General features: G+C 55.5%; 97 protein-coding genes, 3 tRNA genes, 1 pseudogene, 1 riboswitch and 1 other annotated feature (2 of these 103 only partly in view). Of the genes and pseudogenes, 36 read left to right on the top strand and 65 right to left on the bottom strand.

From position 1 onward, the window contains the following. Window positions 1-80, bottom strand: the start of a protein-coding gene (locus ACMWKK_RS01370) for a RidA family protein (protein ID WP_112781346.1). It extends 310 nt beyond the left edge of the window; only the first 80 of its 390 coding nucleotides appear in the window; its start codon is at window positions 78-80; its stop codon lies beyond the left edge, outside the window. Window positions 81-221: 141 nt separating this feature from the next. Between ACMWKK_RS01370 and ACMWKK_RS01375 the strand changes: the two genes are divergently transcribed. Beyond that, window positions 222-1,145, top strand: coding sequence for a LysR family transcriptional regulator (locus tag ACMWKK_RS01375; RefSeq protein ID WP_112781345.1), 924 nt, complete (start codon window positions 222-224; stop codon window positions 1,143-1,145). A gap of 65 nt (window positions 1,146-1,210) precedes the next feature. Here the strand turns inward: ACMWKK_RS01375 and cbl are convergent, their stop codons facing one another. Beyond that, the gene (cbl, locus tag ACMWKK_RS01380; protein ID WP_010432106.1) at window positions 1,211-2,161 is read right to left on the bottom strand and encodes an HTH-type transcriptional regulator Cbl; all 951 of its coding nucleotides are present in this window, start codon (window positions 2,159-2,161) and stop codon (window positions 1,211-1,213) included. A 96-nt stretch (window positions 2,162-2,257) separates the two neighbouring features. Next, on the bottom strand, window positions 2,258-3,175 hold the full coding sequence (gene nac, locus ACMWKK_RS01385; RefSeq protein ID WP_045328137.1) for a nitrogen assimilation transcriptional regulator NAC: 918 nt from the start codon (window positions 3,173-3,175) through the stop codon (window positions 2,258-2,260). A 320-nt stretch (window positions 3,176-3,495) separates the two neighbouring features. Between nac and ACMWKK_RS01390 the strand changes: the two genes are divergently transcribed. Continuing rightward, a tRNA-Asn gene (locus ACMWKK_RS01390) sits at window positions 3,496-3,571 on the top strand. 136 nt (window positions 3,572-3,707) lie between these two features. Here ACMWKK_RS01390 and ldtA read toward each other — a convergent pair. Beyond that, window positions 3,708-4,607, bottom strand: a complete 900-nt coding sequence (gene ldtA / locus ACMWKK_RS01395) for a L,D-transpeptidase (RefSeq protein ID WP_112781344.1) — start codon at window positions 4,605-4,607, stop codon at window positions 3,708-3,710. Window positions 4,608-4,798: 191 nt separating this feature from the next. Between ldtA and shiA the strand changes: the two genes are divergently transcribed. From shiA to ACMWKK_RS01410, 3 genes are all read left to right on the top strand, one after another. Beyond that, entirely contained in the window at window positions 4,799-6,112 is a 1,314-nt protein-coding gene (gene shiA, locus ACMWKK_RS01400; RefSeq protein ID WP_112781343.1) for a shikimate transporter, read from the top strand. A gap of 73 nt (window positions 6,113-6,185) precedes the next feature. Then, the gene (locus ACMWKK_RS01405; RefSeq protein ID WP_045328134.1) at window positions 6,186-7,640 is read left to right on the top strand and encodes an AMP nucleosidase; all 1,455 of its coding nucleotides are present in this window, start codon (window positions 6,186-6,188) and stop codon (window positions 7,638-7,640) included. A gap of 18 nt (window positions 7,641-7,658) precedes the next feature. Continuing rightward, entirely contained in the window at window positions 7,659-9,425 is a 1,767-nt protein-coding gene (locus ACMWKK_RS01410; RefSeq protein WP_112781342.1) for an aminopeptidase P family protein, read from the top strand. 146 nt (window positions 9,426-9,571) lie between these two features. Here the strand turns inward: ACMWKK_RS01410 and ACMWKK_RS01415 are convergent. Together ACMWKK_RS01415 and emmdR are read right to left on the bottom strand one after the other, a co-directional pair. Beyond that, window positions 9,572-9,647: transfer RNA gene (locus tag ACMWKK_RS01415), tRNA-Asn, on the bottom strand. Between the two features lie 103 nt (window positions 9,648-9,750). Then, window positions 9,751-11,205: a multidrug efflux MATE transporter EmmdR gene (gene emmdR / locus ACMWKK_RS01420; protein WP_112782065.1), complete on the bottom strand. Its 1,455-nt coding sequence runs from the start codon at window positions 11,203-11,205 to the stop codon at window positions 9,751-9,753. 161 nt (window positions 11,206-11,366) lie between these two features. Between emmdR and ACMWKK_RS01425 the strand changes: the two genes are divergently transcribed. Further along, window positions 11,367-11,442, top strand: a tRNA-Asn gene (locus ACMWKK_RS01425). 169 nt (window positions 11,443-11,611) lie between these two features. Here the strand turns inward: ACMWKK_RS01425 and ACMWKK_RS01430 are convergent. The 4 genes from ACMWKK_RS01430 to dacD form a co-directional block, all read right to left on the bottom strand. After that, window positions 11,612-11,947 carry a DUF496 family protein gene (locus ACMWKK_RS01430; protein WP_008499467.1) on the bottom strand — a complete coding sequence of 112 codons (336 nt, stop codon included), beginning with the start codon at window positions 11,945-11,947 and terminating at the stop codon, window positions 11,612-11,614. Window positions 11,948-12,105: 158 nt separating this feature from the next. Next, window positions 12,106-13,164: an FUSC family protein gene (locus ACMWKK_RS01435; protein WP_112782018.1), complete on the bottom strand. Its 1,059-nt coding sequence runs from the start codon at window positions 13,162-13,164 to the stop codon at window positions 12,106-12,108. A 92-nt stretch (window positions 13,165-13,256) separates the two neighbouring features. Further along, window positions 13,257-13,730: a DNA gyrase inhibitor SbmC gene (sbmC, locus tag ACMWKK_RS01440; protein WP_112782019.1), complete on the bottom strand. Its 474-nt coding sequence runs from the start codon at window positions 13,728-13,730 to the stop codon at window positions 13,257-13,259. 119 nt (window positions 13,731-13,849) lie between these two features. Beyond that, on the bottom strand, window positions 13,850-15,016 hold the full coding sequence (gene dacD, locus ACMWKK_RS01445; protein WP_112782020.1) for a serine-type D-Ala-D-Ala carboxypeptidase DacD: 1,167 nt from the start codon (window positions 15,014-15,016) through the stop codon (window positions 13,850-13,852). A 198-nt stretch (window positions 15,017-15,214) separates the two neighbouring features. On the opposite strand from dacD, the gene sbcB reads away from it, so the two are divergent. Continuing rightward, complete coding sequence (sbcB, locus tag ACMWKK_RS01450) at window positions 15,215-16,651, top strand: exodeoxyribonuclease I (RefSeq protein ID WP_404851929.1); 1,437 nt, start codon at window positions 15,215-15,217, stop codon at window positions 16,649-16,651. Window positions 16,652-16,750: 99 nt separating this feature from the next. Here the strand turns inward: sbcB and plaP are convergent, their stop codons facing one another. The 4 genes from plaP to ACMWKK_RS01470 all read right to left on the bottom strand — a co-directional run bounded on the left by plaP (window position 16,751) and on the right by ACMWKK_RS01470 (window position 20,176). After that, on the bottom strand, window positions 16,751-18,109 hold the full coding sequence (plaP, locus tag ACMWKK_RS01455; RefSeq protein ID WP_045328127.1) for a putrescine/proton symporter PlaP: 1,359 nt from the start codon (window positions 18,107-18,109) through the stop codon (window positions 16,751-16,753). Then, window positions 18,099-18,161, bottom strand: coding sequence for a membrane protein YoeI (yoeI, locus tag ACMWKK_RS01460; protein ID WP_099458931.1), 63 nt, complete (start codon window positions 18,159-18,161; stop codon window positions 18,099-18,101). Before yoeI ends, plaP begins: the two co-directional genes overlap by 11 nt. A gap of 219 nt (window positions 18,162-18,380) precedes the next feature. Next, entirely contained in the window at window positions 18,381-19,310 is a 930-nt protein-coding gene (locus ACMWKK_RS01465) for a LysR substrate-binding domain-containing protein (protein ID WP_112782022.1), read from the bottom strand. Between the two features lie 41 nt (window positions 19,311-19,351). Then, entirely contained in the window at window positions 19,352-20,176 is an 825-nt protein-coding gene (locus ACMWKK_RS01470; protein WP_112782023.1) for an SDR family oxidoreductase, read from the bottom strand. A 175-nt stretch (window positions 20,177-20,351) separates the two neighbouring features. Here ACMWKK_RS01470 and hisL point away from each other — a divergent pair, with 175 nt between their 5' ends. The 9 genes from hisL (at window position 20,352) to hisIE (ending at window position 27,568) form a co-directional block, all read left to right on the top strand. After that, window positions 20,352-20,402: a his operon leader peptide gene (gene hisL, locus ACMWKK_RS01475; protein WP_001364200.1), complete on the top strand. Its 51-nt coding sequence runs from the start codon at window positions 20,352-20,354 to the stop codon at window positions 20,400-20,402. Continuing rightward, window positions 20,378-20,501, top strand: a sequence feature (His leader region). (Overlaps the previous gene by 25 nt.) Before the next feature lie 45 nt (window positions 20,502-20,546). Further along, window positions 20,547-21,446: an ATP phosphoribosyltransferase gene (gene hisG / locus ACMWKK_RS01480; protein ID WP_000886595.1), complete on the top strand. Its 900-nt coding sequence runs from the start codon at window positions 20,547-20,549 to the stop codon at window positions 21,444-21,446. Between the two features lie 5 nt (window positions 21,447-21,451). After that, window positions 21,452-22,756 (top strand): histidinol dehydrogenase, encoded by a 1,305-nt coding sequence (gene hisD / locus ACMWKK_RS01485; RefSeq protein ID WP_112782034.1) that lies wholly within the window; start codon window positions 21,452-21,454, stop codon window positions 22,754-22,756. Further along, window positions 22,753-23,814 (top strand): histidinol-phosphate transaminase, encoded by a 1,062-nt coding sequence (hisC, locus tag ACMWKK_RS01490; protein ID WP_112782024.1) that lies wholly within the window; start codon window positions 22,753-22,755, stop codon window positions 23,812-23,814. The genes hisD and hisC overlap by 4 nt, the downstream gene beginning before the upstream one ends. Further along, complete coding sequence (hisB, locus tag ACMWKK_RS01495) at window positions 23,811-24,878, top strand: bifunctional histidinol-phosphatase/imidazoleglycerol-phosphate dehydratase HisB (RefSeq protein ID WP_112782025.1); 1,068 nt, start codon at window positions 23,811-23,813, stop codon at window positions 24,876-24,878. Before hisC ends, hisB begins: the two co-directional genes overlap by 4 nt. Continuing rightward, entirely contained in the window at window positions 24,878-25,468 is a 591-nt protein-coding gene (gene hisH, locus ACMWKK_RS01500) for an imidazole glycerol phosphate synthase subunit HisH (RefSeq protein ID WP_112782026.1), read from the top strand. The genes hisB and hisH overlap by 1 nt, the downstream gene beginning before the upstream one ends. Further along, on the top strand, window positions 25,468-26,205 hold the full coding sequence (gene hisA / locus ACMWKK_RS01505) for a 1-(5-phosphoribosyl)-5-[(5-phosphoribosylamino)methylideneamino]imidazole-4-carboxamide isomerase (protein WP_112782027.1): 738 nt from the start codon (window positions 25,468-25,470) through the stop codon (window positions 26,203-26,205). Before hisH ends, hisA begins: the two co-directional genes overlap by 1 nt. Then, window positions 26,187-26,963: an imidazole glycerol phosphate synthase subunit HisF gene (gene hisF, locus ACMWKK_RS01510; protein WP_045328120.1), complete on the top strand. Its 777-nt coding sequence runs from the start codon at window positions 26,187-26,189 to the stop codon at window positions 26,961-26,963. The genes hisA and hisF overlap by 19 nt, the downstream gene beginning before the upstream one ends. Further along, on the top strand, window positions 26,957-27,568 hold the full coding sequence (gene hisIE / locus ACMWKK_RS01515; RefSeq protein WP_032641587.1) for a bifunctional phosphoribosyl-AMP cyclohydrolase/phosphoribosyl-ATP diphosphatase HisIE: 612 nt from the start codon (window positions 26,957-26,959) through the stop codon (window positions 27,566-27,568). The genes hisF and hisIE overlap by 7 nt, the downstream gene beginning before the upstream one ends. A gap of 44 nt (window positions 27,569-27,612) precedes the next feature. On the opposite strand, the gene wzzB is transcribed toward hisIE, so the two are convergent. Continuing rightward, window positions 27,613-28,593: an LPS O-antigen chain length determinant protein WzzB gene (wzzB, locus tag ACMWKK_RS01520; protein ID WP_112782028.1), complete on the bottom strand. Its 981-nt coding sequence runs from the start codon at window positions 28,591-28,593 to the stop codon at window positions 27,613-27,615. 193 nt (window positions 28,594-28,786) lie between these two features. Between wzzB and ACMWKK_RS01525 the strand changes: the two genes are divergently transcribed. Then, on the top strand, window positions 28,787-29,791 hold the full coding sequence (locus tag ACMWKK_RS01525; protein WP_112782029.1) for an NAD-dependent epimerase: 1,005 nt from the start codon (window positions 28,787-28,789) through the stop codon (window positions 29,789-29,791). Between the two features lie 53 nt (window positions 29,792-29,844). Here ACMWKK_RS01525 and ugd read toward each other — a convergent pair whose 3' ends face one another. The 35 genes from ugd to ACMWKK_RS01700 form a co-directional block, all read right to left on the bottom strand. Next, window positions 29,845-31,011 (bottom strand): UDP-glucose 6-dehydrogenase, encoded by a 1,167-nt coding sequence (gene ugd / locus ACMWKK_RS01530; protein ID WP_112782030.1) that lies wholly within the window; start codon window positions 31,009-31,011, stop codon window positions 29,845-29,847. Window positions 31,012-31,233: 222 nt separating this feature from the next. Beyond that, the gene (gndA, locus tag ACMWKK_RS01535) at window positions 31,234-32,640 is read right to left on the bottom strand and encodes an NADP-dependent phosphogluconate dehydrogenase (protein ID WP_112782031.1); all 1,407 of its coding nucleotides are present in this window, start codon (window positions 32,638-32,640) and stop codon (window positions 31,234-31,236) included. Window positions 32,641-33,313: 673 nt separating this feature from the next. Next, window positions 33,314-34,183: a glycosyltransferase family 2 protein gene (locus ACMWKK_RS01540; RefSeq protein ID WP_112782032.1), complete on the bottom strand. Its 870-nt coding sequence runs from the start codon at window positions 34,181-34,183 to the stop codon at window positions 33,314-33,316. Window positions 34,184-34,223: 40 nt separating this feature from the next. Further along, window positions 34,224-35,120 (bottom strand): glycosyltransferase family 2 protein, encoded by an 897-nt coding sequence (locus tag ACMWKK_RS01545; protein ID WP_112782033.1) that lies wholly within the window; start codon window positions 35,118-35,120, stop codon window positions 34,224-34,226. Continuing rightward, window positions 35,086-36,234 carry an O-antigen polymerase gene (locus ACMWKK_RS01550; protein ID WP_284948363.1) on the bottom strand — a complete coding sequence of 383 codons (1,149 nt, stop codon included), beginning with the start codon at window positions 36,232-36,234 and terminating at the stop codon, window positions 35,086-35,088. Before ACMWKK_RS01550 ends, ACMWKK_RS01545 begins: the two co-directional genes overlap by 35 nt. A gap of 1 nt (window position 36,235) precedes the next feature. Next, window positions 36,236-37,492, bottom strand: a complete 1,257-nt coding sequence (locus ACMWKK_RS01555) for a flippase (RefSeq protein WP_112779722.1) — start codon at window positions 37,490-37,492, stop codon at window positions 36,236-36,238. Further along, entirely contained in the window at window positions 37,489-38,043 is a 555-nt protein-coding gene (gene rfbC / locus ACMWKK_RS01560; RefSeq protein WP_161656400.1) for a dTDP-4-dehydrorhamnose 3,5-epimerase, read from the bottom strand. The genes ACMWKK_RS01555 and rfbC overlap by 4 nt, the downstream gene beginning before the upstream one ends. 3 nt (window positions 38,044-38,046) lie before the next feature. Further along, window positions 38,047-38,925: a glucose-1-phosphate thymidylyltransferase RfbA gene (gene rfbA, locus ACMWKK_RS01565; protein ID WP_112779723.1), complete on the bottom strand. Its 879-nt coding sequence runs from the start codon at window positions 38,923-38,925 to the stop codon at window positions 38,047-38,049. A 52-nt stretch (window positions 38,926-38,977) separates the two neighbouring features. Next, window positions 38,978-39,877 (bottom strand): dTDP-4-dehydrorhamnose reductase, encoded by a 900-nt coding sequence (gene rfbD / locus ACMWKK_RS01570; RefSeq protein WP_112779724.1) that lies wholly within the window; start codon window positions 39,875-39,877, stop codon window positions 38,978-38,980. After that, a complete protein-coding gene (rfbB, locus tag ACMWKK_RS01575; RefSeq protein ID WP_112779934.1) occupies window positions 39,877-40,962 on the bottom strand; it encodes a dTDP-glucose 4,6-dehydratase in 1,086 nt (361 codons plus the stop codon). The genes rfbD and rfbB overlap by 1 nt, the downstream gene beginning before the upstream one ends. A 102-nt stretch (window positions 40,963-41,064) precedes the next feature. After that, window positions 41,065-42,951: a polysaccharide biosynthesis protein gene (locus ACMWKK_RS01580; RefSeq protein ID WP_112779725.1), complete on the bottom strand. Its 1,887-nt coding sequence runs from the start codon at window positions 42,949-42,951 to the stop codon at window positions 41,065-41,067. A gap of 38 nt (window positions 42,952-42,989) precedes the next feature. Then, window positions 42,990-43,550 (bottom strand): sugar O-acyltransferase, encoded by a 561-nt coding sequence (locus ACMWKK_RS01585; RefSeq protein WP_112779726.1) that lies wholly within the window; start codon window positions 43,548-43,550, stop codon window positions 42,990-42,992. Further along, entirely contained in the window at window positions 43,543-44,586 is a 1,044-nt protein-coding gene (locus ACMWKK_RS01590; protein WP_112779727.1) for an MraY family glycosyltransferase, read from the bottom strand. Before ACMWKK_RS01590 ends, ACMWKK_RS01585 begins: the two co-directional genes overlap by 8 nt. Then, window positions 44,586-45,536 carry an NAD-dependent epimerase/dehydratase family protein gene (locus tag ACMWKK_RS01595; protein ID WP_112779728.1) on the bottom strand — a complete coding sequence of 317 codons (951 nt, stop codon included), beginning with the start codon at window positions 45,534-45,536 and terminating at the stop codon, window positions 44,586-44,588. Before ACMWKK_RS01595 ends, ACMWKK_RS01590 begins: the two co-directional genes overlap by 1 nt. 377 nt (window positions 45,537-45,913) lie before the next feature. Continuing rightward, window positions 45,914-46,810, bottom strand: a complete 897-nt coding sequence (gene galF, locus ACMWKK_RS01600; protein ID WP_032641615.1) for a GalU regulator GalF — start codon at window positions 46,808-46,810, stop codon at window positions 45,914-45,916. Window positions 46,811-46,986: 176 nt separating this feature from the next. Continuing rightward, window positions 46,987-48,378: a colanic acid biosynthesis protein WcaM gene (gene wcaM, locus ACMWKK_RS01605; RefSeq protein WP_045328106.1), complete on the bottom strand. Its 1,392-nt coding sequence runs from the start codon at window positions 48,376-48,378 to the stop codon at window positions 46,987-46,989. Between the two features lie 12 nt (window positions 48,379-48,390). Beyond that, window positions 48,391-49,611, bottom strand: coding sequence for a colanic acid biosynthesis glycosyltransferase WcaL (gene wcaL, locus ACMWKK_RS01610; protein ID WP_045328105.1), 1,221 nt, complete (start codon window positions 49,609-49,611; stop codon window positions 48,391-48,393). Continuing rightward, window positions 49,608-50,888 (bottom strand): colanic acid biosynthesis pyruvyl transferase WcaK, encoded by a 1,281-nt coding sequence (wcaK, locus tag ACMWKK_RS01615; RefSeq protein WP_045328104.1) that lies wholly within the window; start codon window positions 50,886-50,888, stop codon window positions 49,608-49,610. The genes wcaL and wcaK overlap by 4 nt, the downstream gene beginning before the upstream one ends. A gap of 17 nt (window positions 50,889-50,905) precedes the next feature. Beyond that, complete coding sequence (wzxC, locus tag ACMWKK_RS01620) at window positions 50,906-52,384, bottom strand: colanic acid undecaprenyl disphosphate flippase WzxC (protein ID WP_406542737.1); 1,479 nt, start codon at window positions 52,382-52,384, stop codon at window positions 50,906-50,908. Between the two features lies 1 nt (window position 52,385). Next, window positions 52,386-53,780, bottom strand: a complete 1,395-nt coding sequence (gene wcaJ, locus ACMWKK_RS01625; protein ID WP_045328102.1) for an undecaprenyl-phosphate glucose phosphotransferase — start codon at window positions 53,778-53,780, stop codon at window positions 52,386-52,388. A 114-nt stretch (window positions 53,781-53,894) separates the two neighbouring features. Beyond that, complete coding sequence (gene cpsG / locus ACMWKK_RS01630; RefSeq protein ID WP_112779729.1) at window positions 53,895-55,265, bottom strand: colanic acid biosynthesis phosphomannomutase CpsG; 1,371 nt, start codon at window positions 55,263-55,265, stop codon at window positions 53,895-53,897. A gap of 112 nt (window positions 55,266-55,377) precedes the next feature. Further along, on the bottom strand, window positions 55,378-56,814 hold the full coding sequence (gene cpsB / locus ACMWKK_RS01635) for a mannose-1-phosphate guanyltransferase (RefSeq protein ID WP_045328100.1): 1,437 nt from the start codon (window positions 56,812-56,814) through the stop codon (window positions 55,378-55,380). 3 nt (window positions 56,815-56,817) lie between these two features. Continuing rightward, a complete protein-coding gene (wcaI, locus tag ACMWKK_RS01640; protein ID WP_045328099.1) occupies window positions 56,818-58,041 on the bottom strand; it encodes a colanic acid biosynthesis fucosyltransferase WcaI in 1,224 nt (407 codons plus the stop codon). Then, the gene (locus ACMWKK_RS01645; protein WP_045328098.1) at window positions 58,038-58,517 is read right to left on the bottom strand and encodes a GDP-mannose mannosyl hydrolase; all 480 of its coding nucleotides are present in this window, start codon (window positions 58,515-58,517) and stop codon (window positions 58,038-58,040) included. The genes wcaI and ACMWKK_RS01645 overlap by 4 nt, the downstream gene beginning before the upstream one ends. A 2-nt stretch (window positions 58,518-58,519) precedes the next feature. Next, window positions 58,520-59,485: a GDP-L-fucose synthase gene (gene fcl / locus ACMWKK_RS01650; protein WP_013097874.1), complete on the bottom strand. Its 966-nt coding sequence runs from the start codon at window positions 59,483-59,485 to the stop codon at window positions 58,520-58,522. A gap of 2 nt (window positions 59,486-59,487) precedes the next feature. Further along, a complete protein-coding gene (gene gmd / locus ACMWKK_RS01655) occupies window positions 59,488-60,609 on the bottom strand; it encodes a GDP-mannose 4,6-dehydratase (protein WP_014884502.1) in 1,122 nt (373 codons plus the stop codon). A 21-nt stretch (window positions 60,610-60,630) separates the two neighbouring features. Further along, window positions 60,631-61,185: a colanic acid biosynthesis acetyltransferase WcaF gene (gene wcaF / locus ACMWKK_RS01660; protein WP_045328097.1), complete on the bottom strand. Its 555-nt coding sequence runs from the start codon at window positions 61,183-61,185 to the stop codon at window positions 60,631-60,633. Between the two features lie 15 nt (window positions 61,186-61,200). Further along, entirely contained in the window at window positions 61,201-61,947 is a 747-nt protein-coding gene (wcaE, locus tag ACMWKK_RS01665) for a colanic acid biosynthesis glycosyltransferase WcaE (protein WP_045328096.1), read from the bottom strand. Window positions 61,948-61,959: 12 nt separating this feature from the next. Continuing rightward, a complete protein-coding gene (gene wcaD / locus ACMWKK_RS01670) occupies window positions 61,960-63,180 on the bottom strand; it encodes a colanic acid polymerase WcaD (RefSeq protein ID WP_045328095.1) in 1,221 nt (406 codons plus the stop codon). Then, complete coding sequence (wcaC, locus tag ACMWKK_RS01675; protein WP_112779730.1) at window positions 63,155-64,372, bottom strand: colanic acid biosynthesis glycosyltransferase WcaC; 1,218 nt, start codon at window positions 64,370-64,372, stop codon at window positions 63,155-63,157. Before wcaC ends, wcaD begins: the two co-directional genes overlap by 26 nt. Beyond that, on the bottom strand, window positions 64,369-64,860 hold the full coding sequence (gene wcaB / locus ACMWKK_RS01680) for a colanic acid biosynthesis acetyltransferase WcaB (protein WP_045328093.1): 492 nt from the start codon (window positions 64,858-64,860) through the stop codon (window positions 64,369-64,371). Before wcaB ends, wcaC begins: the two co-directional genes overlap by 4 nt. After that, the gene (gene wcaA / locus ACMWKK_RS01685; protein WP_045328092.1) at window positions 64,860-65,702 is read right to left on the bottom strand and encodes a colanic acid biosynthesis glycosyltransferase WcaA; all 843 of its coding nucleotides are present in this window, start codon (window positions 65,700-65,702) and stop codon (window positions 64,860-64,862) included. Before wcaA ends, wcaB begins: the two co-directional genes overlap by 1 nt. Window positions 65,703-65,818: 116 nt before the next feature. Beyond that, window positions 65,819-67,981, bottom strand: a complete 2,163-nt coding sequence (wzc, locus tag ACMWKK_RS01690; RefSeq protein ID WP_112779731.1) for a tyrosine-protein kinase Wzc — start codon at window positions 67,979-67,981, stop codon at window positions 65,819-65,821. A gap of 2 nt (window positions 67,982-67,983) precedes the next feature. Continuing rightward, the gene (wzb, locus tag ACMWKK_RS01695) at window positions 67,984-68,427 is read right to left on the bottom strand and encodes a low molecular weight protein-tyrosine-phosphatase Wzb (protein ID WP_045328090.1); all 444 of its coding nucleotides are present in this window, start codon (window positions 68,425-68,427) and stop codon (window positions 67,984-67,986) included. A 6-nt stretch (window positions 68,428-68,433) separates the two neighbouring features. Beyond that, the gene (locus tag ACMWKK_RS01700; protein WP_032641654.1) at window positions 68,434-69,573 is read right to left on the bottom strand and encodes a polysaccharide export protein; all 1,140 of its coding nucleotides are present in this window, start codon (window positions 69,571-69,573) and stop codon (window positions 68,434-68,436) included. Between the two features lie 692 nt (window positions 69,574-70,265). On the opposite strand from ACMWKK_RS01700, the gene ACMWKK_RS01705 reads away from it, so the two are divergent. Next, entirely contained in the window at window positions 70,266-71,849 is a 1,584-nt protein-coding gene (locus ACMWKK_RS01705; protein WP_045328089.1) for a TerC family protein, read from the top strand. Between the two features lie 141 nt (window positions 71,850-71,990). Here ACMWKK_RS01705 and asmA read toward each other — a convergent pair whose 3' ends face one another. From asmA to udk, 3 genes are all read right to left on the bottom strand, one after another. Beyond that, a complete protein-coding gene (asmA, locus tag ACMWKK_RS01710) occupies window positions 71,991-73,841 on the bottom strand; it encodes an outer membrane assembly protein AsmA (RefSeq protein ID WP_112779732.1) in 1,851 nt (616 codons plus the stop codon). A gap of 22 nt (window positions 73,842-73,863) precedes the next feature. Further along, window positions 73,864-74,445, bottom strand: coding sequence for a dCTP deaminase (dcd, locus tag ACMWKK_RS01715; protein ID WP_032641661.1), 582 nt, complete (start codon window positions 74,443-74,445; stop codon window positions 73,864-73,866). A gap of 91 nt (window positions 74,446-74,536) precedes the next feature. After that, a complete protein-coding gene (gene udk, locus ACMWKK_RS01720) occupies window positions 74,537-75,178 on the bottom strand; it encodes a uridine kinase (protein WP_045328239.1) in 642 nt (213 codons plus the stop codon). 343 nt (window positions 75,179-75,521) lie between these two features. Here udk and ACMWKK_RS01725 point away from each other — a divergent pair, with 343 nt between their 5' ends. Then, window positions 75,522-78,851 carry a diguanylate cyclase gene (locus tag ACMWKK_RS01725; protein ID WP_045328087.1) on the top strand — a complete coding sequence of 1,110 codons (3,330 nt, stop codon included), beginning with the start codon at window positions 75,522-75,524 and terminating at the stop codon, window positions 78,849-78,851. Here the strand turns inward: ACMWKK_RS01725 and alkA are convergent. Then, window positions 78,816-79,688 (bottom strand): DNA-3-methyladenine glycosylase 2, encoded by an 873-nt coding sequence (alkA, locus tag ACMWKK_RS01730; RefSeq protein ID WP_112779733.1) that lies wholly within the window; start codon window positions 79,686-79,688, stop codon window positions 78,816-78,818. The two genes, ACMWKK_RS01725 and alkA, sit on opposite strands and share 36 nt — an antisense overlap. A gap of 130 nt (window positions 79,689-79,818) precedes the next feature. Here alkA and yegD point away from each other — a divergent pair, with 130 nt between their 5' ends. From yegD to yegS, 9 genes and pseudogenes are all read left to right on the top strand, one after another. After that, window positions 79,819-81,171 carry a molecular chaperone gene (gene yegD, locus ACMWKK_RS01735; RefSeq protein WP_112779734.1) on the top strand — a complete coding sequence of 451 codons (1,353 nt, stop codon included), beginning with the start codon at window positions 79,819-79,821 and terminating at the stop codon, window positions 81,169-81,171. 209 nt (window positions 81,172-81,380) lie between these two features. After that, window positions 81,381-82,583 carry an MdtA/MuxA family multidrug efflux RND transporter periplasmic adaptor subunit gene (locus ACMWKK_RS01740; protein WP_045328084.1) on the top strand — a complete coding sequence of 401 codons (1,203 nt, stop codon included), beginning with the start codon at window positions 81,381-81,383 and terminating at the stop codon, window positions 82,581-82,583. Then, window positions 82,583-85,718 (top strand): annotated as a pseudogene (locus ACMWKK_RS01745) (MdtB/MuxB family multidrug efflux RND transporter permease subunit). Before ACMWKK_RS01740 ends, ACMWKK_RS01745 begins: the two are co-directional and overlap by 1 nt. After that, on the top strand, window positions 85,719-88,796 hold the full coding sequence (mdtC, locus tag ACMWKK_RS01750; protein ID WP_112779736.1) for a multidrug efflux RND transporter permease subunit MdtC: 3,078 nt from the start codon (window positions 85,719-85,721) through the stop codon (window positions 88,794-88,796). Next, complete coding sequence (locus ACMWKK_RS01755; RefSeq protein WP_112779737.1) at window positions 88,797-90,212, top strand: MFS transporter; 1,416 nt, start codon at window positions 88,797-88,799, stop codon at window positions 90,210-90,212. It abuts the gene before it with no gap. Further along, window positions 90,209-91,612 carry a two-component system sensor histidine kinase BaeS gene (gene baeS / locus ACMWKK_RS01760; protein ID WP_045328080.1) on the top strand — a complete coding sequence of 468 codons (1,404 nt, stop codon included), beginning with the start codon at window positions 90,209-90,211 and terminating at the stop codon, window positions 91,610-91,612. The genes ACMWKK_RS01755 and baeS overlap by 4 nt, the downstream gene beginning before the upstream one ends. Continuing rightward, complete coding sequence (gene baeR / locus ACMWKK_RS01765) at window positions 91,609-92,331, top strand: two-component system response regulator BaeR (RefSeq protein ID WP_045328079.1); 723 nt, start codon at window positions 91,609-91,611, stop codon at window positions 92,329-92,331. The genes baeS and baeR overlap by 4 nt, the downstream gene beginning before the upstream one ends. Window positions 92,332-92,499: 168 nt before the next feature. Further along, on the top strand, window positions 92,500-93,861 hold the full coding sequence (yegQ, locus tag ACMWKK_RS01770) for a tRNA 5-hydroxyuridine modification protein YegQ (RefSeq protein WP_032652696.1): 1,362 nt from the start codon (window positions 92,500-92,502) through the stop codon (window positions 93,859-93,861). A gap of 248 nt (window positions 93,862-94,109) precedes the next feature. After that, window positions 94,110-95,009 (top strand): lipid kinase YegS, encoded by a 900-nt coding sequence (gene yegS / locus ACMWKK_RS01775; RefSeq protein ID WP_045328078.1) that lies wholly within the window; start codon window positions 94,110-94,112, stop codon window positions 95,007-95,009. 53 nt (window positions 95,010-95,062) lie between these two features. On the opposite strand, the gene fbaB is transcribed toward yegS, so the two are convergent. Next, entirely contained in the window at window positions 95,063-96,115 is a 1,053-nt protein-coding gene (fbaB, locus tag ACMWKK_RS01780) for a class I fructose-bisphosphate aldolase (RefSeq protein WP_045328077.1), read from the bottom strand. 250 nt (window positions 96,116-96,365) lie between these two features. Here fbaB and ACMWKK_RS01785 point away from each other — a divergent pair, with 250 nt between their 5' ends. Genes ACMWKK_RS01785 through ACMWKK_RS01795 form a run of 3 tightly spaced genes read left to right on the top strand, consistent with a single transcriptional unit; the run spans window position 96,366 to window position 99,594 of the window. After that, window positions 96,366-97,643, top strand: coding sequence for a nucleoside permease (locus tag ACMWKK_RS01785; protein WP_112779739.1), 1,278 nt, complete (start codon window positions 96,366-96,368; stop codon window positions 97,641-97,643). Then, entirely contained in the window at window positions 97,640-98,644 is a 1,005-nt protein-coding gene (locus ACMWKK_RS01790; protein ID WP_112779740.1) for an ADP-ribosylglycohydrolase family protein, read from the top strand. The genes ACMWKK_RS01785 and ACMWKK_RS01790 overlap by 4 nt, the downstream gene beginning before the upstream one ends. Next, window positions 98,641-99,594, top strand: coding sequence for a PfkB family carbohydrate kinase (locus tag ACMWKK_RS01795; protein ID WP_112779741.1), 954 nt, complete (start codon window positions 98,641-98,643; stop codon window positions 99,592-99,594). The genes ACMWKK_RS01790 and ACMWKK_RS01795 overlap by 4 nt, the downstream gene beginning before the upstream one ends. On the opposite strand, the gene ACMWKK_RS01800 is transcribed toward ACMWKK_RS01795, so the two are convergent. The 3 genes from ACMWKK_RS01800 to thiM are packed head-to-tail and all read right to left on the bottom strand — an operon-like array spanning window position 99,568 to window position 101,924. Next, window positions 99,568-100,314 (bottom strand): GntR family transcriptional regulator, encoded by a 747-nt coding sequence (locus ACMWKK_RS01800; RefSeq protein ID WP_025760289.1) that lies wholly within the window; start codon window positions 100,312-100,314, stop codon window positions 99,568-99,570. The two genes, ACMWKK_RS01795 and ACMWKK_RS01800, sit on opposite strands and share 27 nt — an antisense overlap. Window positions 100,315-100,356: 42 nt before the next feature. Beyond that, window positions 100,357-101,157, bottom strand: a complete 801-nt coding sequence (gene thiD / locus ACMWKK_RS01805; RefSeq protein WP_045328073.1) for a bifunctional hydroxymethylpyrimidine kinase/phosphomethylpyrimidine kinase — start codon at window positions 101,155-101,157, stop codon at window positions 100,357-100,359. Further along, on the bottom strand, window positions 101,154-101,924 hold the full coding sequence (gene thiM / locus ACMWKK_RS01810; protein WP_045328072.1) for a hydroxyethylthiazole kinase: 771 nt from the start codon (window positions 101,922-101,924) through the stop codon (window positions 101,154-101,156). Before thiM ends, thiD begins: the two co-directional genes overlap by 4 nt. A gap of 35 nt (window positions 101,925-101,959) precedes the next feature. After that, a riboswitch (TPP riboswitch) is annotated at window positions 101,960-102,056 on the bottom strand. A gap of 486 nt (window positions 102,057-102,542) precedes the next feature. On the opposite strand from thiM, the gene ACMWKK_RS01815 reads away from it, so the two are divergent. Beyond that, window positions 102,543-103,919, top strand: a complete 1,377-nt coding sequence (locus ACMWKK_RS01815) for a diaminobutyrate--2-oxoglutarate transaminase (RefSeq protein WP_045328071.1) — start codon at window positions 102,543-102,545, stop codon at window positions 103,917-103,919. 18 nt (window positions 103,920-103,937) lie between these two features. Continuing rightward, window positions 103,938-105,404 carry a pyridoxal phosphate-dependent decarboxylase family protein gene (locus ACMWKK_RS01820; protein ID WP_112779742.1) on the top strand — a complete coding sequence of 489 codons (1,467 nt, stop codon included), beginning with the start codon at window positions 103,938-103,940 and terminating at the stop codon, window positions 105,402-105,404. 36 nt (window positions 105,405-105,440) lie between these two features. Here the strand turns inward: ACMWKK_RS01820 and ACMWKK_RS01825 are convergent, their stop codons facing one another. The 4 genes from ACMWKK_RS01825 to ACMWKK_RS01840 all read right to left on the bottom strand — a co-directional run bounded on the left by ACMWKK_RS01825 (window position 105,441) and on the right by ACMWKK_RS01840 (window position 109,801). Next, on the bottom strand, window positions 105,441-105,956 hold the full coding sequence (locus ACMWKK_RS01825) for a protein disulfide oxidoreductase (RefSeq protein WP_112779743.1): 516 nt from the start codon (window positions 105,954-105,956) through the stop codon (window positions 105,441-105,443). A 76-nt stretch (window positions 105,957-106,032) separates the two neighbouring features. Next, window positions 106,033-108,213, bottom strand: a complete 2,181-nt coding sequence (locus tag ACMWKK_RS01830) for a polysaccharide biosynthesis tyrosine autokinase (RefSeq protein ID WP_112779744.1) — start codon at window positions 108,211-108,213, stop codon at window positions 106,033-106,035. Then, complete coding sequence (locus tag ACMWKK_RS01835; RefSeq protein WP_112779745.1) at window positions 108,213-108,662, bottom strand: protein tyrosine phosphatase; 450 nt, start codon at window positions 108,660-108,662, stop codon at window positions 108,213-108,215. Before ACMWKK_RS01835 ends, ACMWKK_RS01830 begins: the two co-directional genes overlap by 1 nt. After that, on the bottom strand, window positions 108,662-109,801 hold the full coding sequence (locus tag ACMWKK_RS01840; RefSeq protein ID WP_112779746.1) for a polysaccharide export protein: 1,140 nt from the start codon (window positions 109,799-109,801) through the stop codon (window positions 108,662-108,664). Before ACMWKK_RS01840 ends, ACMWKK_RS01835 begins: the two co-directional genes overlap by 1 nt. Window positions 109,802-110,287: 486 nt before the next feature. Between ACMWKK_RS01840 and ACMWKK_RS01845 the strand changes: the two genes are divergently transcribed. Next, the gene (locus tag ACMWKK_RS01845; RefSeq protein WP_023336316.1) at window positions 110,288-110,620 is read left to right on the top strand and encodes an RcnB family protein; all 333 of its coding nucleotides are present in this window, start codon (window positions 110,288-110,290) and stop codon (window positions 110,618-110,620) included. Beyond that, window positions 110,595-111,050, top strand: a complete 456-nt coding sequence (locus ACMWKK_RS01850) for a GNAT family N-acetyltransferase (RefSeq protein WP_112779747.1) — start codon at window positions 110,595-110,597, stop codon at window positions 111,048-111,050. The genes ACMWKK_RS01845 and ACMWKK_RS01850 overlap by 26 nt, the downstream gene beginning before the upstream one ends. Window positions 111,051-111,143: 93 nt before the next feature. On the opposite strand, the gene apbC is transcribed toward ACMWKK_RS01850, so the two are convergent. Then, entirely contained in the window at window positions 111,144-112,253 is a 1,110-nt protein-coding gene (gene apbC, locus ACMWKK_RS01855; RefSeq protein WP_112779748.1) for an iron-sulfur cluster carrier protein ApbC, read from the bottom strand. A 137-nt stretch (window positions 112,254-112,390) separates the two neighbouring features. Here apbC and metG point away from each other — a divergent pair, with 137 nt between their 5' ends. Then, window positions 112,391-114,424, top strand: a complete 2,034-nt coding sequence (metG, locus tag ACMWKK_RS01860) for a methionine--tRNA ligase (protein WP_112779749.1) — start codon at window positions 112,391-112,393, stop codon at window positions 114,422-114,424. A gap of 110 nt (window positions 114,425-114,534) precedes the next feature. Here the strand turns inward: metG and ACMWKK_RS01865 are convergent, their stop codons facing one another. Both ACMWKK_RS01865 and btsR read right to left on the bottom strand, forming a co-directional pair. Then, window positions 114,535-115,005: a DUF1456 family protein gene (locus ACMWKK_RS01865; protein ID WP_008500891.1), complete on the bottom strand. Its 471-nt coding sequence runs from the start codon at window positions 115,003-115,005 to the stop codon at window positions 114,535-114,537. A 46-nt stretch (window positions 115,006-115,051) separates the two neighbouring features. Continuing rightward, window positions 115,052-115,343, bottom strand: partial view of a two-component system response regulator BtsR gene (btsR, locus tag ACMWKK_RS01870; RefSeq protein ID WP_112779750.1) — the final stretch only. The gene runs 428 nt beyond the window's last position; only the last 292 of its 720 coding nucleotides appear in the window; the start codon falls outside the window, past its right edge; the stop codon is at window positions 115,052-115,054.

Here is a 115,343-nt window from a genome sequence, read left to right on the forward strand (position 1 = left end):
GATTTAATGGCGGGTGAATACCGATTGCGTTCATAGAGCGCCTGGCGCCCGAGGGGAAAAACCGCTTCGCGTGCTGTCATGTTTGTACCTTTGTAATGGGGTGAAATCTGCCCGGTGAACATGAAGACACTTTAAAGGTGCGGGATCGGGCAGATAAACAAGCGACTTTGTCCATCATTGTTTGTAATATCCAAACAATCGGCATTAAGAGAGGATAAGGAATGGATCGTTTCGATGCGATGCGCGCCTTTGCTCGCGTGGTGGAGGCAGGCAGCTTCACCAGGGCTGCCCAAACGCTTCATATGAGCAAAACAACGGTGACGCAGCTTATTCAGCAACTGGAAGCGCGCCTGCGCGTCAAATTGCTCCACCGCACGACCCGTAGGCTTGGCGTCACGCCTGATGGCGCGGTTTACTATGAGCGCGTAATCCGCCTGCTGGCGGACATGGAGGATGCTGAGAACAGCCTGTCCAGTGCGGCAATAACGCCCAGGGGAAGAATACGGGTAGATGTGCCCACTCCTCTCGCCCGACTTGTGCTGGTGCCCGCGCTGCCGGCTTTTCACGCGCGCTACCCTGATATCCAGTTCGACATGGGCGTGAGTGACCGGGTGGTGGATCTGATCGGCGATAACGTGGATTGCGTCCTGCGGGGAGGGGAAATCAACGACCAGTCCCTGATTGCCCGCCACGTCGGCGATTTGCAAATCGGCGTTTACGTCGCGCCGAGCTATGTGGAACGCCTCGGCGCCCCTGCACATCTGAGAGAGCTGGAAAACACGGACCATCGCATAGTGGGATTCTTGTCCTCGCGCACCGGCAAGATTGATCCTCTGGTACTGCACGGTGAGAGTGAACAAATTGAAATCACGGGCAGCTATGTGCTCGCCGTGGATGATGGCAACGCTTATCTCGAAGCTGGATTAGCCGGGTTAGGCGTGATTGCGCTACCCGTCTATATGGCGGCAGCGCATCAGGCTTGTGGCGCATTAATTCCGCTCTTTGAGGATTGGCGAATTAAGCCAATGCCCCTTTACCTGGCATTTCCGCCGAACCGCCATGTCAACGCCAGACTGCGCGTTTTTATTGATTGGATCGTTGAACTGATGCAGCAGCACGTCCCTACTTCCACCAGACAAGTTTAAAAAAAGATATCCATTAATTTGAGTGACGAGCCCGGCAGGCACTTCTCCACCGGGCAAACCCGCACCTAAATCTGATAATCAATCGCCACTTCTTCCGGCTCCATGACCTGGCGTTTAATCTCATCCACCGACAGCCCGGCGTTGCACAGCTCGATAAAGCGCCACACATAGTTGCGCTGCAGCTGTCCGCGCTTCAGGCCAAGCCAGACGGTGTTGGCGTCAAACAGATGACGCGTGTCAAGACGCACCAGGTTCCCGTCCTCACGCTCGCCGCTGGACTGTTCCGCCACCAGGCCAATGCCCAGGCCCAGCTCGACGTAGGTCTTGATCACGTCAGAATCCTGCGCGCTCAGCACCACGTCGGGCGTCAGCCCTTTGCGGTTGAAGGCTTCATCAATGCGCGAGCGTCCGGTGATCCCCTGGCGGTAGGTAATCAGCGGCCATTTCGCAATATCTTCCAGCGTCAGGGGAGAGACCTGATTCAGCGGATGATCGACGGGAAGTAACAGGCTGTGGTACCAGCGGAACCAGGGGAACGCCACCAGCAGCGGGTCGTTGCTCAGGCGCTCGCTGGCGATACCGATATCCGCCCCACCGTTTTGCAGCAGCACTTCAATTTCCTGCGGCGTGCCCTGGATGAGCTCCAGACGGACGTCAGGAAAGAGTTCGCGGAACGCTTTTATCACCGGCGGCAGGCTGTAGCGCGCCTGGGTGTGGGTGGTGGCGATGGTGAGCACGCCCGAGGCGTCATTGGTGAAGAGATCCGCCAGGCGACGCACGTTGCTGGCCTCGTTGAGGATCCGCTCCGCGATGGTGAGCAATGCCTTACCCGGCTCCGTCATGCCGAGCAGCCGCTTGCCGCGGCGGATAAAGATCTCTATACCCAGCTCCTCTTCCAGCTCGCGTATGTGGCGGCTAACGCCGGACTGAGAGGTATAAAGCATATTGGCGACTTCGGTCAGGTTGTAGTCCCGCCTGGCCGCCTCACGGATAATTTTAAGTTGCTGGAAATTCACGATTCACTCCGGCGCATCTGACATAGCTCTATTGTTAGAGTCAGCCGAGCTGCAGAACAAATAATAAAAACCAGCATCTTATGCTTTTATGGAATATCAGCTCACGAGCTGGAGTTCACGGTTCTCAAGCGATGGCTTGCTGACCAGCGACATCAAAATCTCTTTTACCGCCTGCGCCTGCGGCGACAGCGAACCGCGTGCAGACATGTTCAGCGACAGCGGCAGGCTCATCGACGGCGTGGTGATGCGGGCCATCCAGCCGTTTGCCGCACCGCACAGCGAGCGCGCGGCGGATTCCGGCAGAACGGTAACGCCCATGCCGCTGGCAATGGCCGCGGTGAGCGTGGAGATGGAGTCAATTTCGCCAATGATTTTGGCCGTCAGGCGGCGCAGGGAGAACGCTTCGTCCACGCGCACGCGCACGGCGCTGTAGTCGCGCGGCAGATAAAGGTTCATCTCTGCCACGGCGGTAAGGTCGACGCTCTGGCCCGGACAGTCGCGGGTGCCCACGAGGTAGAGATCTTCTTTCAGCAGCGGCTGGCTGGTGATCCCGGCAACAGGCGAGCGATCGTACAGAACCGCCATGTCCAGCTGGCCGCTCAGCAGTTTGTCATTCAGGACGGAGCCACTGTTTTCATGCAGGTACACCAGCACTTCCGGCAGCTCGGCGCGGACGGCCTGCAGCAGCGGCATGGTGATAGACGATGCGGCCGTACCCGGTGCCAGACCGATGGAAACATGTCCGCTCAGGGTCTGTCCCACGTTATTCACCGCCAGCTGCGCCTGTTCACACTGGCGAAGAATGGTGCGGGCGTGGGTATACAGGATCTTGCCTGCTTCCGTTGGCGTGACGCCGCGTTTGGTGCGTATCAGCAACTGCTGATCCATCTCGCCTTCCAGAGTAGCCACCTGCTGGCTCAGCGCAGGCTGCGCGATATGCAGCACTTCGGCTGCTTGAGTCAGGCTGCCGATATCGACGATTTTTACGAAGTATTTCAGTCGTCTTAAGTTCATTTTGCCCCCTGTTCGAAATGCGGTGCCGTATCCGGCTGTCGTTGTTGAACGGGTTTTGCAATATGAATGCCACTTTTACCAGGCGGTCTGGACTGGCCGCTAAGCGCCTGAAAATAAGGAAAGCTAATCATGGATGGGGGTTTTATTACCGAAACAGCAGTTTCCGATCTGCCCCATTAGGGGTACAGTCGCACCAAAGCGGTGCATTTCGCTGCCAAAAACATCACTTTGCCGATTTTGTCAGCAAACGATCAAAAGGCGTTGCTCCACCCTTTGACAAGGCGAACGCAGGTCGATAATATGCGCCCCGTTCACACGATTCCTCTGTAGTTCAGTCGGTAGAACGGCGGACTGTTAATCCGTATGTCACTGGTTCGAGTCCAGTCAGAGGAGCCAAATTTGAAAAGCCTGCTTTTAAAGCAGGCTTTTTGCTTTTATGCGTCTGGAAAGATTGCCCGGTGGCGCTGCGCTTACCGGGCCTACTTGTCCTGTAGGTCGGGTAAGGCGCAGCCGCCACCCGACTAACATGCCCTCAGTTGCCTACCTTTACCGGCATCCCCGAGCGCCGCTCCAGTTCGGCACCCGCGCCCTCGTTTATCAGCTGCGTCCGCTGCGCGGCTGACATCGGCAGAGGCACTTTGCGGGTTGATTCAAACTCCGCGCGATTGCGTGATAATGGCTCATGCACTTCCACCCAGCGGCTGCCGTCCGGCTCGGTGGTCACTTTGACGGGCCGATCGATAAGCTGCACGCGGGTTCCGACGGGGACATTATCGAACAGGTATTTGATGTCGTTATTACGCAGACGAATACAGCCCTGGCTCACGCGCAGCCCGATGCCGAAATTCGAGTTGGTGCCGTGAATGGCATACAGCCTGCCGATATAAATCGCGTACAGCCCCATCGGGTTATCCGGCCCCGCCGGCACGAAGGCCGGAAGCGTTTTCCCTTCAGCCGCATAGGCGCGCCGCGTATTCGGCGTCGGAGACCAGGTTGGCCCCTCCTGCTTACGCTCAACCGCCGTCACCCAGTCTCGCGGGGTTTCGCGCCCGGCCTGGCCGATGCCGATGGGCAGCACTTCCACGGTATTGCTGCCCGGCGGGTAATAGTAAAGACGCATTTCCGCCACGTTCACCACAATCCCCTCACGGACGGTGTCGGGCAAAATGAGCTGCTGGGGGATGACCAGCCGGGTGCCGGGTTTAGGCAGAAAAGGATCCACGCCGGGGTTGGCTTCCTGCATATTGCTTAGCCCCTGCCCGTATTTCGCGGCAAACGCCTCAAGCGGTAACGTATTATGGTCCGGCACGGTGATAGCCTGCGGGCTCCCCACCAGACGACTGCCCTCCGGCGGTAAAGGATAGCTCACCGCCTGCACGCTCTGGCTGATAAGTAACGCAGCAAGACAGCCCAACGCCTCTTTACGACGCATCTTCCCTTCCCCAGTCGCTTCGCTCTTTGTTAAGCATAGCGTAGCCGTTTTGCATTACCCATCAGGAAATAAAATCAGTTTGCACAGGCTCACAGGCGCGGTAGTCTCATAGGTTCCGTTTATATGACGGCCGCTATGTGAGTGACCTTTTCTTATACCAATAATTAAAAATCAGTGCAGACAGGACAACTATGGACTCCACTCTCGCCTCCACACATCCCAACGAGGAGACATCTTCGCTCAATCGTGCCCGCCGCGCAGCCCTCGGCAGCTTCGCGGGTGCCGTCGTCGACTGGTATGATTTTCTGCTTTACGGCATCACTGCCGCTCTGGTCTTTAACCGCGAGTTCTTTCCGCAGGTCAGCCCCGCGATGGGCACGCTCGCCGCCTTTGCCACCTTTGGCGTCGGGTTTCTGTTTCGCCCGCTGGGCGGGGTGATCTTCGGCCACTTCGGCGACCGTCTCGGCCGCAAGCGCATGCTGATGCTCACCGTCTGGATGATGGGGATCGCCACCGCGCTGATAGGCGTTCTCCCGTCGTTTTCCGCCATTGGCTGGTGGGCACCGGTACTGCTGGTCACCCTGCGCGCCGTCCAGGGCTTCGCGGTAGGCGGTGAATGGGGCGGCGCGGCGCTGCTGTCCGTTGAGAGCGCGCCGAAGAACAGGAAAGCGTTTTACAGCAGCGGCGTTCAGGTTGGATACGGCGTAGGCCTGCTGCTTTCCACCGGGCTGGTATCGTTCATCAGCCAGCTCACCACCGACGAGCAGTTCCTGAGCTGGGGCTGGCGCATTCCGTTCATCTTCAGCATCGTGCTGGTGATTGCCGCCCTGTGGATCCGTAACGGGATGGAGGAGTCCGCTGAGTTCGAAAAGCAGCAGGAAAAACCGGCCGCCAAAAAACGGCTGCCGGTGATGGAAGCCCTGATTCAGCACCCTGGCGCTTTTCTGAAAATTATCGCCCTGCGCCTGTGCGAACTGCTGACGATGTATATCGTCACCGCGTTTGCCCTGAACTACTCGACGCAAAATCTCGGCCTGCCGCGCGAACTGTTCCTGAATATCGGCCTGCTGGTCGGCGGGATCAGCTGCCTGACCATCCCCTGCTTCGCCTGGCTGGCGGACCGGTTTGGCCGCCGTCGCGTTTACATCACCGGGGCGCTGATCGGCACCCTCAGCGCCTGGCCGTTCTTTATGGCGCTGGAGGCGCAGTCCGTCTTCTGGATCGTCCTCTTCGCCATCATGCTCGCGAATATCGCTCACGATATGGTGGTCTGCGTGCAGCAGCCGATGTTTACCGAGCTGTTCGGCGCAAGCTATCGCTACAGCGGCGCGGGCGTGGGCTACCAGGTCGCCAGCGTGGTCGGCGGTGGGTTTACGCCGTTTATTGCCGCCGCGCTGGTGACCTTCTCCGGCGGTAACTGGCACAGCGTGGCGATTTATCTGCTGGCCGGTTGTCTGCTGTCGGCGGCGACGGCGCTGCTGATGAAAGAGACGCACCACGGCTGATCTCCCTTTTGTTTCACAGGCGTGTGACATACTATCGGGTAGAGTCGCACACCTGTGGAACAAGGAGACAGAGATGAATAATAAGGGCTCCAGCCTGACCCCGGCTCAGGCGCTGGAACAACTCGACGCGCTGTATGAACAGTCCGTCAACGCGCTGCGCAACGCCATCAGCGAATATATTGAAACAGGGAAACTTCCCGACGAAAAGGCCAGATCCGAGGGCCTTTTTGTTTATCCATCGCTCTCTGTGACCTGGGACGGTAGCGCCAGCACGACGCCGAAAACCCGCGCCTACGCCCGTTTTACCCACTCCGGCTGCTACAGCACCACCGTCACCCGCCCCGCGCTGTTCCGCCCCTATCTTGAAGAACAGCTCACGCTGTTGTACCAGGATTACGGTGCGCACATTGCCGTTGAGCCTTCGCAGCATGAGATCCCGTATCCCTACGTGATTGACGGCTCGGCGCTGACGCTGGACCGCTCCATGAGCGCGGGGCTGACGCGTCATTTCCCGACCACCGAGCTTTCACAAATTGGCGACGAGACGGCTGACGGGATTTATCATCCGGCAGAATTTTCTCCCCTGTCGCACTTTGACGCCCGCCGGGTGGATTTCTCCCTGGCGCGCCTGCGCCACTACACCGGCACGCCCGTCGAACATTTCCAGCCGTTCGTGCTTTTTACTAACTACACCCGCTACGTTGACGAGTTTGTCCGCTGGGGCTGCAGCCAGATCCTCGACCCGGAAAGCCCCTACATCGCGCTCTCCTGCGCGGGCGGGATCTGGATCACCGCAGAGACCGAGGCGCCAGAGCAGGCTATTTCCGACCTCGCGTGGAAAAAACATCAGATGCCCGCCTGGCACCTGATCACCGCCGACGGCCAGGGCATTACGCTTATCAACATCGGCGTAGGCCCGTCAAACGCCAAAACCATCTGCGACCATCTGGCAGTGCTGCGCCCGGACGTGTGGCTGATGATTGGCCACTGCGGCGGCCTGCGCGAAAGCCAGCTGATTGGCGACTACGTGCTGGCCCACGCCTATCTGCGCGATGACCACGTGCTGGATGCGGTGCTGCCGCCGGACATCCCCATCCCGAGCATCGCCGAAGTCCAGCGCGCGCTGTATGACGCCACCAAGGAGGTCAGCGGCATGCCGGGTGAAGAGGTGAAACAGCGCCTGCGCACCGGTACGGTCGTCACGACGGACGATCGCAACTGGGAGCTGCGCTACTCCGCATCCGCGCTGCGGTTCAACCTGAGCCGCGCGGTAGCGATCGATATGGAGAGCGCCACCATCGCCGCGCAGGGGTATCGCTTCCGCGTTCCTTACGGCACGCTGCTGTGCGTCTCCGATAAGCCCCTGCACGGTGAAATAAAGCTGCCCGGTCAGGCCAACCGTTTCTACGAAGGGGCTATCTCAGAGCACCTGCAAATTGGCATTCGCGCCATTGACCTGCTGCGGGCGGAAGGTGACAAGCTCCATTCCCGCAAGCTGCGTACCTTCAACGAGCCGCCGTTCCGCTAATAACAATAAGGAAAAATAATGTCCAGCACATCTCCGCTCTCTGCCCTGCGCCACTGGCTTGAGGCCAGCCATCTTGACGGGATGATCGTCCCGCGTGCGGATGCCTGGCAGAGTGAATACTGCGCGCCCTACGACGAAAAGCTGGCCTGGCTGACGGGATTTGACGGTTCGGCCGGCGTGGCGCTGGTGCTGAAAAACAAAGCGCTGCTGTTCGTTGACGGGCGCTATCAGGTTCAGGCTCGCGTCCAGGTTAATACAGATGAGATTGAGATCCACCACCTGCACAACGAGCCGCTGGCGCAATGGCTGGCAGAAAACGTTGCGGCAGGCACACGCATCGGTTTTGACGCGCTGCTGATGACCAATACGGAGTTTGAACAACTGTCTGCCACGCCGTGCGAACTGGTGCCCCTGAAGGCCAGTCCGTTTGACGCCTTATGGGCCGACCGCCCTGCCGCACCGGCGGGGCTTATCCGTGAAATGCCGGTTGAACACAGCGGCGAACGCAGCGCGGACAAACGTCAGCGCGTCGCCGCCGTGCTGGCCGCAAAGGGTGCCGATTATCTCGCCATTACCCTGCCGGATAACATTGCCTGGCTGTTAAACGTGCGCGGCGCGGATATTCCTTATAGCCCGGTACCGCTCTCCTTTGCCCTGCTGGGGCGTAACGGCCACGTCGAATGGTTTGTTAACGACAATAAGCTCAGCGCTCTGCCTGACAGCGTCCGCAACGCATTCTCCCTTGCGCCGCAGGATACCTTTATTGAACGCTGTCAGCAGATTGCTGAAGGCAAACGGGTAATGCTTGATGCCGATTCCGCGCCGGTTGCCCTGCGCTTCGCCATAGAACCTCGGGGAGAAATTGTCTGGCAAACCGATCCCATCACCCTGATGAAAGCCACCAAAAACCCGGTCGAGCTGGCAGGATATCGCGAATGTCATCACCAGGATGGCGCCGCGTGGGTTAACTTCCTGGCCTGGCTGAGCCGTGAAGTGCCGCGACGTGAGGCGGAAGGTAATCCGCTAACCGAGCTGGAAGTCCAGGCGCAGCAGCTTGCGTTCCGTCAGCAGCAGCCCGGCTTTATCGAGCAGAGCTTTGCGACTATCTCCGCCTCTTCGAGCAATGCGGCGATGTGCCACTATCATTCGAGCGAGGCCAGCAATAAGCCCCTCAGATGCGATAGTTTTTATCTGAATGATTCCGGTGGTCAGTATCACAACGGCACCACCGACGCCACGCGCACGCTGGCGTGGGGTAACGTCGATCCGCAGCAGCGCCTGCACTACACTGCCGTGCTGAGAGGCTTCCTGTCGCTGATTACCCTGCAGTTCCCTTCCGGGACTCAGGGGCATCAGCTGGATGCGTTTGCGCGTCGCCCGCTGTGGGAGATGGGGCTGGATTACGATCACGGCACGGGACACGGCGTGGGGCACCAGCTGCTGATCCACGAGAACCCGCATCGCATCGCCAAAAAGGTCAACCCGTGGCCGCTGGTGGCGGGCAACATCATGACTATCGAGCCGGGATACTATCTGGGCGACAGCCACGGTATTCGTATCGAAAACCAGGTGGAGATTGTGGAGAGCCGTCCGGGGTTCTGTAGATTTGCCTCGCTGACGCTGATCCCGATCGATTTAAGCCAGGTTGAGCTGCATCTGCTGAGCGAGCAGGAAAAACAGTGGCTGGATGCATACCACCAGCAGGTACGCAAGGCGCTGGCACCGCTGGTGAACAGCGAGGCGCGTGCGTGGCTGGAAGAGGCGACGGCGCCGATTCGTTTGTAAGTGAAGTGCGGTTTGTTGTTTGCCCGGTGGCGCTGCGCTTACCGGGCCTACAATCCCGTAGGTCGGGTAAGGCGCAGCAGCCACCCGACAATTTCACCAGACGCAGAGAAGCAAAAAGCCTGCTTTTAAAGCAGGCTTTTTAAATGTGGCTCCTCTGACTGGACTCGAACCAGTGACATACGGATTAACAGTCCGCCGTTCTACCGACTGAACTACAGAGGAATCGTGTGAACGGGGCGCATATTATCGATGCTCCCCCAGGATGTCAAAGGCAGAATGCAGTTTTCCGATCGTTTGCCGAATTATTCTTCATTTCGCGCAATTGTCAGGCATTTTTCCGCGGGTATTTCCACAGCCAGCGCCCGCTGACCATTCGCCAGTAGAACAGCGCGCCCCGCACGGCCCAGTCGAGGAACATCCCCAGCCAGACGCCGACCACACCCCATCCGAGCATCACCCCGAGCGTATAGCCCGCGACAACGCGACATCCCCACATGCCGAACATCGATACCCACATCGCAAAGCGGGCGTCGCGCGCCCCTTTCAGCCCGGCGGGCAATACCCAGGAGGCCGCCCAGATGGGCATAAAGGCGGCATTGAGCCAGATGAGGATCTTAACCACCTCTTTAACGTCGTCTTCATGGGTATAGAACGAGGCCATCAGCCCGGCAAACGGCGCGGTTCCCCAGGCGATCAGCGTCAGCCCAATGGTCGACAGCCAGAACACGTGCCGAAGCTGCCGCTCCGCCTGACCTATCTGCCCTTTCCCGAGCCGTTTACCCGTGATGATGGTCGACGCCGACCCCAGCGCGTTACCCGGCAGGTTAATCAGCGAGGCAATCGAAAAGGCGATAAAGTTACCGGCGATAACGTCGGTCCCCATCCCGGCGACAAACATCTGCGTGAGCAGCTTCCCGCCGTTGAACAGCACGGATTCAATGCTCGCAGGAATGCCAATCCCCATCACTTCCCAGATAATGGCGAAGTTAAAGGGGCGGAAATAGCTCTTCAGCGTCAGGCGCAGCGAAGGCGTGATCCCCGCCATTAGCACCCCAATGATGGCCGCCGCACCGATATAGCGTGAAATGGTTAGCCCCAGTCCGGCACCGACGAAGCCCAGTCCGTCCCACGAGAACACGCCGTAGATCAGTACGCTGCTGATGATAATATTCAGGATATTCATCCCGCCGTTGATCAGCAGCGGGATTTTCGTGTTACCCGCCCCGCGCAGCGCACCGCTGCCAATCAGCGCTATCGCCGCCGCCGGGTAGCTGATGACGGTCATCTCAAGGTAGGTCAGCGCCAGGTCTTTTACCTGATTCGAGGCATCCCCGGCGACAACGTCGATAATCTCTTTACCGAAATAGTGGATCACCGCCGCCAGAACGGTCGAAAAGACAGTCATGATCATTAGCGACTGGCGTGCCGCCTCGCGCGCACGTTTGGGATCCAGCTTGCCGAGGCTAAAGGCCACCACCACCGTCGTCCCGAGATCGATGGCGGCAAAGAACGAGATCACCACCATGTTAAAGCTGTCCGCCAGCCCGACCCCGGCCATCGCCTCTTTTCCCAGCCAGCTCACCAGGAAGGTACTCAGCACCCCCATCAGCAGTACGCAGGTATTTTCCAGGAAGATAGGCACGGCAAGAGGGGTGATTTCACGCCAGAACAGGACACGATAGCTTTTACGTTTTGCATACCATGGCGTGCGCGCTATCGCCTGGCGTAAGGAGGCAGTGACGTTCAAAATGGACCTTAGCGAGAAAAGTTGAAACTCCATTTCAAATGATGGGGGAGAAATGCTCATCCTGCAAAGTATTTTCCAGAAAAAGATGTGTGGATTTACAACAAACTGACGACAGAATCAGCAATCGGTCGATTTTCCCTAAGATCAGGTTTGACAAAACTTTTTTCGCCGCTAAGATAAGCCTCCACAACGATTCCTCTGTAGTTCAGTCGGTAGAACGGCGGACTGTTAATCCGTATGTCACTGGTTCGAGTCCAGTCAGAGGAGCCACATTTAAAAAGCCTGCTTTTAGAGCAGGCTTTTTGCTTTTCTGCGTCTGGAAAGATTGTCGGGTGGCTGCTGCGCCTTACCCGACCGACTAAAACCAGCGAAGCGCGGGCTGCAGGAAATAAAAAAAGGCTCCCTGTCACCAGAGAGCCTTTTTCACTGTTCGCTGCGATTACTCGCTTTTTGCTTCGCCGTTCTTGATTTCGCCCATCACTTTCAGCTTCTTGGAGATGTCGCGACGCTCTTTGGACAGCTCGGCATTTTTGATGATGTAGTCATCAACGCGGTCTTCATAGTCGCTCTTCATGCTGGCGATGATGCCCTGAATAGCTTCAACGCTCATGCCTGGCTTGATGTAGTCGCTCAGGTTGTCGAGCAGCAGAACGCGTTTCTGGTTGTCACGGATCTTCTTCTCAACGTCCTGGATTTCACGCTGCAGCTTGTTTTTGCGGCGGAACAGGCGGACGAATTCCAGAACATCCTGGAACGAAGGCTTGGTAGTTTCCATTTTTACACCCCTGATAATGTGAGATTCGGATTCGTTAAAGCAACCGTTGTAACAATAACCTTACTGACAGCGGTCGCGAATGACAATGACTATATCGTTTAAAGCTATCATAACCCCAATTGCTGCTGAATCGAAGCAGCAGGCGTCACATACGCCTTTTATTTGCGCAGCGCCCGGCAAATAAGGTGCGATAACAGCTCAAGCTGTCGCGCCAGCTCCATGCTCAGCCAGACATAGCCATGAATGGGCGTCTCCGCCACGTTGTCGCTCTGGCGTTCATTGATTAACAGCTTGAGCTCCGCAACGATCTCATTCAATCGCTCGCTGTTGGCCAGTATCGGCTGCGGGTTCCCTTCATAGAGCGCGTGGGCGATGGTCAACAGCGTTTGCTGGGTCATCTGCTGGGTCTCTTTAAGGGTCTGCGCGTTAAGCATTAGCAGATGGCTGGGGCGAGAGGCCCAGTGGGCGTTAATCTGCAGCTCAAGCATGCAGACCAGATTGCGGCTTACGGTCTGGATGGCTTCGAAAATCGCTTTCTGAATATGGGTTTCTTTGCTGGCGGGCGTGATCAGTCCACGCATTTTGACCACGTCGTTGAGGATGGTTTGCAGGTGCTTTTCCAGCCGCGGGCGCTCTACCAGGTTCGGAGAAAAACCGGCCTGATAGACGCGGTTAAAGGCGGTAACGTAATTAGCCATCTGAATACGCCAGTGCAGAAAAGCACGCTGCGGCCAGATACCGGTGAAGAGCATCGCCAACAGTGACCCCAGAATGACGTCCCCGCTTCGCCACAGCGCCGTGGTCATATCCCCGGCGGGCGCACCGACCACCACCGCGAGCGTAATCCCAATCAGCAGCGCCTGATACGGCTTTTTGCCCAACGCCAGCCAGCCGCACAGGAACATGGCGGCACCGCACCATGCCAGCATGACCGGGAACGAGATGAGCTCCAGCTTCAGGGCAATAAGCCCCAGAGCCGAACCTAACACGGTCCCGCCAATGCGCTCCAGGGCGCGCGGGACAACGTTTCCCCAAAACGAGATAGGCCCCATCACCACCACCAGGGTGATCAGCGGCCACGTCCCTTCGGGAACATCCAGCAAACGCACCAGGACAAACGTCAACACGAAAGCCAGCGCGATGCGACACCCGTGCACCACGCGGTAATGTTTGTACAACCGAATTTCAAAAGGGGTTAATGATTTGTCGGGACGCACACCCGCTCTCCAGCTACACGGCAAAGCACAATTGTACTGTGTTTTCAGCCGGGCGGATCGCTTCCGGCTGAAAAACCCTTCACTTAGCAGGCCTAAACCGTTTTATGCTCTACCGCGATATACATTTCGATATCCCAGTAACCGTCCGCATTGCCGTTATTGAGATAGCGCTCGAAGCAGGGTTTAAGCGCCATCTGATACTTATTGTCCTGCAGAAGGGAGTTGAAGAACTGGTACCACGGCGTGGCAAAGTCGTAGTTTTCCACGCGCGCCGTGGCCACGGCATAATCCCCGGCCGCGATTTCCGTCATCATGACGCCTTCGCTGTTTTCCGGAATAACGAAATCATCCGCTACCGTCACGGCCGTGTCGCAGCGCAGTTTTTCTGCCGGGACTTCATCCGGGTTATCGTAGTAGACCGCCACCCACTCCAGCGGCTCAATGTGACGCCCGTCCACCCACATGACCAGCTGTTCAAAGCCCTGTTTTACCGTTTGTTCCCACGGCCCCACCAAATGAAAACCGGCAATCTTACGTTTCTTTTGCTGCTTGATGCTGTAGTCCATACTGCCTCCATTAATTACTGTATATATATACACTATAAGGCAAATTCTGCGCGTTCAGCAAACGTGGCGTGTTTATTATGTGAGCAGACTCGCAACCCTGCCAGTCTGCTCAGCAGCCGTCAGAGTACGTGGTGAAGATAATCGCTCATGCGGGAGAACACACCTCCTTTCTCAACGGCTTCCAGCGTCACCAGCGGCCAGTGCGCCACCACTTTGTCGCGGTCATAAAGCTGGATCTCCCCAACCCGCTGATGTGCGGCAATCGGCGCTTCCAGCTCTTTTTTATCCAGCACGTATTTGGCTTTGATGTTGGGCACTTCCGCTTTTGGCAAGGCCAGCCAGAAGTCCTGGTCGGTGCCCAGCTTCACCTGCTCCCTATCGCCGTACCAGATGCGCTCCGTCCCCACTTTTTTACCGCTATGCAGGATCTGCACCGTATCGAAATTCTGCTGCCCCCAGTGCAGCAGTTTCCGGGCCTGGTCTTCGCGCCCTTTCGGACTGTCGGCCCCCATCACCACCGCGATTAAGCGGCGCTGGCCGTCCACGGCGGAGGCAATCAGGTTAAACCCTGCCCCCGAGGTGTGCCCCGTTTTAAGCCCGTCCACGTTCATGGTTTTATCCCACAGCAGGCCGTTACGGTTCTGCTGTGTGATCCCGTTCCAGGTCAGGCTCTTTTCGCTGTACATATGATAAAACTCGGGCTCGCCGTGAATGATGGCCCGGGAAAGGACGGCCAGATCATAGGCTGAGCTGTGCTGGCCCGGCGCGTCCAGCCCGTGGACGGTTTCAAAGTGCGTATCGCGCAGGTTCAGCTTCTGAACGTAGTCGTTCATCATCTTCACAAACTGCGGCTGCCCGCCCGCCACGTGATCGGCCAGCGCCACGCAGGCGTCGTTGCCGGAATCGACGATCAGGCCGCGGCTCAGATCGCGCACGGAGACGCGATCGCCCTCTTTCAGGAACATCAGCGACGATCCGTCAAACACCGGGTTCCCTTTTGCCCAGGCATCGCGCCCGACGGTAACGATGTCGTCCGGCGTAATGCGGTGGCTGTCAATGGCCCGATCGACCACATACCCCGTCATCAGCTTGGTCAGGCTCGCCGGATTACGCTGTTGATGTTCGTTGCCCGCCGTTAAGATCTGACCAGTCGTGTAATCCATCAGCACCCAGGAACCCGCCTGAATGGCCGGAGGCTGCGGCGAAAAATCCAGCGGTTCGGCCGCAAAAGCAGATGAGATACTCGAAGCGAGTAAAGAAACAGCAATAAACAGACGGCGTTTCAACGGTATATCCTCAGGTCATTAAAAATCGATGACCTTTTTACGGGAGTTCTGATGTCGTTACCTGGCTTAATTGCAAAAAAATGTGACAGGGCGCAGATTTTTGTCTGAAGCTGGCGCGCAATTTTGCGCCACGGCGGCGCTTTTTATTCGGTCTGGACGGCACGATCGTTTACCATAGTGACGTCATTTTTTAACAGGATGGTATTACTGGTGTCTGACTCTGCCGCTCGCCCGACTTTTTTATTCCACGACTACGAAACCTTTGGCACGCACCCGGCGCTGGACCGGCCGGCGCAGTTTGCCGCCATCCGCACCGACGACGAATTCAACATCATTGGCGAGCCCGAGGTCTTTTACTGCAAACCGGCTGATGACTACCTGCCGCAGCCCGGGGCGGTCATGGTCACCGGGATCACCCCTCAGGAAGCGCGGGATAAAGGCGTTAACGAGGCAGAGTTCGCCCGCCGCATCCACGATCTTTTTACCGTCCCCAATACCTGTGTGGTCGGTTACAACAACATTCGCTTCGATGACGAAGTAACGCGCAACATCTTCTATCGCAACTTCTACGATCCCTATGCCTGGAGCTGGCAGAACCGCAATTCGCGCTGGGATTTGCTCGACATCATGCGGGCCTGTTATGCCCTGCGCCCTGAAGGCATTAACTGGCCTGAAAATGAGGAAGGGCTGACGAGCTTCCGGCTGGAACACCTGACGCGCGCCAACGGCATTGAGCACAGCAATGCCCACGACGCGATGGCGGACGTCTATGCCACCATTGCCATGGCGAAGCTGGTAAAAAACGCGCAGCCACGCCTGTTCGAGTATCTGCTGAGCCACCGCAGTAAACAGAAGTTGACCACGCTGATTGATGTGCCCCAGATGAAGCCGCTGGTGCATATTTCCGGCATGTTTGGCGCCTGGCGCGGGAATACCAGCTGGGTCGCCCCGCTGGCCTGGCATCCGGACAACCGTAACGCGGTCATCATGGTCGATCTAGCCGGCGATATTTCACCGCTGCTGGAGCTCGACAGTGACACCCTGCGCGAACGGCTTTACACCCCGAAAAATGAGCTCGGCGATCTGCCTGCGGTGCCGGTCAAGCTGGTGCATGTCAATAAATGTCCGGTACTGGCGCAGGCTAACACGCTGCGACCGGAAGATGCGGACAGGCTGGGCATTAACCGTCAGCACTGCCTGGATAATCTGAAAGTGCTGCGCGAAAACCCGCAGGTGCGCGAGAAAGTGGTCGCCATTTTTGCCGAGGCGGAGTCTTTCGTTCCCTCAGAAAACGTGGATGCCCAGCTCTATAACGGTTTCTTCAGCGATGCCGATCGCGCGGCAATGAATATTGTTCTGCAAACCGAGCCGCGTAATTTGCCAGCGCTGGATATCACCTTCGCCGATAACCGCATCGAAAAGCTGATGTTTAACTATCGCGCGCGTAACTTCCCCGGCACGCTGGATGAAGCGGAGCAGGAACGCTGGCTGCAGCATCGTCGAAATGTGTTTACGCCGGAGTATCTGCACGCCTATGCGCAGGAACTGGAAACGCTTTATGGCCAGTATGAAGGGAATGCTGAGAAACAGGCGCTGCTGAAATCCCTGTTCCAGTACGCGCAAGAGATAGTTTGATCGATGGGTATAAAAAAGCCGGAGGCGATGTCTCCGGCTTTTTTTTGCCCGCTTGGGTTTTGTAGGTCGGGTAAGGCGTAGCCGTTACCCGACACAGTCTTACGCGACGTCTTCGTACTGAGGAACCGGGTTACGGAAGCTCTTCGTGACGCAGGCCAGGTAAACCAGGCCGATGCCCGCCCAAATCAGGCCAAGCACCATCGAGCTCTCTTCCAGGTTAACCCACAGCGCACCCACGGTCAGGGCACCGCACATCGGCAGGAACAGATACTGGAAGTGATCTTTCAGCGTCTTGTTACGCTTTTCGCGGATCCAGAACTGGGAGATCACCGACAGGTTAACAAAGGTAAACGCCACCAGCGCACCGAAGTTAATCAGCGCCGTTGCCATCACCAGGTCAAAGTTGATCGCCAGTAGCGCAATCGCGCCGACCAGGATGATGTTCATCGCCGGGGTACGCCAGGTTGGATGCACGTAGCCGAAGAAGCTTTTCGGGAATACGCCGTCACGACCCATCACGTACATCAGACGCGCAACGCCTGCATGCGCAGCCATACCGGACGCCAGTACCGTGATGGTGGAGAAGATCAGCGCGCCAACCTGGAACGCTTTACCCGCCACATAGAGCATAATTTCCGGCTGAGACGCATCCGGATCCTTGAAGCGAGAGATATCCGGGAAGTACAGCTGCAGGAAATAGGTCGAGAAGATAAAGATCAGACCGCCAATCAGCGCCGTCAGGAAAATAGCACGCGGGATCACGCGCTCTGCATCCTTGGTTTCCTCAGACAGGTTGCTGATCCCGTCAAAGCCGGTAAAGGAGAAGCAGAGAATGGTTGCCCCGGTAATCATCGGGATCACATGCGCGTCGCCTGACCAGAATGGCTTGCTGCTCGCCAGCGTACCAGCGCCTTCACCGTGGAACACGCCATAGATCACCATGCCAAGAATAACGGCAATCAGGATAACCTGAAGCACAACGATAACGGAGTTAAAGTTGGCCACAGACTTGATGCTGCGCAGGTTAAAGGCCGTCATAAAGGCCACCAGCGCCACGACGAACATCCAGGAAGGAATCGAGGGCACCAGCGCTTCAAAATAGATTTTTGCCAGCAGAATGTTGATCATCGGTGCGAACAGATAGTCGAGCAGCGAAGACCAGCCCACCATAAAACCGACTGTCGGGCTGATGGATTTCTGGGCATACGTGTAGGCAGAACCGGCAGACGGATAGCGACGCACCAGTTTACCGTAGCTCAGCGCGGTAAAGAGGATCGCAATCAGCGCGAAGCCGTAAGCCGTCGGCACATGACCGTCGGTGAGGCCTGATACGATACCGAATGTATCAAACAGCGTCATCGGTTGCATATAGGCGAGGCCCATCATAACAACCGGAATCAACGTAAGCGTTTTACGTAATTCCACGCGAGAGGTGTTTGGAGTTGCGTTATGCGACATAGTTATTCTCCTTTACGGTGATAACCGCCACGTAAGCGAAAAATTGCCCCATTTCTTTCTTCCTCAGCGACAACAACTGTCGGATTTTAGTAAATATCTATCCGGTACGAAGCCCGGCCTCTTGGTTTTTAGTTTCGTTTCGTACATGCAAAAAAAAATAACCGACGCCTTTTATATCGTCGATTATTCATTTGGTTGCAGCGGCGGCATTTTGCCCCACATCGGATACAAAAGGCAATACTTTGCAAAGCACGGGACAATTTTCTTTTTGCTAACTGGCTGATTTCTGGACGCCAGGCTGAGAGTAAACGGCGGCGATAGCACTATTTGCTAAAATTTCGTCCCGCCACCAGGCGCTGGCCAGCCCGGCGGTTTGCTCATTCCAGCCCACCCACACCGATTCATGGCTGCTTTGAGCAAGTACCTGTTTTTCAACAAGCGCACCGCTGTCAATAAACCGCTGCGCCAGATAGCGGGGTAAATAGCCGCAGCCCAGGCCGCTTATTTGCAGCTCCAGCTTGGTTTTAAAGTCGAAAACGGTAATAGCCTCCTGCTCGTCAAGCAGCTGCGAGGAGACCGAACATTCCGGACGCGCGCTGTCTCCGACCACGATGGCGCGGTAGCCTTTAATCACGCGACGGTTAATCGGCTCGGGTTCCTGTGCCAGCGGATGATGGGGCGCCACGGCAAACACCTGCTCCAGCACGCCCAGACGGGCAAAGCCAAACTCACTCAACTGGGGAGGCTCATGAAGCGCCCCCACAAAAATATCCGCCCTGCCCTGCGTTAAGGCATCCCAGGAGCCACCCAGCACGCCGTTAATAAAGATAAGCCGGGTAACGCTGTGGTGCTGATAGAAGGTTTCAATCAGCGGCGTCAGAAGAGAAAACGGGAAGGTGTCATCCACGCCAATCACCAGCTCGTTTTCCCAACCCTGATGGAGTTTAACGGCCTGTTTCTCAAGTTCACGAACGGTATGGAGAACTTCGCGGCCTTTTTCCAGCAGCATCTGTCCGGTACGGGTAAAACGGGCGCGATGCCCGGAGCGATCGAGGATCTGGATATTGAGATCGCTCTCCAGCTTTTGAACGGTATAGCTCAACGCAGACGGGGTTTTGTAGAGCTTTGCCGACGCCGCGGCAAAGCTTCCCTCTTTTTCCAGGGCATCCAGAATAATAAGAACATCCAGCAGCGGTTTCATGCTCGCCCCCTTCTGGTGTGCGATCGTCTCCGCTGCGGGACTTATTCCATGGGCATCACCAGCGGATCGGGATACTGATACTCAAACCCCAGCTCATGACAAATACGATTGCCATCAACAATTTTGCCTTTACTGCCCTCTTTTGCCTCACCAAAGACCGGCGGTGCCAGGCCCAGCCGACGCGCCATCAGCGGGTAAAACGTGCTGCGCGCCGGATGAGACGGTGCACATATATTATAGATGTGTCCACCTTTTGGAGCCTGTAAGAGTAGCTCAATTGCACCAACCACATCATCAAGATGCACAAGATTGACGACATGCTGGCCGTCCGGTGCCGACTTGCCGGCAAAAAAGCGTCCCGGATGTCGGCCCGGGCCCACCAGCCCCGCCAGACGGACGATATCGACCTGCGTGCCGGGGAGATTATGCAGCCAGTCCTCCAGCTCTTTCAGAACCTGACCGCTGGCCGTAACGGGACGGCGCGCGGAACTCTCTTTCACCACGCCTTCAACCTCGCCATAGACCGAGGTCGAGCTGGTAAAAATGATGCGCGGAACGTGGTGCGCCAGCGCGCTGTCGACAATCTCCTGCATCGCCTGCAGATAAAACGACTCGCCCGGCCCGCTGCGACGCGCGGGTAAGGTGATCACCAGCGCATCGACGTTCATCAGCGTATCCAGATCGTCAGCATCACACACCAGCTCCGGTTCAAGACGCAGCTCAACGCCATCAATACCGCACATGCGCGCTGCCTCAACCCCATCCCTCGTGGTTTTGCTGCCGGTCACCTGCCAGCCTTTCGCAGCTAACGACATCGCCAGCGGCATTCCCAGCCATCCTAACCCGACAATCGCGACCTTTTTCATGCGAATTCTCCTGACTCTCACTCGTCTTTCATAAGGCTACGCCAGCCCGGCAGAACACACAATTCATAGCATCAATATGAAATGAATTAATGATCAAAAAAAGCCCTTGCAATATGTCGCACAACTGGTTTAGGTTAAAAGACATCAAATGAATAAGCATTCATCGAGAATTTATATGACACGCGTTCAATTTAAACACCACCATCATCACCATCATCCTGACTAGTCTTTCAGGCGATGTGTGCTGGAAGACGTTTGGATCTTCCAGTGGTGCATGAACGCATGAAAAAGCCCCCGGAAGATCTTCTTCCGGGGGCTTTTTTTTGGACCGAATTCAGACAGATTAAAACAGGTTAATGAGGAATAAAGAATGTTAGATAACTCACGCTTACGCATAGCTATTCAAAAATCAGGCCGTTTGAGTGATGATTCACGCGAACTGCTGGCCCGCTGCGGGATTAAAATTAACCTGCACACCCAGCGCCTGATTGCTCTGGCTGAAAATATGCCCATCGACATTCTGCGCGTGCGTGATGACGATATTCCTGGCCTTGTCATGGATGGCGTCGTTGACCTCGGCATCATTGGGGAAAACGTGCTGGAAGAAGAGCTGCTCACCCGCCGCGCGCAGGGCGAAGACCCGCGTTACTTCACCCTGCGTCGTCTGGACTTCGGCGGCTGCCGCCTGTCGCTGGCAACGCCGGTCGATGAAGCGTGGGACGGCCCGGCCGCGCTAAACGGCAAACGTATCGCCACCTCTTACCCTCACCTGTTGAAGCGTTATCTTGACCAGAAAGGCGTGCAGTTCAAGTCCTGCCTGCTGAACGGCTCTGTTGAAGTGGCGCCGCGTGCGGGTCTGGCTGACGCCATCTGTGACCTCGTCTCTACCGGCGCGACGCTGGAAGCCAACGGCCTGCGCGAAGTTGAAGTTATCTACCGCTCTAAGGCGTGCCTGATTCAGCGTGACGGCGAGATGGCCGACGCCAAGCAGCAGCTGATCGACAAGCTCCTGACCCGTATTCAGGGCGTAATTCAGGCGCGTGAATCCAAATACATCATGATGCACGCCCCAACCGAGCGTCTGGATGAGGTGATTGCCCTGCTGCCGGGCGCCGAGCGCCCAACCATCCTGCCGCTGGCGGGCGATCAGCAGCGTGTGGCGATGCATATGGTCAGCAGCGAAACCCTGTTCTGGGAGACCATGGAAAAACTGAAGGCGCTGGGCGCAAGCTCCATCCTGGTGCTGCCAATTGAGAAGATGATGGAGTAATGGCCATGAGCTTTAACACAATCATCGACTGGAATACCTGCAGCGACGCAGAGCAGCGCGAGCTGCTGATGCGCCCGGCGATCTCCGCCTCCGAGAGCATCTCGCGCACCGTGGCGGAGATCCTGGATAACGTCAAAGCCCGTGGCGATGACGCGCTGCGTGAGTACAGTGCAAAATTCGATAAGACGGACGTCGGCGCATTGCGGGTAACCGAGCAGGAAATCATTGATGCCAGCAACCGTCTGGGCGATGACATCAAGCAGGCGATGGCCGTGGCGGTGAAAAATATTGATACTTTCCACACCGCGCAAACGCTACAGACCGTGGATGTCGAAACCCTGCCCGGCGTGCGTTGCCAGCAGGTGACGCGCCCGGTTGCGTCCGTTGGCCTCTATATTCCCGGCGGCTCTGCCCCGCTCTTCTCCACCGTATTAATGCTGGCGACACCCGCGCGCATTGCCGGGTGCCAGAAAGTGGTACTCTGTTCCCCGCCGCCGATTGCCGACGAGATCCTCTATGCGGCAAAGCTGTGCGGCGTGCAGGCGGTCTATAAAGTGGGCGGCGCGCAGGCGATTTCAGCCCTGGCGTTCGGCACCGAATCCATTCCAAAGGTCGATAAAATCTTTGGCCCGGGCAATGCCTACGTGACCGAAGCCAAGCGCCAGGTCAGCCAGCGTCTGGACGGCGCGGCCATCGATATGCCTGCCGGTCCGTCTGAGGTGCTGGTGATTGCCGACAGCGGCGCAACGCCGGACTTCGTGGCCTCCGACCTGCTTTCTCAGGCGGAACACGGCCCGGACTCGCAGGTCATCCTGCTGACGCCGGATGCCGATATGGCGAAACGCGTGGGCGACGCCGTGGCGCGTCAGCTTGCCGACCTGCCCCGCGCCGACACGGCACGCCAGGCGTTAGCGGCCAGCCGCCTGATTGTGGCGCGCGATCTGGACCAGTGCATTGCCATCTCCAACCAGTACGGCCCGGAGCACCTGATTATTCAGACCCGCAACGCGCGCGATCTGGTCGACAGCATCACCAGCGCGGGATCGGTGTTTCTCGGCGACTGGTCTCCGGAGTCCGCGGGCGATTACGCCTCCGGCACCAACCACGTGCTGCCGACGTATGGCTACACCTCTACCTGTTCCAGCCTGGGCCTGGCGGATTTCCAGAAACGCATGACCGTGCAGGAACTCTCCCGCGAAGGGTTTGCCTCCCTGGCGTCCACCATTGAAACCCTGGCCGCCGCCGAGCGACTGACCGCCCACAAAAATGCCGTTACGCTGCGCGTTGCAGCCCTGAAGGAGCAAGCATGAACATTGAAGAGCTGGCCCGCGAAAATGTCCGCCGCCTGACGCCTTACCAGTCCGCGCGTCGTCTGGGCGGCAAAGGCGATGTCTGGCTGAACGCCAACGAATATCCTACGGCGGTGCAGTTTGAGCTGTCGCAGCAAACGCTGAACCGCTATCCGGAGTGTCAGCCGAAGGCGGTAATCGAAAACTACGCCCAGTACGCGGGCGTGAAGCCAGAGCAGGTGCTGGTCAGCCGCGGCGCGGATGAAGGCATTGAGCTGCTTATTCGCGCCTTCTGCGAGCCGGGCAGGGACGCGGTCATGTACTGCCAGCCTACCTACGGCATGTACAGCGTCAGTGCAGAAACCTTCGGCGTGGCGTGCCGCAACGTGCAGGCGCTGGAAAACTGGCAGCTGGATTTGCAGGGCATTGCCGACAGTCTCGATGGCGTAAAAGTCGTGTTTGTCTGTAGCCCGAACAACCCGACCGGACAGATTATTAACCCGCAGGATATCCGCACCCTGCTTGAGATGACCCGCGGCAAAGCGCTGATCGTCGCTGATGAAGCCTACATCGAGTTTTGCCCGCAGGCGACGCTGGCAGGCTGGCTGGAAGAATATCCGCACCTGGTCTTGCTGCGTACGCTGTCGAAGGCCTTTGCCCTCGCGGGTCTGCGCTGCGGATTCACCCTGGCGAATAAAGCGGTCATCGACCTGCTGCTTAAAGTGATCGCCCCGTACCCGCTCTCGACGCCGGTTGCCGATATTGCGGCTCAGGCGCTGACGCCGCAGGGCATCAACGCGATGCGCGAGCGCGTGGCGCAAATCCTGGCGGAACGTCAGTATCTGGTGACCGCCCTGAAGGATATTCCCTGCGTAGAGCAGGTGTTCGACTCGGAAACGAACTACATTCTGGTGCGCTTCACCGCCTCCAGCGCCGTATTTAAATCTTTATGGGATCAGGGCATTATCTTACGAGACCAGAATAAACAACCTTCTCTGAGCGGCTGCCTGCGCATCACTATCGGCACCCGTGCAGAGAGCCAGCGCGTGATTGACGCCCTGAAAGCGGAGAAAGTATGACCCAGAAGATCCTTTTCATCGATCGTGACGGCACCCTGATTTCGGAGCCACCCGCCGATTTTCAGGTTGACCGATTCGACAAGCTGGCGTTTGAGCCGGACGTGATCCCGGTGCTGCTCAAGCTGCAAAAAGCTGGATACCGGCTGGTGATGATCACCAACCAGGACGGTCTGGGCACCGACAGATTCCCGCAGGCGGACTTTGACGGCCCGCATAATCTGATGATGCAGGTGCTGACCTCTCAGGGCGTGGTATTTGATGACGTGCTGATTTGTCCGCACATGCCGGCCGATGAGTGTGACTGCCGTAAGCCAAAGGTGAAGCTGGTCGAGCGCTACCTGGCGGATGATGCGCTGGATAAAACTAACAGCTACGTCATCGGCGACCGCATCACCGATATTACGCTGGCGGAAAACATGGGCATTGCGGGGCTGCGCTACGACCGCAACAGCCTTAACTGGGCGAAGATTGGCGAGCAGCTGACAAAGCGTGACCGCTATTCCCACGTTGAGCGCAACACCAAAGAGACGCAGATTGACGTGAAGGTCTGGCTGGACCGCGAAGGCGGGAGCAAGATCCACACCGGCGTCGGTTTCTTCGACCACATGCTGGACCAGATTGCCACCCACGGCGGTTTCCGCATGGAGATTGCGGTAAAAGGCGACCTGTATATTGACGATCACCACACCGTGGAAGATACCGGCCTGGCGCTGGGTGAAGCTCTCAAGCTGGCGCTGGGTGACAAACGCGGCATTAATCGTTTTGGCTTTGTCCTGCCGATGGACGAGTGTCTGGCGCGCTGCGCGATGGACATCTCCGGCCGTCCGCACCTGGAGTATAAAGCTGATTTCACCTATCAGCGCGTGGGCGATCTGAGCACCGAAATGGTGGAGCACTTCTTCCGCTCCCTGTCCTACACCATGGGCCTGACGCTGCACCTGAAGACCAAAGGCAAGAACGACCATCACCGCGTGGAAAGCCTGTTCAAAGCCTTTGGCCGAACGCTGCGCCAGGCGATTCGCGTGGACGGTGACGCTCTGCCTTCATCGAAAGGAGTGCTGTAATGAACGTGGTGATTCTGGATACCGGATGCGCCAACCTGAACTCCGTGAAATCGGCGATTGCGCGCCACGGCTATGAGCCGGTGGTGAGCCGTGACCCGGACGTGGTGCTGCGCGCCGACAAGCTATTCCTGCCGGGCGTGGGCACCGCGCAGGCAGCGATGGATCAGATTCGCGAACGCGAGCTGGTCGATCTGATCAAAGCCTGTACCCAGCCGGTGCTGGGGATTTGCTTAGGGATGCAGATCCTCGGCCGCCGCAGCGAAGAGAGCAACGGCGTTGACCTGCTGGGCATTATTGACGAAGACGTGCCGAAAATGACCGACCACGGTCTGCCTCTTCCGCATATGGGCTGGAACCGGGTTTACGCCAAAGCGGGCGACAGGCTGTTTCGCGGCATCGAAGACGGCGCGTATTTTTACTTCGTGCACAGCTACGCCATGCCGGTGAACGTAAATACGATCGCCCAGTGCAATTACGGCGAGGCGTTTACGGCCGCCGTACAGAAAGACAATTTCTTCGGCGTGCAGTTTCACCCGGAGCGCTCTGGCGTCGCGGGCGCGCAGCTGCTGAAAAACTTCCTGGAGATGTGATGATTATTCCCGCGTTAGATTTAATTGACGGCACGGTTGTCCGTCTTCATCAGGGTGATTATGCCCAGCAGCGCGACTACGGAAACGATCCGCTGCCGCGTCTGCAGGATTATGCGGCCCAGGGGGCTCAGGTGCTGCATCTGGTGGATTTGACCGGTGCGAAAGATCCGGCAAAACGCCAGATCGCGCTGCTTAAACACCTTGTTGCCGGTGTTGATGTGCCCGTCCAGGTCGGCGGCGGCGTGCGTACGGAAGATGACGTCGCGGCGCTGCTCGACGCTGGCGTCGCCCGCGTGGTGGTGGGTTCAACCGCTGTGAAAAATCCTGAGATCGTGAAAAGCTGGTTCCGCCGCTTTGGCGCCGATGCCCTGGTGCTGGCGCTGGACGTGCGCATTGACGAACAGGGCAATAAGCAGGTGGCTGTCAGCGGCTGGCAGGAGAACTCCGGCGTGACGCTGGAAGAGCTGGTCAACATGTATCTTCCCGTTGGTCTCAAACACGTGCTCTGCACGGACATCTCCCGCGACGGCACGCTGGCGGGCTCTAACGTCTCGCTGTATGAAGAGGTTTGCGCGCGTTATCCGCAGGTGGCGTTCCAGTCGTCGGGCGGAATTGGTGATTTAAACGATATTGCCGCGCTGCGCGGAACCGGCGTGAAGGGCGTGATTGTGGGCCGGGCCCTGCTGGAAGGTAAATTTACGGTGACGGAGGCGATTCAATGCTGGCAAAACGGATAATCCCTTGCCTGGACGTACGCGATGGTCAGGTCGTGAAAGGCGTGCAGTTCCGCAACCACGAGATCGTTGGCGACATCGTCCCGCTGGCAAAACGCTATGCCGATGAAGGCGCAGACGAGCTGGTGTTCTACGATATTACCGCGTCCAGCGATGGCCGCGTGGTCGACAAAAGCTGGGTCGCGCGCGTGGCGGAAGTGATCGACATTCCGTTCTGCGTGGCGGGCGGGATTAAGTCCGCCGATGACGCCGCCAAAATTCTCTCGTTTGGCGCCGACAAGATTTCCATCAACTCCCCTGCCCTGGCCGACCCGGAGCTGATCACTCACCTCGCCGATCGTTTTGGCGTGCAGTGTATTGTGGTGGGAATCGACACCTGGTATGACGCCGCCACGGGCAAGTACCACGTCAACCAGTATACCGGCGATGAGAGCCGCACGCGCGTGACGCAGTGGGAAACGCTCGACTGGGTGCAGGAAGTGCAGAGGCGTGGCGCGGGCGAAATTGTCCTCAACATGATGAACCAGGACGGCGTGCGTAACGGGTACGACCTTGAGCAGCTGAAAAAAGTCCGCGCGGTCTGCCACGTTCCGCTGATTGCCTCCGGCGGTGCGGGCACCATGGAACACTTCCTGGAAGCCTTCCGCGACGCGAACGTGGACGGCGCGCTGGCCGCGTCCGTGTTCCACAAGCAGATTATCAATATTGGTGAGTTAAAAACGTACCTGGCAGACCAGGGCGTGGAGATCAGGGTATGTTAACAGAGCAACAACAGGCGCAGCTGGACTGGGAAAAAACCGACGGATTACTGCCGGTAGTTGTCCAGCATGCCGTATCAGGCGAAGTGCTGATGCTGGGATATATGAACCAGGACGCGCTGGCGAAAACCCTCGACAGCGGCAAGGTGACTTTCTTCTCCCGCACCAAACAGCGACTGTGGACCAAAGGTGAAACCTCTGGTCATTTCCTGAATGTGGTCAGCATGGCGCCGGACTGCGATAACGACACCCTGCTGGTGCTGGCCAACCCAATCGGCCCAACCTGCCATAAGGGCACCAGCAGCTGCTTCGGCGAAGCGAGTCACCAGTGGCTGTTCCTGTATCAACTGGAACAGCTGCTGGCAGAGCGTAAAACGGCCGATCCTGAAAGTTCCTATACCGCGAAGCTGTACGCCAGCGGGACTAAGCGAATTGCGCAAAAGGTGGGGGAAGAAGGCGTGGAAACGGCCCTGGCCGCGACGGTGCATGACCGCGAGGAGCTAACGAATGAAGCGTCGGATTTAATGTACCACCTGCTGGTGCTGCTGCAGGATCAGGATCTGGATTTGACGGCGGTGATAGAGAATCTTCGTAAGCGTCACAAATAAAAAAACCGGGGAATTTCCCCGGTTTTTTTTATATCTGATGTGAATCAGGCTTTTGGCTTGTAGTTGCGCAATGCGTTGCGGCCCAGTAAAACTGCAGAACCGACCACAGCACCAAGCAAAATGGATAGGATCAAAATAACCGCTTTTTTCGGACTATCACGACGAACTGGCAGATCCGGTTTCATGACGTAACGGTAGACGTGGATTGTCTCAGGGTTGACGTTCAGGTTTTGAATATCCAGCAAGTTTTGCCTGGTCTGATAGTATGCTGCAGAAAAGACCAGTGGACGAGATGCCTCATTTTCAATCATTGATTTCAGCCCCTCGCTTCCCAGCAGGAACATAGTTTCCTGCGTGACATCCTGAGTTTGTTGGATCTGCGGGGAGGTAATTTTAGCAGCCTCAGCGTTTTTTAGCGCCTCAGCAATCTGTTTGATACGCAGATCTTTCTGCTCCTGAGCAACCTTCTCCTGGTTTTGCAGGGAATCGTTCAGGGTCTTGATCTGTTCCTTAATGTTGTCCTTGAGGTCAACAGTAAGTTCTTTCGCCGTTTGCTCATCAATCTGCTGGATATATTGCGCCAGCTGCTTTTGAGCAGCTTCGGATGAAGTGCTGGTATAGGAAACACTTAAAGGTAACGCTTCTCCCTTAACAGCAGGTTCGATTGTCAGTTTTTCAGGTTCTTCCTGATTTTCAAGTGCCTGAGCTAACGCAGAGAAGGAAGAATTGAAACGACCAATAGCGCGTATTTGAGTGTCCTGCATGGAGGGCGCAGCGCTACCGTACAGGATGTTCAATGCATTGGAATAGGTTGCAATTTGAGCCGCATCAGGTTGTGCGATAATCGCACTTGACGTCCATTTTTCTTTCGCGACAGACAGATATCCTACAGCCAGGGCAATAAAAACAACAACAAAGATTGCTATCGTCCACTTCCCGCGCCACAGTTGCAGCATTAAATCAAGTAAATCAATTTGCTCAGGCTCATTGCTTCGACTGACCTGGCTATTGTTGTTTTGCGTCATACAATCCCTAACTGATAAAAAAGGGCGAACTTAATTTTGTTTGTATAGTTTATCCAATGCCGTGGATTTTTCTATAAGAATCCGATGAGTAATATCGGAAAGATGGGTTATGTAACTTTAACCCTTCGCGCTATCATAGCCGCCATGTGATGCGCTATGGCATCAGTAAGATGACAGGTTTATGAGGGAAGCTATGAAATTTTTGGTCACGGGTGCAGCAGGTTTTATTGGTGCGAATGTCAGTAAACGCCTCCTTGAGGCGGGTCATCAGGTTGTTGGTGTTGATAATCTGAATGACTACTACGATGTCAATCTGAAACTGGCGCGGCTGGAAAGGCTAAATTCCGAGAGCTTCACCTTCCACACGCTGGAGTTAGCCGACCGCGAAGGTATGGCAGCGCTTTTCGCACGCGAGAAGTTTGATCGCGTGATTCATCTGGCCGCACAGGCGGGCGTACGCTACTCCCTGGAAAACCCTCACGTTTACGCGGAAGCCAACCTGATTGGCCACCTCAACGTGCTGGAAGGCTGCCGACATAACCACGTTCAGCATCTTCTTTATGCCTCCTCCAGCTCTGTATATGGTCTCAACCGCAAGATGCCATTCTCAACTGACGATTCCGTTGACCATCCGGTGTCTCTTTATGCCGCGACCAAAAAAGCCAATGAGCTGATGTCGCATACCTATTCGCATCTCTACAATCTCCCGACCACCGGCCTGCGCTTCTTCACCGTTTACGGCCCGTGGGGACGCCCGGATATGGCGCTATTCAAGTTTACGAAGGCGATGATTGAAGGCAAAAGTATTGACGTCTATAACTACGGTAAGATGAAGCGCGACTTCACTTATATCGATGACATTTCTGAAGCGATTATTCGCCTGCAGGATGTGATCCCGCAGGCAGACAGCGAATGGACGGTGGAGACAGGCTCACCGGCGACCAGCTCGGCGCCATACCGGGTTTACAACATCGGTAACAGTTCACCCGTAGAACTCATGGACTATATTCTCGCCCTGGAGGACGCTCTGGGTAAAAAAGCGGAAAAAAATATGATGCCGCTCCAGCCCGGGGATGTACTGGAAACCAGCGCCGATACTCAGCCACTTTATGACGCAATTGGATTTAAGCCGCAGACCTCGGTTAAAGATGGCGTGAAAAACTTCGTTGACTGGTACCGCGACTACTATAAGGTCTGAACATAAAAAAACCCGGCATATCAGCCGGGTTTTTTACAGGATAAAACAGAGAATCAATCACTACCAAACAGATCGCGGGTATAAACCTTATCCGCCACGTCAGCCAGCTCTTCCGCCATGCGGTTTGAGATGATGACATCGGCTTCTTTCTTGAAAGCATCCAGATCGCGGATCACCCGGGAATTGAAGAACTGGTCGTCCGGCATGGCTGGCTCATAGATGACCACCTCCACCCCTTTCGCCTTGATACGCTTCATGATCCCCTGAATGGAAGAAGCGCGGAAGTTATCGGAACCGCTCTTCATGATCAGACGATAAACGCCGACCACTTTCGGCTGGCGCGCAAGGATGGAATCGGAGATGAAGTCTTTGCGCGTGCGGTTAGCATCAACAATCGCCGAAATCAGGTTATTTGGCACCGCCTGATAGTTTGCCAGCAGCTGCTTCGTATCTTTCGGCAGACAATAGCCACCGTAGCCAAATGACGGGTTGTTGTAGTGGTTGCCAATGCGTGGGTCGAGGCAAACCCCTTCAATAATCTGACGGGTGTTCAGACCAAGACTTTCTGCATAGCTGTCGAGCTCATTAAAATAAGCAACCCGCATTGCCAGGTACGTGTTTGCGAAGAGCTTAATCGCCTCCGCTTCGGTGGAGTCCGTGAACAGTACCTGAATATCTTTCTTCACTGCGCCTTCCTGAAGCAGCGCGGCAAAACGTTCTGCGCGCTCAGAGCGTTCGCCAATCACGATTCGGGAAGGATGCAGGTTATCGTAAAGGGCTCTCCCCTCACGCAGGAATTCCGGCGAGAAGAAGATATTATCGATACCAAACTTCTCTTTGATGGATTTGGTAAAACCGACAGGAATAGTCGATTTAATGACCATCACCGCATCTGGGTTGATCGCGATAACGTCCTTGATCACCGCTTCTACGGTTGAGGTGTTGAAGTAGTTGGTTTTAGGATCGTAGTCAGTAGGCGTCGCAATGATGACGTAATCCGCATTGCGGTATGCATCTTCTTTATCTGTCGTGGCGCGAAAATTCAGCGGTTTGTTGCTGAGATAGTCCTGGATTTCTTTATCCACAATCGGCGATTTTTTCTGATTGAGCATATCCACTTTGGACTGCACGATATCCAGCGCAACCACTTCATGATTTTGAGCAATCAGAATGCCGTTAGAAAGACCGACATACCCTGTTCCGGAGATTGTTATTTTCATTCGCTAATGACTTCTGTGAGTTAACTGTACTGATGGCCGCCAGACCATCGCGATAAACATAACTGTTGGGCTTTGTACCTCCTGGCAAAGTTAACTGTCAAGGCAAACCAGGAGTAATCGCTTCGAGCGGCATGAGATTCGGACTACTTCGAATAACAGGCGACATTTTTGCATAAAAAAACCCGGAGACAGGCTCCGGGTTGCGAATAGCGAGGTGTTAACTTATTCCATCCATTCGGTATGGAACACGCCTTCTTTATCGGTGCGTTTGTAAGTATGCGCACCGAAGTAGTCACGCTGTGCCTGAATCAGGTTGGCAGGCAGAACGGCGGAACGGTAGCTGTCGTAGTACGCTACTGCAGCAGAGAAGGTCGGAACCGGGATACCGTTTTGAACAGCATAGGCAACCACATCACGCAGCGCCTGCTGGTATTCGTCCGCAATCTTTTTGAAGTACGGTGCCAGCAACAGGTTAGCGATACCGGCGTTTTCAGCGTAGGCATCGGTGATTTTCTGCAGGAACTGCGCACGAATAATGCAACCCGCGCGGAAGATCTTCGCGATTTCACCGTAGTTCAGATCCCAGTTGTTCTCGTCTGATGCGGCACGCAGCTGAGAGAAGCCCTGCGCGTAAGAGACGATTTTACCCAGGTACAGGGCACGACGCACTTTCTCAACGAATTCAGCTTTATCACCGGCTGGTTTGGCCTGTGGGCCAGACAGCACTTTAGATGCCGCAACGCGCTGCTCTTTCAGAGAAGAGATGTAGCGAGCGAAGACGGACTCGGTGATCAGAGACAGCGGCTCGCCCAGATCCAGCGAGCTCTGGCTGGTCCATTTACCGGTACCTTTGTTGGCTGCTTCATCCAGAATCACATCAACCAGGTATTTACCCTCTTCATCTTTTTTCGTGAAGATATCTTTGGTGATGTCGATCAGATAGCTGTTCAGCTCGCCTTTGTTCCACTCGGTGAAGGTTTCAGCCAGCTCTTCGTTAGAGAGGTTCAGGCCGCCTTTCAGCAGGGAATACGCTTCAGCAATCAGCTGCATGTCGCCGTATTCGATACCGTTGTGCACCATTTTCACATAGTGACCTGCACCATCCGCACCGATATAGGTTACGCAAGGCTCGCCATCTTCAGCGACGGCTGCGATTTTGGTCAGAATAGGTGCAACCAGTTCGTATGCATCTTTCTGGCCACCAGGCATGATGGATGGGCCTTTCAGCGCGCCCTCTTCACCACCGGATACACCGGTACCGATGAAGTTGAAGCCTTCAGCTGACAGCTCACGGTTACGACGAATGGTGTCCTGGTAGAAGGTGTTACCACCATCAATGATGATGTCACCTTTTTCGAGGTATGGCTTCAGGGAGTCGATGGCTGCATCGGTACCTGCGCCCGCTTTCACCATTAACAGGATACGACGAGGTGTTTCCAGAGACTCAACGAATTCTTTAACCGTATAGAAAGGAACCAGTTTCTTGCCTGGATTTTCGGCAATGACTTCTTCGGTCTTATCACGGGAGCGGTTGAAAACGGAGACGGTATAACCACGGCTTTCGATGTTGAGCGCCAGGTTGCGCCCCATCACTGCCATACCGACAACGCCGATCTGTTGCTTGGACATTACATACTCCTGTCAGGTGTGGTCACTGTCGGGTAACCCCGACAGATATAATTTGCAAGAATCTTAACTCATAAATCGGGGTCAGAGATAGGCATTTGTGGCCTTGATCACCTAAGACGACACAAAACTGGATGTATTTTAAACCGCAATAAAAGTACAGGTATGTTTCATTTATAATTGAACTTAATCATGATTGATAACAAATCAAATCATTTATTACGTTTTTTATTTATTGCTTTTTGATAAAGTCCAACAGTTTTATTATACATTGCATTGAATGAGAAGTTTTTCATGAAAAATATGCTACAATTCCTGTTTCAGAGGAATGAAGCGCATTATATGCTGAAGAGATTATTATATAATTTTGCGCGTAAGTTTAAAGTTTATAACTTCTTAAATAATGTAATGTTTTCCTTGAAAGCTCTGGTATAAAATAAACTTTCACATCCAATGCGAGAAATTCATCAACCAGAGCGCTTTGTGCTTCAACGATTAAATCAACTTAACAACCATCATTTACTAAGCGTATGTCATATCACGCAAACGAGTCTGAGCCTCACCGATTTTCATTCGCTCATGCAATCATGTAAAGAATTTTCGTTGCTTTAGAAACAGTTCAAGAAGTATATCGTCACTCACTTCCACTAACTTGCAACGAGACATAGAACTGATATTAGTTTCTATTGAATGGTCCGAATCTACCTGAAAGACCGTCAGAGACACCGTAGAATATCATCATCAACGTTTTCTTTTTTTCTTTGTTAAGAATTAAAGATATTCCTGCGCGAACAAAATTCAGGAAAATCTCCCGAATTTTATATCCTACAGGAATATATGGTTTCCTAATCATAAAGAAACTATTTCTTACCAGAAAGTAACGTCGCATAGGGCTATGGACAGAAATTTTTCGCCCTAACAAATTCAGCCTTGAATCACCGATCGTGTGGGCCATGGATGCTTTGTTAGTCATTGCTACACGATACCCTAATTTTTTGGCACGCAGAGCCCACTCCACATCAATATAATCAACAAATAACGCCTCTTCCATCTTGCCAACCTTTTTATAAACTTCTGAGGAAAAGAAGGAACCAGACGCAATAACATAAGTTACATCCGTTATTTCCTGTATCTGTGTTCGTTTAATAAATGGGCCGATATAATTAGTGCCCCAATAGAGTTCGTTTGTGTGTGGATCATAAAACGATGGACCCAGAATGCCAACGTTATACTGGGTATATATCTGACTCATGGCGCTAATAAAATCAGCTCCTAGCACACTATCCTGGTCAAGCAGTAATAAATAATCAGCACCACGTGATATTGCATTTTCGATACCAATATTTTGTGCATAGGAAAGTCCACGATTTGTATTCAATTTAATTAAATCGTATTGGAACTGTTGGCACAAACTTTCAATCTCCACTACATTTTTTGAACCATTGTCTACGATTACACAATTATCCAGTTGATGTTGAAGAGATTGTAACTGTGCCTTAAAACAATCAATGTCTGGATTATAAGTTACAGTGACCGAACTAATCAATTAAAACTCCTTAAAACAAATCTGTTACAGTCGCAAGAATTTAACCCGCATACTTTCCATATTTCCCCAGAATCCCATCCTTCCATCCACGAAGAATATATTTAATATACAGTCTTTTTTTATCCCCGCAGGCAACAAACATTATCGTACGAATCGTTGAAAAAATGGCCTCTCTAAATTTATATCCAATAGGAACATATGATAATCTCATCATATAAATTGAGTTTCTTGCAAGATAGTAGCGTCTTAATGGGCTATGTATACTCACTTCTCTTCCCAGAAAAAGCTTCCGCTCATCTCCAATTGTATGACTCATTTTGGCATCGGGTATCGCATATAAAGAATACCCATTACTAGCTGTTCTCAAACACCATTCTATATCAATATAATCAATAAATAACTCATCTCGCATCAAACCCACTTTCTTTAATACTTCAACAGGAACTAACATTCCTGAATTTATAAGAAAAGAAACTTTGAGCGGATCAGAGGATTTTGGATAAATGCTTCTAATACGACATCCATCAATTAATGAAAAGGGAGTATTTGTTCCTGTTCTGGGATCATAAAAAACAGGTCCAACAGCACCAACCTTATGTCCTTTGGCGTTAAGTTCCATCAACCCTTGTGATAGAGAACTAATAAATTCATCAGTTGGTTCTGAATCCTGATCAAAGAAAAGTACTGCATCTGAATCAGAATCTATGACTTTTTTAAGTAGGATGTTTTGTGCACTAGCCAAGCCTATATTTTCTTGAAGAAAAATAAAATCATGCTCTGACGAATAGTTGTTTTTTAAAACCTGAGCATTTTCACTTGCATTGTCAATCAAATATATTTTTATACTCAGTTCAGAAGCTTTCAGACGCTCAATGAGCTTAGCAAGGATCTGAACATCAGGATTAAAAGTTACTATTAATGCCGCTATTTCTAACATTTTTCTTCCCATACATCATAAGATAGCCAACAAAAATCAGCAAGATCCAATTCGATAACCATGTCAGGTATTGATCATCAAAAAGCTGCATTAAAATTGCGTAAAGCACTATCGGATAAACAACATAATAAGCCTTTAGGTTCTTGTATTTCCAGGTATAAACTCGCCCTGAAAGGAAACCAAAAAATGCAGGGAAAATAACTGAAAAATATCCAAAATCAAGAAAATAAGGTCTTAAATAAGTATATATATTTGTGGGGAATGGGACATTCACCCAATCTTGTAAAATACTAGCTATTTTAAAAGGGTGAATAAACGTTAACCATAGATATATATTTCTAAATGAATAGTAACCGAACTCTTGAGAGGCAGAATCATTTAATTGTGAAAATGCCAAAATTCCACCAGAAACATAATTATAAAGATAATAGAATATTAATTCTATAGAAGCTTCTGGATAACGCATTCTCATCCCCCCAAGAAAACACAATATAAATCCACCTCCAAAAATTATAACTTTAGAAAGCTTAAGTCTTTTAGGGGTCAAAATAAGGATTGTCGATAGATATAGCAACACCAAAACTTTTGCACCGAGCAGCAATAACATTGGTACAGAAAGAACAAAGGTCAACCAAAATAGCTTTCGATGAGCTATAAGTAAAAAACATGACGAAAAAAGCGAGAGCAATGCCAATCGACCTAAAAGGCCAAAATTTGCACCATCATCTGCTACGAGATAATCTCGAAAAGCAGAAATATTCCATAGTGTGCTAACGCTGAACTTTAGCAGGATAACAGAATAAAATGAAATTATGAATATAAATGGAATAAGATTTGGCCAAACACGTTGCCGTCCATATTCAATTCTTCCCATAATTTTAGGGGAAGTTGTTTCCCCACCAATAATAGCAGCAATAAAGAAAGCCAAATTAGCATAAAGTATAAAGTAAAACTTTGGTAAAAATTCATCCTCTGAAAAGGATAATGCCAGGACGGAAGAAAGTAACCATAGTAATGCATGAACTACAGCTGGATGAATCCACTCGAGCTTGAGATAAAAACAAAGCAATAAACCGCATGTATAAACTATTATCAACGCGATTATAACATCCATTTTAGCCACCTGTTTTCATACGAATTCCAAATTTTTCAACATAAAATAAAATTAAAAAATCGGCAAATGATCTTAATAAAAATGCAACGGCGGCACCAAAGATGGAATAGGTTGTAGTCAGATAATATAGAATCGCGAGGTACGGGAAAAATTCGATAATATGCACAATTCCCGTCCATTTTGCATGTCCTGCGGACTGTATTTTTGCAAAGCAGATCTGCGCGACTGAATTAAAGACAAAGCCTAATAATAAAATCTTAAATATTTGTGCCGCATCCCCCATATATTCTTTACCTAACCACAAGCCTAAAATATCGCTTGAAAAGATAAAAAAAGGAGCAGCAAGTAGTATGGAAAACAAAAATACCGACCACAAAGTACGATGATAGACTGAATGAGAATCTTTCGATTTTGAATAGCTTAATTTTGGAAATAACGCTCTGGCAACAGCACCTGGGAATAAAGATAATCTTGCGACCATATCAGAGGGCCCAGAATAGTGAGCCACAACGCTTGCACCAGAAAAATGAGAAACTGCAAATCGATCGACAAACCCCATCAGTGGTCCGATTATATTACTTAGAGTAACCCATCCACCGAAGCTCATTAGTTCTAAAAAAACATCCTTTCTAAAAATCCGTCGAAATTCTTTAAGGTGGCTTTCACAAACTTTCCAACTTATTAGTGCAACTATCCATCTTCCAGCAACTAACCCACATACAGCCGAGGTCAAGGTCGGAGAATATAGTACTGCAAAAAGAGGGAGTAGAATGATAAATGGACTTGTTGTGACCTGTTGAATATTGAGACTTGAGAATTTCTCAACGCCCTCAAGATAAGCTCTCCAGACTTGTGTAAGCAACAAAGCCGGCACGCATAATACTAGCAAACGAAGTGCTAGCGTCAATTCATTGAGGAGCTCAGGAGAAACATTCAAAAATATTGCTAACGAAGGAGCAAAAAAATATCCAAGCAGAACGATAATAATGCTAAGCCCTGTCACAGCATAAAGTGATGTTCCAAGAATAGCATTAACTTGATTATCATCGTTTCGATGTGTAGAAACAAATCGTATAACAGCCCTCGATAGCCCACCATCGAAAACACTCGCATAGCCCATTAGGGCATATGCGATTGTAAAAAGACCAAAGCGTTCCACTCCGAGTGATCTTGCTAAAATCCCCATAACGGGGATAGCCATTAATAATGGAAGCGCAAGTCCAAATATATTCCAGCTGCTGTTCTTAATTAAACTCATATAATTTTACTTTTAATCAAAAAACTCATCAGTGGAGCATCTTTATCCTTACTAGATAAAATAACATTGTCTTCTTTAGGCCAATCTATACCAATTTCTTCATCATTCCAGAGAATGGAACCTTCAGCTTCTGGATGATAGTAATCTGTTGTTTTGTATAAGAATTCAGTATTATCTTGTAATGTAAGAAAACCATGGGCGAATCCCGCAGGAATCCACAATTGGCGTTTATTTTCGGCAGAAAGAATAACACCAACCCATTTACCAAATGTCGGAGATTGCTTACGGATATCAACAGCTACGTCAAATACTGCACCTGCGACACAGCGAACCAGCTTCCCTTGAGCATAGGGTTCTTTCTGATAATGCAATCCACGAAGCACGCCTTTAGATGATTTTGAGTGGTTATCTTGAACAAAATCTATCTGTTGTCCGACTGCATCTTCAAATTTCTTTTGATTGAAACTTTCCATGAAAAAACCACGTTCATCCCCAAAAACTTTTGGTTCAAAGATTAATACTTCTGGAATCTCTGTTTTAATAATATTCATCAGTTAATAACCTTTGATCATTTTCAGCAAATATTGTCCATATTGGTTTTTTGATAAAGGCGCCGCAAGTTTTTTAACCTGATCAGCATCAATAAACCCTTTACGATAGGCAATTTCTTCAGGGCAAGCAACTTTAAGTCCCTGACGCTCTTCGATGGTTGCAATGAAGTTACTCGCTTCAATCAAACTCTGGTGAGTTCCTGTATCGAGCCAGGCAAAACCACGACCCATCATAGCAACAGAAAGTTTTCCCTGCTCCATATAAATACGGTTGATATCCGTGATTTCCAGCTCACCACGTGCTGACGGTTTCAAATTTTTCGCCATTTCAACGACACTGTTATCGTAGAAATAAAGCCCCGTCACCGCATAATTGCTCTTCGGTTCCAACGGTTTTTCTTCCAGGCTGATGGCTGTACCATTTTTGTCGAATTCGACAACGCCGTAACGCTCAGGGTCGTTAACGTGATAGGCAAAGACAGTTGATCCATTTTCTTTATTGACGGCAGTATCCATCAATTTCGGAAGATCGTGACCATAGAAAATGTTATCTCCCAGTACCAGGGCACAATCATCTTTACCAATGAACTCTTCACCAATGATAAAGGCCTGTGCTAATCCATCCGGGCTCGGCTGAACTTTGTATTGTAGATTAAGCCCCCACTGGCTTCCATCACCCAGAAGTTGTTCGAAACGTGGTGTATCCTGAGGAGTGCTAATAATTAAAATATCTCGAATGCCAGCCAGCATCAGCGTTGTAAGCGGATAGTAAATCATCGGCTTATCATAAATAGGCAATAATTGTTTACTAACAGCCATTGTCACTGGATATAGACGAGTACCAGAGCCACCTGCCAGAATAATACCTTTACGCGTTTTCATTTCATCATCTCTATATTCATGAGATGCCCATTCCCAGGCATCTTGATCATTATTAAATCGCAGTCGCTGTAAACCACTCAGTCAGCATACGCTTAACCCCCGCCTCCCACTGCGGCAATACAAGGTTGAAATTCTGCTGGAACTTTAAAGTATTCAGACGGGAGTTTGCCGGACGTTTTGCTGGGGTCGGGTACGCGCTGGTCGGAACCCCATGAAGCTGGTTTAATGCCAATTCGATTCCTGCTTTACGCGCCTCTTCGAATACCAGCGAGGCATAGTCGTACCAGGTTGTCGTACCACTGGCAACCAGATGATAAGTTCCCGCAACTTCTGGCTTATTTAGAGCAACCCTAATAGCATGAGCCGTGCAGTCAGCTAATAATTCAGCTCCTGTAGGTGCGCCAAATTGGTCGTTAATAACAGACAGCTCAGAACGCTCTTTTGCCAGTCTCAACATAGTTCGCGCGAAATTATTCCCTTTGCCGGCATAAACCCAGCTCGTCCGGAAAATCAAATGGCGTGAGCAATTTTCACTTAACGCTTTTTCACCCGCTAGTTTGGTCTCACCATAAACATTAAGCGGAGCAGTGGCGTCAGTTTCCAGCCAGGGGGTATTTCCATCACCCGGGAATACGTAATCTGTGGAATAATGAACAACCCAGGCTCCCAATTTTTGGGCCTCTTTAGCAATCGCTTCGACACTGGTGGCATTCAGAAGCTGAGCGAATTCGGGTTCTGACTCAGCCTTATCAACAGCGGTGTGCGCAGCGGCGTTAACGATCACATCTGGCTTAATACGACGCACAGTTTCTGCAACACCTTCTGGATTGCTGAAATCGCCGCAATACTCTTGAGACTGGACGTCAACAGCAATCAAATTACCCAGCGGCGCTAGGGCACGTTGTAGCTCCCAACCTACCTGTCCGGTTTTACCGAATAGAAGAATATTCATCAGGCACGATCTCCATAGTTTTCTTCAATCCAGGATTTGTAACTGCCGCTTTTCACGTTCTCTACCCATTGTGTGTTCGCCAGGTACCATTCTACGGTTTTGCGAATGCCACTTTCGAACGTTTCCTGAGGCTTCCAGCCAAGTTCCTTACTAATTTTTTCGGCATCAATCGCGTAGCGACGATCGTGGCCCGGACGGTCAGCAACATACGTTATCTGGTCACGATAGGAGCTCTCCTTCGGTACAATCTCATCAAGAAGCGAGCAAATGGTATTTACCACATCAAGGTTTTGTTTTTCATTGTGGCCACCGATGTTATAGGTCTCCCCGATCTTACCCTTCGTCACCACGGTATATAACGCACGGGCGTGATCTTCAACGTACAGCCAGTCACGAATTTGATCGCCTTTACCGTAAACAGGCAAGGCTTTACCATCCAGCGCATTGAGAATGACCAGCGGGATAAGTTTTTCAGGGAAGTGGTAAGGACCGTAGTTGTTAGAACAGTTGGTCACTATAGTCGGGAAGCCATAGGTGCGCAGCCAGGCACGGACCAAATGATCGCTTGACGCTTTAGATGCAGAATATGGACTACTTGGGGCATAAGCGGTAGTTTCAGTAAACAGAGGCAGCCTGGAACCCTCTGCAACTTCATCCGGGTGCGGAAGATCGCCATACACTTCATCTGTAGAAATATGATGGAAACGGAATGACGCTTTTTTATCAGCACTTAACTCTGCCCAGTACTTACGGCTCGCTTCCAGAAGCACATAAGTGCCCAGAATGTTAGTCTCGATAAAAGCTGCCGGGCCGGTAATTGAGCGATCAACGTGGCTCTCGGCGGCCAAATGCATCACGGCATCCGGCTGGTGTTCTGCAAAAATACGCGCCATGGCGTCGCTGTCGCAGATATCGGCATGTTCAAAATGATAGCGATCGCTGTGTGAGACATCGGCCAGCGATTCAAGATTGCCTGCGTAAGTAAGTTTATCGACGTTAATAACAGAATCTTGAGTATCATTGATAATGTGTCGTACCACTGCAGACCCAATAAAGCCTGCTCCACCAGTGACCAGTATTTTCACGTTTATTTCGCTCTTAATGTTTTTAGAAACAATCAATTACATTCCGTCGCCCTGGTAGCTATCGACAAGCATCCAGGGCGGAGAAAAGAACAATCTACTATTTTAACTTACCTTTTCATTCCAGAGTAAGTCACAGATACCATCGGTTGGATTGAACGCTGCAGGGGCCTGTAACAGGATTTCACGCACGCGTTCGTAGTCGAAATCGCAGCAGGCTTTGTCGAGGTCGTGGAGAATAATGCTCATCTCACTCCACGGCAACATCACTTCGTTAGCAGTCCTGATACGCGGGTGCTGTGTCGTAGAAACATTGTCGCCGATAAGTAACTCTTCATATAGTTTCTCACCGGGGCGCAGACCCGTCGTTTTTATAGCGATATCACCATAAGGATTTTTATCGTCTCGAACGGTGAGGCCTTGCAGTGTAATCATGCGGTGCGCAAGATCGATGATCTTGACGGGTTCCCCCATATCCAATACAAAAACATCGCCTCCCGTACCCATGGCTCCCGCCTGTATTACCAACTGTGCCGCTTCAGGGATCGTCATAAAGTAGCGCGTAATATTCTCATGGGTCAGCGTCACGGGACCACCCGCTGCGATCTGTTTTTCAAACAACGGTACTACAGAACCTGACGAACCTAAAACGTTACCAAAGCGAACCATGCTGAAACAGGTTTTACTGGTTTCTTTAGCCAGCGCCTGCAGCACGAGTTCTGCCATACGTTTAGTTGCCCCCATTGTATTCGTAGGACGAACTGCTTTATCGGTCGAAATTAAAACAAAGCTTTCTACACCGCAATTCGCTGCCGCCTGAGCGCAGCTCAGCGTACCAAAAATATTATTTCTGACGCCATCGAGAACATTAAACTCAACAAGTGGAACATGTTTGTACGCTGCCGCGTGATAAATTGTATCGACGTTGAATGCTTTGATTAATCTTTCGAGATGCTCTCTATCCTGCACGTTGCCAAGTATTGGATAAATTTTAACCTTAAAATCCTGACTTAAATTCAGATTACGCAGTTCTGAATCGATTGAGTACAGTGAGAACTCAGACAGTTCGAACAGAATGAGTTGGTTCGGCTTATTTTTAATTATCTGTCGGCATAACTCAGACCCAATAGACCCTCCTGCGCCGGTAACCATAACCGTTTTCCCATTAATGTTACGGGATATAAGTTCCGGAATGGGTGAAACAGGGTCGCGGCCCAACAGATCGGTAATTACGACTTTACGCAACGCATCAATACGCGCTTTACCCTCTACCAGATCGACCATTCCCGGAATGGAGAGCACCTCGCAAGGTAAACCTTCCAGAGTTTTGATGACTTCGTTTTTTCTGGCTCGACTAGCGCTTGGCATGGCTAGCAAAATTTTCTTCGCTTCGTATTTCTCAACCAACCATGGCAGTTTTTCAGGCGCGAAAACGCTGACGCCGTGAATAACCTGGCCTTGCAGAGCGCGGTTATCATCGACGAAAGCAACAGGATAATATTCGTCCATCTGGCTCAGCGCAGGCAGTAATTGACGGCCCGATGCTCCAGCACCATAAATTACCACCCGAGTGCCCAGGTTTAGCCCACGATTTACCAACATTCTCATCCCAAGTCGAGATCCTGCAATGAGCAGTAATCCGAAGGAGAAGTAAATGAATGGAATCGTTCTTGGCAAATAGAGATTGGTATAAAACGCTGCAATAATAAGCAAAATGGATGATATAACCATCCCCAATGTGACAACCAATAATATTTTTGCAGTTATATAGCGAATAACGGCTCGATAAAGCCCCAGCTTTACAAATATTGCCAGAGTGACGATAATTATAGAAAATATAAATAACCAATGCTCTGTGCTATATATTGGAGTCATTGAATCAATACGCACCCAAAATGCAAACCAAAATGCGCATAAGAGAAGTACAACATCTATCGAAAGCGTAATAATACGTTTAATCGGTCTGGGTAAAGATATTAAATAATTTAGCATACTTAAAACTGGTCGCCTCGTTAAAGCTTGCATTCAGTTTATAAAACAGTACCAGCAGGACATACTGAGTAATCGTCTACTTTTGCATTGTACCCACCCACTGTACCCGCCTGCAGAAACGCTGACTTACCAATGACAGCACCTCCAGCAAGATGAACACCAACCCCTAAGTGGGCAAAGTCGTCCAGAATAGAATCATGATCAACCGTCGAATGGCTATTTACAATTGTCCCCGCACCCAATTTCGCATTGGCACCAACCACCGCCCCTGCTAATACGACAGCGCCATGTGCAATCGTTGCGGATGGACTGACAAAGGCGAAGGGATGTATAAGCGTTACGGGGGAAATACCTAAGCTAATAAGCTGCCGAAAGAGTTGTTCTCTGACTTTATTATTCCCAATGCCGATAGCTATGTGATTGACATTTTTTATGTGTGATTTCAGTTCAGAAATTTTACCGATGATGAGTTTATTCGTATCAACGATTGGAGATGTATTATCGTCAAGGAAAACGATATCCTCATACCCCAGAAGTCCCGCCATCTCGTACAGGGTTCGTCCATGTCCACCTGCACCTAAAATCATTAGGTCATGCATTGACGTTGCTCTCTTTGTCTTTTACGCCTGCACCACATTTGAGTGCTACTGCGAAAAGCGGGAGCCAGGCGATAATCAACCCAACAACACCATCAATTTTGGCTGAGGCGATAAGGAAGGCGATTGGGAAAAGCCACAGCAAGTTGACGGCGATCGCCATTATTGTCACCGGAACATGATTGCCATATTTTCTAGCGAGGATTTGATAGGCATGGCTGGCATGTGCTTCATAGACCTTTTTACCCGCCACGAGCCTTCTCAGCAATGTTGTCGTGGCATCAACGATAAACACCCCGAGCAGACATAATTCCGCGATAAAGAAATGCGTATCTACTTTCGCAATATGGAGGATTATCAGCCCGATGGTTATCCCCAGGAAACCACTCCCGGCATCGCCCATGAAGATTTTCGCTACCGGGAAATTCCATACAATAAAGCCAGCCGCAGCACCAATAAGGGCCAGAGTAAGCGGATAAATGCTTCCAGGCACGTCTGTGTACTGGTTTACAACAAGCAACATTGCACTACATACGGCAAAGGTGATTGCTTCTGCGCTGGCTAAGCCATTAATCCCGTCCATGAAATTATATAAGTTCAGCATCCAGACCAGATACACACAGCCCAGAATCATACCAATCCAGGATAAGGATAGATCGTAACCAAAAAGCGTAATTACAGGGAAGGAACCTAAGTAATAGATACCAATTGCCGCTGCCAGGAAATGCATCAACAATCGCCAGCGGGCCGCAATATGACCATGATCGTCAAGGAAACCGATGATGGCAACAATTATACCTGGAATAAATAACCCCAGGAAGCTGTCCAACGTTAGCGTGTGGTTAAAATAAAGGCCTACTAAAGCAACCAGGAGCGTCAGGACGATCGCTACGCCACCACCTCGAGGGGTCGGCACAGAATGCGAACTTCGCTGGTTTGGGCGATCGATAACATTATGCTTGATGGCATAACCTCGCAGTCCCCAGGTCAGCGCGCATGAGATCAAAAAAGCGAATATCACAATCCCAAAATTCATCATTATCTATTACCTTCGATATAATACTTCGCCGTTTTTCTCATCGTTTCATAAAGCGTTATAGGGGGCGTCCAATTTAAATGCTCCCGTGATTTGGTGGCATCAACTTCCAGATCGCCAAATAACTGATCGTAAATCCCGCCTTTACCTACAGCGGAAAGTAATATTTTGAGGATCACTTTTGGGAAAAAGATAACTTTCGCTTTAATGTTCATGCCTGAAGCAAAGGCATTAATCATATCCTCAGTAGAAGGTCGTTCTGCATCTGCGAGTAGATAGAGCTGATTTTTGGATTTTTCATTAATTAAGCACTCGCTGATAAAACTGACGACATTATCCAGCGACACAAGCGCTCGCTTATTCTTCACGTTTTTAAATGGTAACGGCAGGTTTTTCGACACTAGTTTCAAAAGACGCTGTATATTACCGGGAGCATTTTCGCCACAAATTAATGCAGGACGAACAATCGTGATCGCCATATTGCTGCCGGAGAAGTTTTTAAGCAGGCTTTGCTCGGCTTCAAGCTTAGAAATGGCATAATCAGAAGTTGGCTGGGGTTTTGACGCTTCAGAAAAAGGGATTCCCGAGGTAGCATTTCCGTTGACGCCGATCGAGCTGACGAAAATAAAATGCTTTACCCCGCAGGTCGCGGCATCCGCCGCTAATTTCATGGTCGCATCGTGATTAACCCTACGAAATTCCGCCAAAGCATCCTGTGCATCATCATTGAGGATATGCGCCCTTCCCGCTGTATGAATGATAGCCTCGCATCCCTCAAGGAGGTTAACCCAGTTGGTATCGGCGGAGATATCACCCATGTTGTAAATTCCCTGTTCAGGATTCTCCTGTTTGCGCGTTGTTAATATCACCTCATGTCCTGATGATTTCAACGTCCGGACTAAAGCAGTACCTAGAAACCCGGTTCCACCCGTCACCAATACTTTCATTGCCATCCCCTATCTGCTCAATCTGATTTTTTTGCCCGCGAGATGTGCAGAATCGCGAGCAACTGTATAGGCCAGAACTGTTCGTTGAATATTCAATTGCGAATGGAGGGCACGCTACCGCCCCAGGCTTAACAGCTACCAGTGCACTGATTGAATTTGCAGAAAAGCATTTTCTGGTCTGGATACAGACAAAAAACTGGCGTTAATTGTCGTCCTAAATGACCACAGAAACAAGCACAAATCGTTACAAATCTGTCGCGATTTGAATCAGATAACTCTATGTTATCATTATGAATAATAACAAAAAACGGCAGTCATCATTTTGGTTATGTTTTCACATACCTGATGATGGCTACCGCTTATACAAATCGTCTAAGAAAATATCAGTCGTTTGCCAGCAACTTCTCAATACGGGTTCTGAACTTCGCCCCTTCCTTCAGGTTACGCAGACCATAGTTCACAAACGCCTGCATATACCCCATTTTCTTACCGCAGTCGTAGCTGTCGCCGGTCATCAGCATCGCGTCAACAGACTGTTTTTTCGCCAGTTCGGCAATCGCGTCGGTCAGCTGAATACGGTCCCAGGCGCCTGGTTCGGTTTTTTCCAGTTCCGCCCAGATATCTGCGTTCAGGACATAGCGGCCCACCGCCATCAGGTCTGAGTCCAGCGTCTGCGGCTGATCCGGTTTTTCGATGAACTCAACGATGCGGCTCACCTGCCCTTCCGTCTCCAGCGCTTCTTTCGTCTGAATCACGGAGTACTCGGAGAGATCGCCCTTCATGCGTTTCGCCAGCACCTGGCTGCGACCCGTTTCGTTGAAGCGCGCCACCATGGCCGCCAGGTTGTAACGCAGCGGATCGGCAGACGCGGTATCAATGATGATATCCGGCAGCACAACGATGAACGGGTTATCACCGACAACAGGGCGAGCACACAGGATAGAGTGTCCCAGACCCAGCGGCTGCGCCTGACGCACGTTCATGATGGTAACGCCCGGCGGACAGATGGACTGCACTTCTGCCAGCAGCTGGCGTTTGACGCGCTGCTCAAGCAACGCTTCGAGTTCGTAAGAGGTGTCGAAGTGGTTCTCAACCGCATTCTTGGACGAATGGGTAACCAGGACGATTTCTTTGATCCCTGCAGCAACAATCTCGTCGACAATGTATTGAATCATTGGCTTGTCGACGATCGGCAGCATCTCTTTAGGAATGGCTTTTGTGGCTGGCAGCATATGCATGCCCAGGCCTGCTACCGGAATGACTGCTTTCAAATTAATCATTATTTCTTCCACCTTAAAATGGTTGACGAATTATAGCTCTTAAACCTGTTTTCGCCAGCATGATTTGCCGTAATTCATGGGTAATGTTACGCCCTGGCACTACAAATTTCCGTAGTTGTAATCTGATTAGATCACGTTTTTATGCCAGGAATAGTCTCAAAATTGACGACTGGCGATTATCTGTGCGGAAGCGCAAAGTTCAGCCGTTCCGTATTCACCACCTGCTGGTCGACCCGGTCAATATCCACCGAGCTTTGCCCCTTCTCATTCACCGCCTTTATGTTCGCCAGCGACAGCAGCGTCTCGTCTTTCGCCATAAATTTACCCCGCACATCTTTGCGCAGGTCGAAATTTATCTTCAGCGCCGGACCCACAGCGGCTTCCTGCATCACATTGATATTCCGTAAAAAAAGATGCTGAGGCTTGTTGTGCAGTTCCAGCGTTGCACGCTGCATTTGCACGTTGGTTATTGCGACAAAGGAGGTGGCGTTGCCGGATGAAATCTGTATCCCGCGCAATTTATACGCAAGCTGTCGATTATCGAGGTGAATATTATTGAGCTTAAAGTTTTGCGGAATGGATAAATAATCGCCTTTTATCACCCCGTAGCCGATTAACATTCCCGCACTGTTGACCATGTCGACATTATCAATAATGAAATTATCACAGCCATAAATGGCCACCGTGGCATTGTCTATTCCCGCCTTTTTACTGAAGTCAGGGGTAATATTTTTGGCCTTTATATTACGGATAACAAAATGCTTACCGTTTTCGACGTGCACCAGCTGGCGACAGTTGCTGCCGGTGATATTGGCCACGACGAAGTTCTTCACGGTTTGCTTTTCCGGGTAGTCGTTATCATAGGTGCTGCCGGCGAGGCCAATGCCGATGCCCCAGTTGATCTTGCCGTTGGTGCAGTTGATGTTGTCGATGACATGATCGGAGATCAGGATATTACGATCGTTAATGGCCACGTTCCACTCAATCGCATCGCCCTGCAGATGGCTAAATTTGCTGTTGATGATGCGGGCGCCGTCCACCTGGTTGTGGAACCCCTGGCGCAGGATGGCGTAGTTGGCCTGACTCACGCTGATGTTATCAATCAGCAAATTACGCATCACGCTGGCATTCTTGCCGCCAATGTAAATCTGCGCCACCGGGCCAAAACCGCTCATCGCCAGCCCTTTAATGACGCAGTCAGAGCCGCGAACGTCAAGCGTAATGTTCTCCGTGCGCCCGGCTCCCTCGCCGATCACCCTGCTCCCTTCCTGCAGAACAAAGCGGCCGCGTCCGTTGCCGGTTAACGCCCCGCGGATCAGCAGCGTTTTTCCGTCGGGAATGAAAATGCCCGTGTTGATGTTTTCACAGGTCAGCCCGGCAGGGACAACGACCGTGTCACCGTCATTAAACGCCTGCTTAAACGCGGCAATCCAGTCGTTGTTATTGTACTGATTAACAGAGACCGTTCTTCCGGCTGCCGCACGCGCAATGCGTGACGACAGCAGCGGCGTGGCAGCCAGAACGGACAGAGAAGAGACAAAGGTGCGTCGGGTAATCTTTTTCAGCATACATCCTCGGCGTTACAGCGTTTGCAGCAGGCTCGCGAGCTGGCGATTGATCACCTGCTGGTTAAAATCGGTTTCCACTTTTTGGCGGGCATTGTGCAGCACGGGCTCCAGCGCCTGCTGGTCGATGTCGCTGAAGGCCGCTAAGCGGTCGGCAAGGGCCATCGCGTTATTCTCCGGCACCAGCCAGCCGGAATGATCGGATTTGATCAGCTCCGGGATCCCGCTGTGCAGGGTCGACACCACCGGAATACCGACGGCCATCGCCTCCATCAGCGCCACCGGGATGCCTTCCATATCGCCATCGGCGCCCGTCACGGAAGGCAGCAGAAACACGTCCGCCTCATCGAGCAGGGTTTTAACCTCATGGCTCGGCTTAAAGCCCGGCATCTCTACGACATCTTCCAGCTGATACTGTTCGATGAGCGTCCGCAGACGGCGCTCCCACGGCCCAATGCCGAGAATGCGGTAGTGGAAATCCACCCCGCGCGCTTTCAGCTGGCGGCAGGCTTCAATGGCCACGTGCAGGCCTTTCTTCTCGGTCAGACGCGCAACGGAGATGATCTGCAGCGGTTTGCCCGGCACCTTCACCGGGCGGCGGGTAAAGCGCGTTAAGTCCACGCCCATGCGCGAAACGGCAATTTTATCTCCCGGGCAGCCCATGTTTTTCAGGCGTCCCGCCCACAGATCGCTGATGGGCAGCATCATGTCGCCGCGCCTGAAAAGCTGCTGATACTCCGGCGTATAGTGGTTCAGCACCTCGCGGCTGGAGATGTCGATACCGTGGAAAATGGTTGCTATTTTGCCGTCAATCACGCCCAGTTCCCGCAGCTTCGCGGCGGTGACGCCCGCCGGGCCAAAGTGGGCGATAAACACGTCGGCGCGATACGGCCGCGCAGTTTGGCCGCAGATGGCCGAGAGGATCAGATTGCGGGATTCGGACCCATAACGGGAAACATTCAGCGCCCGCCAGGTTGACGCGCGGTGGATCCCGCGTAAGGTCTGGCTGGCCCGGTGGCGCAGCTTGCTCAGCTTCCCGGACGGCTCATCCTGCAGCCAGCGGGTTTTCGCCGCCAGCCCGTACTGGGTATACGCCGCATGGGTGTTTTGGGTATCGCCCTTTTGCAGGGCGATAATCTCCACGTCATATCCCATGTCGATAAACGCGGTGATTTGGTTCAGAACAAAGGTCTCAGACGACAGCGGAAATTTCAGCAAGAAGAAACCAACCTTCATTTCCCCTCCCGCACGCGGTCGAGGACCGATTTCACCATCCCAATGCCCTTCTCGCGCTCGGCCTTCACCGCCACGGACAGCCGTTCATTGATAGCGGGCAGTTGACCAAGCGTGTCGCCCACCATCGCACCCAGCGAACCGTCCAGCAGATGACGGATATCCACGGCCATTTCCGGCATGCCGAGCTGCTGCATGATCCCGGCGGACTTGTGTTCGTAGTTAATGGCAATCGCCGGGGTACCGAAGTTCATCGAGATAATCGCCGAGTGCAGGCGCGTGCCGACGGTCAGGTCGCAGGCGGAGAGCAGCTTGCCCATCTCCAGGTCGTTCAGCTCGTCCATCACCACGTGATAGCGGGACGGATCGTTGACCAGGTTGCGCAGGTTCAGCGCCACCATGCGGTCATCTTTGTTGTAGCTGTCAATACCGGTGCAGGTGGACAGCGCCAGCACCTGGTACCCGCTGTCCAGTACGCGGTTAACCACGTCGGCAAAGGCTTTCTCGTACGCCGCCTGCGTGGTGCCTAAGCGTTTATCGAAGGGCGCCAGTTCGCGCAGCGTGATAGCGACGGTTTTCTGTTTCGCCGCCACGTCCAGCCAGTGCTGCACCGCGTAGCTTGCCTGGAAGCTGTCGTCCTGGTGATCCACCAGCCAGGCGGTGTCCACGCCGTGCTCAACTTTGGTGGTGTCAATTTCGCTGCGCTTCATCATCTCAAGGCTGACCGACTCGCGCAGGATCAGCGCGTCGCAGTGGCCGAAGACGTAGTTCGCCAGCTGGTTAAACTGCGGATCCTGGAAAGGCCCCACGCTGTGGCCAATCATAAACAGCGGCTTTTTCGCCATGAACGTACACAGCGCATGCTCAAACTGCGGCACGCCGTAGAGATCGACGAAGAACGAACCGCCCACCTGAATAATCGCGTCATAGCCGGACAGCAGACGAACAAAATCGGTAAAGCCCTGGGCGATGGCGATGTTGCGCAGCTTGCCGGTATCGGTCACGCGGGAAAGCAGCACCTGGTGCTGGTAGCGACGACGCAGCACCTTCTTCACGCGCCCCATCACGCCCGCGGCGTTGTTATGCTGTTTCATCTGGCTGTAGAGCGGGTCGCCCATCACCGGGCGGTTCAGTAACCAGGATGAGCTGACCGGATAACGGCTCATCACGTCCACTTCGGTCTCAGGCTTAAGGGTGTTAATCGCATCCAGTAAACCGCGCAGGATGGCGCTGTCGCCACGGTTGCCGCAGGTATGGTTGCCAAGAATTAATAATTTCATAATGGCCTCTTAAATAACTAGCCTGCGCGAAGCAGCGTTTTCATTTTTTCGTTAGGGCAAAACTGGCGCTTCATCTCTACCACCAGCGCATTGCGCGACAGCACAATCATCACGCCAAACGCCAGCGCCCCTGCGGCCACCTGCACCGCCAGCAGCGCGGCCAGCGGCAGGTGACCGCTGAGGATGATGCCCAGACCGTAGCTCACCGCCAGGGTCGGCAATGAGAGGTAGAACGGCAGCCACAGGCTCAAAATGTACTGACGGTAGCTGGAGCCCAGCACCGGCTTGATCATGATGAAGTAGCTCAGAACGGTATTGACTACCTGCACCAGCAGGAAGCCGAGCGTGACGCCAATAGCGCCCGCCATATGCCCGCCGACGATAATCGCCGGAATAAACAGGAAGGTTTTGAACACGTTGAACTTAAAGCTGATGTCCACCCGCGCCTTCGCCATCAGCAGAGAACCAATCGGGTTCCCCACGGAGCGCAGCAGTCCTACCACGCAGAGCAGCTGCAGAATTGGGATGATGCCGTTCCACTTCTCGCCAAACACCAGCGGCACGAAATTGCTTGAAACCACCATCAGCCCCAGCAGCACCGGGAAGTTGATAATCCCCACTACGGAAAGCAGCTTGTAGAAGTTGACGCGCAGCTTCTCGGTGTCGTCCTGAATCTTGGCAAACGCCGGGAACAGCACGCGGGTGATGATCGGGTTGAGCTTCATCGGCGGCACCACCGCGACGTTGTAGGCCAGGTTGTAGCCCCCCGCCACGCTCGCGCCGAGAATACGCGCCAGCACCAGCGTCGACAGGTTGGTATTCACATAGTTGATGATGCTGTCCGCCGTCAGCCACGCGCCAAAGCGCAGGTTGGACGAGACGGACGCCAGAGAGAAGTGCAGCCCGGGGCGGTAAATCTTGCGGCCGAAATAGCCAAACAGCAGGGTACGCACGGCAGAGTTGACCAGGTAACCGAGGATGGCGGTCATCGCCAGCGGCCAGAAATGGGCGCTCACCACGGTGAAGGTAAAGCCCGCCAGCACGGCGCTGGTCTCGATCATGCCGATCTTGTTGAACTCCAGCTCTTTCTGCATCAGCGCGCGGAACTGCTGCCCGTGCGGGATCACCACGAACGCAAACGACAGCGTGCGCATCAGCGGAGCGAGATCCGGGTTGTGCAGCACGCTGGCAATGGTGTCGCTCAACAGGAACACCAGCACAAAGACGAAAATTCCCAGGCCCACGTTCAGCCAGTAGAGCGTGGTCAGCTCCAGATGGCCGATCTCCTTGCGCTGGATAATCGAGTTGGCAATACCAAAGTCAGACAGCGTATCGGCCAGCGCGATAATCACCAGCGAGACGGTCAGCAGGCCGAACTGATGGTTATCGATAATGCGCGCCAGCACGGTCATCTGCACCAGGCCGAGGCCAATGATGACGATGGTCGCCATCGCTGACCACTTGGCGCCGCTGATGGTTTTTTCACGTAAGCTCATCTTAGTACGCCGCTTTGTTCACGAAGCCTTTGAAGATGGTCAGAAAAACAATCTTGATATCGAACCAGAGGCTCCACTCGCGGATGTACTCCAGATCGAACTCGATGCGTTTTTCCATTTTTTCCAGCGTGTCGGTTTCGCCGCGCCAGCCGTTGATCTGCGCCCAGCCGGTAATGCCCGGCTTCACCTTATGGCGCAGCATGTAGCCTTCAATCAGCGCGCGGTACTGCTCGTTATGCGCCACCGCGTGCGGACGCGGGCCCACAATCGACATCCCGCCGGTAAAGACGTTGATAAACTGCGGCAGTTCATCCAGAGAGGTGCGGCGCAGGAAGTTCCCCACGCGGGTCACGCGCGGATCGTTCTGCGTGGCCTGGGTCACCACCTTGTCGTTTTCCATCACCTTCATGGAGCGGAATTTCCACACCATAATCGGCTTACCGTCCATGCCGTAGCGGGTCTGGCGGAAAATAACCGGGCCGGGAGAACTCAGCTTCACCGCCAGCGCGATGCAGCACAGCACCGGGGAGATGAGCAGCAGAATCAGCGATGAGAGCACGATATCTTCCACGCGCTTGAGCACGCGGTTAATGCCCGACAGCGGCGTGTCATATAGCGGTACCACCGGCACGCCGTTCACCTCTTCAATTCGGGAATGCAGGATGTTGAAGGTAAACACGTCCGGGATCAGGATCACCGAGCAGGTGGTGTCCGCCAGCTCGCGCATCAGCTGCTTGATGCGGAATTCGTCGCTCATCTGCATGGCGATATAGACGTTGTGAATTTTACCGGCCTTCGCGTCTTCAATAAGCTGGTCGTAATTGCCCGCCCAGTCCGACGGCACGCCGCCCGGCTTCGCGTCGTGATAAATCCCCACCACTTCAAACCCTAACCACGGTTCGTTGCGGAAGCCGTCGAGCAGCACCTTCCCGACCGGCAGATCGCCTGCCACCGCCACAAAGCGACGGTTATAACCGCGGTTGCGCAGCCAGCCTGCGCCAAAGCGGATCAGGGAGCGGCAGACCACCATGCCGACGCTGGTCAGCAGATACCAGCTGAGGTAGGTCACGAGGCGGTTATCAAAATCATGGCTGAACGCCACCAGGCCGGCGCTGAAAATCAGGCTGAGAGTCCAGTTCTGCAGCAGCAGCATCAGTTCGGTGGTCATTTTGACGCCGCGCCACGAGCGGTAGAAATCGGTCATCCCGCCGATCATCTGAAACACGACCAGCGCAATCAGGGCCATCAGCAGATGCATATATAAGAACGGCAGCCCGCTGATTCGACACACTGCCCACAATCCACCGACCATGATGGTGATATCAGAAAAACGCTGCACCATAGAGATTAACGATGCATTCGTTCTCGCTCGTTCGCGTTTTTTTAGATTCGTCATCGTTGTTCCTTTAGTTCTAAACCTTACCCCTCACCCTAACCCTCTCCCCAAAGGGGAGAGGGAACTTGAACACCCTCTCCCCTTTGGGGAGAGGGCTGGGGTGAGGGGCAATTGTTACTGATTCAACAGCGCCAGAATGTCCTTCGTTCGGGCTTCCATCAGCGCCGCGTCAGCGCGAGACTCCACGTTCAGGCGCACCACCGGCTCGGTGTTCGACGAGCGCAGGTTGAACCGCCACTGCGGGAACGCCATGCTGATGCCGTCCGTACGGTCAATTTCCAGCGCGTGAATCGCAAAATGCTGCTCCACGCGGGCAATGGCCTCGGCCGGCTGCGCCAGCTTGCTGTTGATCTCCCCGCTCGCCGGGAACGCCGCCATGCGGTCCGCTACCTGCTCGCTCAGCGTCTGCCCCTTCAGGCACAGCAGCTCGGTCACCAGCAGCCACGGGATCATCCCGCTGTCGCAGTAGGCAAAATCACGGAAGTAGTGGTGGGCGCTCATCTCGCCGCCGTAAATGGCGTCTTCTTCACGCATACGCTCTTTAATGAACGCGTGGCCGGTTTTGGACATCACCGGCGTGCCGCCTGCGGCAGACACCACGTCGACGGTGTTCCAGGAGAGGCGCGGGTCATGAATGATTTTTGCACCCGGGTTCTTCTCGAGGAACGCTTCCGCCAGCAGGCCGACAATGTAGTAGCCCTCGATGAACTGTCCGTTCTCGTCGAAGAGGAAGCAGCGGTCGAAATCGCCGTCAAAGGCGATGCCCATATCCGCGCCGTGCTCAATCACCGCGTTGCGGGTGTCGTCGCGGCACTCCGGCAGCAGCGGGTTAGGAATACCGTTCGGGAAGTTGCCGTCCGGGGTGTTGTGCACCTTGACGAAGGTCACCGGCACGTTCAGCGCCTTAAAGCGGGCTTCCAGGGCATCGACAACCGGACCGGCCGCGCCGTTACCGGAGTTAATGACCAGCTTCAGCGGCTTGAGGTTCGCCACGTTGATGTAGCCGAGCAGGTGGTCAATGTACTCTTTCTGCAGGTTGATTTTTTTGTAGCTACCGCGCTTCGCCTCGTTGACCGGCGGGAAATCGTTGGCTTCCGCCAGGCGCTGCACGTCGCGCAGGCCGGTGTCGCCGCTGATAGGACGCGCGCCCTTGCGCACCAGCTTCATGCCGTTGTAGTCCATCGGGTTGTGGCTGGCGGTCACTTCGATACCGCCGTCCACGCCCAGGTGGAAGGTGGCAAAGTAAATCTCTTCGGTCCCGGAAAGACCGATGTCCAGCACGTCCACGCCCGCGTCCTGCAGCCCTTTTGCCAGCGCCAGCTTGAGGGATTCGCTGGTCAGACGCACGTCGCCGCCCAGCACGATGGTCTGCGGTTTTAAATATTCGCCGTACGCGCGGCCAATGCGCCACGCGATGTCTTCATTCAGCTCTTCGCCCAGCCTGCCGCGAATATCGTAGGCTTTAAAACAGGTTAATTTTTCCATGATGACCCCTTTTTCAGGCAACAGTCGGCCCTGACCACTAAATGGCCAAATTGATTTTTTTTGTCATTCGTAGGCCCGGCAAGCGCAGCGCCACCGGGCATAATGCAGAGTGCTACACCCGCCCGTAGCGGTCCTGGAAGCGCACGATATCGTCCTCTTCCAGATACGAGCCGGAGCGCACCTCAATCAGGTCGAGAGGAATTTTCCCCGGGTTCTCCAGACAGTGCGTGGCCCCCAGCGGAATATAGATAGACTCGTTTTCGCCGAGCAGTTTGACTTCGCCGTCAATGGTGACCTTGGCAGTACCTGCGACCACCACCCAGTGCTCGGCGCGGTGGTGGTGCATCTGCACCGACAGCCCTTCGCCCGGCTTCACGGTGATGCGCTTCACCTGATAGCGCTCGCCCGCGTCGATGGAGTCATATTTCCCCCACGGACGGTACACTTCGCGGTGAATGTGGTGCTCGTGGCGACCGTCCGCCTTGATCTTCTCCACCACTTTTTTAACGTCCTGCACGGCGTTACGGTCGGCAATCAGCACGGCGTCCTTGGTCTGGACCACCACCAGATCCTTCACCCCGACCGTAGTGACCAGGCCGGATTCGGCGTAAACGTAGCTGTTTTCCGTTTTGTGGCTAATGACATCGCCGTGATGGACGTTACCCTCCGGGGTATGGGCGCTGATCTCCCACAGGGAGGACCAGGAGCCCACGTCGCTCCAGCCCGCATCCATCGGCACTACGACGGCGTCTGCCGTGCGCTCCATTACCGCATAGTCAATGGACTCTTCCGGGCAGGCGAGGAACGCCTCTTCATCCACGCGGATGAAGTCGAGATCCGGGTCCACCACCGCCATCGCTTTCTCGCAGGCGTTCAGAATATCCGGGCGGTATTTGCGCAGCTCTTCCAGATAGCGTCCGGCGCGGAACAGGAACATCCCGCTGTTCCAGTAATACTCCCCGCTGGCAACGTACGCCTGGGCGGTTTCCAGATTCGGTTTTTCGACAAACTGCGCCACGTCAAAGGCGACGCTGTCGCCTTCACCCGGCGTCACGCTGCCGCGGCGAATGTAGCCGTAGCCGGTTTCCGGCAGATCCGGCACGATGCCGAAGGTGACCAGCTTGCCGCTCTCGGCGTAAGGAATGGCCGCACGCACCGCGTCGCGGAACGCGTCTTCCTGCTGGATCACGTGGTCTGCTGCGAGCACCAGCATCAGCGGGTCGCAGTCCGGGCTGCTGCGCTTTGCCGCCAGCGCCGCGAGGGCGATCGCAGGCGCGGTATTGCGTCCGGCAGGCTCCAGAATGATGTTTTCGGTAAGTTTATTCAGCTGGCGCAGCTGCTCGGCAACGATAAAGCGGTGCTGTTCGTTACAAATCACCACCGGGCTTTCACACTCCACGCCGTGCAGACGGTTTACCGTCGTCTGCAGCATGGTGAGATCCCCTTTCAGGCAGAGGAACTGTTTTGGATAGAGCACGCGGGACAGCGGCCACAACCGGCTACCAGAGCCACCAGCCATCACAACCGGATACAAAGTGGTTTGACTCATGATTTATCCCCGTATATCTGCAATAAATTGGCTCAGCACGTTCTCTTTCTCGAGCGTGCGTTCGGCATATTCACGTGCCACCGTGTTTACTTTTGGCATGGCAAGCGCTTGCTCAATGCCGGAGACCAGCGCCGGGACCGATTCCGGCTCCACGCACACCGCAATCCCCGGGTAGCTGTCGCACAGCTGGCCTAATTCAGTTTCGGCTTCGGCCGTAATCACCGCGTTACCGCCCACTGCCAGAATGTTGGTCAGCTTGGACGGCAGCACCGCGTCCGCCGCGCCGCGTTTTTGTACCACCAGATGGCAGTCGCCCATCTTCAGCAGCGCAGGCAGTGCCTCGTAAGACTGAAGCGGGAAGAACTTCACGTTGGTCAGGCCGCGTTCGCCGACCCGTTTTTCCAGCCGCGCCTTTCCCCCGCCCTGCCCGACAATCACAAACATCCATGGATGTTCTTTCAGCAGCTGAGCCGCCTCAATCACGTTCTCAAGGCCCTGCTTTTCGCCGATATTGCCTGAGTAAAGAATGATTTTTTGGTCATCAGGCAAACCAAGCTGCGCGCGCAGCGCCTGAGCGTCCTGCTCCGTCACGTCGCGAAAACGCGTCACTTCGGACCAGTTCGGGAAGAAAATCACCTTCTGTGCCGGGACGCCCTTCTCCTGCGCCTTGTTCATCATCGAGCGCGAGATGGTCGAAACGTAATCCACGTTGTGCAGACCGCTGCGCTCAAAGGCGCTGGCGAGCTTCGCCACCTTGCCGCCTTTGCTTTTGCCTGCCATCCCCAGGCCCAGCATGGCGTCAACTTCATAATCCTGAATGTGCAGCAGGGTGCGCGCGCCGGAGAGTTTGCCCAGCAGGCGCATGCCCGGCGTGCAAAACAGCGTCGGCACCACGCCGATGATGCGATCCGGCTTCCAGCGACGCTGCGCCATCAGCGGGAAAAAACTGCTCAGAGCAAAGCTGCCAAGATGCAGCAGCCGCTTCAGCGTCGAGGGCTGCTTAGGCACATACAGCGGGCAGCGCCAGACGGTCGCTGCACCCTCTTCACGACGGTAGCGCCAGCTTGAGTAGCGCTCCCCGACTTTCCATTCCGGGTAGTACGGCGGCGCGGTAATGACCCGCACGTCATGTCCCTGGCTCGCCATCCACTCGACCATCTCGCCGGTGTATTTCCCGATGCCGGTGAGCTCCGGCGAGTAGTTGATTCCGTACACGAGGATCTTCATAGGCCCGGCACCTCAGCCTGACGTTCCACGAGGAAATAGGCACGGCTGTTATCATGCACATTGTCGCTTGCCAGCAGCGCCTCTGGCGTCTGCCAGCGGTAGTCGTCATGCTGGGCATCAGGCAGACGCAGGTCTGCCTGAGTCACCTTCAGGCGGAACCCCAGCACGATGTAGTGCGTGGTGAACCCGGTGCCTGAAAAGTTATCGTCATAGAAGTGCTGCCAGACCCCGTAAAACTGGCCCGCTGCCATCGGCAGCTGCAGGCCCAGCTCCGCCAGAGTGAGACGCTCAAACGCGTCATGTAGCGTCTCATCCTTCTGCACGCGCCCGCCGGGCACGAACCAGAAGCCCCGTGCAGGGCGGTTGGTTCGTTTCCCCAGCAAGAACTCGCCGCGTTCGTTCTCCACGATCAGATCAATCGAGATGAGCGGAGTGGAACGCACCACCGTGGCAAAATCTTCCTGACTTAAAAACATCGTTACCCCCGGAAGCGGTGCTGGTTTTCCAGGAACCACTGGTAGGTGCTGGCCAGCCCCTGCTCCAGTGACACCTCGTGATACCAGCCCAGCTGATGCAGACGGGTGACGTCCAGCAGTTTGCGAGGCGTGCCGTCCGGTTTCGTCGCGTCAAACACCACGCGGCCCTTGTAGCCCACCACCTGCGCGATGGTCTGCGCCAGCTCGCGAATGGTGCAGTCCACGCCGGTACCGACGTTGATGTGCGACAGCATCGGCTCGGTGTTCTCCTGCCACACTTCGCGATCCAGCTCCATCACGTGAATGCTGGCGGCAGCCATGTCGTCCACGTGCAGGAATTCACGCATCGGCGTGCCGCTGCCCCACACCACCACGTCGGGCGCGTTCTCGGCGGTCGCCTCGTGGAAGCGGCGCAGCAGCGCCGGGATCACGTGCGAATTGCTCGGGTGGAAGTTATCGTGCGGTCCGTACAGGTTGGTCGGCATCACCGAACGATAGTCTCGGTTGTACTGACGGTTGTAGGACTCGCACAGCTTGATCCCGGCAATTTTGGCAATCGCGTACGGCTCGTTGGTCGCTTCAAGCGTGCCCTGCAGCAGTTCGCTCTCGGCGATCGGCTGCTTCGCCATTTTCGGGTAAATACAGGATGAGCCGAGGAACAGCAGCTTATTCACGTTGTGCAGATGCGCCGCGTGAATGATGTTGCTCTCAATCATCATGTTTTCGTAGATGAAATCCGCCGGGTAGGTGTTGTTGGCGACAATACCGCCCACCTTCGCCGCCGCCAGATACACCTGGTCAATGCGTTCGTTGGCAAAGAAGTCCTGTACCGCACGGCTGTCGAGCAGGTTCAGCTCGTCACGGGTGCGGACAACTACCTCGACGTCACCGCGCTGTTCGAGCTGTCGAACAATCGCGGAACCCACCATTCCGCGATGGCCGGCGACAAAAATACGTTGTTTTGTCATTCTCAGGACTCCAGCGCGATGGCAACCTCGTAGCCATGAGACTTGAGCAGGGAGTGTTTTTTCGCTGCTTCAAGATCTTTGGCGACCATCTCGGAAACCATCTCCTGCAGGGTGATCTCAGGTTTCCAGCCCAGCTTCTCGTGCGCTTTGGTTGGGTCGCCCAGCAGGGTTTCCACCTCAGCAGGACGGAAGTAGCGCGGGTCAACCTGGACAATCACGTCGCCTGGCTTCACGCCCGGCGCGTCGTGGCCGGTTACGGAAACCACGATACCCTTCTCTTCCACGCCGGTGCCTTCGAAGCGCAGCTTGATGCCCAGCTGTGCCGCAGCCATCTCAACGAACTGGCGAACGGAGTACTGCACGCCGGTCGCGATCACGAAGTCTTCCGGCTGTTCCTGCTGCAGCATCATCCACTGCATTTTCACGTAGTCTTTGGCATGGCCCCAGTCACGCAGGGAATCCATGTTGCCGAGGTGCAGGCAAGACTCCAGACCCTGCGCGATATTGGCGATAGCGCGGGTAATTTTGCGGGTTACGAAGGTTTCGCCACGGCGTGGGGATTCGTGGTTGAACAGGATGCCGTTACAGGCGTACATGCCGTAGGATTCACGGTAGTTCACGGTGATCCAGTAGGCGTACAGTTTGGCGACAGCATACGGAGAGCGCGGGTAGAACGGCGTGGTCTCTTTCTGCGGGATTTCCTGCACCAGACCGTACAGCTCAGAGGTGGACGCCTGGTAGAAGCGCGTTTTCTTCTCAAGGCCGAGGAAGCGGATTGCTTCCAGCAGACGCAGCGTACCCATGGCATCAACGTCAGCGGTGTATTCCGGGGACTCGAAGGAGACCGCGACGTGGCTCATCGCGCCCAGGTTGTAGACTTCATCCGGCTGCACTTCCTGCAGGATACGGGTCAGGTTGGAGGTATCGGTCAGGTCGCCGTAATGCAGGTGGAATTTCGGGTTCGCCGCGTGAGGATCCTGATAAATATGATCCACACGTTCGGTGTTGAAAGAAGACGCACGACGTTTAATACCGTGTACTTCATACCCTTTTTCCAGCAGGAACTCTGCCAGGTAAGAACCATCCTGCCCGGTAACGCCGGTGATGAGAGCGACTTTAGACATGTTTATATTCCTCTGTACTTATCAAAGTTTTTCAGTTTCAACGCGTTCGCGTATCACCACTGCGGGGTTGCCACGGCAAACTTTATTTGCCGGTAGCGATTTAAAAACGCTGCTGCGGGCACCAATAACCGTGCCATCGCCAACAGAAACACCCGGTGCAACAAAAACATCCGTTGCCAGCCAGCATTTTTCACCAATCACAATAGGCGAAGCGGTAATATCAAAATGCTGACTCATAAAGTCGTGGCTGCCGGTGCACAAATAACACTTCTGTGAAACCACCGAATTTGCGCCAATCGTAATCTCGCCCAGGGTATATAGCACCGCGTCATCCCCTACCCAGGCGTAATCCCCAAGCGTTAATTTCCAGGGGTAGGTAATCTTTACCGAAGGTCGAATGACTACGTTTTTTCCGATTTTTGCGCCAAACAGGCGCAATAAAAAGGCTCGCCAGCGGTACAGTATTTGTGGTGACCAGGCAAATAACGTTGCCTGAACGGCCCACCACAGCTGTACCTTAATACCGTTCCCGCCCCGAAAGCCTTTCGGCACGGAAAAACCGCTTAAATCCTGCATTGCATGTCCTTATATTCAGGCTTTGTTATATAAGGTTTTGGTTTTGCCGGTGGTGCGCAGGCGTAATAAATAAGACAATTCCGCCCAGAAACCCGGCACGCGTAATATTTTGCGCTGCACGTTTTTCGCATCCTGGCACAATTCCAGATTATTCGAGGTTGACACGCCGCCCATTGAAAATTCAGACACCAGCCCTTTAATTCGACGGAACGGGTAACCGGATTTATACAGGCTGGCAGCCAGCGCATAATCGGAAGATACTTTATACTGCAAATCGTATGGCTGTTTTTTCAGACCCTTTACCGGAAAGAAAATGGCCTGATGGCTGGCGGGCAGGCTGTGGTAAATATACCAGCCCGGCTTCGCGCTGCGGCACGCCTTATGCCCGTCGCCAAAATCGAGCAGCGCATCGCCAATATACATGGCGTCCTCTTTCTGACGCGCCAGCTGGCGGGCGAACAGCGCCACGTCATCATGGAAAATATCGCCGGAGTTGAGGAAAATGGCATAACGGCCCTGGGCCATGCTGATGCCTTTGTTCATCGCATCGTAGATGCCTTTATCTTTCTCGCTGATGTAGCGTAAGTTGAACTCACCGTTGAGTTTTTCCAGAAACTCCGCCGTGCCATCGTTCGAGCCGCCGTCGACCACAATCCACTCAAAGGTGAGGCTGGGATCGCGCGCCAGGTTGCGCAGCGAGCGCCAGGTTTTTACCACCCCTTCGTAATTACGAAAAGCGACAGTAATGACGCTAAGAAACATAAGACCACCTCGTCATGAATTCGTAATATTAAGCGCTTTGCGCAAAATAAACGGACAAACAATTAAGAAAGCATATTCCGGGCTAAATATTGACCCGGTAAAAAACAGCGACACCGGCGTAAAAAGATAAAGCTGCACGCGAAAGTTCTGGTTATCACCAAACGCGTTAATCATCATTTTGAAAACTTTAAACAGATACCACAGGGTCAACAGTACGGCGAACCACGAAAAATAAATAATTAACAGATACAGACCATTGTCTATGGTTTTACCGACATCCGCACCGTTAAAGATTCCGAATGATGCAACATATTCGTAAAGTGAGCCGAATCTTACAACCCCATCAATATGGGTTAAGGAATAACCCACCATCACCAGTGGCCCGATGATGCGATAATAGGATGAAGACCCTTCCGTTCCCAAATCACCCAGACGTTCTGAGATGTACGGGAAGGCAAATATCACGCCTACCATAAATACCGTCAGGGAGATAATCGCCAGCGGCAGTTTTTTCTTAATCGCTTCTTTGTTCAGGTACTGAAACGCCCACTCCAGCAGGTAAAACAGGATAAATGTCATTACCCCTGAGAACGATCCAGACAGAACAATTCCTGCAAGAATCATAGCATCGGTCTTAGGCGTTTTGATACCAAACTGTTTGATGCTGAGCCAAATTGAGATTAACGCCAGAGCGAAAAACGCCGGTTCAAAATAGAGGGCCGTGGTGCGCTTCCCGCCAAACTTGATGAAGTTCAATACATAGCTGTTACTGTAAATGAGATATTTCGAAATTATCTCCATCAGGCTACTGCCGCCGGTGAGAATAATTTGCGCCATTTCCATGGCAGCAAGCATAACAATTAACGCTACGGCAATATAAAAGAACCTGAGGATTTTCCGATAATTGTGCGGAGAAATCGTTTTAAACCGAATACTCCAGACCATTCCGATAATAATGACAATATAAACAAAGAGCATGGTCGACGTGACGTATTTACTGGCATCCAGCGACTGGCCAAAGATGTAGTTAAACAGCGTCAGGCCCGTGCCCAGCCCCAGGGCAATCATCAGCTTCTTCAGGTTGATTTTATCGACATACAGCAGAAGCAGAACGGGCAAGAAGGTGACGATGGTTATCGGAAAGCTTTCGCCGAGCTGGGCAATTTTGACGTTGACCAGCAGATAGATCAGCGGCAGCAGCAGATAACTACAGATTCTGATAGAACGAGACATACTCCTCCAGCATCTGTTGTCCACTGTAGGCCTTGCGGCTGCGGTTGCGGAACGATTCCAGGTCAGTGCCAAAAACAGCCTCGGCGATCTGCGCCTTCGGCAGCTGCACCAGCGGCAGCACCTCGCGCTCCGCGAAGGTTTTCCCGCCGGATTTTTCCAGCACTTCACGCGCCGCGTCGCTGTGGGTAGCAATCACCGGCACGCCGATGGAGAGCGCCTCACAGAGGATCAGCGGATAGTTATCCACGCGGGAGCTGAACACCAGCGCGTCCATTTCGTTCAGCGCGCTCATCAGCTTGCGCTTGTCGGTCTCAAACCCGTGGTTCACCACGTTGGCCCCGTCGAACGGCGAAAACTTGCCGAAGGTATGCAGTTCAATCTTGTCGCCCAGCGCCATCATGTCGCGCACCAGCTGCTGGTTGGTTTTACCGTCGTAGCGCAGGTCATGCGCAACGATGGCGATCTTCGGCTTGCCCGCGGTTTCCGCCACCGGCGTGAGTTCGGCCAGAATGGCTTCCGTCGCCACGTCGATACCGTTGTTGATAATCTGACAGCGCCCTGCCCCGTACAGGCTGTTGAACGCATCGGCCACGTGCTGGCTAGGAGAGATAAACGTGCAGCCGAGCGAGAGCATGTCGCGGAACAGCTGACGCTTGCCGGCCACCAGCTGATGGGCGCGATCCACCTTCACTGGCGGATAGTTGCTTAACGTCGGGCATTTCTGGCAGTTATCTTTCCAGCCTTCGCAGCCGTCGGTAAACGCGCAGCGTCCTGTTACGCTCCAGTGATCGTGCAGCGTCCAGACAAAGCGGGTGTCGGGCCTGTGGGCCTGCACCTTCTGACAAAACGCCACCACCTCTTCCAGATTCAGCCAGTAGCTGTGCAGGACGTGAAAATGCAGCACAACCGGCCCCGTGGTTTGGGTCACCGTGCGGTAAAGCGTGTTCAGGTTGCCAAACAGGTCGCGGTTAAACAGGCGAAACAGCGCAATGTTGGCGATCGAGGTCAGGCGCGGCGTGTGCTTGTGCACCTGCGGGAAGTTATCGTGGCTGACGCTTTTCTTGCCGCCCTTGCCGTAGCCGTAAATAAAGCGAGACTGAAGCCCTTTTTGCAGCGCGCGCTGGTGCAGATCCAGCGCCACGCCCGCCGCTCCGCCTTCTGCGAGGCGTACGTTAAATTGCAGAATATTCATTTAATCACCTTCACGCGGGCTTTTTCGCCCACCACCAGCGCGTTATCCGGAATGCTGTCCAGCACCACGCTGCCCGCACCAATCGTGACGTTATTGCCAATCGTAATGTCGCCAATCATCACCACGTTTGCCCCCAGCTCGACGTTATTGCCGATGACCGGGCAGGCCAGGCTGTCAGGCCCGCGGTTGCCAATGGTGACGGCATGGCGAATGGTGAAATCATCCCCGGCGACCACGAACTTGTTGATCACCACTCCATAGCCGTGGTGGATGGTAAAGCGGCGGCCAATGGTGGCAGCGGCCTGAATTTCATAGCCAAAAAAGCATTCGGTGATGATGCGGTACAGCACCAGCACCGGTGCCGCCCAGATATTGTTCAGCACGTTTTTCTTACGCCACACCGAGCAAAAGTGCGCGATGCGGTACGCCAGAACCATGCAGCACGGGCGCAGGCTCCAGCTGTTTGCGCGGCAATCTTCCAGAAACATTATTTCCCCCGAAGCCCGTCAGCCAGACGCTTGCCGTTACGCACGGACAGCAGCGTCAGCAGCGTGCGCCAGTTCATACGCTTATTGCGGATCTGATAGAGGGTAAAGAGCTGATACTTCCGGCTGGCACGGTCAAACTTGTCCTTGTGCTTGCGGTAAAAGTGGAAGTACCCGGAGAACTTCTTCGGCGACGAGGTGATTTGCATCTCCCCGTGATTGATGTGCAGGATCTGCGTGGCCTCTTCCACTTTCCACGGCTCGCCGTACTCCACCACCATGCGCAGGAAGATGTCGTAATCCTGCGCGGCCTTGAGTTCGGTATCGAACAGGCACTCTTTGAAGCGCCACGCCCAGGTGAAGACCTGGTTACCAATAATGTTGCGCTTGTAGAACAGGCGGCGAGAGTACGGTGATTTTGGATACAGCGGCAGGCTGGCAGGCTGCGAGTAAACCTCGCCCTGGCAGACATAGTCGTTGGCATACAGGAAAGCGTGCGTGACCAGTTGCTCTTTATGGGACAGAAAGACGGACAGGCGGTTCGGCGTCCATTCATCGTCGTCGTCGATCCCGGTCAGATACTGCCCTTTGGCCTGCATGATCGCCTGATTACGCACCGCACAGGCGCCGGAGTTCATCGGGTTATGGGTGTACGTCACGCGCGGGTCGTTGAGATCGGTGACAAACTTTTGCAGCTGTTCATACGAAGAAGAACAGTCATCCACGACGATCAGTTCCCAGTTATCGTAATCCTGACGTAAGACCGACTTAATTGCGCGGATCGCCAGCTGCTGACGATTCCATGTCGGCATATAGATAGAAATCAAAGGGCGTTGTGTGGTCATATCTTCCTCCTACCCCTCACCCCGGCCCTCTCCCCTGAGGAGAGAGGGTGAAAGGCGGCACCGGACTGTCCCCTCTCCCCTTTGGGGAGAGGGTTAGGGTGAGGGGGGGTGTTTTGTTATTTACTGTCAGACTTATATTCGTACTCGTAATACCCGTAATCCTGGTACCCGGTCGCGCGGCGGAAGATGGAGTTCAGGATCACCCCTTTCACCTCAATCCCGTTCTGCTCGAAGCGGCTCAGGCTGGTTTCCACCTCTTTCAGGGTGTTCACCGCGTAACGCGCGACCATCAGCGTGGTGCCCGCATGGCGGCCCACGACGGCAGCGTCGGTCACGGCCAGAATCGGCGGCGTATCGATCAGCACCAGGTCGTAGTGTTTGCTCGCCCATTCAATGAGCTGGCTGAAACGTTCGCTCATCAGCAGCTCGGACGGGTTTGGCGGTACCTGTCCGCGCGGGATCAGGTCAAATTTCGGGATCGTTGTCGGCTTGGCGCTCTGGCTGATTTCACCCTTGCCGAGCAGGATTTCCGACAGCCCGTTAACGTTATCGGTGCCGAGCAGCTCGTGGGTATAGCCCTTACGCATATCGCAGTCGATCAGCAGCACGCGCTTGTTGGTCTGGCTCACCACCGCCGCCAGGTTGGCGCAGACGAAGGTTTTACCGATTGACGGGCTAACGCCGGTCAACATCAGGACGTTGTTTTTGGCCTGCATCATGGCGAAGTGCAGGCTGGTACGCAGGCTGCGGATCGCTTCGATGGCGAGGTCGGTCGGGTTACCCACCGCCAGCAGCTGGCTCTGCTTGTAGCGCTTAACGCCCTTGATGGTTTTGACGCTGTCACGGGATTTTTGCCACTCAGACAGCGGAATGCTGGCATAGACGTTGATACCGCTCTCTTCCAGCACCTGCGGGCTTTCGATGCCGCGGTTGAACAGGGAACGCAGCAGCACGCCCACGATGGAGAGCATCAGGCCGAGAATAATGCTGCCGAGGATAATCAGCGCTTTCTTCGGCTTCAGCACGCCGGGCTGGGTAATGGCCGGGTCGACGATGCGCACGTCGCCCACGGTGCTGGCTTCGGTGATTTTCAGCTCCTGCTGCTTGTTCAGCAGCTGCATGTACACCTGCTGTCCGGACTCCACGTCGCGGGTCAGACGCACGATCTCCTGCTGCGTTTTCGGCATCGCGGTCACGCGATTATTGAGCTTCGCCTTCTCCTCTTCGAGGGTACGGCGTTTCTCCAGCAGCGTGCGGTAGGCCGGGTGACGTTTGGTATAAAGCTTGGAAATTTCGGCTTCTTTAAAGGTCAGCTCGTTGAGCTGCGCGTCAATGTTGACCATTGAATCGAGGACCGATTTCGCCTCCAGCGGCAGGTCAACGGAGTCTTTATCCTGACGGTAGGCGTTCAGCTTGTTCTCGGCATCATCCAGATGAGCGCGCACTTCCGGGAGCTGCTTCGCGAGGAAGGCCAGGCTTTTCGCCGCTTCGGCCGACTTACGCTCAACGTTCTGCTCAAGATAGTTGCGGGTAATGCTGTTCAGGATGTCGCGGATCTGATCCTTATCTTCACCGGTAAAGGTCATGCTCAGCACGCCGGTGTCCTTGCCGTTTTCGGTGACGGTGAGGTTGTTTTGCAGATTGTTGATCATCCCCAGCGTGGAGAATTTGGTGACGGTGAATTCACCGCCCTCCTGGGCGTTGATCGCGCTGACCATCATGCTGACGCCGTCTTTGCTCAGCATCTGCCCCACTTCACCGCGGGCGCTAAAGCCCGCGTCGCTGGTCAACTGATACTGTTTCGGGCCAAGCACCGTCAGGGTAAACGTCCGATCGGCAGCCCCTTTCGGCAGCACGAAGTCAGTCACTTTCACCGTGTCGTTGTTTCGCCCCATCAGACGATCCCAGCCCGCGCCAAAGATCGGGAAGGTATTTTTGGTGACGGAGATATCGAGCCCGAGGTCGTGAACCGTTTTACCCAGCACCAGGCGTGACTGGATTAGCTGAATCTCAGCGTCGGAGGCCGGCGGCTTGTTCGCCAGCGCGGAACCAATGTCCTGCACCAGCGAGTTGCCGGTATTCTGCTCGATCTGCACCAGCGCGTCGGCGCTGTAGATAGGGGTGGCGAACAGCGTATAGACGACAGCCGCGGCGGCAAACACGGCGGTAATGCCAAGCACCCACCATTTTGCCTCTACGACCGTGCCGACCAGGCGCCCAATATCAATTTCATCACTGCCCGATGTCGGGGCGGCAGAAGGTCTTGTTTTTTCTGTCATTGTTATCCCTGCTGAACTTTCAGTGCCTGCGCCCACTGTTGGGCAGACTGGTCAAGTAAGGTGTAAACCGCCTCAAAGGCCTCCTGGCTTTTGCGATACGGATCGGGGATTTCACGTTCATTGTCCCAGTGACCAAACAGCATCACCTTGCCGCGCATCTCCGGCGCGATATCGCACAGCGCGTGAATATGGCGTTTTTCCATCGTCAGGATCAGGTCATATTCCCGGCACATGCGGCCAGTAACCTGGCGCGCCACGTGGCCGTCGAGGGAGAGGTGATGATCCCGCGCCACGCTGGCTGCACGCTCATCGGCACCTTTACCGACCAGCGCGCCCAGCCCTGCCGACTCAACGATCAGTTCGGGCTGGTAGTGCTTCAACAGCCGTTCACCCGTAGGGGAACGGCAAATGTTCCCCACGCATACCACCAGAATTTTGTTAAACATCGCGGATTACCAGGTATGAATGTCGCGCGCCGTATCCGTCATGTAGCGAACGCCACTGATGGTTGGCAGCAACTGGTTGATCAGACGGTTCCAGCGGGCAACCGGCGCGGTGGTGACATACACCACGTCGTATGGCTGGAGGCGGAACGACGTTGCCATTACCAGCGAAGTGGCGTCGGACATATCGAGCTGGTAAATGTTGGCAATCTTGCCTTTGTTGCTGGCGTCGTCCTTCAGCGGGCGAATCACGAAGATGCCGCTGGCGTTGGAGGAGGTCAGATCGATGCCTTCCGCATTGCCCAGCGCTTCGGTCAGCGTCATGCCGCTGAAGTCCATCTTGAGCGTGCTCTGTTTCTTCACTTCGCCCATCACGAAGACTTTCAGATCGTCATTACGCGGGACGTAAAGAATATCGCCCGGATAGAGCAGGCGGTTCTGGGTCAGATCGCCGTTTTGCATCAGCGCCTGCAGCGAAATACGCTGCTCCTTCCCGTTATGGGTGAGCACCACGTTGCGCCAGTCGGCGCCGTCGGTTAACCCGCCCGCGGCGTTGATGGCGTCCAGCACGGTAAGAGGAACGTTGGTGATGGCCTGCTGGCCGGACTTGTTCACCTGGCCGGAGATATAGGCTTTTTGCGAGCGGAATGCGGCGATATTAACGTCCACCTGCGGATCGGCGATGTACTGCGCTAAGCGGCCGGTAATATCACTGCGGATCTCGGCAAGCGTTTTCCCCGCTACATGGACTTTGCCAATGTAGGGATAGAACATGGTGCCGTCTGACTGTACCCAGTTACCGGTGTCGCTTGAGCTGCGGTACTGGCCCGCTGGCGTGGTCAGTTCCGGGTGGTCCCAGACGGTCACGTTGATCACGTCTCCCGGCCCCACGCGGTACTGGTAGGAGGCAATTTCCTGGTCCAGAGACATATTCGGCTGAGCAACATTCGGACGTGGACGTAATTGTTCGACCAGACGTGGCGTAAGTGGATAAACATTCACCATTTTGTCGAGATCAAAATCGGCATCCTGTTGCTTGATCACATCCTTACCCATTGTTGACATATTGCTGCCGGGAAAGACCGTGCAACCACTCATCAAGGTCACAGACACCAATAATGGCATCAATTTCATTTTGGATTTCATCATTGATTATTTATCACTTTGGCAGAGTAATTATCCTGTGCAATTTAAATAAGCTCGGGTCGTATTGGTTTTCAGCATGCAGTTAATCAAATAGAAATTTAACTGGCATCAGTCCTAAAAAAAGCTTATTCATCCATTGGCTATTGACAGAATAATCGATGCTGATTCACACGCTTTCAGGCACGCTACCGCCCTTGACTTTCAGTTACCAATCCACTGACTAAACAATGTGTTATGGATAGACACCCTCTTAAGTAAGGTCTTGTGGGAATATATCAGCCGCTGCAAATACCCGACGGATAATGAATAATCACTCCACAAGACCGAACAATAATAGCAACACCGAGATTTAACATTTGATGCTTGGAGAATTGTTGCAGCTAACCTAATAGCAGGCAAGGAGACAACTGTCCTAATATCCGTTTTTAAGATTAATATTAAGAGCAAACTTTTGACCTTTTAGGATTTTCTTTATATTGACAATAACAGGGCAAAAACCTTTACCTGCGATATATCCTAAAATGCTATTCCGGTAATTAAATATACGTATTCCCCTTATTTACAGCAGCATCGGAATGCTCTCTTTTTCACCCGACGTATTAAGAGAAATCTCACCCCGGCATTGCAATTTCCCCCGGCTTTATCCATGATCGAAGTGTGACATTCGTCATATAACAGAAGGTATTGCTATTACTATGGAATGGATTGCCGATCCCTCAATCTGGGCCGGGCTGGTTACGCTGGTCGTCATCGAGCTCGTGCTCGGGATTGATAATCTGGTTTTTATCGCCATCCTCGCTGAAAAACTGCCCCCTTCCCAGCGCGACCGCGCGCGCGTGACGGGCCTGCTGCTGGCGATGGTGATGCGCTTACTGCTGCTGGCCTCTATCTCCTGGCTGGTCACGCTCACGCAGCCGCTGTTCTCCCTTCACGGTCTGAGCTTCAGCGCACGCGATCTGATTATGCTCTTCGGCGGGCTGTTCCTGCTGTTCAAAGCCACCGTGGAATTGAATGAGCGGCTGGAAGGCAAAGATAGCGAGAACCCGACCCAGCGCCGCGGGGCGAAATTCTGGCCGGTGGTGGCGCAAATTGTGGTGCTGGATGCGGTCTTCTCCCTCGACTCGGTGATCACCGCCGTTGGGATGGTGGACCATCTTGCGGTGATGATGGCCGCGGTCATTATTGCCATCACGCTGATGGTAATGGCCAGCAAGGCGCTGACCCGCTTCGTGAACAGCCATCCTACCATCGTGATCCTGTGTCTGAGCTTCCTGCTGATGATTGGCTTTAGCCTGGTCGCCGACGGTTTCGGCTTCCATATTCCGAAAGGCTACCTGTATGCCGCCATCGGGTTCTCCGTCATGATTGAAGCGCTCAACCAGCTGGCGATATTTAACCGCCGCCGCTTCCTTTCCGCCAATCAGACCCTGCGCCAGCGCACGGCCGACACGGTCATGCGCCTGCTCAGCGGCAAGAAAGAGGATGCGGAGCTGGACCCCGAATCCTCCGCCATGCTGGCCGATCGCAGCGACGGGCAGATTTTTGACCCGCAGGAGCGACGGATGATCGAGCGGGTGCTTAACCTGAATCAACGAACGGTCAGCAGCATCATGACGTCGCGGCATGACATTGAGCATATCGACCTGACGGCCCCGGAAGCGCAAATCCGCGCCCTGTTGGATAAAAACCAGCACACCCGCGTGGTGGTGACCGGTGGTGAAGAGGAAGAGGAGCTGCTGGGCGTGGTGCACGTTATCGACCTGCTTCAGCAGCAGCTTCACGGCGAGGCGCTCAATCTGCGCGCTCTGGTACGCCAGCCGCTGGTTTTCCCGGAGGGGCTACCGCTGCTTTCCGCCCTTGAGCAATTCCGCAACGCGCGCACGCACTTTGCCTTTGTGGTCGATGAGTTTGGTTCGGTGGAAGGGCTGGTGACGCTCAGCGACGTGATGGAAACCATCGCCGGTAACTTGCCAAACGAGGTGGATGAAATTGATGCCCGCCATGATATTCAGAAAAATGCAGACGGCTCGTGGACGGCTAACGGCCATATGCCGCTTGAAGACCTGGTGCAATATGTGCCGCTGCCGCTGGATGAAAAGCGGGAATATCACACGATTGCCGGCCTGCTGATGGAGTATTTGCAGCGTATTCCGCAGCCGGGGGAAGAGGTTCAGGTAGGCGACTACCTGCTTAAAACGCTGCAAATTGAAAACCATCGCGTGCAGAAGGTGCAGTTAATACCGTTACGGGATGAGGAAGAACTGGATTTTGAGGTGTAAAAAAGCCGGGTGGCGCTGCGCTTACCCGGCCTACGATGTTCGGTTTGTGTAGGCCGGGTCAGGCGAAGCCGCCACCCGGCACAACGGCGTCAGGCTTTTGTAGGCCGGGTCAGGCGAAGCCGCCACCCGGCGCAACAGGCATCACAGTTTATCCAGCAGCTTCTTCACATCCTTGCCGCCCTGTGAATCTTTATTACGATCCGCCCAGTCGCTAAGCCGACGTTTTGCTTCATCCTGCAGATGCTTACGCAGGATCTGATCCACCTGCAGGCTGTAATTCAGCGCCTGCCATTTGCCATATACGGTCAGCGGAACCGGCGTCTCTTTAAGGAAGTCGATAAGCTTGCTTTCACCCTGCCAGCCAGAAAGTACCCGCACGTTAAAGCGCGTGTCCGCCGTCTCTTTCACCAGATCCAGCTTGCCGTCCCCGGTGATCGATAACAGTGAAGAGGTGCCCTGCATGCCTTCGAGAGCGAGCTGTCCGTTATCCAGCGTCAGATCCGCGGTGAAACTGTCGAGGCGCGTGGCGCTGTCGTAGTTTTCCTGGGCTTTCACATCGCTGCTGCGCTCCACCGCCTGCTGCACCAGCTGCTGGAAGTTAAGCCCTTCCATACGGGAATTTTTCAGGTCGAGATGCGCCTGCCCCTGCCACTCGCGACGGAAAGCATCGGCATCAATTTTCGTACCCGAGAAGTCGCCCGCTAACGACAACTGCCCCGTTAGCGATATCGGGTAGTTAAACGCGTTCAGGATGGTCCCTATCTCAACGTTGTCGAGACGCGGCTGGAATTCGGCGCTGGCAACGTCTTTACGAACATCCAGCGTGCCGGGCAGCGAGAGGTTCCCTGCGCCCATCTTACCGCTCAGTTCGGAGATCACCAGCAAACCGTTATGGTTAAACATTTGGCTGCTCACGTCGGTAAAATCAATACCGCGCCAGCGCAGGCTATTGGCTTTCAGCAGGATATCCGCCGTGAATCCGCGCAGGGCGTTATACTCAGGCTGGTCAAGATTGGACGAAATAACCGGACGTGATACCGGCGCCTGGCTTTGTCCCGTCTGCGCAGCATCGCTGTCCGTCGCGCTGGATGGCTGAGGCGGCAGCAGGTTTTCCAGGTTGAGCTTGTCAAACTGCAGGTTCAGCACCCACTTCGGCTTCTCTTCCAGCGTGACGCTCGCCTGCCCCTTTAGGCTACTGTCATTTGCCTGCAGGTTAAGATTATCCAGTTCCAGCTGCTTTTGTTCTTCGCGCCACACGGCCTGCAGCGTTCCCTGCCCGGCGATCCCCTGAGTGGGAAGATCGGCACCCGTCAGCTGCCAGTTCAGCTGCTGGATGTCGGCCGTAAGCTGATGCGGATAGTCTGAGGCATTGACGCTGGCGTTCAGCGAGAGGGTCAAATCGCGCTGATCGCGATTCACGCGCCCGCTAAATTCCACCGACGCAAGATGATGGGCATCCTGTTCCATCTGCAGGCTGATGTTGCGAACGGTCACCTGCTCCTGGTGCTCGTGCTGGAAAACCAACACGCTGTCGGCCACCTTCAGCTTGCCGATATCAAAGGACCAGCCCGTATCGGACGGTTCATCAGGCAGGGTATTTTCGCGCGGCGCAACCGGCGCATTGGCATCGCGTACGGCTTCGGATTGCGGGGTGAGCTGAATCACCGCGCCTTTCAGCATCACCTGGTTAACCTGCAGCTGATGGGAAATGAGCGGGATCAGCGCGACATCAAGACGCATGTTGTCCGCGGCCACCAGCGGCTGGGACGCCCCAGGCGCCGTGAGCGACATGCGGCCAGAGAGAATGCTGAGCTGCGGCCAGACGTGCCAGCGCAGCGGTCCGTCAAGCTTCAGTTGATAACCGCTGCGCGCCTCGACCTCCCGCACCATGTAATCGCGGAAATCATTAGGGTTAACCAGCAGTACCAACGCCGAAAGGCCAGCCACCAGCACCACCAGCAAAATCATCAGCGTTGTCAGAACTCTTCTCATGGCATCCTCAATGGACTAACGATCAGTCTTTATCAATACGGCTCGCAACCGCGCCCTGCTGGTCGCGATACTTTGCGTCCTGCCGACGGTTGTAGGGCCTGTCTGCCGGGCCTGACAGCGGTTCAAAGCTTAACGCACCGATCATCATGCCCGGACGCAGCGCCAGCGGCAATTTACCGGCATTGAAGAATTCCAGTACGATACGCCCGGACCAGCCTGGATCGATACGGTGTGCGGTCACGTGAACCATCAGCCCCAGTCGCGCCAGCGAAGAACGGCCGTCCAGCCAGCCCACGAGATCGGCAGGCAGGGTCACGGACTCAAACGTGACCGCCAGAGCCAGTTCACCCGGGTGCAGATAAAAGGCTTCGCCTTCGTCGATGATGATTTCGTCACTCATCACGCGATCGAGCGCGGCGCTAACTTCGTCTTTTGGCCCGCTAAGGTCAATGAACGGCGCAGTGTGGCCGCTAAAGGTGCGGAATTTATTCCCCAACCGCACATCAACGGTCACGCCATTGATGCGCTCAACAGGTGGACGTGGGGTAATAGACAAACGGCCTTCATCCAGCCAGGCTTCAATATCGCGATCGCAAAGACGCACGGCACTTTCTCCTTTTATGCATCGTACCCTGAGGCGGCAAGCGCTCAGGGTAAAACCAGGTTATCTCTGAACGGTACACAATTCGCGCGGCTTATTCAAAAAACTGGCTGATTTTCGCTTTTAAGATATCAATCGCAATGCGGTTTTTACCCCCGCGCGGCACGATGATATCGGCGTATTGTTTGGAGGGCTCAATAAACTGCAGGAACATCGGGCGGACCGTTTTCTGGTATTGCGCCATGACGGAGTCCATCGAACGGCCGCGTTCATTCACGTCACGCTTGATGCGGCGCATCAGGCAGATATCCAGCGGGGTATCAACGAAAATCGAGAAGTTCATGGATTCACGCAGACGGGGGTCGGTCAGCAGCAGAATGCCTTCAAGGATAATGACCTTTTTCGGCTCGATGCGGATGGTTTCCTGGGTGCGGGTATGCTCTACATAACTGTAAACGGGCAGTTCAATCGCCTGGCCGCTCTTGAGCGCTTCTAAATGCTGGAACAGCAGGCTGTGATCCATCGCATTGGGGTGGTCATAGTTGGTTTTGACGCGCTCTTCCATCGACAGATGGGATTGATCTTTGTAATAGCTGTCTTCGGGAATGACGCCGATATGCTCATCACCTACTTGTTCACGCAGTTCGCGATAAAGCGTACTGGCAATTAGACTTTTACCTGAAGCCGATGCGCCGGCGATGCCTATAATGACGCACTGATGAGACTTATCAGTCATAAATTTAGCGACCTGATTAACCTGGATGTTAAGGAAGGACGACGCCGGAGCGTCAAACGCGGCAATTATAGGGATTTCGCGGGCGTGATACCAGTCGAATGCACAGCTTCTGCGAGACGGGCCGAAAAGTGGCGCTTTATTCCCTGAGTGAAATTTAAATGCGCGTTTTTTCAGCATTTAACCGTTTTTTTTCACGGCGTCTCTATTTAATAAGTCTGCGGTGTCAAATTCTGAGCAGTCACCATATGAATTGTAAATTGTTTGTACTAGCATAAACCAAATTATCAAATTCACGCGTTCGGACATCTTCCCTGACGGCATGGCGTCTCTGGATAAAGCGGTAATGAATAAACAATACCAGCGGGTTTTGGTTACCACCCCACATCCTTTAATACGACTTGTCTGTCTGGGCCTGGTCACCTTTATCTTTACCCTTTTTTCGCTGGAGCTCACCCGCTTCGGTACCCTGCTGGCCCCGCTCTGGTTCCCCACCGCCATTATGATGGTGGCGTTTTACCGCCATGCGGGGAAAATGTGGCCGGGCATCGCCCTGGCCTGCTCGTTTGGCAATATTCTGGCCTCGTGGATGCTGTTTTCGTGGGGTTCGGTCAGCCTCATTTATCCCTCTATCAACGTCATTGAAGCCGCTATCGGCGCGCTGTTGCTGCGCAGATTGCTCCCCTGGTACAACCCGCTGCAGAATCTGAACGACTGGATCCGCGTGGCCGTTGGCAGCGCGCTGGTGCCGCCGCTGGTGGGCGGCATTCTGGTGTCCCTGCTGGCCCCCGGCCCTGAGCCAATGCGTAATTTCTTCGTCTGGGTATTATCCGAAGCCATTGGCGCGCTGGCGCTGGTGCCTCTCGGGCTATTATTTAAGCCGCATTATCTGCTGCGCCACCGTGATCCGCGATTGCTGCTGGAAACGCTGACCACGCTGGCCGTGACGCTGGCCCTCAGTTGGGCAGCCATCACCTGGCTGCCGTGGCCCTTCACCTGCGTGATCGTGTTGCTGATGTGGAGCGCCGTGCGCCTGCCGCGGATGGAAGCGTTCATGGTATTCCTGGTCACCGTGATGGTTGTGTCGCTGATGATTGCCCGTAACCCGTTAGCGCTAACCACCCAACATGCCGGGCCCATGCTGAACGCCCCCTGGCTGCCGTTCCTGATGTTGCTCCTGCCCGCAAACGTGATGACCATGGTGATGTACGCCTTCCGCGCCGAGCGCAAACACATCACCGAAAGCGAGGAGCGTTTTCGTAACGCGATGGAATATTCCGCCATCGGCATGGCGCTGGTCAGCATTGAGGGCAAATGGCTTCAGGCTAACAAGGCGCTGTGCAATTTCCTCGGCTACAGCCAGACGGAGCTCCAGTCCTTAACCTTCCAGCAGCTCACCTGGCCGGAAGACCTGGACACCGACCTCGAGCAGCTCGAACAGCTGGTCAACGGCGAGATCAATACCTATACCCTCGAGAAGCGCTATTACACCCGCAACGGAGAGGTGGTCTGGGCGCTGCTTGCCGTCTCCGTCGTGCGCCATGCCGACGGCTCGCCGCTCTATTTTATTGCGCAGATTGAAGACATTAACGACCTGAAGCAGACCGAGTGGGTCAATAAACGCCTGATGGAGCGTATTACGCTCGCCAACGAAGCGGGCGGCATCGGCATCTGGGAGTGGGATCTGGAGCCCGACATTATCAGCTGGGACAAGCGGATGTTTGAACTCTACGAGATCCCGCCGCACATCAAGCCCACCTGGCAGCTCTGGCACGACACGATGCTGCCGGAAGACCGCGCCCACGCCGAGCAGGTGCTGCGCGACTCGCTGATTTCCCGCCTGCCCTTTAAGCTGGAATTCCGCATCCGGGTGAAGGAAGGCGTGCGCCATATTCGCTCCCTGGCGAACCGGGTGCTCAACAAGCAGGGAGAAGTCGAACGCCTGCTCGGTATCAACATGGACATGACCGAGGTTAAGCAGCTTAACGAGGCCCTCTTCCAGGAAAAAGAGCGTCTGCACATTACTCTGGACTCCATCGGTGAAGCGGTGCTGTGCACCGATATCAACATGAACGTCACCTTTATGAACCCGGTGGCCGAGAAAATGAGCGGCTGGCTGCAGACCGAGGCAATAGGCCAGCCGATCCTGAAGGTGTTGCACATTACCTTTGGTGAAAAAGGGCCGCTGATGGAAAATATTCACAGCGGCGATATGTCCCGTTCCGATATCGATCAGGACGTGGTGCTGAACTGCCGCACCGGGGGTAATTTCGACATTCATTACAGCATTACGCCGCTCAGCACGCTGGATGGCCAGAATATTGGCTCGGTTATCGTCATTCAGGACGTGACCGAGTCGCGTAAAATGCTGCGCCAGCTGAGCTACAGCGCCTCCCACGATGCCCTGACCCATCTGGCAAACCGGGTCAGCTTCGAAAGCCATCTCAAACGGCTCCTGCAGACCGTTCGCGAAACGCGCCAGCGTCATGCCCTGGTCTTTATCGACCTCGATCGCTTCAAAGCCGTCAACGATACGGCTGGCCATGCGGCGGGTGATGCCCTGCTGCGGGAGCTTGCTTCCCTGATGTTAACCATGCTCCGCTCCAGCGACGTGCTGGCACGTCTTGGCGGGGACGAGTTCGGCTTACTGCTACCGGACTGCAATATAGAAAGCGCGCGCTACATCGCCGGTCGCCTGATCCATACGATCAATGACTATCACTTTACGTGGGAAGGCCGTCTGCACCGTATCGGCGCCAGCGCCGGCATCACGCTGATTGATGAAAATAACCATCAGGCGTCGGAGATCATGTCCCAGGCGGACATTGCCTGTTATGCCTCGAAAAACAGCGGCCGTGGCAGGGTAACGGTCTACGAGCCTCAGCAGGAGCGGGATCGCCACACGCGCAGCATGATGTCGCTTGATGAACAGTGGCATATGATTAAAGACAATCATCTGATGATGATTGCCCGCAGCGTCGCCTCTCCGCGCATTCCGGAGAGCAGCAATTTCTGGCTGCTGTCGTTACGCCTGTGGACCAGCCAGGGTGAAGTACAGGAGGAGCACGCCTTCCGCTCGGGCCTGGCGGAGCCTGAGCTTCTGCATGCCCTCGACAGACGTATCTTTAGTGAGTTTTTCCGCACCTATGCCGCGCAGATTGCCAGCAAAGGCATGGGCGTCGCGCTGCCGCTCTCTGAGGCTGGCTTAGCCAGCGTGACGCTGGTCGATGAACTTCTCGACCTGCTGGATAAAAGCCCCATGCCGGGCCGCCTCCTGCATCTGGTTATCTCTGCCGATGTGGTGAGCAGCGCGGAGAAAAACCTGCAGCGGGGCCTGCAAAAGCTTCGCCAGGCGGGCTGCCGCGTCATCTTTAGCCAGGTGGGACGCGACATGAACGTCTTTACCCACCTGACCGCCAATATGGCCGACTATCTGATGCTGGACGCAGAGGTGGTGAGCAACGTGTACGGCAACCTGATGGATGAGATGATGGTGACCATTGTTCAGGGCCACGCCCAGCGTCTGGGAATGAAAACCATCGCGGGCCCCTGCAACCAGCCCATCATGATGGACACGCTCTCCGGCATTGGCATTGATTTTATCTACGGTGACACTATCGCCGAGCCGCAGCCGCTGGATCTACTGCTCAACGCCAGCTATTTCGCCATCAACTGACGGCGACCAGCCGTCGGTGTACCAGATGTGCAGCAGCGCGTAAGAGCGCCACGGCTGCCAGCGCTCGGCATAACGGCGAATTTGCGCGGGAGTCATTCCGGCGAAGCGTTGCTTAATCAGATAATCATCCGGCAGAAACACATCTTTCGCCTGCCAGCCGCGCAGCGCCAGGTAATTTGCCGTCCAGCGCCCTATCCCCGGCCGCTGCTGCAACGCCTTCATGCCCGCCTCAACGTTCTCAGGCGGCGTCAGCGGAAACGTCCCGTCAACGACCGACTGCGCCAGATGAATCAGCGATTCCGCGCGTTTTACCGGCATGCCCAACGCTTTCAGGTCCAGCGGGTCCGCTGCCGCCAGCGCCTGCGGCGTGGGAAAACAGAGATAGCCTGGACAATCCGCAATCGGTTCACCGCACAGCGCCACCACGCGCGACGTCAGCTTCGCCGCCATCGCCACGCTCACCAGCTGCCCGAGGATCGCCCGAACGCCCTGCTCGTAGGCATCCATCGCCCCCGGCAGGCGTAAGCCTGGCCGGGCCGCGCCGAGATCGCCCAGCGCATCCGCGATGCGCTGCGGATTACAGGCGAGATCGAACAGGCTTTCAATGCGTGCAAGACACGTCTTCGCAACCGGAATTAACCCCGTGCTGAGGGTCACGGTCAGCGTATGGGCGGCGATATCCGGCGTCACGCGGAAAATCCCCTGATGGCCTTCGCAGGCAAAACTGCGCTCGTAATAGTCGTGCGTGACGGTTTCAATACCCGTCACCGCACGTGCGCCAAGAAAGCCAAACATCCACTGCCAGTCGTAAGGGGGAAGCCAGGTCAGGGTATACATCGTTACTCCTTTTTTGTTCCACTCAGGATAAACGCAAAAGGCGCGCTGCGCCTTGCTTTCATATTCCTGTTGTCGCAGGACAGGCATTCCGCTAAAGTCTCGCCCCTTCTCACCGGCATGGGGATTTATTGTGTTTATTGGATTCGACTACGGTACGGCAAACTGCTCGGTTGCGATTATGCAAAACGGACAGCCGCAGCTTCTGAAAATGGAAAAAGAGAGCACGCTGCTGCCCTCAATGCTCTGCGCGCCGACGCGTGAAGCGGTGAGCGAATGGCTGTTCCGTCACCATCAGGTTCCGGCGACGGCGGCAGAGACCCAGGCGCTGCTGCGCCGGGCGGTTAGCTTTAACCGCGAGGAAGATATCGACGTTACGCCGTCCAGCGTGCAGTTTGGTCTCTCTTCGCTCGGGCACTACATTGAAGACCCCGAAGAGGTCTACTTCGTGAAGTCGCCAAAATCCTTCCTCGGCGCCAGCGGCCTGAAGCCGCAGCAGGTGGCGATGTTCGAAGATCTGGTGTGCGCGATGATGCTGCATATTCGCAATCAGGCGCAGACGCAGGTCCCGGATGCGATCACCCAGGCGGTGATTGGCCGCCCGATCAACTTCCAGGGGCTGGGCGGCGACGAGGCTAACCAGCAGGCGCAGGGGATCCTTGAACGCGCGGCGCACCGCGCGGGCTTTCGCGACGTGGTGTTCCAGTATGAGCCGGTTGCCGCAGGCCTGGACTTTGAAGCCACGCTGACCGAAGAGAAGCGCGTACTCGTCGTGGATATCGGCGGGGGCACGACGGACTGCTCGCTGCTGCTGATGGGCCCCCAGTGGCATAGCCGTCGCGATCGTGAAAACAGCCTGCTCGGGCACAGCGGCTGCCGCGTAGGCGGTAACGATCTCGACATCGCGCTGGCCTTCAAGAGCCTGATGCCGCTGCTCGGCATGGGCGGGCAAACGGAAAAAGGCATCGCGCTGCCGATCCTGCCGTGGTGGAACGCAATTGCCATCAACGACGTGCCTGCACAGAGTGATTTTTACAGCACCGCGAACGGTCGCTTCCTCAACGATCTGGTGCGCGACGCGCAGGACGCGGATAAGGTCGCGCTGCTGCACAAGGTGTGGCGTCAGCGCCTCAGCTACCGCGTGGTGCGTACCGCGGAGGAGAGCAAAATTGCCCTTTCCGACCGCGCTGAGCATGCGGTCTCCCTGCCGTTTATCAGCGACGACCTGGCCACCGCGATTTCACAGGACGGGCTGGAGACAGCGCTCGCGCAGCCGCTGCAGCGTATTCTGGAGCAGGTGCAGCTCGCGCTGGAGAACGGCAAAGAGAAGCCGGACGTTATCTACCTGACCGGCGGGAGCGCCCGTTCGCCGCTGATCAAGAAAGCGCTGGCCGAACAGCTGCCGGGCATTCCAATTGCCGGTGGGGATGACTTTGGCTCCGTTACCGCAGGGCTGGCGCGCTGGGCGCAGGTGATGTTTAGGTAGTGCGGTTGTGCCGGGTGGCGGCTTCGCCTTACCCGGCCTACAAGATCTCCGAACCGTAGGCCGGGTAAGGCGTAGCCGCCACCCGGCTAAAAACAGCACCACACTCAGACAATTCCAGACAGTCTTCCATATTTCCTCCATTTTTCCGCTGTGTTGCCTGACTAAACTAGTATCATTCCCCGAAGTATTCAGGATGAGAACGTATAACGATGAAAGGCAGTAACAAAACCCGCTGGGCAATCGCCGCTGGCATCATTGTGGTGGTGCTTGCCGCCGCCTGGTACTGGCACAGCCAATCCGCGAACTCCGCTGCGCCCGCTGGCGCCAGCGGTCAGGCACAGCGCACGGCAGGCGGAGGGCGTCACGGCATGCGCGGCGGCGCGCTGGCGCCGGTACAGGCGGCCACCGCGGTGAATAAAGCCGTTCCTCGCTATCTTACGGGCCTTGGGACCATTACCGCCGCCAACACCGCGACGGTGCGCAGCCGCGTCGACGGCCAGCTCATCGCGATCCACTTCCAGGAAGGTCAGCAGGTTAAAGCCGGCGATCTGCTGGCGGAAATCGACCCGAGCCAGTTTAAGGTCACCCTCGCCCAGGCGCAGGGGCAGCTCGCGAAAGACAAAGCCACGCTCGCCAATGCCCAGCGTGATTTAGCGCGCTATCAGCAGCTGGTGAAAACCAACCTCGTTTCGCGTCAGGAGCTGGACACCCAGCAGTCGCTGGTGAGCGAAACGCAGGGCACCATCAAAGCCGACGAGGCCGCCGTCGCCAGCGCGCAGCTGCAGCTGGACTGGAGCCGTATCACCGCACCGATTGACGGGCGCGTCGGCCTGAAGCAGGTCGATATCGGCAACCAGATCTCCAGCGGCGACACGACGGGCATCGTGGTAATCACCCAGACTCACCCGATTGATTTAGTCTTCACCCTGCCGGAAAGCGACATTGCGACCGTCATGCAGGCGCAAAAAGCCGGACAGGGGCTGGTGGTCGAAGCCTGGGACCGCACCAACAAGCAGAAGCTCAGCGAAGGTTCCTTGCTCAGCCTGGATAACCAGATCGATACCACCACCGGCACCATCAAGCTGAAGGCGCGCTTTAACAATCAGGACGATGCCCTTTTCCCGAACCAGTTCGTCAATGCGCGCATGCTGGTTGCCACCGAAGAGAACGCGGTGGTGATCCCCACCGCCGCGCTGCAGATGGGTAACGAGGGTAACTTCGTCTGGGTGCTTAACGGCGACAATAAGGTCAGCAAGCATCTGGTGAAAACCGGTATTCAGGACAGCCAGACGGTAGTGATTGCCGCAGGCCTTTCCGCAGGCGACCGCGTGGTCACCGACGGCATCGACCGTCTGACCGAAGGGGCCAAAGTGGAAGTGGTTGAACCTGCAAAACAGGGAGAAAAATCCTGATGCAGGTGATGCCGCCAGGCTCTACAGGTGGGCCGTCACGCCTGTTTATTCTCCGTCCTGTCGCCACCACGCTGCTGATGGTGGCGATCCTGCTCGCCGGGATTATCGGCTACCGCTTCCTGCCCGTGTCGGCGCTGCCGGAGGTGGATTACCCGACCATTCAGGTGGTGACGCTGTATCCGGGTGCCAGCCCGGACGTGGTGACGTCCGCCATCACCGCCCCGCTGGAGCGCCAGTTTGGGCAGATGTCCGGGCTAAAACAGATGTCCTCCCAGAGTTCCGGCGGAGCCTCCGTCGTGACGCTGCAGTTCCAGCTGACGCTGTCGCTGGACGTCGCCGAGCAGGAGGTGCAGGCCGCCATCAACGCCGCCACCAACCTGCTGCCGTCTGACCTGCCTAACCCACCGGTTTACAGCAAGGTGAACCCGGCGGATCCGCCGATCATGACGCTGGCCGTTACCTCCTCCGCCATGCCGATGACGCAGGTCGAAGACATGGTTGAAACGCGCGTGGCGCAGAAGATTTCTCAGGTTTCCGGCGTCGGCCTCGTTACGCTGGCGGGCGGCCAGCGCCCGGCCGTGCGCGTGAAGCTGAACGCGCAGGCGATTGCCGCACTCGGTCTGACCAGCGAAACCATCCGCAGCGCCATCAGCAATGCGAACGTTAACTCGGCGAAAGGCTCGCTGGACGGCCCGACCCGCGCGGTGACGCTCTCCGCCAACGACCAGATGCAGTCCGCGGATGAATACCGTCAGCTGATTATCGCCTACCAGAACGGCGCGCCGGTCCGTCTGGGCGACGTGGCGACGGTGGAGCAAGGGGCGGAAAACAGCTGGCTCGGCGCATGGGCCAACAAGCAGCAGGCGATCGTGATGAACGTCCAGCGCCAGCCGGGCGCTAACATCATCGAAACCGCCGACAGCATCCGCACCATGCTGCCGCAGCTGATCGACAGCCTGCCGAAATCGGTTAGCGTAAAAGTGCTTTCCGACCGCACTACCAACATTCGCGCGTCGGTTACCGACACTCAGTTCGAGCTGATGCTGGCCATTGCGCTGGTGGTGATGATCATCTATCTGTTCCTGCGCAACGTCCCGGCGACCATTATTCCCGCCGTCGCCGTGCCGCTCTCGCTGGTCGGCACCTTTGCGGTGATGGTGTTCCTCGATTTTTCGATTAACAACCTGACGCTGATGGCGCTCACCATCGCCACCGGCTTCGTGGTGGACGACGCCATCGTGGTTATCGAGAACATCTCGCGCTATATCGAGAAAGGCGAAAAACCTCTGGCGGCGGCGCTGAAGGGCGCGGGCGAGATCGGCTTTACCATTATCTCCCTGACCTTCTCGCTGATTGCGGTGCTGATCCCACTGCTGTTTATGGGCGACATCGTCGGGCGTCTGTTCCGCGAGTTTGCCGTCACGCTGGCGGTGGCCATTTTGATCTCCGCCGTGGTGTCGCTGACCCTGACGCCGATGATGTGCGCCCGCATGCTGAGCCACGAGTCCCTGCGCAAGCAAAACCGCTTCTCCCGCGCCTCCGAGCGCATGTTCGAACGCATTATTGCCGCCTACGGCCGCGTGCTGGCGAAAGTGCTGAACCATCCGTGGGCCACGCTCAGCGTGGCGCTGGGCACGCTGGCGCTCAGCGTGATGCTGTGGATTTTCATTCCGAAAGGCTTCTTCCCCATCCAGGACAACGGCATTATTCAGGGCACGCTTCAGGCCCCGCAGTCTGTCTCCTTCGCCAATATGGCCCAGCGCCAGCAGCAGGTGTCTGAGATCGTCATGAAGGACCCGGCGGTAGAGAGCCTGACCTCCTACGTGGGCGTCGACGGCACCAACCCGTCGCTCAACAGCGCGCGTCTGCAGATTAACCTCAAGCCGCTGGACGAGCGCGACGATCGCGTCAACGCCGTCATTGAGCGGCTGCAAAGCGCCGTCGCGCGCGTGCCGGGCGTGGAGCTTTACCTGCAGCCGATTCAGGATCTGACCATTGATACCCAGGTCAGCCGCACGCAGTACCAGTTCACGCTGCAGGCCACCTCGCTGGATGCCCTCAGCACCTGGGTACCGCAGCTGGTGAATAAGCTTAACACCCTGCCGCAGCTCGCCGACGTCAGCAGCGACTGGCAGGACAAAGGCCTGGCGGCGTACGTGAACGTCAACCGCGATACCGCCAGCCGTCTCGGCATTACCATGGCGGACGTGGATAACGCCCTGTATAACGCCTTCGGGCAGCGCCTTCGGGCAGCGCCTGATCTCCACCATCTACACCCAGGCGAACCAGTATCGCGTCGTGCTGGAGCACAACACCGAGAACACGCCCGGCCTGGCGGGGCTGGACTCGGTGCGCCTGACCAGCAAAGACGGCGGGATTGTGCCGCTGAGCGCTATCGCCACGGTGGAAGAACGCTATACCCCGCTGTCGATTAACCATCTGGATCAGTTCCCGTCCACCACCATCTCCTTCAACGTGCCGGACAATTACTCTCTCGGCGAAGCGGTGGAGGCCATTCAGGCGGCTGAAAAAGAGCTCAGCTTCCCGTCCGATATTCAGACCCAGTTCCAGGGCAGCACCCTGGCGTTCCAGGCCGCGCTGGGGAATACCATCTGGCTTATCGTCGCGGCGGTCGTGGCGATGTACATCGTGCTCGGCGTGCTGTACGAGAGCTTTATCCACCCAATCACTATTCTCTCTACCCTGCCGACGGCGGGCGTGGGGGCGCTGCTGGCATTAATGCTGGCGGGCAGCGAGCTGGACGTGATTGCCATTATCGGCATTATCCTGCTTATTGGGATCGTGAAGAAAAACGCCATCATGATGATCGACTTCGCGCTGGCCGCCGAGCGCGAGCAGGGCATGTCGCCGCGCGATGCCATCTTCCAGGCCTGCCTGCTGCGTTTTCGTCCGATCCTGATGACCACGCTGGCGGCCCTGCTGGGCGCGCTGCCGCTGATGCTCAGCACCGGCGTCGGGGCGGAGCTGCGCCGTCCGCTGGGTATCGGCATGGTCGGCGGCCTGCTGGTGAGCCAGGTATTAACCTTGTTCACCACGCCGGTGATATATCTGCTGTTTGACCGCCTGGCGCTGTGGGCCAAAAGCCGCTTCCCGAAACGTGAAGAGGAGGCATAAGTGAAGTTTTTCGCCCTCTTCATTTATCGCCCGGTGGCGACGATTTTAATCTCGCTCGCCATTACCCTCTGCGGCGTGCTGGGCTTCCGGCTGCTGCCGGTGGCGCCGCTGCCGCAGGTGGATTTCCCGGTGATTATGGTCAGCGCCTCGCTGCCTGGCGCCTCGCCGGAAACCATGGCCTCGTCCGTCGCCACGCCGCTGGAACGCTCGCTCGGGCGAATTGCCGGGGTCAACGAGATGACCTCCAGCAGCTCGCTCGGCAGCACGCGCATCATTCTGGAGTTCAGCTTCGACCGGGATATTAACGGCGCGGCACGCGACGTGCAGGCGGCCATCAACGCCGCGCAAAGCCTGCTGCCGAGCGGCATGCCGAGCCGCCCAACCTACCGCAAGGCCAACCCGTCCGACGCGCCGATCATGATCCTGACGCTGACGTCAGACACCTACTCGCAGGGACAGCTTTACGACTTTGCGTCTACCCAACTGGCGCAGACAATTTCACAGATTAACGGCGTGGGTGACGTGAGCGTCGGCGGCAGCTCCCTGCCCGCCGTGCGCGTGGGCTTAAACCCGCAGGCGCTGTTCAACCAGGGCGTATCGCTGGACGACGTGCGCTCAGCCATCAGCAACGCCAACGTGCGCAAACCGCAGGGGGCGATTGAGGACACCAGCCACCGCTGGCAGATCCACACCAACGACGAGCTGAAAACCGCCGCGGAATACCAGCCGCTGATCGTCCACTACAACAACGGCGCGGCGGTGCGCTTAAGCGACGTCGCCAGCGTCACCGACTCGGTGCAGGACGTGCGCAACGCCGGGATGACCAACGCTAAACCCGCCATTCTGCTGATGATCCGCAAGCTGCCGGAAGCCAACATTATCGAGACGGTGAACAGCATTCGCGCCCGTCTCCCGGAGCTGCAGGAGACTATCCCGGCCGCGATCGACCTGCAAATTGCCCAGGATCGCTCCCCGACCATTCGCGCCTCGCTTGAGGAGGTGGAGCAGACGCTGGCGATCTCCGTCGCGCTGGTGATCCTGGTGGTCTTCCTGTTCCTGCGCTCCGGTCGGGCGACGCTGATCCCGGCGGTGGCCGTGCCGGTATCGCTGATCGGCACCTTTGCCGCCATGTACCTGTGCGGGTTCAGCCTCAACAACCTGTCGCTGATGGCCCTGACGATTGCGACGGGCTTCGTGGTGGATGACGCCATCGTGGTGCTGGAAAACATTTCCCGCCACCTGGAAGCGGGGGTGAAGCCGCTTCAGGCCGCCCTGCAGGGAACGCGCGAGGTGGGCTTTACGGTGCTCTCCATGAGCCTGTCGCTGGTGGCGGTGTTTCTGCCGCTGCTGCTGATGGGCGGACTGCCGGGCCGCCTGCTGCGCGAGTTTGCCGTCACGCTCTCCGTCGCCATCGGCATTTCTCTGGCGATCTCCTTAACGCTGACGCCAATGATGTGCGGCTGGATGCTCAAGCGCAGCAAGCCGCACTCGCAGCCGCGCCGCAAAGGCTTTGGCCGCGTCCTGATGGCGATGCAGGAAGGCTATGGCAAATCGCTGAAGTGGGTGCTGAACCATACCCGGCTGGTCGGCCTGGTGCTGATCGGCACCATCGTGCTCAACGTCTGGATGTACATCACCATCCCGAAAACCTTCTTCCCGGAGCAGGACACCGGCGTGCTGATGGGCGGCATTCAGGCGGACCAGAGCATTTCGTTCCAGGCGATGCGCGGCAAGCTGCAGGACTTTATGAAGATCATTCGTGAAGACAAAGCCGTGGATAACGTCACCGGCTTTACCGGCGGGTCACGCGTTAACAGCGGGATGATGTTTATTACCCTTAAACCGCGCGGCGAGCGCAACGAAACCGCCCAGCAGGTGATTGACCGCCTGCGGGTGAAGCTCGCTAAAGAACCGGGCGCGAACCTGTTTTTGATGGCCGTTCAGGATATCCGCGTCGGCGGGCGTCAGGCGAACGCCAGCTATCAGTACACGCTGCTTTCCGACGATTTAGCCGCCCTGCGCGAGTGGGAGCCGAAGATCCGCAAGGCGCTGGCCGCCCTGCCGGAGCTGGCGGACGTCAACTCCGATCAGCAGGATAACGGCGCCGAGATGGCCCTGACCTACGACCGCGAAACCATGTCGCGTCTGGGCATTAACGTTGAGGCCGCCAACAGCCTGCTGAACAACGCCTTCGGCCAGCGCGAGATCTCCACCATCTACCAGCCGATGAACCAGTACAAGGTGGTGATGGAGGTAGACCCGCGCTATACCCAGGACATCAGCGCCCTGGACAAAATGTTTGTGATTAACAGCGACGGCAAGGCGATTCCACTCTCCTATTTTGCCAGCTGGCAGCCCGCCAACGCGCCGCTGTCGGTCAATCACCAGGGGCTGTCGGCGGCGTCGACCATCTCCTTCAACCTGCCCGCAGGTTCGTCGCTGTCTGAAGCCGGCGATGCAATCAACCGTGCGATGACCCAGCTTGGCGTGCCGTCCACCGTCCGTGGCAGCTTTGCCGGGACCGCGCAGGTGTTCCAGGAGACGATGAACTCACAGGTCATTTTGATTCTGGCCGCCATCGCCACGGTCTATATTGTGCTGGGCGTGCTGTATGAGAGCTACGTGCACCCGCTGACCATCCTTTCGACGCTGCCGTCGGCGGGCGTGGGGGCACTGCTGGCGCTGGAGCTGTTCGGCGCGCCGTTCAGCCTTATCGCGCTCATCGGGATCATGCTATTAATTGGTATTGTGAAGAAAAACGCGATCATGATGGTCGACTTCGCGCTGGACGCCCAGCGCAACGGCGGCCTCTCACCGGAAGAGGCCATCTTCCAGGCGTGCCTGCTGCGTTTTCGTCCGATCATGATGACCACCCTGGCGGCGCTGTTTGGCGCGCTGCCGCTGGTGATTTCCGGCGGCGACGGCTCCGAGCTGCGCCAGCCGCTGGGGATCACCATCGTCGGCGGTCTGGTGATGAGCCAGCTGCTGACGCTGTACACTACGCCGGTGGTCTATCTGTTCTTCGACCGCCTGCGGCTGCGTTTTTCGCGTAAAAACAGAAACACGGTGACCGAGTAAATGACCGACCTCCCCGCTAACGTTCGCTGGCAGTTATGGATAGTCGCCTTCGGCTTCTTTATGCAGTCGCTGGATACGACCATCGTCAATACCGCCCTCCCCTCCATGGCGAAAAGCCTGGGGGAGAGCCCGCTGCATATGCATATGGTGATTGTCGCCTATGTGCTGACGGTGGCCGTGATGCTGCCCGCCAGCGGCTGGCTGGCGGACAAAGTGGGCGTGCGCAATATCTTCTTTACCGCCATCGTGCTGTTTACCACCGGCTCGCTGTTTTGCGCCCAGGCCAGTACCCTCGACCAGCTGGTGATGGCGCGCGTGCTGCAGGGCGTTGGCGGGGCGATGATGGTGCCCGTCGGGCGGTTAACGGTGATGAAGATTGTGCCGCGCGAGCAGTACATGGCGGCAATGACCTTTGTCACCCTGCCCGGCCAGGTGGGGCCGCTGCTGGGCCCGGCGCTCGGCGGCATTCTGGTAGAGTACGCCTCCTGGCACTGGATCTTCTTAATCAATCTTCCCGTTGGCATCATCGGCGCCATCGCCACCCTGACGCTGATGCCAAACTACAAAATGCAGACGCGGCGCTTTGATTTCTTCGGCTTTATCCTGCTGGCGGCGGGCATGGCCACCCTCACCCTGGCGCTGGACGGGCAAAAGGGATTGGGGATTTCGCCCCTGACGCTCGGGCTGCTGATCGCGCTCGGGGTTACCGCAATACTGTGGTATCTGCGGCATGCCAGCGGTAACGATAAGGCGCTGTTCAGCCTGAACCTGTTTAAAAACCCGACCTACCGTCTCGGGCTGTTCGGCAGCTTCGCCGGACGAATCGGCAGCGGCATGCTGCCGTTTATGACGCCCGTTTTTCTGCAAATTGGCATGGGATTTTCGCCGTTCCACGCGGGCCTGATGATGATCCCGATGGTGCTCGGCAGCATGGGAATGAAGCGCATCGTGGTGCAGGTGGTGAACCGCTTTGGCTACCGTCACGTGCTGGTGACCGCAACCCTGGGGCTGGCGCTGGTGAGCATGGTGTTTATGGCCGTGGCGCTGATGGGCTGGTACTACGTCCTGCCGCTGGTGCTGTTCTGCCAGGGGATCATCAACTCCATGCGCTTCTCGTCGATGAATACCCTGACGCTGAAGGATCTCCCGGACGAGCTCGCGAGCAGCGGCAACAGCCTGCTGTCGATGATCATGCAGCTCTCCATGAGCGTAGGGGTGACTATCGCCGGTTTACTGCTCGGCATGTACGGCCAGCACCATCTCAGCGTCGACACGCCGGTGGCGCATCAGGTCTTTATGTATACCTATTTCAGCATGGCGGTCATCATCGCCCTGCCCGCCTTCATCTTCGCCCGCGTGCCGGATGATACCAGCAAGAACGTCGTGATTCGGCGCGGCAAAAGGAGTGGCTCATGAAATTCTGGCGCCCGGGCATTACCGGCAAGCTCTTCGTGGCGATATTTGCCACCTGTATCGTCCTGTTGATCACCATGCACTGGGCGGTGCGGGTAAGCTTTGAGCGCGGCTTTATTGATTACATCAAGCATGGCAACGAGCAGCGCTTGCAGGGCCTAAGCGATGCGCTGAGCGAACAGTACGCCCAGCACGGCAACTGGCGCTTTCTGCGCAATAACGACCGCTTTATTTTCCAGATCCTGCGCTCGCTGGAGCACGACACCGGTGACGATCGCCCGGGGCCAGGCATGCCGCCGCACGGCTGGCGCACTCAATTCTGGGTAATCGACCAGGACATGCGCACGCTGGTTGGCCCGCGCGCGCCGATCCCCCCGGACGGCACTCGTCGGGCGATAAAGGTCAATAACGCCATCGTCGGCTGGGTTATCGCCTCCCCGGTGGAGCGCCTGACGCGCAACACCGACATCAACTTTGACCGCCAGCAGCGTCGCACAAGCTGGCTGATTGTCGCTCTCTCCACCCTGCTCGCCGCGCTCGCCACCTTCCCGCTGGCGCGCGGTCTGCTCGCCCCGGTGAAACGGCTGGTGGAAGGGACGCACAAGCTCGCCGCCGGGGATTTCACCACCCGCGTCGATACCCGCAGCCAGGACGAACTGGGCAAGCTGGCGCAGGACTTTAACCAGCTCGCCAGCACGCTGGAGAAGAACCAGCAGATGCGCCGCGACTTTATGGCCGATATCTCCCACGAGCTGCGTACCCCGCTGGCGGTGCTGCGCGGCGAGCTGGAAGCCATTCAGGACGGCGTGCGCCAGTTTACGCCCGAATCGGTGGCCTCCCTGCAGGCAGAGGTAGGCACGCTGACCAAGCTGGTGGACGACCTCCACCAGCTCTCCATGTCCGACGAAGGGGCGCTGGCCTACCAGAAAGCGCCGGTAGACGTGATTAATATTCTGGAAGTGATCAGCGGCGCCTTCCGCGAGCGGTTTGCCAGCCGAAATCTGAAAATCGACCTCTCCCTGCCGGACAGCGCGGTGGTGTTTGGCGACAAGGACCGTCTGATGCAGCTCTTCAACAACCTGCTGGAAAACAGCCTGCGCTACACCGACAGCGGCGGCGGGCTGCACATCTCCGGCAGGCAGGAAAACGGGCGCTTTGCCCTGACCTTCGCGGATTCCGCCCCCGGCGTGCAGGACGCGCAGCTGGAAAAACTGTTTGAACGTTTCTACCGCACCGAAGGCTCCCGCAACCGCGCCAGCGGCGGCTCCGGCCTGGGGCTGGCGATTTGCGTTAACATCGTCGAGGCGCATAATGGCACGATCCGCGCCGCCCATTCGCCTTTTGGCGGGGTTAGCATTACAGTAGAGTTACCTCTGGAACGGGATTTATCGAGAGAAGCATGACCGAGTTACCGATTGACGAAAACACGCCGCGCATTTTGATTGTGGAAGACGAACCCAAGCTGGGGCAGCTGCTGATCGACTATTTACGCGCGGCCAGCTATGCCCCGTCACTCATTAGCCACGGCGACCAGGTGCTGCCTTACGTGCGCCAGACGCCGCCGGACCTGATCCTGCTGGACCTGATGCTGCCCGGTACCGATGGCCTGACCCTGTGCAAAGAAATTCGTCGTTTCTCCGACGTGCCGATCGTCATGGTCACCGCCAAAATTGAAGAGATTGACCGCCTGCTGGGGCTCGAAATCGGCGCAGACGATTACATCTGCAAGCCCTACAGCCCGCGTGAAGTGGTCGCCCGCGTGAAAACCATCCTGCGCCGCTGCAGGCCGCAGCGTGAGCTTCAGGTGCTGGACGCCGAAAGCCCGCTGATTGTCGACGAAAGCCGCTTCCAGGCAAGCTGGCGCAGCAAGCTGCTGGACCTGACCCCAGCGGAGTTCCGCCTGCTGAAAACCCTCTCTCACGAGCCGGGAAAAGTGTTCTCCCGCGAGCAGCTGCTGAACCACCTGTATGACGATTACCGCGTGGTGACCGACCGCACCATCGACAGCCACATCAAAAACCTGCGCCGCAAGCTGGAGGCGCTGGACGCCGAGCAGTCGTTTATCCGCGCGGTGTACGGCGTGGGGTATCGCTGGGAAGCGGATGCGTGCAGGATTGCGTAGCCAGCAGAGAGCTAATCCAGGCCGGGTCAGGCGAAGCCGCCACCCGGCACAATCACTTTACCTCCCCTTCCCGCAGCGCTACAATGCCCGCCCTTAAAGTGGGGGATCTCCCCTTACCGTTGCACCTGGTGCACGCGGATCTGACCTGTCATCAGAACGAGAACAAACATGTTTAAACCGGAACTCCTTTCCCCGGCGGGAACGCTGCAAAATATGCGTTACGCTTTCGCCTATGGTGCCGACGCCGTTTACGCGGGCCAGCCGCGCTACTCGCTGCGCGTGCGTAACAACGAATTCAACCACGAGAACCTGCAGCTCGGCATCAACGAAGCGCATGCCCTGGGCAAAAAATTCTACGTGGTGGTCAACATCGCGCCGCACAACGCCAAGCTGAAAACGTTCATCCGTGACCTGAAGCCGGTGGTGGATATGGGGCCGGACGCGCTGATCATGTCAGACCCGGGTTTAATCATGCTGGTTCGGGAGAACTTCCCGGAGATGGATATTCACCTCTCCGTTCAGGCTAACGCCGTCAACTGGGCGACGGTTAAGTTCTGGAAGCAGATGGGGCTGACCCGCGTCATTCTCTCTCGCGAGCTTTCGCTGGAAGAGATCGAAGAGATCCGCACCCAGGTGCCGGATATGGAAATCGAAATCTTCGTTCACGGCGCGCTGTGCATGGCCTACTCCGGCCGCTGCCTGCTCTCCGGCTACATCAACAAGCGCGACCCGAACCAGGGCACCTGCACCAACGCCTGCCGCTGGGAATATAACGTCCAGGAAGGCAAAGAGGACGATATCGGCAACATCGTCCACAAGCACGAGCCGATCCCGGTCACCAACGTTGAGCCGACGCTGGGCATCGGCGCGCCAACCGACAGCGTGTTTATGATTGAAGAAGCCAAACGTCCGGGCGAGTACATGACCGCCTTTGAAGACGAGCACGGCACCTACATCATGAACTCGAAAGACCTGCGCGCCATCGCCCACGTTGAGCGCCTGACCCAGATGGGCGTGCACTCCCTGAAAATTGAAGGCCGCACCAAATCCTATTACTACTGCGCGCGCACCGCACAGGTATACCGTAAAGCCATCGACGATGCGGCCGCCGGTAAACCGTTCGATACCAGCCTGCTGGAAACCCTGGAAGGCCTGGCCCATCGCGGCTATACCGAAGGCTTCCTGCGCCGTCACACCCATGACGACTACCAGAACTACGAGCACGGCTACTCCGTTTCCGAGCGCCAGCAGTTTGTCGGCGACTTTACCGGCGAGCGCAAAGGCGCGCTGGCGGCCGTGGCGGTGAAAAACAAGTTCACCAAAGGCGACAGCCTGGAGCTGATGACCCCGCAGGGCAACATGAACTTCACGCTGGAGCATCTGGAAAACGGCAAAGGCGAAGCGATTGACGTGGCGCCGGGCGACGGGCATACCGTCTGGCTGCCGGTGCCGGAAGAGGTGGAGCTTAAGTTCGCGCTGCTGATGCGTAACTTCAACGGTGAAAGCACCCGGAATCCGCACGGTAAATAGTCAATCAGGGAAATTTTTTCGCGCTGGGATAATTCTTAGAATCGGATCACATACCGCTTCGTTCAATACGGGTATTATCCCCCCGCTGAAAAACATAACCCATAAATGCTAGCTGTACCAGGAACCACCTCCTTAGCCTGCGTAATCTCCCTTACGCGGGCTTATTTTTTCCCTTTCATCCTGTTCTTACCCGCTTTTTTCCGCTCTGCTATACACTGTTACTAACGCTAAAAAAGGGAGCAGCGCGGATGGCAACCTATCCAGACAGTTTATTGATTCTCAACGGCAAAAGTGCAGGCAACGATCTGTTGCGTCAGGCCATTCAGGATTTGCGTGACGACGGCGCGCGCATTCACGTACGGGTAACCTGGGAAAAGGGCGACGCGGCACGCTATATCAACGAAGGCTTAACGCTAGGCGTCAGCACCATCATTTCCGGCGGCGGCGACGGCACCATCAATGAGATCGCGTCTGCGCTTATCGACCTGCCGCCGACAGACCGCCCGGTCATGGGCATTTTACCGCTCGGCACCGCCAATGATTTCGCCACCAGCGCCGGGATCCCTGAGACGTTAGATAAGGCGCTACAGCTTGCGATCCTCGGCAAGGCTACCGCCGTGGATATCGCGCAGGTAAATGACAAAACCTGCTTTATCAATATGGCGACCGGCGGGTTCGGCACGCGCATCACCAGCGAAACGCCGGAAAAGCTGAAGGCGGCGCTGGGCGGCGTATCGTACCTGATCCACGGCCTGATGCGCATGGATACCCTCAAGCCTGACCGCTGTGAAATTCGCGGCGAGGATTTTCAGTGGCAGGGTGACGCGCTGGTGATCGGCATTGGCAATGGCCGCCAGGCGGGCGGCGGCCAGCAGCTGTGCCCGGAAGCGCTGATTAATGACGGCCAGCTACAGCTGCGTATTTTCACGGGCGACGGTCTGCTGCCCGCGCTGTTTACCACGCTGACGCAGCCGGAAGAGAGTCCGAATATCATCGCCGGGAAATCGGCATGGTTTGAGGTGAATGCCCCGCACGGGATGACCTTTAACCTCGACGGAGAGCCGCTGAGCGGGACGCAGTTCCGCATAGAGGTGTTGCCCGGCGCGCTGCAGTGCAGGCTGCCGCCGGACTGTGTGCTTTTGCGCTGAGTGTATTGCCGGGCGGCGGCTACGCCTTACCCGGCCTACGTTTCGTCCCCAGGTCAGGCAATCGTTACTTTGCTGTCCAGATAGACGTCCTGCACCGCATTGATCAGCTTCACGCCGTCGGCCATCGATTTCTTAAACGCCTTACGGCCAAGGATCAGCCCCATGCCGCCCGCGCGTTTGTTGATCACCGCCGTACGCACCGCGTCTGACAGGTCGGTATCTCCGCCCGCCGCGCCGCCGGAGTTAATCAGCCCCGCGCGCCCCATATAGCAGTTCGCCAGCTGGTAGCGCACCAGGTCAATCGGGTTATCGCTGGTCAGCTTGCTGTACACGCGATCGTCGGTATAGCCAAAGTTCACCGCCTTATAGCCGCCGTTATTTTCGGCCATTTTCTGCTTCACGATATCTGCGCCGATGGTCGCCGCCAGGTGGTTCGCCTGTCCGGTCAGGTCAGCGGAGACGTGGTAATCTACCCCGTCTTTTTTGAACGCCGGGTTACGCAGGTACGCCCACAGCACGGTCACCAGGCCAAGCTCGTGCGCGCGCTCAAACGCCGCGGAGATCTCTTCAATCTGACGACGAGACTGCTCAGAGCCGAAGTAAATCGTCGCCCCGACGGCTACCGCCCCCATGTTGAACGCCTGCTCGACGCTGGCGTAGAGGGTCTGGTCATATTCGGTGGGGTAGCTGAGGGTTTCGTTGTGGTTCAGCTTCACGAGGAACGGAATGCGGTGGGCATAGCGACGCGAAACCGACGCCAGCACGCCATAGGTGGAGGCTACGCAGTTACAGCCCGCTTCAATCGCCAGCTCAACGATGTTCTTCGGATCGAAATAGAGGGGGTTCGCCGCAAAGGACGCGCCCGCCGAGTGCTCTACGCCCTGGTCCACCGGCAGAATTGAGAGGTACCCGGTGCCGCCGAGCCGCCCGGTGTTGTAGAGCGTCTGCATGTTTCGCAGGACCGCAGGCGGACGGTTGTTATCGACCATCACGCGGTCAACGTAGTCATGACCAGGCAAATACAGCTGGTCGGCTGGAATGGTCATACAACGATGCTGTAAAAGGCTGTCGGCGTCTTTGCCAAGCAACTGCGCAATATCAGTCATGTGATACTCCCGTAAGTCCGACGTCGTGTCGGTGTGTGTTTATCCAGTCCCATCTTTTATGGGCAGACTAAGCCTGGTACCGACTTAACAGATTTTCCACCTTTTGCATTCTTTTTCAGCACAATCTGCTGGCTCGATTCGTGTACAACAAAACTGTTACATTGATCAAACAATCACCACAAAGGTATTTAAAAGGTATTATTAAGTGGTATGTTAAAGGCGTACCCTCTCTGACATGCAGGATTAAAAAATGAAAACGAAAGTCCAACTGTCATTCATGATGTTTGTTGAATGGTTTATCTGGGGCGCGTGGTTTGTGCCGCTGTGGCTGTGGCTGAGCAAAAGCGGGTTTACCGCCGGGGAAATTGGCTGGTCTTACGCCTGTACCGCCATTGCGGCGATCCTCTCCCCGATTCTGGTCGGCTCGCTGACGGACCGCTTCTTCGCCGCGCAGAAGGTGCTGGCGGTGCTGATGTTTGCCGGAGCCATTCTGATGTACTTCGCCGCGCAGCAAACCCAGTTCAGCACCTTCTTCCCGCTGCTGCTGGTTTATTCCCTGACCTACATGCCGACCATCGCGCTGACCAACAGCATCGCCTTCGCTAACGTGGACGACGTCGAGGCCGATTTTCCGCGCATTCGCGTGATGGGCACCATCGGCTGGATCGCCTCCGGGCTGGCGTGCGGCTTCCTGCCGCAGATGCTGGGCTACAGCGATATTTCCGATACCAATATTCCGCTGCTGATGACGGCAGCCAGCTCCGCCCTGCTCGGCGTCTTTGCCCTGTCCCTGCCGAACACGCCGCCAAAGAGCACCGGCAAGCTGGATTTCAAAGTCATGCTGGGGCTGGATGCGCTGATCCTGCTGCGCGACAAAAACTTCCTGGTGTTCTTCTTCTGCTCGTTCCTGTTCGCCATGCCGCTGGCCTTCTACTACATCTTCGCCAACGGCTATCTCACCGAAGTGGGAATGAAAAACGCCACCGGCTGGATGACGCTCGGCCAGTTCTCCGAGATCTTCTTTATGCTCGCCCTGCCGTTCTTTACCAAACGCTTTGGTATTAAGAAGGTCTTACTGCTGGGCCTGATCACTGCCGCCATCCGCTACGGGTTCTTTGTGTACGGCGGTGCGGAACAGTACTTCACCTACGCCCTGCTGTTCCTCGGCATTCTGCTGCACGGCGTGAGCTACGACTTCTACTACGTCACCGCGTACATCTACGTGGACAAAAAAGCGCCGGTGCATATGCGCACCGCCGCGCAGGGCCTGATTACGCTGTGCTGCCAGGGCTTTGGTAGCCTGCTGGGGTACCGCCTGGGCGGCGTAATGATGGAAAAAATGTTCGCATACAAAGAGCCGGTGAACGGGCTGACCTTCAACTGGGCCGGAATGTGGGCGTTTGGCGCAATCATGATTGCCGTGATTGCCGTGCTGTTTATGCTGTTTTTCCGCGAATCGGATAAAGAGATCGCCGCAATTGAGGTGATTAATGGCGATACCGCGCTGACACAAGGGGAAGTTAAATGAAACAAGAACGTGTTCTCGGTGCCCTCTACGGGCAGGCGTTAGGGGATGCGATGGGCATGCCGTCGGAGCTGTGGCCGAGAAAGCGCGTCAAGGCGCACTTCGGCTGGATCGACCGCTTTCTACCCGGCCCGGCAGAGAATAATGCGGCCTGCTATTTCAAACAGGCAGAGTTCACCGACGATACCTCCATGGCGCTGTGCCTGGCGGATGCGATTATTGAGTGTGAGGGAGACATTAACGCGGACGTTATCGGCAAACATATCCTTAACTGGGCGCTCGATTTCGACGCGTTTAATAAGAACGTGCTCGGCCCGACCTCCAAAATCGCGCTAAACGCGATTCGCGACGGGAAGCCGGTCAGCGAACTGGAAAACAACGGCGTAACCAACGGGGCGGCGATGCGCGCCTCCCCGCTGGGCTGCCTGCTCCCGGCCACGCGTCTGGAGCACTTTGTTGAGCAGGTGGCGCTGGCCTCGAGCCCGACCCATAAATCAGACCTCGCCATTGCCGGCGCGGTGGTGATTACCTGGGCAGTCTCCCGCGCTATCGACGGCGAAAGCTGGCAGAACATCGTCGACGCGCTGCCGGGTATCGCCCGCTATGCGCAGGAGGCGAAAACCACCACCTTCAGCGCATCGCTGGCGGCACGTATTGAGCTGGCGCTGAAGACCGTGCGGGAAGCAAACGGTATCGACTCTGCCAGCGAGCGGATTTATCAGCTTATTGGCGCGGGAACCAGCACCATCGAGTCCGTTCCGGCAGCCATTGCGATGGTCGAAATGGCGGGAACCGATCCGAACCGCTGCGCCATTTTATGCGCTAACCTGGGCGGCGACACCGACACCATTGGCGCCATGGCGACCGCCATCTGCGGCGCGCTGCACGGCGTGCAGGCGATTGACCCGGCGCTCAAAGCCGAGCTCGACGCCGTTAACCGGCTCGATTTCGGCCACTACTGCGAAAAGCTCCTGCACTACCGGGAGCAAAGGGAGGGCGTATGACGTCATTTGCCCAGCGTCTTGACGCCCTGCACGCCACGCGCCCGGTGACGGTGCTGGGCGCCGCGGTGATTGACGTCATCGCCGACGCCTACGCCCTGCCCTGGCGCGGGTGCGATATCGAGCTCAAGCAGCAGGGTGTGAATATTGGCGGATGCGCGCTGAATATCGCCATCGCCCTGAAGCGGCTCGGCATTACGGCGCAAAACGCCCTGCCCGTCGGCCACGGCGTCTGGGCGGATATCATCCGCAACGCCATGGCGAAGCAGGATCTGCACAGCGCCATCGAGGCCGAAACCGGCGACAACGGCTGGTGCCTGGCGCTGGTGGAGCCTGACGGCGAGCGCACCTTTATGTCCTTTAGCGGCGTGGAGAACCAGTGGCAGCAGGGCTGGCTTGATGTGCTGAACATCCCATCGAACAGCCTCGTCTACCTGTCCGGCTATCAGCTGGCTTCGCCGTGCGGCGAGCTGCTGACGGGCTGGCTGGAGGGGTTGCAGGACGTGACGGCATTCATTGATTTTGGCCCCCGCATCGCGGACATCCCCGACGCGCTGATGGCGCGGATCATGGCCTGTCGGCCAATCGTCTCCCTTAATCGTCAGGAAGCGGAAATCGCAGCCGGGCGGCTAGGCGTCGGGGCTGAAAACCTGGGGATGGAGTGGCAGCAGCGCTTTGGGGCCGCGCTGATTGTGCGCCACGATAAAGACGGTGCGGTCTGGTATGACGGCGGTTGTTCGGGCGTGGTTCCGGCGTTCCCGGCTACGGTCGTGGACACCATCGGCGCGGGCGACAACCACGCGGGCGGCACGCTTGCCGGGCTGGCGGCGGGATGGCCGCTGGCAGACGCCGTTCTGCTGGGAAATGCCGTGGCGTCCTGGGTGGTCAGCCATCGCGGCGGGGATTGCGCCCCCACTCGTGAGGAATTACTCCTCGCACACAAAGACGTATAGATCGCTGCGACAGTAGCTGATGCTGTACTCAATCGGCCGGTGCTGCTGGTCAAGCGCAACCTGCTTGATCACCAGCACCGGTATTTTTTCATCCATCTTAATGTGCGCCTGAAACTCGCTGTCCGGCATGCGGGCGCTGACCCGTGAACGGGTGCGCTGCGGGAAAATATTCTGGCTGCGGAAATAATCGTAGAGCGAAATGCCGATCGCATCCGGATCGGGAATGAGACCGACCGGCACCCAGGACTCCTCAATCGAGACGGCGTCCTCGTCAACGTAGCGAATACGCTTGAGCAGGAATACCTCGCTCTCAGGGGGGATTGAAAGGTGATTCGCCACCTCTTCCGGGCACTTCACTACCCGCTTGTTGACCCACAGCGTATTGGGCTTCTGGCCGCGCAGCACGACCTGCTGTGAGAACCCGCGCGCCTCTTTCAGGGAATACTCGAAGATATTGTTGATTTGCGTGCCATAGCCACGGGCGCGCGTCACCACGCCCTCTTCCTCCAGCGCCTGCATCGCTTTTCGCACGGTAATGCGCGACACGCCGGTTAACTGACTCAGATCGCGCTCGCCGGGCAAAATATTGCCGTGCTCCAGCACGCCGCTGCGCACCGCGTTTTTTACCGTTTCGGCAAACTTCAGGTACAGCGGGGTATTGTCAGGCGCGGCGATCCGTTCATTCAGCTGAGCGATTAACCGGGTATGCGCTTGTTCCATCTCTGTTTTCTCAGGCGTGGTGTTTCCTGCCAGTATACTGTCTTACCACCATGCATGAAAATGATGTACCGGCCCAATACCGTGACCGACCTCCAGAGTATCGGCTTTTGCCAGCGCCGCCGAGAGCCAGATTTTCGCTTCGCGCACCGCATCGGCCCAGCCGTCATGTCGTGGGCGCAGCGCCGCCAGCGCGGCAGAGAGCGTACAGCCCGTGCCGTGGGTATTTTTGGTCTGCACGCGCGGGGCGGTAAAACGCTGCTCGCCATCGCGGGTAAAAAGCCAGTCCGGGCTTTCAGCGTCGTCGAGATGACCGCCCTTCATCAGCACCGCCCCACAGCCCATCGCCAGCAGCGCGTTCCCCTGCGCTTTCATCTCGCGTTCAGTTTTCGCGTGCGTTGTGCCTAACAGCGCGGCGGCTTCCGGCAAATTAGGCGTAATGAGCGCCACCTGCGGCAGTAGCTTAGCGCGCAGCGTCGCAACGGCGGAGGCGGAGAGCAGCGGGTCGCCGCTTTTCGCCAGCATCACGGTGTCCAGCACCACGTTTTGCACCTGATACCGTTTAAGCCGTTCGGCCACCGCTTCCACAATGTCCGTCTCGGCCAGCATACCTATTTTTGTGGTGTCGATGCGCACGTCGCTGAACACCGAATCCAGCTGCGCGGCAACAAAATCCGGCTCAATACGGTAGACCGACTGCACGCCGCGCGTGTTTTGCGCCACCAGCGCGGTGATGACCGAGCAGCCGTACGCGCCAAGGGCGGAGAACGTTTTCAGGTCAGCCTGGATACCCGCACCGCCGCTGGGATCGGTGCCGGCAATGGTCAGGGCGTTAATCCGCTTCATGCCTGCTCCTCCAGCGTGTAGAGCGCGTCGAGGAACGCGCTGGCAAAACTGCCTGGCCCACGTGACTGCGCGACGGCGATCGTTCCGGCTCGTTTCATCCATCCGCAGGCGGCAGCGACGTTATCCAGCCGGTCACCCGGCAGCGAGCAGCTCGCCGCCACAACGGCAGAGAGCGCGCACCCGGTGCCCACCACGCGCGTCATCAGCGGATCGCCGCCCGTAACCGTGCGTGTACGTTGTCCGTCCGTGATGTAATCCACCTCGCCGGTGACGGCCACTACGGCATTGGTCTGGCGAGCCAGCGCTTCGGCAGCAGGCAGCGCGCTGGCGGCGGTATCGGTCGTATCGACGCCGCGCCCGCCCGCGCTCATCCCGGCAAGGGCCAGGATTTCGGACGCATTGCCGCGAATGGCGGCAGGTTTCAGGGCAAGGATCTGATGGCAAAAACGGGTGCGGAACGTCAGTGCGCCCACGGCAACCGGGTCCAGCGTCCAGGGCTTGCCGGCCGCCACCGCGCTTTCAATTGCCCGACGCATCGACTGGGCCCGCGGCGAGGTCAGCGTGCCAACGTTAATCAGCAGCGCATCGGCAATCCCGGCAAACTGTTCAGCCTCTTCTGCCTCAATCACCATGGCGGGTGACGCGCCAAGCGCCAGCAAAACGTTGGCCGTAAAGGTCTGTACGACATCGTTGGTCATACAATGGGTCAGCGGAGAACGGGTTCGGAAGTGATGTAAAACGTGTAAATCGAGCAGGTCAGGCTGCATGGTTTCGCTCCTGCCTTGCGTGAAGAAGCGATGACCGGGAAGGCATCTGACTTCCCTACGCTGGCATTATCCAGATCAGGTAATACGGGTATTTCTCAGCCTTCACGTGGAAGGGCACCCCGAGTCATGTAGTGTGAATCACGTATTTTTTTCAGCTTAGGGGAAGTGACCTGGCGATGCAACCCCGCCATGGGACTGTCGCGCTAATCTGCCGTTCATTCACATTTTGACTCTCGCGCTTAAACGGGACACTGTTGGTATTTATTCGCTTCTAAAGCGGGAAAAAATGGACGGTGTGCTGAAAGCGAAGCGGTAGGGCTGAGAATAGAACCTTTAAGGCGTATTGATGGCACGATTTGTCACACTCTTTTTTGGGCATTTACAGTCCATCAATAATTCGCGTAACGTTTTGTTTTTAATTGTCATAAAGGACAATTTCTTGCGCTGTAAAGTTAATATTTCCTCCCCCGTGTGCCTCGTCACAAAACAGTAAACAAATTAACCATTGAGCCCCGTGGCAAAAGGCTCTATATTGGCGGCGTTTTTTTCAGGCCCCATCTGTTTTTTAACTTTTTATTCAATCGTGGCTCATAACGAAGCGGCGGTTGTAGGAGTGATATGATGACGGATAAAGTCCGTATTGACACCGTAGATGCCCACAAAAGCAACGAAACCTATCTGGCCCGTCAGGCCGAGTTTGAATCTAACGTCAGGAGTTATCCGCGCAAGCTGCCTTTAGCGATCACTAAAGCAGAAGGCGTGTGGATCACCGATGCAGACAATAAAGAATACCTTGACTGTTTAGCAGGTGCAGGGACCCTTGCGCTTGGCCACAACCATCCTGATGTGCTGAAAAGCATCCAAAATGTCATTACCAGCGGCTTGCCGTTACATACCCTGGATCTGACAACGCCTCTGAAAGACGCGTTTTCTGAATACCTGCTCTCTCTGCTGCCTGGTCAGGGCAAAGAGTACTGCCTGCAGTTCACCGGCCCATCCGGCGCTGACGCCGTTGAAGCGGCGCTGAAGCTGGCGAAAAAAGTGACCGGCCGTAGCGGTATCATCAGCTTCTCTGGTGGTTACCACGGTATGACCCACGGCGCACTGTCCGTTACCGGCAACCTGTCTCCGAAAGAAGCGGTTGACGGTATGATGCCAGAAGTGCAGTTCATGCCTTATCCGCACGAATACCGCTGCCCGCTGGGTATCGGTGGCGAAGCGGGCGTGAAGGCGCTGACTTACTACTTCGATAACCTGATCAACGACGTTGAAAGCGGCGTACGTAAACCTGCTGCGGTCATTCTGGAAGCGGTCCAGGGCGAAGGCGGCGTGAACCCGGCTCCGGCTGAGTGGCTGCAGCGCATCCGTAAAGTGACTCAGGAACACGGCATTCTGCTGATCCTCGACGAAGTTCAGGCTGGCTTTGCGCGTACCGGTAAATTCTTCGCCTTCGAACACGCGGGCATCGAGCCAGACATCATCGTGATGTCTAAAGCCGTCGGTGGCGGTCTGCCGCTCGCCGTGCTCGGTATCAAGAAGCAGTTCGACGCATGGGCGCCAGGTCACCACACCGGTACCTTCCGCGGCAACCAGCTGGCGATGGCAACCGGTCTGACGACGCTGAAAATCCTGAAAGATCAGAACATCGCGGGCAAAGTGGCTGCGCAGGGCGAGTGGCTTAAGGGCCAGCTGAAAGAGATGGCGAAACGCTATCCTGTGATTGGCCACGTTCGCGGTCTGGGCATGATGATCGGTATTGAGATCGTCAAGCCACATGAAGCCGCTGACCACATGGGCTGCTTCCCGGGCGACGGCGAGCTGTCTGCGCTGATCCAGAAGAAGTGCTTCGAAAATGGTCTGATTCTGGAACGTGGTGGCCGTAACGGTATCGTACTGCGCCTGCTGCCTTCACTGCTGATCAGCGACGATGAGCTGAAAGTGTTCCTGGATAAATTCGAGCAGGCGCTGCTTGCTGCGGGCGTTCGCCCGGCGTAACCGGAGTTATTGATTACGATGTCTGATTCAAACCCAATTTTGTTCTCCTCTGCGCAGAGCATTGACGCTTACCAGCAGGCGATTGAACAAAGCACTCAGGCTGTGATGCAGTGGCTGAAGCAGCCTGAGATGTACCAGGGCAAAACGGTCGCGGAACTGCGCGACCGTATTAAGCTGGATTTCAACCCGAAAGGGCTGGGTAACGAAGCGGCGATTGAACGCGCCGTGGAGTTCTTCCTGAAAGACAGCTTGTCCGTTCATCACCCGCAGTGTGTGGCGCACCTGCACTGCCCAAGCCTGGTGGTAAGCCAGGCGGCGGAAGTGCTGATCAACGCCACCAACCAGAGTATGGACTCCTGGGATCAAAGCCCGTCCGCAACCATTATCGAGATCAAACTGATCGAGTGGCTGCGTACCCGCGTGGGTTATCAGGCCGGCGACGCAGGTGTCTTCACCAGCGGTGGTACTCAGAGCAACCTGATGGGCCTGATGCTGGCTCGCGATGCGTTCTTTGCGCGCCAGGGTCACTCCGTTCAGCAGGATGGCCTGGTGGGCGATCTGCGTAAAATTCGCGTGCTGTGCTCCGAAAACGCGCACTTCTCCGTGCAGAAAAACATGGCGCTGATGGGTCTGGGCTACCAGTCCGTGGTGCAGGTGAAAACGGACGAATTCTCCCGTATGGATCTGTCCGATCTGGCGGCGAAAATTGAACAGTGCAATGCGAACGGTGAACAGATTCTGGCGATCGTCGCGACGGCAGGTACCACCGATGCGGGTGCTATCGATCCGCTGCGTGCGATTGCAGAACTGGCCGCGAAGCAGAACATCTGGGTACACGTAGATGCGGCCTGGGGCGGCGCGCTGCTGATGTCCGAGCAGTATCGTCATTACCTGGACGGCATTGAGCTGGTGGATTCCGTCACCCTGGACTTCCACAAACAGTTCTTCCAGACCATCAGCTGCGGCGCGTTCCTGCTGAAAGAAGCGCGCCACTATGAGCTGATGCGCTATCAGGCGGCGTACCTGAACTCTGAGTTTGACGAAGAAGCGGGCGTGCCTAACCTGGTGTCTAAATCTCTGCAGACCACCCGTCGTTTTGACGCGCTGAAGCTGTGGATGAGCCTGGAAGCACTGGGGCAAGAGCAATACGCGGCGATCATCGATCACGGCGTAACGCTGGCGCAGCAGGTTGCAGCCTACGTGAAAGAGCAGCCTGCTCTGGAACTGGTTATGCAGCCGCAGCTGGCAAGCGTGCTGTTCCGCTTCCGTGGCCAGGTGCAGATGGACGATGCGGGTATCGCCCTGCTGAACCAGAAAATTGGTGATGCTCTGCTGGAATCCGGCCGTGCGAACGTCGGCGTGACCGAGCATAACGGCGTGACCTGCCTGAAGCTGACGCTGCTGAACCCAACCGTGACGCTGGAAGATATTAAAATCCTGCTGTCTCTGGTTGAGCGCACCGCGCAGGAAGTTCTGGCGAAGTAATCCAACACCCCTCTTCCGCCGGGAGAGGGGTGATTTTTATATCCCTGCCCACCACATTCTGGCTTTTAATCCCCAGTAGCTCGTCCAGCCCGTCGTGGTGCTGACCACATTACCCTCCGATACAATGACCAGCGTTGGCGTGACGCTCACCTGCCACTTCTGCGACAGCGCACCGTTCTCATCGTTTATCATCGGCATACGCAGGCTTTTCTTCTCGACCCAGCGGGCCAGCTTCGCATCATCGCCGGAGCGCATGGCGATGCTGATGACGTTCCCGCCCTCTTCTGCCAGCTTATTAACCGAAGGCGTCGTGTAGCGGCAAATGCTGCACCAGGTGGCCCAGACGTAAATCAGCAGCGGGCGCTCCTGGCTGAGCGCCGCGATATCGTGAATTTTGCCGTCAATGCTTTGCATCGGTGTGGCACTAAAGCTGGCGGGAAGCGTCGGTTTCCGATATTGATCAACACCCCACGCCACGGCCAGCGTCAGCAGAACGAGTATGATCCCTTCCCGCACCCAGCGGCGCAGTCGACTGATTTTGCTGTTATCCATTGTGACCTCATGTTTTAACGAAGGTCATCTTAACGGGCAAAACGCCACCATGCTGTAAAGAAGTGTCGCGCCAGCTTTACTCCCGGGTGTAGCCGTAGTCGTAATGGCTATACCCCGAGTTGTAATAGAGCGCAGCCGATTTCACGATATCATTAAGGATCGCGCCATTCACCTGCACACCCATTTGCGCCAGACGCTTCAGGCAGTTCTCGATCTCCTTGACGCTGGTTTTACCAAATCGGGCGACCAGCAGCGTGGTGGCCGCTGCTCTGGCTACCAACAAGGCATCCGTTACGGCAAGCACGGGTGGAGTATCGACAATGACGATGTCATAACGTTTGTCTATCTCCGACATCATGTTCTTGAAGCGTTCACTCATAAGCAGCTCAACGGGATGTGAAGGTTGGGGTCCGCAGGTCAATACATCAAAACCGCCTTTCTCGACGCGTTGAATCGCCTCCTGCCACTCAACATCACCTTCGAGCACGCTGGATAATCCCTGATGATTGCTCAGTTTGAAAACATTGTGGACATACCCCTTACGCATATCCGCATCAATAAACAGCACTCGCTGTCCGGCCTGAGCGGCAATCGACGCCAGTGACGTACTGACCAGCGTCTTTCCGCAGTCCTGCGTGGGTCCAGACACCACCACGGTCCGGTTTGCGGCATCCATCATGGTAAAATGCAGGCTGGTGCGCAGCCCGCGTACCGCCTCGACAAACATATCTGCCGGACGGTCGACGGGCAGAAACGGTATGTTCGACGTCCTGTGCTTCCAGTGGGAAGCAAACAGGTTTCTCCTGCGCAGGTGCGTTTTTTTCCACAGCCACACCGAGCGCGGGAGCGTCGCCAGGAGCGGTATCCCCTGAACTTCCAGCTGTTCAGACGAGGTAATACCTCGCTTAAAGGCTGAGCGCACTAAAACCGTTCCGGCAGAGAGCATCAACCCCACCACCATACCCAGTATAATAATGGGCGCTTTGCGCGGCTTGATTGGGACTGACTGCGTCACGGCCGGATCGATAATCCGCACGTTGCCGATAGCGCTGGAGCGCGAGATACTCAGCTCTTGCTGACGCGTCAGCAACTGCAGGTAGATGGTTCGTCCGGATTCAACGTCGCGACTCAGGCGTAATATCTCCTGCTGCGTGGAAGGCATGGACGAGACGCGGTTGTTCAGACGCGCACGCTCCCGCTCCAGCGTCTGTTTCTTCTCCCGTAATGCACGATAGGTAGGATGGTCCTTTTTGAAAAGCTGGGAAACTTCGGCTTCGCGGAACGTCAGCTCGTTAAGCTGATTCTCCACGTTGACCACCTGATCAAGGACTGACTTCGCCTCCAGAGATAAGTCGACGGAATCGCGCTGCTCTCTGTAGGCATTCAGACGCGCTTCGGCTTCATCCAGTTCTCGACTGATCTTAGGTAGCTGCCCCTGTAAAAACGTGAGGCTGCGGGAATCTTTCGCTTCCTGGCGCGCAATGTTCTGGCTGAGATAATTTTCAGCAATCGTATTCAGCACCGTGGCGATCTTGCCAGGGTCTTCACCGGTTAACGTTAATGCAATCATACCGCTCTGTTTCGCCGACTCCACAACCGTAAGCCTGTCCTGAATGGCGTTGATCGCGTCGAGCCTTGAAACGGTTTGGAGGGTTAACTGGGCGCCGGGTTCCGCACTGAGAGAGGTCACCAGAAGCGATATTCCGTCTTTGACCAGCATTTTCCCGACAACGCCCTCTGCCGTAAGCGTTTTACCTTCAAGACGATACCGCCCTTGCTCCTGTACGGTGAGTAAAAGCGTTTGCGGCTTACCGTCAAGAAGAGGAATGGTCAGCGCGCCAATCGTAATTGTATCGGGTTTACGGCCCTGCACCTTTTCCCACAACGACCCGATGACAGGGAATACGCGTCGCTTAACGATGGTCGTCAGGCCAAGCTGATCAACGGTCTCTCCCAGGATCATTCGTGATTTAAGGAGTAACAGTTCTGGCGCGACGTCTGGCGAGAGATCGGACTCGAAAGGGGTCAGGTTCTTGAGCAGCGAATTATTCTGCTTTGCTTCAACCTGTACCAGGGCATCCGCCTGATAAACTGGCGTGGTGCTGAACGCGTAGATCCCCGCACATGCCGTGAGCAGGAGCGTGACACACGCAATCATCACACGGTGATCAAACATCTCAGCAAGCAGCTGAAGAAGATCGATCTCATTATTCTGCGGCGTCGCAGCACTATATTTTTCTGATTTTGAAGACGACATTACTGCTTTATTCCTTGTTGACTCAAACGACGAGCCCATTCCCGACTGGCTTTTCCTAATTGCTCGAAAACATATTCATAGGCTTCGCGACTTTTGCGATACGGGTCGGGAATGTCCCTGGTTTCCAGCCATTGTCCAAAGAGCAGCGATTTTCCCCGGTTCTCCGGGGCCATTGTGGCGATGAAACGGAGGTGTTCCGGCTCCATCACCAGAATCAAATCGGACTTTTGCAACAGGCTACGCGTCACCTTGCGGGCAATATGTCCCTCCAGCGAAACGCCATGACGCCAGGCAACAGCCTGCGCAGCCGCGTCCGCCGGGTGTCCTTCGAGCCCAAAAATACCTGCTGAGGTCACCTGTTTGCCGGGTAGTTGCTGACGCAACAGCCGCTCACCAATCGGTGAGCGGCAAACATTGCCGGTGCAGACCACTAAGATCGACTGGAACATTACTGCGGCCACGATCTGATGTAACGAACGGTTTCGGTCAGGTCATGGACGCCGCTGATGGTTGGCACCAGCTGGGCGATCACGCGATTCCAGCGCGACAACGGTGCGGTCGTCACGTAGACAATGTCATACGGTTCAAGCTGGAATTCCGTGCCCAGTACCATGGCTGACGCATCTTCCGCATTCAGTTGATAGATGTTGGCAATTTTGCCCGTGTCGCCTTTTTGAGATACCTGCCGAATGACAAAAATGCCGGTTGCATCGGCCATATTTTGGTTGAGCCCCCCGGCATTGCCCAGCGCTTCAGCCAGCGTCATGCCGCTGCGATCCATCTTAAGCGTGCTCTGCTTAACCACCTCGCCCATGACGAACACTTTCAGCGCGTCGTTGCGAGGAATAAACAGGATATCGCCCGGATAAAGCAGCTTATTCTGCGTCAAATCGCCATGCTGCATCAGCGCGTAGAGCGAAAGGCGTGAGTCATGGCCATCGTGCGTCAGCACGACGTTACGCCAGTCAGCATCCGCAGAAAGACCGCCAGCGGCGTTGACCGCATCCATCACCGTCAGCGGAATATTGGTTATCGGTTGTTGCCCCGATTTTTCGACCTCTCCGGTGACGTAGGCTTTTTGCGAGCGGAAGGCGGCGATACTGACGTCCACCTGCGGGCTCTCAATGACTTTATCCAGTCGAGCCGTAATCTCTTCCCGTACCTGTGAAACCGTTTTTCCCGCCACCCGCAGCTTGCCGATGTAGGGATAAAAGAGCGTACCATCGGCGTTGACCCAGTTGCCGGCATCGCTCGCGCTACGGTATTGGCCTGCAGGCGTCGTTAATTCAGGATGATCCCAGACGGTGACCGTCAGGATGTCACCCGTGCCAATACGGTATTCCCAGTTTTTGATCTGTTCATCCAGAGTAGGATTTGCCTGAGATTTCGACACGGTCGGACGCAGCTTTTCAATCAATCCCGGCGTCAGTGGGTAAATCTCCACGCGCTTATCAAGCTGATAATTAACCTCTTCCGTCGCAATGACTTTTTTCCCGGATACACTCAAGTTCTGGCCAGGAGAAAATACACATCCTGTTAACTGGCTAACAGTAAGAAATAACAGCGAAAATGCAGTTGTACTTTTCATTTATATAAATATTTCTTTTTAACGTTGCGTTTATCGGCAAGCCTGCAAAACCAACTAAGCTAACTTTATGAAATTTAATTGATTATTATTCTGCAGTATGAAATTCTGACATTGCGAAACGTGACTAAACCGCTTTCTGAAACACAAAGTCAATACTCGACCTTGTACTAAAACGGAAGCAAGCGCGCTTCATTCGAAGACAATATTAAATCTTCTTCCGAGGGAAAGCATTCGCATAGATGTCCAATTTTGACAGAGAAAGTTATTTTCAGAATTGATTAATGAAATAATAAATATTAAAAATACAAACCAAGAACAATATTCATGGCAGTGATAAACATCACCCAATTCGACTACACAAAACCGTCCAGTTTTGTTACATTTTTTTTCAAACATACCCTGCGTTGATACTTAAAATGGACTGTCTGCTCCGCTTTGCATGACCCGCAGACAAAAAGTATCCGTAACGATATCACTGGAGAAAAAATGGCTAAGCGTAAATTGCTGCTTCTGGGTGTATTACTGTCTCTGGCGGGCTCCGCATTCGCTGCCCCGCAAACCGCCGCTGCGCCATCCGGCATCAAGGCCTATGAAGAACAAGAGTTCATCGCTGACTTCACGAAATTCAAGATTGGCGACACGGCGCCGGCGCAGTATCAAACGCCGGAGTACACCATCAAACAGTACCAGCTGCGTAACCTGCCGGCTCCGGATGCCGGAACCCACTGGACCTACATGGGTGAAAACTATGTGCTGATCGGCGATGCAGACGGCAAAATCTACAAAGCTTACAATGGAGATATTTTCTATCACCGCTAACTCGGTTCTGATTCGCCCCTGGCAGGAAAGTGACCGCCCTTTCCTGCGCACGCTCTATCTCCGCGCGCGGCGTGAAGCCTGGCCATGGCTGGACAGCGCGGACTGGCAGCTTGAAGATTTTGACGCGGCAACCCGTGACGAAGTGATTTGGGTGGCTGTTCAGAACGGTCACCGCCTGGGTTTTGCCTCCGTCTGGACGAACGATAATTTCCTGCACAACCTCTTTGTGGACCCGCAGTATCAAAGGCTCGGGGTCGGGCAGTTGCTTCTCGAGCAGGTTCAGAAGACGTTTACCAGTACGGGTTCGCTTAAGTGTCTGGTGAAGAATGCGCGGGCTGTTGCGTTTTACCAGCGTCACGGCTGGCACATTGAGGCGACGGGTGATTCTCCGGACGGAGAGTATTATTTGATGCACTATCGGCTTGGGTAAAGTCAGGTGGCGCTTCGCTTACCTGACCTACAACACCGTATTTCGTAGGCCGGGTAAGGCGAAGCCGCCACCCGGCACTCAGGCGCAGAGGAATTACACCGCGCGGAAGGCGATTTCGCCCGGAATGATTTCGCCCTGCCAGTAAAGCTGCGCCGCAACGCGTCCCGCCAGCTGACGATACATTTCTGCAAATTCGCTGTCCGGACGGCTGACGACCGTCGGCTTTCCGCTGTCCAGATCTTCACGCAGGGTAATGTGCAGCGGCATCTGACCCAGCAGCTGGGTGTGATACTTCGCGGCCAGTTTTTCTGCGCCACCCGTACCGAAGATAGGTTCGTGGTACCCGCAGTTGCTGCAGATGTGCACGCTCATGTTCTCAACGATACCGAGCACCGGCACTTCCACCTTCTCGAACATCACGATGCCTTTTTTGGCGTCGATCAGCGCGATATCCTGCGGCGTAGTCACCACGACGGCGCCCGTCACCGGAATGTTCTGCGCCAGCGTGAGCTGAATGTCACCGGTTCCCGGCGGCATATCGAGCACCAGATAATCCAGATCCGGCCACATCGTCTCCTGCAGCATCTGCAGCAGCGCCTTGCTGGCCATTGGGCCGCGCCAGACCATGGCGTTATCGTCAGTCACCAGGTAACCGATGGAGTTGGTCGCCAGACCGTGCGCCATGATTGGCGCCATGTGGGTGCCGTCCGGCGAGGTTGGACGCTGGTTTTCCGCGCCCAGCATGTTCGGAATAGATGGACCGTAGATATCCGCATCCAGAATACCGACCTTTGCCCCTTCCGCTGCCAGCGCCAGCGCCAGGTTAACAGCGGTAGAGGATTTCCCGACCCCGCCCTTGCCCGAGCTGACGGCAATGATGTTTTTCACGCCGTTCACGCCAGGCTGATTTTTCACGCGTTTCAGCGTGGCGATGCTGTGGCTCAGCTTCCAGTCGATTGCCTTCGCACCGGTAATGCGCAGCAGCTCAGCGCTGGTCTGCTCTTTCAGCGCGTCAAAGGCGCTTGTCCAGACGAACGGCATCTGCAGCTCAACGTGCAGCGTGTCGTCGAGCCAGGCAACGTGGTGTAACGCTTTCAGCGTCGTAAGATTGTGCTTCAGGGTTGGATGCTGAAAGTTAGCCAGCGTCCCGGCGACCATTGCTCGTAAGGCTTCCGGTGATTTGGCCTGGGATTGAGAACTCATCCCGACTCCTTTGTTCTTGTGAATAAGACCTTAGATGAACAAGTTTACCTGAAAGGCCGTGCTTTGTGCTTACTTAATAATGCCCCTTTTGGTAATATCAAAAACCCTTTTCACAGTTAAAAGAAGTAATGCCTACTATGACTCAAGTCGCGAAGAAAATTCTGGTAACGTGCGCGCTGCCGTACGCCAACGGCTCAATCCACCTCGGCCACATGCTGGAGCATATCCAGGCTGATGTCTGGGTCCGTTACCAGCGAATGCGCGGCCACGAGGTTAATTTCATCTGTGCGGACGATGCTCACGGCACGCCGATCATGCTGAAAGCGCAGCAGCTGGGCATTTCCCCGGAGCAGATGATTGCCGAAATGAGTCAGGAGCATCAGACTGATTTTGCTGGCTTTGACATCAGCTATGACAACTATCACTCCACCCACAGCGACGAGAACCGCGAGCTGTCGGAGCTGATCTACACGCGTCTAAAAGAGAACGGTTTTATCAAAAACCGCACCATCTCCCAGCTGTACGATCCGGAAAAAGGCATGTTCCTGCCGGACCGTTTCGTCAAAGGCACCTGCCCGAAATGTAAATCCGCGGATCAGTACGGCGATAACTGCGAAGTGTGCGGCGCAACCTACAGCCCGACCGAGCTTATCGAACCGAAATCCGTGGTATCCGGTGCCACCCCTGTGATGCGTGACTCCGAGCACTTCTTCTTCGACCTGCCGTCCTTCAGCGAAATGCTGCAGGCGTGGACCCGCAGCGGCGCGCTGCAGGAGCAGGTGGCGAACAAGATGCAGGAGTGGTTCGAATCCGGTCTGCAGCAGTGGGATATCTCCCGCGATGCGCCGTACTTCGGCTTCGAAATCCCGAACGCGCCGGGCAAATACTTCTACGTCTGGCTGGACGCGCCAATCGGCTACATGGGCTCCTTCAAGAACCTGTGCGACAAGCGTGGCGACGCCGTGAGCTTCGACGAATACTGGAAGAAAGATTCCACCGCCGAGCTGTACCACTTCATCGGTAAAGACATCGTCTACTTCCACAGCCTGTTCTGGCCGGCGATGCTGGAAGGCAGCAGCTTCCGCAAGCCAACCAACCTGTTCGTACACGGCTACGTAACGGTGAACGGCGCGAAGATGTCCAAGTCCCGCGGAACGTTCATTAAGGCCAGCACCTGGCTGAACCACTTCGACGCGGACAGCCTGCGCTACTACTACACCGCGAAGCTCTCTTCCCGCATCGACGATATCGACCTGAACCTGGAAGATTTCGTGCAGCGCGTGAATGCGGACATCGTCAACAAGGTGGTGAACCTGGCGTCCCGTAACGCGGGCTTTATCGCCAAGCGTTTTGACGGCGTGCTTTCTGCCGAACTGGCCGATCCTGAGCTGTATAAAACCTTCACCGACGCCGCCGCTGCGGTTGGCGAAGCCTGGGAAAGCCGTGAATTCGGTAAAGCGATCCGTGAAATCATGGCGCTGGCCGACGTGGCCAACCGCTATGTGGACGAACAGGCACCGTGGGTGGTCGCGAAACAGGAAGGCCGCGATGCCGACCTGCAGGCGATCTGCACCATGGGTCTGAACATGTTCCGCGTGCTGATGACCTGGCTGAAGCCGGTGCTGCCGCAGCTGGCAGCCCGTGCTGAAGCATTCCTGAACACCGAGCTGACCTGGGATGCCATCCAGCAGCCGCTGCTCGGCCACAAGGTGAATACCTTCAAGGCGCTGTACAACCGCATCGAGATGAAGCAGGTTGAAGCCCTGGTAGAAGCGTCTAAAGAAGAGGTGAAGGCGGCTGCGGCTCCGGTGACCGGCCCGCTGGCGGACGATCCGATTCAGGAAACCATCACCTTTGATGATTTCGCTAAAGTCGACCTGCGCGTGGCGCTGATTGAAAACGCGGAATTCGTGGAAGGCTCCGACAAGCTGCTGCGCCTGACGCTGGATCTGGGCGGCGAGAAGCGTAACGTCTTCTCCGGCATCCGTTCAGCCTACCCGGACCCGCAGGTGCTGATTGGTCGTCAGACCGTGATGGTGGCGAACCTGGCGCCGCGCAAAATGCGCTTTGGCATCTCTGAGGGGATGGTGATGGCCGCAGGCCCTGGCGGGAAAGATATCTTCCTGCTAAGCCCTGACGAAGGCGCGAAGCCGGGTCAGCAGGTGAAATAATGAAAAAGCCGGAGATTATCTCCGGCTTTTTTTTGCCCGGCGACACTACGCCTGCACGGGCCTACGGGTTTTGTAGGCCGGGTAAGGCGAAGCCGCCACCCGGCTAAACATCACGCCTTCGGGTGATGCACCCGGTGGGTCAGCCCGCGCAGGAAATTACGCAGAAACTGGTCGCCGCACTCGCGGTAGTTTTTATGATCCGGCGCGCGCATCATGGCGGTCACTTCCGGCACGGATACGCGGAATTTTTGCTCGGTCATGATCGCCACGATATCGTCCGTTTTCAGCGAGAACGCGATACGCAGCTTTTTCAGCACCGTGTTGTTGTTCACCCGACGCTCCAGCGCCAGCTCTGGTGCGGCCGGATCTTTGCCACGCTTATCGTAAATCAGGCCGTTCAGGAAACCCGACAGAATGATGTCAGGGCAGCGGACAAAGCCCTCTTCGTCTTCTTTGGTCATCCACGTGTCAAAACTCGCAGACGTGGATTCCATATCGGACAGCGCAAGAATGCGCACCATGTCGTTATTGTTCGCTTTCAGGGTGTAGCGCAGGCTACGAAGAATATCGTTACTTAGCATAGAGCCTTCGAATGTCGATGATGCAATGGCGCGCAGTGTACCAGCTTTACAGCCCAATCGCCTCTTTCAAACTCTTCAGGTAGCGACGGCTGACGGGTACCGTTTGTCCGGCACGCAGCACCAGCTCGGCCTGGCCGTTATCCTCCAGGCGGATCTCCTTCAGGTGCGCCATATTCACCAGGTACTGACGGTGACAGCGAATCAGCGGCGTGCGGCTCTCCAGCGTGCGCAGCGTCAGCTCGGTAAACCCTTCGTTTCCCTCCGCGCTGGTGACAAACACCCCGCTAAGGCGGCTGCTGACAAATGCCACGTCATCCATCTGCAGAAGATAAATCCGG

This window comes from Enterobacter sp. 01-M-03-SI-ECC (assembly GCF_047530215.1).
In the GTDB taxonomy this organism is placed as follows: Bacteria; Pseudomonadota; Gammaproteobacteria; order Enterobacterales; family Enterobacteriaceae; genus Enterobacter; species Enterobacter chengduensis.

What these genes read in the sequence shown, in the direction of transcription:
- ACMWKK_RS01740 (WP_045328084.1), top strand. Translation starts at nt 81,381, where the DNA reads ATGAAAGGCAGTAACAAAACCCGCTGGGCAATCGCCGCTGGCATCATT.
- thiM (WP_045328072.1), bottom strand. Translation starts at nt 101,924, where the DNA reads ATGCAGCCTGACCTGCTCGATTTACACGTTTTACATCACTTCCGAACC.
- ACMWKK_RS01795 (WP_112779741.1), top strand. Translation starts at nt 98,641, where the DNA reads ATGACGTCATTTGCCCAGCGTCTTGACGCCCTGCACGCCACGCGCCCG.
- gndA (WP_112782031.1), bottom strand. Translation starts at nt 32,640, where the DNA reads ATGTCCAAGCAACAGATCGGCGTTGTCGGTATGGCAGTGATGGGGCGC.
- hisG (WP_000886595.1), top strand. Translation starts at nt 20,547, where the DNA reads ATGTTAGATAACTCACGCTTACGCATAGCTATTCAAAAATCAGGCCGT.
- wcaM (WP_045328106.1), bottom strand. Translation starts at nt 48,378, where the DNA reads ATGCTGAAAAAGATTACCCGACGCACCTTTGTCTCTTCTCTGTCCGTT.
- baeS (WP_045328080.1), top strand. Translation starts at nt 90,209, where the DNA reads ATGAAATTCTGGCGCCCGGGCATTACCGGCAAGCTCTTCGTGGCGATA.
- ACMWKK_RS01850 (WP_112779747.1), top strand. Translation starts at nt 110,595, where the DNA reads ATGGAGATATTTTCTATCACCGCTAACTCGGTTCTGATTCGCCCCTGG.
- hisB (WP_112782025.1), top strand. Translation starts at nt 23,811, where the DNA reads ATGACCCAGAAGATCCTTTTCATCGATCGTGACGGCACCCTGATTTCG.
- ACMWKK_RS01465 (WP_112782022.1), bottom strand. Translation starts at nt 19,310, where the DNA reads ATGAAACCGCTGCTGGATGTTCTTATTATTCTGGATGCCCTGGAAAAA.
- ACMWKK_RS01790 (WP_112779740.1), top strand. Translation starts at nt 97,640, where the DNA reads ATGAAACAAGAACGTGTTCTCGGTGCCCTCTACGGGCAGGCGTTAGGG.
- baeR (WP_045328079.1), top strand. Translation starts at nt 91,609, where the DNA reads ATGACCGAGTTACCGATTGACGAAAACACGCCGCGCATTTTGATTGTG.
- hisC (WP_112782024.1), top strand. Translation starts at nt 22,753, where the DNA reads ATGAACATTGAAGAGCTGGCCCGCGAAAATGTCCGCCGCCTGACGCCT.
- ACMWKK_RS01555 (WP_112779722.1), bottom strand. Translation starts at nt 37,492, where the DNA reads ATGAGTTTAATTAAGAACAGCAGCTGGAATATATTTGGACTTGCGCTT.
- yegS (WP_045328078.1), top strand. Translation starts at nt 94,110, where the DNA reads ATGGCAACCTATCCAGACAGTTTATTGATTCTCAACGGCAAAAGTGCA.
- hisH (WP_112782026.1), top strand. Translation starts at nt 24,878, where the DNA reads ATGAACGTGGTGATTCTGGATACCGGATGCGCCAACCTGAACTCCGTG.
- rfbD (WP_112779724.1), bottom strand. Translation starts at nt 39,877, where the DNA reads ATGAATATTCTTCTATTCGGTAAAACCGGACAGGTAGGTTGGGAGCTA.
- ACMWKK_RS01580 (WP_112779725.1), bottom strand. Translation starts at nt 42,951, where the DNA reads ATGCTAAATTATTTAATATCTTTACCCAGACCGATTAAACGTATTATT.
- ACMWKK_RS01830 (WP_112779744.1), bottom strand. Translation starts at nt 108,213, where the DNA reads ATGTCGTCTTCAAAATCAGAAAAATATAGTGCTGCGACGCCGCAGAAT.
- wcaF (WP_045328097.1), bottom strand. Translation starts at nt 61,185, where the DNA reads ATGCAGGATTTAAGCGGTTTTTCCGTGCCGAAAGGCTTTCGGGGCGGG.
- wcaK (WP_045328104.1), bottom strand. Translation starts at nt 50,888, where the DNA reads ATGAAATTATTAATTCTTGGCAACCATACCTGCGGCAACCGTGGCGAC.
- wcaB (WP_045328093.1), bottom strand. Translation starts at nt 64,860, where the DNA reads ATGTTTCTGGAAGATTGCCGCGCAAACAGCTGGAGCCTGCGCCCGTGC.
- ACMWKK_RS01755 (WP_112779737.1), top strand. Translation starts at nt 88,797, where the DNA reads ATGACCGACCTCCCCGCTAACGTTCGCTGGCAGTTATGGATAGTCGCC.
- fcl (WP_013097874.1), bottom strand. Translation starts at nt 59,485, where the DNA reads ATGACAAAACAACGTATTTTTGTCGCCGGCCATCGCGGAATGGTGGGT.
- ACMWKK_RS01645 (WP_045328098.1), bottom strand. Translation starts at nt 58,517, where the DNA reads ATGTTTTTAAGTCAGGAAGATTTTGCCACGGTGGTGCGTTCCACTCCG.
- metG (WP_112779749.1), top strand. Translation starts at nt 112,391, where the DNA reads ATGACTCAAGTCGCGAAGAAAATTCTGGTAACGTGCGCGCTGCCGTAC.
- fbaB (WP_045328077.1), bottom strand. Translation starts at nt 96,115, where the DNA reads ATGACTGATATTGCGCAGTTGCTTGGCAAAGACGCCGACAGCCTTTTA.
- wcaC (WP_112779730.1), bottom strand. Translation starts at nt 64,372, where the DNA reads ATGAATATTCTGCAATTTAACGTACGCCTCGCAGAAGGCGGAGCGGCG.
- ACMWKK_RS01590 (WP_112779727.1), bottom strand. Translation starts at nt 44,586, where the DNA reads ATGATGAATTTTGGGATTGTGATATTCGCTTTTTTGATCTCATGCGCG.
- ugd (WP_112782030.1), bottom strand. Translation starts at nt 31,011, where the DNA reads ATGAAAATAACAATCTCCGGAACAGGGTATGTCGGTCTTTCTAACGGC.
- emmdR (WP_112782065.1), bottom strand. Translation starts at nt 11,205, where the DNA reads ATGGAGTTTCAACTTTTCTCGCTAAGGTCCATTTTGAACGTCACTGCC.
- rfbA (WP_112779723.1), bottom strand. Translation starts at nt 38,925, where the DNA reads ATGAAAACGCGTAAAGGTATTATTCTGGCAGGTGGCTCTGGTACTCGT.
- ACMWKK_RS01705 (WP_045328089.1), top strand. Translation starts at nt 70,266, where the DNA reads ATGGAATGGATTGCCGATCCCTCAATCTGGGCCGGGCTGGTTACGCTG.
- hisF (WP_045328120.1), top strand. Translation starts at nt 26,187, where the DNA reads ATGCTGGCAAAACGGATAATCCCTTGCCTGGACGTACGCGATGGTCAG.
- ACMWKK_RS01410 (WP_112781342.1), top strand. Translation starts at nt 7,659, where the DNA reads ATGTCCAGCACATCTCCGCTCTCTGCCCTGCGCCACTGGCTTGAGGCC.
- ACMWKK_RS01525 (WP_112782029.1), top strand. Translation starts at nt 28,787, where the DNA reads ATGAAATTTTTGGTCACGGGTGCAGCAGGTTTTATTGGTGCGAATGTC.
- wzb (WP_045328090.1), bottom strand. Translation starts at nt 68,427, where the DNA reads ATGTTTAACAAAATTCTGGTGGTATGCGTGGGGAACATTTGCCGTTCC.
- ACMWKK_RS01845 (WP_023336316.1), top strand. Translation starts at nt 110,288, where the DNA reads ATGGCTAAGCGTAAATTGCTGCTTCTGGGTGTATTACTGTCTCTGGCG.
- ACMWKK_RS01815 (WP_045328071.1), top strand. Translation starts at nt 102,543, where the DNA reads ATGATGACGGATAAAGTCCGTATTGACACCGTAGATGCCCACAAAAGC.
- cpsG (WP_112779729.1), bottom strand. Translation starts at nt 55,265, where the DNA reads ATGGAAAAATTAACCTGTTTTAAAGCCTACGATATTCGCGGCAGGCTG.
- sbcB (WP_404851929.1), top strand. Translation starts at nt 15,215, where the DNA reads ATGGTATTACTGGTGTCTGACTCTGCCGCTCGCCCGACTTTTTTATTC.
- ACMWKK_RS01430 (WP_008499467.1), bottom strand. Translation starts at nt 11,947, where the DNA reads ATGGAAACTACCAAGCCTTCGTTCCAGGATGTTCTGGAATTCGTCCGC.
- wcaI (WP_045328099.1), bottom strand. Translation starts at nt 58,041, where the DNA reads ATGAAGATCCTCGTGTACGGAATCAACTACTCGCCGGAGCTCACCGGC.
- alkA (WP_112779733.1), bottom strand. Translation starts at nt 79,688, where the DNA reads ATGTATACCCTGACCTGGCTTCCCCCTTACGACTGGCAGTGGATGTTT.
- ACMWKK_RS01835 (WP_112779745.1), bottom strand. Translation starts at nt 108,662, where the DNA reads ATGTTCCAGTCGATCTTAGTGGTCTGCACCGGCAATGTTTGCCGCTCA.
- ACMWKK_RS01700 (WP_032641654.1), bottom strand. Translation starts at nt 69,573, where the DNA reads ATGATGAAATCCAAAATGAAATTGATGCCATTATTGGTGTCTGTGACC.
- wcaL (WP_045328105.1), bottom strand. Translation starts at nt 49,611, where the DNA reads ATGAAGGTTGGTTTCTTCTTGCTGAAATTTCCGCTGTCGTCTGAGACC.
- ACMWKK_RS01550 (WP_284948363.1), bottom strand. Translation starts at nt 36,234, where the DNA reads ATGGATGTTATAATCGCGTTGATAATAGTTTATACATGCGGTTTATTG.
- wcaE (WP_045328096.1), bottom strand. Translation starts at nt 61,947, where the DNA reads ATGTTTCTTAGCGTCATTACTGTCGCTTTTCGTAATTACGAAGGGGTG.
- gmd (WP_014884502.1), bottom strand. Translation starts at nt 60,609, where the DNA reads ATGTCTAAAGTCGCTCTCATCACCGGCGTTACCGGGCAGGATGGTTCT.
- rfbC (WP_161656400.1), bottom strand. Translation starts at nt 38,043, where the DNA reads ATGAATATTATTAAAACAGAGATTCCAGAAGTATTAATCTTTGAACCA.
- apbC (WP_112779748.1), bottom strand. Translation starts at nt 112,253, where the DNA reads ATGAGTTCTCAATCCCAGGCCAAATCACCGGAAGCCTTACGAGCAATG.
- ACMWKK_RS01865 (WP_008500891.1), bottom strand. Translation starts at nt 115,005, where the DNA reads ATGCTAAGTAACGATATTCTTCGTAGCCTGCGCTACACCCTGAAAGCG.
- thiD (WP_045328073.1), bottom strand. Translation starts at nt 101,157, where the DNA reads ATGAAGCGGATTAACGCCCTGACCATTGCCGGCACCGATCCCAGCGGC.
- ACMWKK_RS01785 (WP_112779739.1), top strand. Translation starts at nt 96,366, where the DNA reads ATGAAAACGAAAGTCCAACTGTCATTCATGATGTTTGTTGAATGGTTT.
- ACMWKK_RS01595 (WP_112779728.1), bottom strand. Translation starts at nt 45,536, where the DNA reads ATGGCAATGAAAGTATTGGTGACGGGTGGAACCGGGTTTCTAGGTACT.
- ACMWKK_RS01545 (WP_112782033.1), bottom strand. Translation starts at nt 35,120, where the DNA reads ATGTTAGAAATAGCGGCATTAATAGTAACTTTTAATCCTGATGTTCAG.
- sbmC (WP_112782019.1), bottom strand. Translation starts at nt 13,730, where the DNA reads ATGGACTACAGCATCAAGCAGCAAAAGAAACGTAAGATTGCCGGTTTT.
- yegQ (WP_032652696.1), top strand. Translation starts at nt 92,500, where the DNA reads ATGTTTAAACCGGAACTCCTTTCCCCGGCGGGAACGCTGCAAAATATG.
- cpsB (WP_045328100.1), bottom strand. Translation starts at nt 56,814, where the DNA reads ATGAGTCAAACCACTTTGTATCCGGTTGTGATGGCTGGTGGCTCTGGT.
- ACMWKK_RS01375 (WP_112781345.1), top strand. Translation starts at nt 222, where the DNA reads ATGGATCGTTTCGATGCGATGCGCGCCTTTGCTCGCGTGGTGGAGGCA.
- wzzB (WP_112782028.1), bottom strand. Translation starts at nt 28,593, where the DNA reads ATGACGCAAAACAACAATAGCCAGGTCAGTCGAAGCAATGAGCCTGAG.
- udk (WP_045328239.1), bottom strand. Translation starts at nt 75,178, where the DNA reads ATGACTGATAAGTCTCATCAGTGCGTCATTATAGGCATCGCCGGCGCA.
- hisA (WP_112782027.1), top strand. Translation starts at nt 25,468, where the DNA reads ATGATTATTCCCGCGTTAGATTTAATTGACGGCACGGTTGTCCGTCTT.
- wcaD (WP_045328095.1), bottom strand. Translation starts at nt 63,180, where the DNA reads ATGTCTCGTTCTATCAGAATCTGTAGTTATCTGCTGCTGCCGCTGATC.
- ldtA (WP_112781344.1), bottom strand. Translation starts at nt 4,607, where the DNA reads ATGCGTCGTAAAGAGGCGTTGGGCTGTCTTGCTGCGTTACTTATCAGC.
- shiA (WP_112781343.1), top strand. Translation starts at nt 4,799, where the DNA reads ATGGACTCCACTCTCGCCTCCACACATCCCAACGAGGAGACATCTTCG.
- galF (WP_032641615.1), bottom strand. Translation starts at nt 46,810, where the DNA reads ATGATTAATTTGAAAGCAGTCATTCCGGTAGCAGGCCTGGGCATGCAT.
- ACMWKK_RS01585 (WP_112779726.1), bottom strand. Translation starts at nt 43,550, where the DNA reads ATGCATGACCTAATGATTTTAGGTGCAGGTGGACATGGACGAACCCTG.
- ACMWKK_RS01820 (WP_112779742.1), top strand. Translation starts at nt 103,938, where the DNA reads ATGTCTGATTCAAACCCAATTTTGTTCTCCTCTGCGCAGAGCATTGAC.
- ACMWKK_RS01405 (WP_045328134.1), top strand. Translation starts at nt 6,186, where the DNA reads ATGAATAATAAGGGCTCCAGCCTGACCCCGGCTCAGGCGCTGGAACAA.
- wzxC (WP_406542737.1), bottom strand. Translation starts at nt 52,384, where the DNA reads ATGAGCTTACGTGAAAAAACCATCAGCGGCGCCAAGTGGTCAGCGATG.
- nac (WP_045328137.1), bottom strand. Translation starts at nt 3,175, where the DNA reads ATGAACTTAAGACGACTGAAATACTTCGTAAAAATCGTCGATATCGGC.
- ACMWKK_RS01840 (WP_112779746.1), bottom strand. Translation starts at nt 109,801, where the DNA reads ATGAAAAGTACAACTGCATTTTCGCTGTTATTTCTTACTGTTAGCCAG.
- ACMWKK_RS01725 (WP_045328087.1), top strand. Translation starts at nt 75,522, where the DNA reads ATGAATAAACAATACCAGCGGGTTTTGGTTACCACCCCACATCCTTTA.
- ACMWKK_RS01470 (WP_112782023.1), bottom strand. Translation starts at nt 20,176, where the DNA reads ATGAAAAAGGTCGCGATTGTCGGGTTAGGATGGCTGGGAATGCCGCTG.
- plaP (WP_045328127.1), bottom strand. Translation starts at nt 18,109, where the DNA reads ATGTCGCATAACGCAACTCCAAACACCTCTCGCGTGGAATTACGTAAA.
- hisIE (WP_032641587.1), top strand. Translation starts at nt 26,957, where the DNA reads ATGTTAACAGAGCAACAACAGGCGCAGCTGGACTGGGAAAAAACCGAC.
- hisD (WP_112782034.1), top strand. Translation starts at nt 21,452, where the DNA reads ATGAGCTTTAACACAATCATCGACTGGAATACCTGCAGCGACGCAGAG.
- ACMWKK_RS01825 (WP_112779743.1), bottom strand. Translation starts at nt 105,956, where the DNA reads ATGGATAACAGCAAAATCAGTCGACTGCGCCGCTGGGTGCGGGAAGGG.
- wcaA (WP_045328092.1), bottom strand. Translation starts at nt 65,702, where the DNA reads ATGACCACACAACGCCCTTTGATTTCTATCTATATGCCGACATGGAAT.
- asmA (WP_112779732.1), bottom strand. Translation starts at nt 73,841, where the DNA reads ATGAGAAGAGTTCTGACAACGCTGATGATTTTGCTGGTGGTGCTGGTG.
- wcaJ (WP_045328102.1), bottom strand. Translation starts at nt 53,780, where the DNA reads ATGACGAATCTAAAAAAACGCGAACGAGCGAGAACGAATGCATCGTTA.
- ACMWKK_RS01800 (WP_025760289.1), bottom strand. Translation starts at nt 100,314, where the DNA reads ATGGAACAAGCGCATACCCGGTTAATCGCTCAGCTGAATGAACGGATC.
- wzc (WP_112779731.1), bottom strand. Translation starts at nt 67,981, where the DNA reads ATGACAGAAAAAACAAGACCTTCTGCCGCCCCGACATCGGGCAGTGAT.